This window comes from Paenibacillus thailandensis (assembly GCF_042685365.1).
GTDB classification, from domain to species: domain Bacteria; phylum Bacillota; class Bacilli; order Paenibacillales; family Paenibacillaceae; genus Paenibacillus_AP; species Paenibacillus_AP thailandensis.
Genome location: NZ_JBHUMY010000016.1, coordinates 112,190 through 225,859 on the forward strand (window position 1 = coordinate 112,190; position 113,670 = coordinate 225,859).

Annotated in this window: 110 protein-coding genes, 1 other RNA gene and 1 other annotated feature (1 of these 112 running past the window's edge); of the genes, 31 read left to right on the top strand and 80 right to left on the bottom strand. The window is 54.6% G+C overall.

Annotation, left to right across the window (positions count from 1 at the left end):
- The 4 genes from ACFSW5_RS15490 to ACFSW5_RS15505 form a co-directional block, all read right to left on the bottom strand.
- On the bottom strand, positions 1–4,410 hold the 5' portion of the coding sequence (locus tag ACFSW5_RS15490; RefSeq protein WP_379274789.1) for a rhamnogalacturonan lyase family protein. 861 nt of this gene lie to the left of the window's left edge; the window shows 4,410 of its 5,271 coding nt (coding positions 1–4,410); the start codon lies at positions 4,408–4,410; the stop codon falls past the left edge of the window.
- A gap of 331 nt (positions 4,411–4,741) precedes the next feature.
- Positions 4,742–5,749, bottom strand: a complete 1,008-nt coding sequence (locus tag ACFSW5_RS15495; protein WP_379274791.1) for an NAD-dependent epimerase/dehydratase family protein — start codon at positions 5,747–5,749, stop codon at positions 4,742–4,744.
- Positions 5,746–6,351, bottom strand: coding sequence for an ATP-dependent Clp endopeptidase proteolytic subunit ClpP (clpP, locus tag ACFSW5_RS15500; protein ID WP_379274793.1), 606 nt, complete (start codon positions 6,349–6,351; stop codon positions 5,746–5,748). The genes ACFSW5_RS15495 and clpP overlap by 4 nt, the downstream gene beginning before the upstream one ends.
- Positions 6,352–6,400: 49 nt before the next feature.
- On the bottom strand, positions 6,401–7,099 hold the full coding sequence (locus ACFSW5_RS15505; protein WP_379274796.1) for an RNA polymerase sigma factor: 699 nt from the start codon (positions 7,097–7,099) through the stop codon (positions 6,401–6,403).
- A gap of 227 nt (positions 7,100–7,326) precedes the next feature.
- On the opposite strand from ACFSW5_RS15505, the gene ACFSW5_RS15510 reads away from it, so the two are divergent.
- The gene (locus tag ACFSW5_RS15510; protein WP_379274798.1) at positions 7,327–7,659 is read left to right on the top strand and encodes a PadR family transcriptional regulator; all 333 of its coding nucleotides are present in this window, start codon (positions 7,327–7,329) and stop codon (positions 7,657–7,659) included.
- The gene (locus ACFSW5_RS15515) at positions 7,656–9,017 is read left to right on the top strand and encodes an FtsW/RodA/SpoVE family cell cycle protein (protein ID WP_379274800.1); all 1,362 of its coding nucleotides are present in this window, start codon (positions 7,656–7,658) and stop codon (positions 9,015–9,017) included. The genes ACFSW5_RS15510 and ACFSW5_RS15515 overlap by 4 nt, the downstream gene beginning before the upstream one ends.
- A 44-nt stretch (positions 9,018–9,061) precedes the next feature.
- Here ACFSW5_RS15515 and ACFSW5_RS15520 read toward each other — a convergent pair whose 3' ends face one another.
- A complete protein-coding gene (locus ACFSW5_RS15520) occupies positions 9,062–10,480 on the bottom strand; it encodes a class I SAM-dependent rRNA methyltransferase (protein WP_379274803.1) in 1,419 nt (472 codons plus the stop codon).
- A gap of 166 nt (positions 10,481–10,646) precedes the next feature.
- Between ACFSW5_RS15520 and ACFSW5_RS15525 the strand changes: the two genes are divergently transcribed.
- Positions 10,647–11,624: a Na/Pi cotransporter family protein gene (locus tag ACFSW5_RS15525; RefSeq protein WP_379274805.1), complete on the top strand. Its 978-nt coding sequence runs from the start codon at positions 10,647–10,649 to the stop codon at positions 11,622–11,624.
- On the opposite strand, the gene ACFSW5_RS15530 is transcribed toward ACFSW5_RS15525, so the two are convergent.
- The 18 genes from ACFSW5_RS15530 to gpr all read right to left on the bottom strand — a co-directional run bounded on the left by ACFSW5_RS15530 (position 11,621) and on the right by gpr (position 28,751).
- A complete protein-coding gene (locus tag ACFSW5_RS15530) occupies positions 11,621–12,052 on the bottom strand; it encodes an NUDIX hydrolase (RefSeq protein WP_379274808.1) in 432 nt (143 codons plus the stop codon). The genes ACFSW5_RS15525 and ACFSW5_RS15530 overlap by 4 nt on opposite strands.
- 199 nt (positions 12,053–12,251) lie before the next feature.
- Complete coding sequence (gene mtaB, locus ACFSW5_RS15535; protein ID WP_379274811.1) at positions 12,252–13,598, bottom strand: tRNA (N(6)-L-threonylcarbamoyladenosine(37)-C(2))-methylthiotransferase MtaB; 1,347 nt, start codon at positions 13,596–13,598, stop codon at positions 12,252–12,254.
- 3 nt (positions 13,599–13,601) lie between these two features.
- Complete coding sequence (locus ACFSW5_RS15540; RefSeq protein ID WP_379274813.1) at positions 13,602–14,387, bottom strand: RsmE family RNA methyltransferase; 786 nt, start codon at positions 14,385–14,387, stop codon at positions 13,602–13,604.
- Positions 14,388–14,438: 51 nt separating this feature from the next.
- The gene (locus tag ACFSW5_RS15545; protein ID WP_379274815.1) at positions 14,439–15,155 is read right to left on the bottom strand and encodes a site-2 protease family protein; all 717 of its coding nucleotides are present in this window, start codon (positions 15,153–15,155) and stop codon (positions 14,439–14,441) included.
- Positions 15,152–16,126, bottom strand: coding sequence for a 50S ribosomal protein L11 methyltransferase (gene prmA, locus ACFSW5_RS15550; RefSeq protein WP_379274818.1), 975 nt, complete (start codon positions 16,124–16,126; stop codon positions 15,152–15,154). The genes ACFSW5_RS15545 and prmA overlap by 4 nt, the downstream gene beginning before the upstream one ends.
- A 223-nt stretch (positions 16,127–16,349) precedes the next feature.
- Positions 16,350–16,553 carry a hypothetical protein gene (locus tag ACFSW5_RS15555; protein ID WP_379274820.1) on the bottom strand — a complete coding sequence of 68 codons (204 nt, stop codon included), beginning with the start codon at positions 16,551–16,553 and terminating at the stop codon, positions 16,350–16,352.
- Positions 16,554–16,567: 14 nt separating this feature from the next.
- Entirely contained in the window at positions 16,568–16,732 is a 165-nt protein-coding gene (locus ACFSW5_RS15560) for a YfhD family protein (RefSeq protein WP_379274822.1), read from the bottom strand.
- A 119-nt stretch (positions 16,733–16,851) separates the two neighbouring features.
- Positions 16,852–17,985: a molecular chaperone DnaJ gene (gene dnaJ / locus ACFSW5_RS15565; RefSeq protein WP_379274824.1), complete on the bottom strand. Its 1,134-nt coding sequence runs from the start codon at positions 17,983–17,985 to the stop codon at positions 16,852–16,854.
- A 96-nt stretch (positions 17,986–18,081) separates the two neighbouring features.
- A complete protein-coding gene (gene dnaK / locus ACFSW5_RS15570; protein ID WP_379274827.1) occupies positions 18,082–19,917 on the bottom strand; it encodes a molecular chaperone DnaK in 1,836 nt (611 codons plus the stop codon).
- Between the two features lie 128 nt (positions 19,918–20,045).
- Complete coding sequence (gene grpE, locus ACFSW5_RS15575) at positions 20,046–20,633, bottom strand: nucleotide exchange factor GrpE (protein ID WP_379274829.1); 588 nt, start codon at positions 20,631–20,633, stop codon at positions 20,046–20,048.
- A gap of 25 nt (positions 20,634–20,658) precedes the next feature.
- A complete protein-coding gene (gene hrcA / locus ACFSW5_RS15580; RefSeq protein ID WP_379274831.1) occupies positions 20,659–21,684 on the bottom strand; it encodes a heat-inducible transcriptional repressor HrcA in 1,026 nt (341 codons plus the stop codon).
- Positions 21,685–21,807: 123 nt separating this feature from the next.
- Entirely contained in the window at positions 21,808–22,014 is a 207-nt protein-coding gene (locus tag ACFSW5_RS15585) for a hypothetical protein (protein WP_379274834.1), read from the bottom strand.
- 44 nt (positions 22,015–22,058) lie between these two features.
- Entirely contained in the window at positions 22,059–22,538 is a 480-nt protein-coding gene (locus ACFSW5_RS15590; protein WP_379274836.1) for an N-acetyltransferase, read from the bottom strand.
- 158 nt (positions 22,539–22,696) lie between these two features.
- Positions 22,697–23,869 (bottom strand): radical SAM family heme chaperone HemW, encoded by a 1,173-nt coding sequence (gene hemW, locus ACFSW5_RS15595; RefSeq protein ID WP_379274839.1) that lies wholly within the window; start codon positions 23,867–23,869, stop codon positions 22,697–22,699.
- Positions 23,870–23,963: 94 nt separating this feature from the next.
- Positions 23,964–25,781, bottom strand: a complete 1,818-nt coding sequence (gene lepA / locus ACFSW5_RS15600; protein ID WP_379274842.1) for a translation elongation factor 4 — start codon at positions 25,779–25,781, stop codon at positions 23,964–23,966.
- 106 nt (positions 25,782–25,887) lie between these two features.
- Complete coding sequence (locus ACFSW5_RS15605) at positions 25,888–26,307, bottom strand: hypothetical protein (protein ID WP_379274844.1); 420 nt, start codon at positions 26,305–26,307, stop codon at positions 25,888–25,890.
- Positions 26,308–26,362: 55 nt separating this feature from the next.
- Entirely contained in the window at positions 26,363–27,571 is a 1,209-nt protein-coding gene (gene spoIIP, locus ACFSW5_RS15610) for a stage II sporulation protein P (RefSeq protein ID WP_379274846.1), read from the bottom strand.
- Positions 27,572–27,746: 175 nt separating this feature from the next.
- On the bottom strand, positions 27,747–28,751 hold the full coding sequence (gpr, locus tag ACFSW5_RS15615; RefSeq protein ID WP_379274848.1) for a GPR endopeptidase: 1,005 nt from the start codon (positions 28,749–28,751) through the stop codon (positions 27,747–27,749).
- A gap of 151 nt (positions 28,752–28,902) precedes the next feature.
- On the opposite strand from gpr, the gene rpsT reads away from it, so the two are divergent.
- Positions 28,903–29,175 (top strand): 30S ribosomal protein S20, encoded by a 273-nt coding sequence (rpsT, locus tag ACFSW5_RS15620; RefSeq protein ID WP_379274850.1) that lies wholly within the window; start codon positions 28,903–28,905, stop codon positions 29,173–29,175.
- 84 nt (positions 29,176–29,259) lie between these two features.
- Here rpsT and ACFSW5_RS15625 read toward each other — a convergent pair whose 3' ends face one another.
- From ACFSW5_RS15625 to ACFSW5_RS15660, 8 genes are all read right to left on the bottom strand, one after another.
- The gene (locus ACFSW5_RS15625; RefSeq protein ID WP_379274853.1) at positions 29,260–30,243 is read right to left on the bottom strand and encodes a glycerophosphodiester phosphodiesterase family protein; all 984 of its coding nucleotides are present in this window, start codon (positions 30,241–30,243) and stop codon (positions 29,260–29,262) included.
- Positions 30,230–30,826: a TetR/AcrR family transcriptional regulator gene (locus ACFSW5_RS15630; RefSeq protein WP_379274855.1), complete on the bottom strand. Its 597-nt coding sequence runs from the start codon at positions 30,824–30,826 to the stop codon at positions 30,230–30,232. The genes ACFSW5_RS15625 and ACFSW5_RS15630 overlap by 14 nt, the downstream gene beginning before the upstream one ends.
- Before the next feature lie 137 nt (positions 30,827–30,963).
- Entirely contained in the window at positions 30,964–32,004 is a 1,041-nt protein-coding gene (gene holA, locus ACFSW5_RS15635; RefSeq protein WP_379274858.1) for a DNA polymerase III subunit delta, read from the bottom strand.
- A gap of 286 nt (positions 32,005–32,290) precedes the next feature.
- The gene (locus tag ACFSW5_RS15640; RefSeq protein WP_379274860.1) at positions 32,291–33,538 is read right to left on the bottom strand and encodes an anti-sigma factor family protein; all 1,248 of its coding nucleotides are present in this window, start codon (positions 33,536–33,538) and stop codon (positions 32,291–32,293) included.
- Positions 33,535–34,083, bottom strand: a complete 549-nt coding sequence (locus ACFSW5_RS15645) for an RNA polymerase sigma factor (protein WP_379274862.1) — start codon at positions 34,081–34,083, stop codon at positions 33,535–33,537. The genes ACFSW5_RS15640 and ACFSW5_RS15645 overlap by 4 nt, the downstream gene beginning before the upstream one ends.
- A gap of 144 nt (positions 34,084–34,227) precedes the next feature.
- The gene (locus ACFSW5_RS15650) at positions 34,228–37,122 is read right to left on the bottom strand and encodes a ComEC/Rec2 family competence protein (RefSeq protein ID WP_379275178.1); all 2,895 of its coding nucleotides are present in this window, start codon (positions 37,120–37,122) and stop codon (positions 34,228–34,230) included.
- Between the two features lie 211 nt (positions 37,123–37,333).
- Positions 37,334–37,867 (bottom strand): deoxycytidylate deaminase, encoded by a 534-nt coding sequence (locus ACFSW5_RS15655; RefSeq protein WP_379274864.1) that lies wholly within the window; start codon positions 37,865–37,867, stop codon positions 37,334–37,336.
- Between the two features lie 194 nt (positions 37,868–38,061).
- Positions 38,062–38,592, bottom strand: a complete 531-nt coding sequence (locus tag ACFSW5_RS15660) for a ComEA family DNA-binding protein (RefSeq protein ID WP_379274866.1) — start codon at positions 38,590–38,592, stop codon at positions 38,062–38,064.
- 153 nt (positions 38,593–38,745) lie between these two features.
- Between ACFSW5_RS15660 and comER the strand changes: the two genes are divergently transcribed.
- Positions 38,746–39,570 (top strand): late competence protein ComER, encoded by an 825-nt coding sequence (gene comER, locus ACFSW5_RS15665; RefSeq protein WP_379274869.1) that lies wholly within the window; start codon positions 38,746–38,748, stop codon positions 39,568–39,570.
- Between the two features lie 51 nt (positions 39,571–39,621).
- Here comER and leuS read toward each other — a convergent pair whose 3' ends face one another.
- The gene (leuS, locus tag ACFSW5_RS15670) at positions 39,622–42,057 is read right to left on the bottom strand and encodes a leucine--tRNA ligase (RefSeq protein ID WP_379275181.1); all 2,436 of its coding nucleotides are present in this window, start codon (positions 42,055–42,057) and stop codon (positions 39,622–39,624) included.
- 105 nt (positions 42,058–42,162) lie between these two features.
- Positions 42,163–42,391: a binding site (T-box leader), on the bottom strand.
- A gap of 330 nt (positions 42,392–42,721) precedes the next feature.
- On the opposite strand from leuS, the gene ACFSW5_RS15675 reads away from it, so the two are divergent.
- Together ACFSW5_RS15675 and ACFSW5_RS15680 are read left to right on the top strand one after the other, a co-directional pair.
- Positions 42,722–43,714, top strand: coding sequence for a lipoate--protein ligase (locus tag ACFSW5_RS15675; RefSeq protein WP_379275184.1), 993 nt, complete (start codon positions 42,722–42,724; stop codon positions 43,712–43,714).
- Between the two features lie 350 nt (positions 43,715–44,064).
- Entirely contained in the window at positions 44,065–45,993 is a 1,929-nt protein-coding gene (locus tag ACFSW5_RS15680; RefSeq protein ID WP_379274871.1) for an FAD-dependent oxidoreductase, read from the top strand.
- 127 nt (positions 45,994–46,120) lie between these two features.
- On the opposite strand, the gene ACFSW5_RS15685 is transcribed toward ACFSW5_RS15680, so the two are convergent.
- Positions 46,121–46,318 carry a YwbE family protein gene (locus ACFSW5_RS15685; protein WP_379274873.1) on the bottom strand — a complete coding sequence of 66 codons (198 nt, stop codon included), beginning with the start codon at positions 46,316–46,318 and terminating at the stop codon, positions 46,121–46,123.
- Between the two features lie 131 nt (positions 46,319–46,449).
- Here ACFSW5_RS15685 and ACFSW5_RS15690 point away from each other — a divergent pair, with 131 nt between their 5' ends.
- Positions 46,450–47,895 carry a DEAD/DEAH box helicase gene (locus ACFSW5_RS15690; protein WP_379274876.1) on the top strand — a complete coding sequence of 482 codons (1,446 nt, stop codon included), beginning with the start codon at positions 46,450–46,452 and terminating at the stop codon, positions 47,893–47,895.
- Between the two features lie 113 nt (positions 47,896–48,008).
- Here ACFSW5_RS15690 and ACFSW5_RS15695 read toward each other — a convergent pair whose 3' ends face one another.
- From ACFSW5_RS15695 to ACFSW5_RS15715, 5 genes are all read right to left on the bottom strand, one after another.
- A complete protein-coding gene (locus ACFSW5_RS15695) occupies positions 48,009–48,800 on the bottom strand; it encodes a Cof-type HAD-IIB family hydrolase (protein WP_379274879.1) in 792 nt (263 codons plus the stop codon).
- Between the two features lie 40 nt (positions 48,801–48,840).
- A complete protein-coding gene (locus ACFSW5_RS15700) occupies positions 48,841–49,599 on the bottom strand; it encodes a pseudouridine synthase (protein ID WP_379274881.1) in 759 nt (252 codons plus the stop codon).
- 1 nt (position 49,600) lies between these two features.
- Positions 49,601–51,277: an RsmB/NOP family class I SAM-dependent RNA methyltransferase gene (locus ACFSW5_RS15705; RefSeq protein WP_379274883.1), complete on the bottom strand. Its 1,677-nt coding sequence runs from the start codon at positions 51,275–51,277 to the stop codon at positions 49,601–49,603.
- Positions 51,278–51,571: 294 nt separating this feature from the next.
- Positions 51,572–52,375, bottom strand: coding sequence for a GTP pyrophosphokinase (locus ACFSW5_RS15710; protein WP_379274885.1), 804 nt, complete (start codon positions 52,373–52,375; stop codon positions 51,572–51,574).
- Positions 52,376–52,392: 17 nt separating this feature from the next.
- Positions 52,393–53,490: a quinone-dependent dihydroorotate dehydrogenase gene (locus tag ACFSW5_RS15715; protein WP_379274887.1), complete on the bottom strand. Its 1,098-nt coding sequence runs from the start codon at positions 53,488–53,490 to the stop codon at positions 52,393–52,395.
- Positions 53,491–53,664: 174 nt separating this feature from the next.
- On the opposite strand from ACFSW5_RS15715, the gene ACFSW5_RS15720 reads away from it, so the two are divergent.
- Positions 53,665–53,805: a hypothetical protein gene (locus ACFSW5_RS15720; protein WP_379274889.1), complete on the top strand. Its 141-nt coding sequence runs from the start codon at positions 53,665–53,667 to the stop codon at positions 53,803–53,805.
- 9 nt (positions 53,806–53,814) lie between these two features.
- Here the strand turns inward: ACFSW5_RS15720 and ACFSW5_RS15725 are convergent, their stop codons facing one another.
- The 3 genes from ACFSW5_RS15725 to ACFSW5_RS15735 form a co-directional block, all read right to left on the bottom strand.
- Positions 53,815–55,182: a L,D-transpeptidase gene (locus tag ACFSW5_RS15725; RefSeq protein WP_379274891.1), complete on the bottom strand. Its 1,368-nt coding sequence runs from the start codon at positions 55,180–55,182 to the stop codon at positions 53,815–53,817.
- 146 nt (positions 55,183–55,328) lie between these two features.
- Positions 55,329–55,562 carry a ferredoxin gene (locus ACFSW5_RS15730; RefSeq protein WP_379274893.1) on the bottom strand — a complete coding sequence of 78 codons (234 nt, stop codon included), beginning with the start codon at positions 55,560–55,562 and terminating at the stop codon, positions 55,329–55,331.
- A 279-nt stretch (positions 55,563–55,841) separates the two neighbouring features.
- A complete protein-coding gene (locus tag ACFSW5_RS15735; RefSeq protein ID WP_379274895.1) occupies positions 55,842–57,071 on the bottom strand; it encodes a DNA polymerase IV in 1,230 nt (409 codons plus the stop codon).
- Between the two features lie 280 nt (positions 57,072–57,351).
- Here ACFSW5_RS15735 and cimA point away from each other — a divergent pair, with 280 nt between their 5' ends.
- Positions 57,352–58,965 carry a citramalate synthase gene (gene cimA / locus ACFSW5_RS15740; RefSeq protein WP_379274897.1) on the top strand — a complete coding sequence of 538 codons (1,614 nt, stop codon included), beginning with the start codon at positions 57,352–57,354 and terminating at the stop codon, positions 58,963–58,965.
- Positions 58,966–59,032: 67 nt separating this feature from the next.
- On the opposite strand, the gene ACFSW5_RS15745 is transcribed toward cimA, so the two are convergent.
- Entirely contained in the window at positions 59,033–59,566 is a 534-nt protein-coding gene (locus ACFSW5_RS15745) for a TlpA family protein disulfide reductase (protein ID WP_379274900.1), read from the bottom strand.
- A gap of 144 nt (positions 59,567–59,710) precedes the next feature.
- Between ACFSW5_RS15745 and ACFSW5_RS15750 the strand changes: the two genes are divergently transcribed.
- Positions 59,711–60,175, top strand: coding sequence for a Mov34/MPN/PAD-1 family protein (locus tag ACFSW5_RS15750; protein WP_379274903.1), 465 nt, complete (start codon positions 59,711–59,713; stop codon positions 60,173–60,175).
- On the opposite strand, the gene ACFSW5_RS15755 is transcribed toward ACFSW5_RS15750, so the two are convergent.
- The 3 genes from ACFSW5_RS15755 to ACFSW5_RS15765 are packed head-to-tail and all read right to left on the bottom strand — an operon-like array spanning position 60,161 to position 63,360.
- The gene (locus ACFSW5_RS15755; RefSeq protein WP_379274905.1) at positions 60,161–60,898 is read right to left on the bottom strand and encodes an exonuclease domain-containing protein; all 738 of its coding nucleotides are present in this window, start codon (positions 60,896–60,898) and stop codon (positions 60,161–60,163) included. The two genes, ACFSW5_RS15750 and ACFSW5_RS15755, sit on opposite strands and share 15 nt — an antisense overlap.
- A gap of 14 nt (positions 60,899–60,912) precedes the next feature.
- A complete protein-coding gene (locus ACFSW5_RS15760; protein WP_379274907.1) occupies positions 60,913–61,980 on the bottom strand; it encodes a DUF294 nucleotidyltransferase-like domain-containing protein in 1,068 nt (355 codons plus the stop codon).
- Positions 61,981–62,007: 27 nt separating this feature from the next.
- Positions 62,008–63,360 carry an ammonium transporter gene (locus ACFSW5_RS15765; protein WP_379274910.1) on the bottom strand — a complete coding sequence of 451 codons (1,353 nt, stop codon included), beginning with the start codon at positions 63,358–63,360 and terminating at the stop codon, positions 62,008–62,010.
- A gap of 379 nt (positions 63,361–63,739) precedes the next feature.
- On the opposite strand from ACFSW5_RS15765, the gene ACFSW5_RS15770 reads away from it, so the two are divergent.
- Together ACFSW5_RS15770 and ACFSW5_RS15775 are read left to right on the top strand one after the other, a co-directional pair.
- Complete coding sequence (locus ACFSW5_RS15770; protein WP_379275186.1) at positions 63,740–64,171, top strand: MerR family transcriptional regulator; 432 nt, start codon at positions 63,740–63,742, stop codon at positions 64,169–64,171.
- A 268-nt stretch (positions 64,172–64,439) separates the two neighbouring features.
- Positions 64,440–65,126 (top strand): zinc metallopeptidase, encoded by a 687-nt coding sequence (locus tag ACFSW5_RS15775; protein WP_379274912.1) that lies wholly within the window; start codon positions 64,440–64,442, stop codon positions 65,124–65,126.
- A 62-nt stretch (positions 65,127–65,188) separates the two neighbouring features.
- Here ACFSW5_RS15775 and ACFSW5_RS15780 read toward each other — a convergent pair whose 3' ends face one another.
- Together ACFSW5_RS15780 and ACFSW5_RS15785 are read right to left on the bottom strand one after the other, a co-directional pair.
- A complete protein-coding gene (locus tag ACFSW5_RS15780) occupies positions 65,189–66,109 on the bottom strand; it encodes a LysR family transcriptional regulator (protein WP_379274914.1) in 921 nt (306 codons plus the stop codon).
- A gap of 25 nt (positions 66,110–66,134) precedes the next feature.
- Positions 66,135–66,785, bottom strand: coding sequence for a rhomboid family intramembrane serine protease (locus ACFSW5_RS15785; protein ID WP_379274916.1), 651 nt, complete (start codon positions 66,783–66,785; stop codon positions 66,135–66,137).
- 104 nt (positions 66,786–66,889) lie between these two features.
- Here ACFSW5_RS15785 and tpx point away from each other — a divergent pair, with 104 nt between their 5' ends.
- Positions 66,890–67,408: a thiol peroxidase gene (gene tpx, locus ACFSW5_RS15790; protein WP_379274918.1), complete on the top strand. Its 519-nt coding sequence runs from the start codon at positions 66,890–66,892 to the stop codon at positions 67,406–67,408.
- A 57-nt stretch (positions 67,409–67,465) separates the two neighbouring features.
- On the opposite strand, the gene ACFSW5_RS15795 is transcribed toward tpx, so the two are convergent.
- The 3 genes from ACFSW5_RS15795 to ACFSW5_RS15805 all read right to left on the bottom strand — a co-directional run bounded on the left by ACFSW5_RS15795 (position 67,466) and on the right by ACFSW5_RS15805 (position 69,036).
- Positions 67,466–67,858 (bottom strand): DUF1499 domain-containing protein, encoded by a 393-nt coding sequence (locus tag ACFSW5_RS15795; RefSeq protein ID WP_379274920.1) that lies wholly within the window; start codon positions 67,856–67,858, stop codon positions 67,466–67,468.
- A gap of 164 nt (positions 67,859–68,022) precedes the next feature.
- Positions 68,023–68,205, bottom strand: a non-coding RNA gene (ssrS, locus tag ACFSW5_RS15800) — 6S RNA.
- Between the two features lie 78 nt (positions 68,206–68,283).
- Positions 68,284–69,036, bottom strand: coding sequence for a YesL family protein (locus ACFSW5_RS15805; protein WP_379274922.1), 753 nt, complete (start codon positions 69,034–69,036; stop codon positions 68,284–68,286).
- Positions 69,037–69,196: 160 nt separating this feature from the next.
- Here ACFSW5_RS15805 and ACFSW5_RS15810 point away from each other — a divergent pair, with 160 nt between their 5' ends.
- Positions 69,197–69,304 (top strand): YjcZ family sporulation protein, encoded by a 108-nt coding sequence (locus ACFSW5_RS15810; RefSeq protein ID WP_379274924.1) that lies wholly within the window; start codon positions 69,197–69,199, stop codon positions 69,302–69,304.
- Between the two features lie 95 nt (positions 69,305–69,399).
- Here the strand turns inward: ACFSW5_RS15810 and ACFSW5_RS15815 are convergent, their stop codons facing one another.
- Complete coding sequence (locus tag ACFSW5_RS15815; RefSeq protein ID WP_379274926.1) at positions 69,400–70,950, bottom strand: DEAD/DEAH box helicase; 1,551 nt, start codon at positions 70,948–70,950, stop codon at positions 69,400–69,402.
- A gap of 163 nt (positions 70,951–71,113) precedes the next feature.
- Between ACFSW5_RS15815 and ACFSW5_RS15820 the strand changes: the two genes are divergently transcribed.
- The 3 genes from ACFSW5_RS15820 to ACFSW5_RS15830 all read left to right on the top strand — a co-directional run bounded on the left by ACFSW5_RS15820 (position 71,114) and on the right by ACFSW5_RS15830 (position 73,685).
- Entirely contained in the window at positions 71,114–71,953 is an 840-nt protein-coding gene (locus tag ACFSW5_RS15820) for a YitT family protein (protein ID WP_379274928.1), read from the top strand.
- A gap of 138 nt (positions 71,954–72,091) precedes the next feature.
- Complete coding sequence (locus ACFSW5_RS15825) at positions 72,092–72,280, top strand: hypothetical protein (RefSeq protein WP_379275189.1); 189 nt, start codon at positions 72,092–72,094, stop codon at positions 72,278–72,280.
- 214 nt (positions 72,281–72,494) lie between these two features.
- Positions 72,495–73,685 carry a putative glycoside hydrolase gene (locus ACFSW5_RS15830; protein ID WP_379274930.1) on the top strand — a complete coding sequence of 397 codons (1,191 nt, stop codon included), beginning with the start codon at positions 72,495–72,497 and terminating at the stop codon, positions 73,683–73,685.
- A 167-nt stretch (positions 73,686–73,852) separates the two neighbouring features.
- Here the strand turns inward: ACFSW5_RS15830 and pfkA are convergent, their stop codons facing one another.
- The 3 genes from pfkA to ACFSW5_RS15845 form a co-directional block, all read right to left on the bottom strand.
- On the bottom strand, positions 73,853–74,821 hold the full coding sequence (pfkA, locus tag ACFSW5_RS15835) for a 6-phosphofructokinase (RefSeq protein ID WP_379274932.1): 969 nt from the start codon (positions 74,819–74,821) through the stop codon (positions 73,853–73,855).
- 37 nt (positions 74,822–74,858) lie between these two features.
- Positions 74,859–75,926, bottom strand: a complete 1,068-nt coding sequence (locus ACFSW5_RS15840) for a tetraprenyl-beta-curcumene synthase family protein (RefSeq protein ID WP_379275191.1) — start codon at positions 75,924–75,926, stop codon at positions 74,859–74,861.
- A gap of 196 nt (positions 75,927–76,122) precedes the next feature.
- The gene (locus tag ACFSW5_RS15845; protein WP_379274935.1) at positions 76,123–77,607 is read right to left on the bottom strand and encodes a DHA2 family efflux MFS transporter permease subunit; all 1,485 of its coding nucleotides are present in this window, start codon (positions 77,605–77,607) and stop codon (positions 76,123–76,125) included.
- Positions 77,608–77,889: 282 nt separating this feature from the next.
- On the opposite strand from ACFSW5_RS15845, the gene ACFSW5_RS15850 reads away from it, so the two are divergent.
- Positions 77,890–79,071, top strand: a complete 1,182-nt coding sequence (locus ACFSW5_RS15850; protein WP_379274937.1) for an MFS transporter — start codon at positions 77,890–77,892, stop codon at positions 79,069–79,071.
- A gap of 89 nt (positions 79,072–79,160) precedes the next feature.
- On the opposite strand, the gene ACFSW5_RS15855 is transcribed toward ACFSW5_RS15850, so the two are convergent.
- Together ACFSW5_RS15855 and ACFSW5_RS15860 are read right to left on the bottom strand one after the other, a co-directional pair.
- Positions 79,161–79,358, bottom strand: coding sequence for a cold shock domain-containing protein (locus tag ACFSW5_RS15855; RefSeq protein WP_129439977.1), 198 nt, complete (start codon positions 79,356–79,358; stop codon positions 79,161–79,163).
- A 78-nt stretch (positions 79,359–79,436) separates the two neighbouring features.
- Positions 79,437–80,138: a class I SAM-dependent methyltransferase gene (locus tag ACFSW5_RS15860; protein WP_379274940.1), complete on the bottom strand. Its 702-nt coding sequence runs from the start codon at positions 80,136–80,138 to the stop codon at positions 79,437–79,439.
- A gap of 215 nt (positions 80,139–80,353) precedes the next feature.
- Between ACFSW5_RS15860 and ACFSW5_RS15865 the strand changes: the two genes are divergently transcribed.
- The 3 genes from ACFSW5_RS15865 to pepF all read left to right on the top strand — a co-directional run bounded on the left by ACFSW5_RS15865 (position 80,354) and on the right by pepF (position 82,846).
- The gene (locus ACFSW5_RS15865) at positions 80,354–80,587 is read left to right on the top strand and encodes a hypothetical protein (RefSeq protein WP_379274942.1); all 234 of its coding nucleotides are present in this window, start codon (positions 80,354–80,356) and stop codon (positions 80,585–80,587) included.
- Positions 80,588–80,692: 105 nt separating this feature from the next.
- Positions 80,693–80,872: a hypothetical protein gene (locus ACFSW5_RS15870; protein ID WP_379274944.1), complete on the top strand. Its 180-nt coding sequence runs from the start codon at positions 80,693–80,695 to the stop codon at positions 80,870–80,872.
- A 183-nt stretch (positions 80,873–81,055) separates the two neighbouring features.
- Positions 81,056–82,846, top strand: coding sequence for an oligoendopeptidase F (gene pepF / locus ACFSW5_RS15875; protein ID WP_379274946.1), 1,791 nt, complete (start codon positions 81,056–81,058; stop codon positions 82,844–82,846).
- 108 nt (positions 82,847–82,954) lie between these two features.
- On the opposite strand, the gene ACFSW5_RS15880 is transcribed toward pepF, so the two are convergent.
- The 7 genes from ACFSW5_RS15880 to hemE all read right to left on the bottom strand — a co-directional run bounded on the left by ACFSW5_RS15880 (position 82,955) and on the right by hemE (position 89,122).
- A complete protein-coding gene (locus ACFSW5_RS15880; RefSeq protein ID WP_379274949.1) occupies positions 82,955–83,392 on the bottom strand; it encodes a GNAT family N-acetyltransferase in 438 nt (145 codons plus the stop codon).
- Positions 83,393–83,434: 42 nt separating this feature from the next.
- Entirely contained in the window at positions 83,435–83,713 is a 279-nt protein-coding gene (locus tag ACFSW5_RS15885) for a hypothetical protein (RefSeq protein ID WP_379274951.1), read from the bottom strand.
- A 258-nt stretch (positions 83,714–83,971) separates the two neighbouring features.
- Positions 83,972–84,793, bottom strand: coding sequence for a DUF92 domain-containing protein (locus tag ACFSW5_RS15890; protein WP_379274953.1), 822 nt, complete (start codon positions 84,791–84,793; stop codon positions 83,972–83,974).
- Between the two features lie 23 nt (positions 84,794–84,816).
- Entirely contained in the window at positions 84,817–85,548 is a 732-nt protein-coding gene (locus ACFSW5_RS15895; protein WP_379274955.1) for a glycerophosphodiester phosphodiesterase, read from the bottom strand.
- Between the two features lie 21 nt (positions 85,549–85,569).
- Positions 85,570–86,913, bottom strand: coding sequence for a CapA family protein (locus tag ACFSW5_RS15900; RefSeq protein ID WP_379274957.1), 1,344 nt, complete (start codon positions 86,911–86,913; stop codon positions 85,570–85,572).
- A 195-nt stretch (positions 86,914–87,108) separates the two neighbouring features.
- On the bottom strand, positions 87,109–88,056 hold the full coding sequence (hemH, locus tag ACFSW5_RS15905; protein WP_379274960.1) for a ferrochelatase: 948 nt from the start codon (positions 88,054–88,056) through the stop codon (positions 87,109–87,111).
- Positions 88,043–89,122, bottom strand: a complete 1,080-nt coding sequence (hemE, locus tag ACFSW5_RS15910; protein ID WP_379274963.1) for a uroporphyrinogen decarboxylase — start codon at positions 89,120–89,122, stop codon at positions 88,043–88,045. Before hemE ends, hemH begins: the two co-directional genes overlap by 14 nt.
- A 348-nt stretch (positions 89,123–89,470) precedes the next feature.
- Here hemE and ACFSW5_RS15915 point away from each other — a divergent pair, with 348 nt between their 5' ends.
- On the top strand, positions 89,471–90,682 hold the full coding sequence (locus tag ACFSW5_RS15915) for an MFS transporter (RefSeq protein WP_379274965.1): 1,212 nt from the start codon (positions 89,471–89,473) through the stop codon (positions 90,680–90,682).
- 126 nt (positions 90,683–90,808) lie between these two features.
- On the opposite strand, the gene ACFSW5_RS15920 is transcribed toward ACFSW5_RS15915, so the two are convergent.
- Entirely contained in the window at positions 90,809–91,297 is a 489-nt protein-coding gene (locus tag ACFSW5_RS15920; RefSeq protein ID WP_379274969.1) for a hemerythrin domain-containing protein, read from the bottom strand.
- 20 nt (positions 91,298–91,317) lie between these two features.
- Positions 91,318–91,812 carry a DoxX family membrane protein gene (locus tag ACFSW5_RS15925; RefSeq protein ID WP_379274971.1) on the bottom strand — a complete coding sequence of 165 codons (495 nt, stop codon included), beginning with the start codon at positions 91,810–91,812 and terminating at the stop codon, positions 91,318–91,320.
- Positions 91,813–91,894: 82 nt separating this feature from the next.
- Here ACFSW5_RS15925 and ACFSW5_RS15930 point away from each other — a divergent pair, with 82 nt between their 5' ends.
- Positions 91,895–92,494 (top strand): Crp/Fnr family transcriptional regulator, encoded by a 600-nt coding sequence (locus tag ACFSW5_RS15930; RefSeq protein WP_379274973.1) that lies wholly within the window; start codon positions 91,895–91,897, stop codon positions 92,492–92,494.
- Positions 92,495–92,579: 85 nt separating this feature from the next.
- On the opposite strand, the gene ACFSW5_RS15935 is transcribed toward ACFSW5_RS15930, so the two are convergent.
- Both ACFSW5_RS15935 and ACFSW5_RS15940 read right to left on the bottom strand, forming a co-directional pair.
- Complete coding sequence (locus ACFSW5_RS15935) at positions 92,580–93,782, bottom strand: macrolide family glycosyltransferase (RefSeq protein ID WP_379274975.1); 1,203 nt, start codon at positions 93,780–93,782, stop codon at positions 92,580–92,582.
- A gap of 30 nt (positions 93,783–93,812) precedes the next feature.
- Entirely contained in the window at positions 93,813–94,439 is a 627-nt protein-coding gene (locus ACFSW5_RS15940; protein WP_379274977.1) for an O-methyltransferase, read from the bottom strand.
- Between the two features lie 338 nt (positions 94,440–94,777).
- Here ACFSW5_RS15940 and ACFSW5_RS15945 point away from each other — a divergent pair, with 338 nt between their 5' ends.
- Together ACFSW5_RS15945 and ACFSW5_RS15950 are read left to right on the top strand one after the other, a co-directional pair.
- Positions 94,778–95,929: a THUMP domain-containing class I SAM-dependent RNA methyltransferase gene (locus ACFSW5_RS15945; protein ID WP_379274979.1), complete on the top strand. Its 1,152-nt coding sequence runs from the start codon at positions 94,778–94,780 to the stop codon at positions 95,927–95,929.
- A 196-nt stretch (positions 95,930–96,125) separates the two neighbouring features.
- Complete coding sequence (locus ACFSW5_RS15950; protein WP_379274981.1) at positions 96,126–96,665, top strand: C1q-like domain-containing protein; 540 nt, start codon at positions 96,126–96,128, stop codon at positions 96,663–96,665.
- 666 nt (positions 96,666–97,331) lie between these two features.
- On the opposite strand, the gene ACFSW5_RS15955 is transcribed toward ACFSW5_RS15950, so the two are convergent.
- The 3 genes from ACFSW5_RS15955 to ACFSW5_RS15965 form a co-directional block, all read right to left on the bottom strand.
- Positions 97,332–97,847, bottom strand: a complete 516-nt coding sequence (locus ACFSW5_RS15955) for a hypothetical protein (protein WP_379274983.1) — start codon at positions 97,845–97,847, stop codon at positions 97,332–97,334.
- Positions 97,848–98,042: 195 nt separating this feature from the next.
- A complete protein-coding gene (locus ACFSW5_RS15960; protein ID WP_379274986.1) occupies positions 98,043–98,225 on the bottom strand; it encodes a hypothetical protein in 183 nt (60 codons plus the stop codon).
- A 359-nt stretch (positions 98,226–98,584) separates the two neighbouring features.
- Positions 98,585–99,493 (bottom strand): LysR family transcriptional regulator, encoded by a 909-nt coding sequence (locus ACFSW5_RS15965; protein WP_379274989.1) that lies wholly within the window; start codon positions 99,491–99,493, stop codon positions 98,585–98,587.
- Positions 99,494–99,633: 140 nt separating this feature from the next.
- Between ACFSW5_RS15965 and ACFSW5_RS15970 the strand changes: the two genes are divergently transcribed.
- Positions 99,634–100,656 carry an alpha/beta fold hydrolase gene (locus tag ACFSW5_RS15970; RefSeq protein ID WP_379274991.1) on the top strand — a complete coding sequence of 341 codons (1,023 nt, stop codon included), beginning with the start codon at positions 99,634–99,636 and terminating at the stop codon, positions 100,654–100,656.
- Between the two features lie 181 nt (positions 100,657–100,837).
- Here the strand turns inward: ACFSW5_RS15970 and ACFSW5_RS15975 are convergent, their stop codons facing one another.
- The 4 genes from ACFSW5_RS15975 to ACFSW5_RS15990 form a co-directional block, all read right to left on the bottom strand.
- Positions 100,838–101,278 carry a hypothetical protein gene (locus ACFSW5_RS15975; protein ID WP_379274993.1) on the bottom strand — a complete coding sequence of 147 codons (441 nt, stop codon included), beginning with the start codon at positions 101,276–101,278 and terminating at the stop codon, positions 100,838–100,840.
- Between the two features lie 74 nt (positions 101,279–101,352).
- Entirely contained in the window at positions 101,353–101,901 is a 549-nt protein-coding gene (locus ACFSW5_RS15980) for a GNAT family N-acetyltransferase (protein ID WP_379274995.1), read from the bottom strand.
- Positions 101,902–101,928: 27 nt separating this feature from the next.
- Entirely contained in the window at positions 101,929–102,381 is a 453-nt protein-coding gene (locus ACFSW5_RS15985) for a MarR family winged helix-turn-helix transcriptional regulator (protein ID WP_379274997.1), read from the bottom strand.
- Between the two features lie 214 nt (positions 102,382–102,595).
- Positions 102,596–103,255: an FMN-dependent NADH-azoreductase gene (locus tag ACFSW5_RS15990; RefSeq protein WP_379274999.1), complete on the bottom strand. Its 660-nt coding sequence runs from the start codon at positions 103,253–103,255 to the stop codon at positions 102,596–102,598.
- Between the two features lie 334 nt (positions 103,256–103,589).
- On the opposite strand from ACFSW5_RS15990, the gene ACFSW5_RS15995 reads away from it, so the two are divergent.
- Complete coding sequence (locus tag ACFSW5_RS15995; RefSeq protein ID WP_379275001.1) at positions 103,590–104,441, top strand: dihydrodipicolinate synthase family protein; 852 nt, start codon at positions 103,590–103,592, stop codon at positions 104,439–104,441.
- Positions 104,442–104,782: 341 nt separating this feature from the next.
- Positions 104,783–105,190 (top strand): VOC family protein, encoded by a 408-nt coding sequence (locus tag ACFSW5_RS16000; protein WP_379275003.1) that lies wholly within the window; start codon positions 104,783–104,785, stop codon positions 105,188–105,190.
- A gap of 157 nt (positions 105,191–105,347) precedes the next feature.
- Here the strand turns inward: ACFSW5_RS16000 and ACFSW5_RS16005 are convergent, their stop codons facing one another.
- Together ACFSW5_RS16005 and ACFSW5_RS16010 are read right to left on the bottom strand one after the other, a co-directional pair.
- On the bottom strand, positions 105,348–106,784 hold the full coding sequence (locus ACFSW5_RS16005) for a DHA2 family efflux MFS transporter permease subunit (RefSeq protein ID WP_379275006.1): 1,437 nt from the start codon (positions 106,782–106,784) through the stop codon (positions 105,348–105,350).
- Positions 106,785–107,039: 255 nt separating this feature from the next.
- On the bottom strand, positions 107,040–107,654 hold the full coding sequence (locus tag ACFSW5_RS16010) for a TetR/AcrR family transcriptional regulator (RefSeq protein WP_379275008.1): 615 nt from the start codon (positions 107,652–107,654) through the stop codon (positions 107,040–107,042).
- A 191-nt stretch (positions 107,655–107,845) separates the two neighbouring features.
- Here ACFSW5_RS16010 and ACFSW5_RS16015 point away from each other — a divergent pair, with 191 nt between their 5' ends.
- Positions 107,846–109,042, top strand: a complete 1,197-nt coding sequence (locus ACFSW5_RS16015) for a YhgE/Pip domain-containing protein (protein WP_379275010.1) — start codon at positions 107,846–107,848, stop codon at positions 109,040–109,042.
- 187 nt (positions 109,043–109,229) lie between these two features.
- Positions 109,230–111,257 (top strand): LTA synthase family protein, encoded by a 2,028-nt coding sequence (locus ACFSW5_RS16020; RefSeq protein ID WP_379275013.1) that lies wholly within the window; start codon positions 109,230–109,232, stop codon positions 111,255–111,257.
- A gap of 73 nt (positions 111,258–111,330) precedes the next feature.
- Here ACFSW5_RS16020 and ACFSW5_RS16025 read toward each other — a convergent pair whose 3' ends face one another.
- The 4 genes from ACFSW5_RS16025 to ACFSW5_RS16040 all read right to left on the bottom strand — a co-directional run bounded on the left by ACFSW5_RS16025 (position 111,331) and on the right by ACFSW5_RS16040 (position 113,647).
- On the bottom strand, positions 111,331–112,725 hold the full coding sequence (locus ACFSW5_RS16025; RefSeq protein WP_379275016.1) for a PDZ domain-containing protein: 1,395 nt from the start codon (positions 112,723–112,725) through the stop codon (positions 111,331–111,333).
- A 106-nt stretch (positions 112,726–112,831) separates the two neighbouring features.
- On the bottom strand, positions 112,832–113,059 hold the full coding sequence (locus tag ACFSW5_RS16030; protein ID WP_379275018.1) for a DUF1450 domain-containing protein: 228 nt from the start codon (positions 113,057–113,059) through the stop codon (positions 112,832–112,834).
- A complete protein-coding gene (locus tag ACFSW5_RS16035) occupies positions 113,059–113,358 on the bottom strand; it encodes an iron-sulfur cluster assembly accessory protein (protein WP_379275020.1) in 300 nt (99 codons plus the stop codon). Before ACFSW5_RS16035 ends, ACFSW5_RS16030 begins: the two co-directional genes overlap by 1 nt.
- Positions 113,359–113,416: 58 nt before the next feature.
- Positions 113,417–113,647 carry a hypothetical protein gene (locus ACFSW5_RS16040; protein WP_379275193.1) on the bottom strand — a complete coding sequence of 77 codons (231 nt, stop codon included), beginning with the start codon at positions 113,645–113,647 and terminating at the stop codon, positions 113,417–113,419.
- Positions 113,648–113,670 lie beyond the last annotated feature (23 nt).

The following is a 113,670-nucleotide window of genomic DNA, read 5'->3' on the forward strand; positions in this document are numbered from 1 at the left end:
AGGATTGCCTTTCGTATGGTTGTTCGAGCTCGTCCCTTCCGCGGTCAGCAGATTGACGGTCGTACCGTTCGCATAATCCCATTTGTCGATTTTGCCCGTGCCGGATCCGGCGGAGGAATCCCATCCATGATCAAGCAGCTCGCGCAGCGGATCGGCGTCCCACCAGATCGCGAAATTCGTCGACGACGGAATGCTCGTATTGATCAGCTCGCCTTTGGCGCTATACAAACCGGTAATCGGAACGTGCTGCTCGCTTGTTATCGTAGAAGACCACATTTCCTCGCCCGGATAGTTCGGATCGACGTCGGCCGACAAGCCGCGTCCCGTATCTTTCCCGGTATACACGCCCCACAAAATATCGCCGGTCGCCGCATCGTGCAACTCCATGCCGTATTCCGCGCCGGCATGCTCATGCACGCCGAACACCTCAAGACCGGGATGCGCCGGATCGAGGTCGCCGAAATGCATCGCGTCACCGTGGCCCAGATTCGTGCTGTACAGCGCTTCGCCGTCGTCGTCAATGGCCAAGGCGCCGAACAGCACCTCATCCTTGCCGTCTCCGTCGACATCGCCGACCGACAGGTTGTGGTTGCCCTGACCGACATAACCGCCGTTGCCTTCGTCGTTCGTGTCGAAACGCCATTTCTTCGTCAGCTCGCCGTCTTTAAACGAATAAGCGGCGATAACCGTCCTTGTATAATAGCCCCGGCTGAAAACGACGCTCGGATGCTCGCCGTCGAGGTAAGCGACGCCTGCGAGAAAACGGTCGACCCGGTTGCCGTAAGAATCGCCCCAGGCGCTCACGTCTCCGCGCGGCGGGTCGTAACTAACGGTGGATATAGCTCCGCCCGTTTCGCCGTCGAACACCGTCAAATACTCGTTGCCAAGCAGCACGTAGCCGCTGCTGTTGCGGTAATCGGCCGAAGCGTTGCCGATCGTTTTCCCTTGGCCGTCGATCGTCCCGTCGGCGGTCTTCAGCGCGATCTCGGCGCGGCCGTCGCCGTCGAGGTCGTATACGATGAAAGGCGAGTAGTGCGCTCCCGCACGAATGTTCGGGCCGAGATTGATGCGCCACAGCCTGGTTCCGTCCAGCTTGTAGGCATCCATATAAACAAGCCCCGTATAACCCGATTGCGAGTTGTCTTTCTGGTTGGAGGGCGACCACAATAGGACGATTTCGTATGTGCCGTCTCCGTCCAAATCGCCGACGCTCGCATCCCCCGCGTTATACGAATACGGCTGACCGTCCTTCGTATAATCGTCGGCAGGCTTCTGAAGCGGAACGGACAAATACTGCCGCTGCCATACGCCGAACTCCCCGGTCGCGTCTTTCTCGACCCCGTTAATCACGGAGGTGATTTTGTATTTCGAAGCCTCCGTGCCCCCGCCGTCCACGTAATTCGTGCTGCTTTCGACCGGCCGCGAATTCAGCTTTTTGCCGTCGCGGTATACGTTGAAGCTGATGGAATCCGGATCGAGTCCGAGCATCCGCCAGCCGATATAAACGCCGGCATCCGTCTTCACCGCGACCGGGGCGCGGTCAAGCTGCTCCATCTCCCGATATAACGTCGTAACCGCTTCGGTGACGAGCGCTTCCGATTGCTCCGAAATGCCTCCTGCGTTGACCGAGGCCACTTTGTAATAATAAGGAATCGTCGTCAGGATCGAAGCGTCGGTATAGATTGTTTCCTTCGTTTTGCCGATGAGCTCATACGGTCCGTTCGGCTTCTCGGCGCGATACACATAATACAGGAGCGCTTCCGGCACCTCGTTCCACGTAAAAGTCGCGTCGTTCTTGTGGACCGATTGAAGCGAAAGCCCGGTCGGCGCCGCGGCCAGCGGAACGTTAGGATCCGCCATCGAGACGGAAAGACCGTTCGAAGCAACCGACTCGAAGCCCGCGCCGTCGAGCGCCGTGACGGTGTACACATATTCGAGCCCTATATCGGCCGTCGTGTCCGTAAAGCTCGTATTCGCCGTAACGCCGAGCTGAGCCGGGCCGGTCTCCACGGCCGCTTGCCGATATACGCGGTACAAGGACGCTCCGCTTACCCCTGTCCAAGATAGCTCCGCCGATACCGGATCGGTATCCAGCTTTAATTGATCGAGCTTCAAATTGGCAGGCGCAAGCAAAAGCGGCGTAATTTCAAGACCGTTCAGATGCGCGGTCGTCCCGCTGAACACCAGGTTCATCTGGCCGTCCTTCACGGCGATCGAATTGAACAGCTTCTCCGCGATACTCCCCCGGCCGGAGGAGACGGTGCCATAATCCGTTCCTTCGATGTTCACGTTCGTCCTGGTTGAGCCGAGCCAGTCCCCCGTATACGTCTTGACGGAATAGTAGCCGTTGGGAAGATCGACTTTAAACTCGTAGCTGCCGCCGAAATAGATGACAAAATCGCGCCGCAGATCGTCGGTCGCGCTTCCACGGTCGCGGTCTGCCATCCCTGCGCTGGACGCAAGGCCGTAGCCGAGTTCCGGCGTATAGAGCGTGTTGCGGGTTACCTCGGTATAGCCTTCGGCAACCGGCGCCCCGACAGGGCCGAAATCGTACCGATACTGCGCCGTTTTCGTCGTAATCGCGACTTCGTCGGAAGGCTCCGATTCACCTAGGCCGTTCACTGCGGTTACCCTTACGGTATACGTGACGCCTTCGGACAAACCGCCAAGCGTAATCGTCGGCACGGTTGAAGTACCGATCATTTTGTACGCGGTTTCCGGCTCGGACGCCGGCTTCCGGTAAATTCTATAGATGTCCGCCGTATCGACGGCCGTCCATTTCAGCACCGCACCCGCGTTGCTGATGGAGCCCGCCGTTACGCCGGCCGGCTTGGGAGGAACGGCGGAAGGCGGTTCGATCTCCTGCACGAAGTCCGACAGCGGAAGGCCCAGCTCCCGAATACCTCCGGCAACCAAACGCGCGATCTGAATCGCGCCGTATTCCTGAAAATGCGTATTGTCCGTCGAGCCGTTCGGAAAAGCGGCGTAAATTCCGGCCTCGACGTGCAAGAAGACGGATAACGTACCTTCGGGGCCGATGGAGTCGTAGTACGCTACGCTGAGCGAGCTTAAATCCACCAGCTTGACGTCCAGTTCGGCCGCGACTTCTTTCATCGCTTGGACGTATTCCGGGAAGCTGACGTTAAACTTGCCCGTATCGGCGTTATAGTCCCGGCGGCCGACCGGGGTCACGAGTATAGGCGTAGCTCCCCGCTGCCGCGCGCCGTTAATATAGGTCTTCAAGTAATTTTTGTAATCGGCCGGCGATGCGTACCGTTCCGGAATGCTGATCGTCGCATCGTTGTGGCCGAACTGCACGAGGAAGTAGTCGCCCGGCTTAATCGCCCTTAAGATTTCGTCCAGTCTGCCTTCGTTGATAAACGATTTCGAGCTTCGTCCGCCGATCGCACGGTTGTCGAACACGACATCATCGGTGAAATATTTCGCGATCATTTGACCCCAGCCCGCTTCCGGCTTCCAATAAGGGTCGTACGTCTGGACGGTCGAGTCTCCCGCGATGTAAACGGTAGGCTGCTCGCCGGCCGTCCGCTCCTCCTGCTTCGAAAGGACAAGCGAGTTGATGTTTGGCGCGGTTCCCGTAAAGTCAAGGTTCAATTGGCCGTCGACAAGCGCAATTTCAAAGTCCATCTCCAAATATTGGCCGGCCGCTTTGGACGTATTTTGAACCTTTTGGATGTTCTCCGCTTTGATCGCGATGTTGGTTGCGCCCGCCGGATCGCCGGCGATCAACGAGACGGTATAATCCCCGTTCGGCAGATCGACCAGAAAGGACGTATTTTGCGGCACCGCAAAATCCGATTTAATCGGGTCCGCAATCCCGCGATCCTGTTCGGTCACGGCGGACGTGTCCGCAAAGCCGTATTTCAATTGTCCGGAATAGGACGTCGATGCGTCGACCCGGATGTAGCCGTCCGCCAGCGCACCGGGGCCGAAATCGAAGCGTACGATGTCGCCTTCCGGCAGCGCGGCGGGGGCATCCGGAGCCGCCGCAGCCGGAATTTCCGCTACGGTTGCAGGTCCGGCTAACTCGGATTCCATACCGTTCCCGCCGACGGCGGATACATAATAATCATAGGAGCCGCCCGCCGCTACATCCGTATCCGTATAAGCGGATTGTTCGGTTTGTCCCAGCAGCTCGCTGCCGCCGCCGTCATTGCGGTAGACGAAATAATAGACGGCTTCCGTCACTGTACTCCAGCCTAAAGAAACCGATTCGGATGTAACGGCCGTTACGGCCAAATCTTCCGGCGCCGCCGGAGCGGCCGGCGTTTCGGCAGCGCTCGCTGCCGCCGCGCCGAAAGACAAACCGGGCAAGGTTATCGAAAAGACAAGAAGAAGAACAAGCGCAATGAATATTGAGCGACGATTACGCAGCTTGGTTACAACCATGACATGAATTGCCCCGCTTTCCCATAAAAAATTAGTCGGCCTTCAAGAATCGGCAAGCGCTTTCAATTTCACAAGCCATAATGCATGCATCTATCCAAAAGCCTTGCTTTTGTTCTAAATGACGTTTCGGCACCCCTCCGTTTCGATTGACATTTGTTTCAAAAAGAAGAAGATGTTCACTCATGATGATAGCGCTTCCAGACAATCGTTAACATTTAAAAATCAGAGATTTTCCATTAAAAAGCAGTGATTTTTCCCATCATTTATAAATAGCTTGAAAGCCCTGCCAGCAGTGCGCCGACAGGGCTTTCTATAAAGGTTTTGGAGCGGGTTAAGCCTCTTGGCTCAGCTTCTCCCGCCATTGTTTCAGCAGCTCCGCTTCCCGCGCCGGATCCATCCCGGCTTTCGGCTCGTAGCCGGCCGGCCGGGTTTTGGCCCAAACCAGCGTATCCCTAAGCGTATCCGGGAGCGGCCGAAACGTCAGACCGCTGGCGACGGCCCGCTCGCTGCTTACAGTCAGGAAACCCGGCATATTGCTCTCCGCCTTAATCCATAACGGAAGCTCGATCCATTCGCCGACGCCAGCCGCGGTCAAAAAGCTTTCCTTCACCCATGCCGGCGAAGCATCGGGGGCGAGCTTTAAGCATGCTTCCGTTAAATCTCCCATCGTATAGCGGTAGGCCGGCGTTACGGCATTGTAAATGCCGCCGGATTTCCGCTCCAGCATGCGAATAATCCATGCCGCCAAGTCCCGGGCGTCGATCCATTGCACCGGCCGCTCCGGCTCGCCCGGAATAAGCGTTTCTCCTCCGGCCGACATGCGAAGCGGCCAATACGTAAACCGGTCCGTCGGATCGTAGGGTCCGACGATAAGCCCCGGCCGGATGATGAGCGCCCTTTCCCCATACGACTCCTGCACCTCTTGCTCGCATAAAGCCTTTAAAGCGCCGTAATGTTGTGAAACGTCCTCGGAATCGGAAGGAGACGCTTCCAGCTTGGCGGTCTTAGCATGTTCATCCTGATTCTCCGCCGAGAAGTCCGCATAGGCCGATATGCTGGAAATAAAGCAGTACATGCCGCACGCCGGCTCCAGAAGCCGGACGGATTGCCGAACGACCCGCGGCACATAGCCGCTCGTATCGATGACGGCATCCCATTCTCGTCCTTCAAGCGGCTCAAGACCGCCGTCGCGGTCGCCGATCAGCCGCTCGACCGTTGGATAAAGTACCGGCTCCGTCAACCCGCGGTTAAATAAAGTGACCTCGTGCTTAGCCTCCAATGCGGCTTCCACGATATGTCTGCCCAAAAATTTCGTTCCGCCCAATACGAGTATTCTCAAGCCGCGCCTCCCGGCATCATCGAATTCCCCTGTATGACTCCGTCGATCAAGCCGTAATGCTTCGCTTCTTCCGCCGTCATGTACGAGTCGCGGTCGGTATCCTTGGCGATTTTGTCGATCGGCTGCCCGGTACGCTCGGCAAGCAGCCGGTTGATCTGCTCCTTTGTCTTTAGAATCCGTTCCGCTTGAATTTGGATGTCGGAAGCTTGCCCCCTCGCGCCGCCAAGCGGCTGATGAATCATGATTTCGCTGTTCGGCAAAGCAAAGCGCTTGCCCGGCGCTCCTCCGGCCAGCAGCACCGCGCCGAAGCTGGCCGCCATCCCGAGGCAGATCGTAGAGACGTCCGGCTTAATGTATTGCATCGTATCGTAAATGCCGAACCCCGCCGTAACCGAACCTCCCGGACTGTTAATATACATTTGGATATCCCGGTCCGGATCGTCGGCGGCGAGAAAAAGCAGCTGGGCGACGATCGCATTGGACATTTCGTCGTTAATTTCCGAGCCGACCATGACGATCCGGTCGCGAAGCAGCCTCGAATAAATATCGTAGCTGCGCTCTCCGCCTTTCGTTTGCTCCACTACGTAAGGAATTAAATTCATCGCTATCGTCCTCCCTTTCGTCCGTATCGCGATTGACCTTGGGAACAGATTACGCGGCAAGCGTCGTTGCGTTCGGCGCCGTGGCAGAATTATGCGAGGTGACCGGCTGCTGCCGCAGCTGATGGCGAATTTGAACCGCAGCGGTCTGCTTGCCTTGCTCATCGGCGTACATCAGGCTCGCGATCGCTTGCGCGTTTCCTTCCTGCAGCGCCATTACATAAGCCTGCAGTACGGTCTGTTCCTCTTCGCTTGCGCGGAACGTCTCCCATTCGGACCGGAATTCCCGCTCGCGCCAGTCGCGGACGGCAGCCCGCGCCCGATGAAGAGCCGCTTTGACGGCTCCCTCCGACAATTGGAGAAGCGAAGCCGTCTCCTTCGCCGAAAGGTTCATCGCTTCGCGCAGCAGGAACACCGCGCGCTGCAGCGGCGTCAACTGCCGAAGGAGCACCGCGAGAACCGGCTCGCTGTCGATTTCCGCCGCTTCCGGCCGTTCCGTCCGCGCCGCTTCTTTTTCCAGCACCGACGCCCGTTTTTGCCTGCGCAATTGGTCAATCCAACGATTTTTGGCCATCCGCGACAAATAAGCCGAAGGGTTCGCCATGCTGCCGACCGTATCCATGAAAGGCAATACCTTCATATACGTCTCCTGCGCAAGATCCTCCGCATCCCAAAGCGATCCGGTAAGTCCGTAGCAATAATCGACCAGCGTCTTCCTCAGACGAGCGGCATCCGCCTCTTGAACTTTCATTGTGTACAAGGCCCCCTTCGGTGGTGAACTCATTTGTCATAATAATAACGAATAGAGCGGCTGAAAGGATACGGCAACTGCAAAAATAGAACGGATAACTTGAATTGACATAAGAGAATCGATAAGAGTCCCGTTTTGCCAGTTGTATTTTTTGGAAAAGCCGATTACACTATACCTAGATATCCAATGCATAGGAATTCTATCTATAAGTTTGGAGGAAAGCATACATGACCATCAACAAAGAGCTTATGAAAGGGAGCACCGTTATTTTAATTCTTAACCTGCTGGACATCAAAGCGATGTACGGTTATGAAATGACAAAGGAAATCGAAAAAAGCTCCGGAGGCTTATTCTCGTTAAAAGAAGGTACACTTTACCCTATTCTTCACACGCTGGAAATTGAAAAATGGGTTGAATCCTATTGGGAGGAGGAAGCCGGCCGCAAAAGGAAATATTACCGCATTACCGATAAAGGAAGACTGCAGTTGAAACAGAAAAAACAAGAATGGGTCCTCTTCCGTTCCACGGTCGACCGGCTTCTGGGGGAGGGGCATGCATGAGCGTTCGCAAAGCGGCCATCCATCATCAGCTTATTGACGAGTTTTTGGACCAAGTATGCAAACCCGTAAAAGCAAAAGAGATGCACCCGGATATCAGGCAGGAAATAACGGCTCATTTGGAAGAACGGATCGAAGAGCTTATTTCGGAAGGCATGACGGAAGAAGAAGCCGTCCGAATGGCGATTGCCCGGATGGGCAGCCCTGAGGAGGTCGGACGGCAGTTCCATCAAGTACATAAGCCCCGAACGGAATGGACCCTTATTCTATTGCTGGCATTGCTTATCGGCATAGGGCTGGTCGCCATGCTGGCCATGCAGACGGCATTGGAGGACAACGATAGAGTAAGCAATGCCGGTTTTTTTGAAAAGAAAGCCGTTTTTGGCATTATCGGCCTTGTAGCCGTAGCCGTCATTTATTTTGTCGACTATCGGAAGCTGCAGGCATATTCCTCCTATCTTTATTTCATCGTTGTGATGGTCATGTTGCTTGCGAAGTTAGAAGGGGTTACGATCAGCGGTTCCGGGTCATGGTTTGTCGTCGGGGCTGTTTCCATCAACGTGCCGATGACGGCAACTTATCTGTTTATGATTACCCTCGCCGGAATGATCCGGCCGAGAGAACCCAAAAGCAGCAGCTTCTTAATCAAAATTCGAACGTTTATAAAAGAGTTATTCGTATATCTTATTCCGGGCTGGCTTTATCTCTTAAATCCTACGTTACCGGCTTTCATGCTTTATGTCTCAGGGTTATCCGCACTGCTGCTGTTCGCCGGCAAATGGCGAACCTGGCTGGCCTATATTGTGGGCATGGCTGCAGCTGCAGGACTGATGTTGCTGTACGGTACCGGAGCAAGGATTGAGTATGTAACGAACCGTCTCCTTGCGTATGTTGACCCTGCTTCGAATCCCGATGCCAATTTCATGGCTGCTCGCTCGCTTGAAGCGATCCGTTCGGCAGGCCTGTGGGGGCATGGATTTGGGGTTAAGAACGATAGGCTGGGGTATATTTACAGCGACATGATCTATACCTACCTGATTTATAGTCTAGGCTGGGCGATGGGATTGTTGATCGCGTTTGCGTTCGCTGCCCTGCTCATCCGGGCAGCCGGGGTTGTAAGCAAATTATCGGACCCCTACGGGAAAAGGATCGTCGTTGGCGTCATTACAATCCTTTCCGTTCAATTTGGCTGGAATATGCTGATGTGCGTCGGGCTGCTGCCGATCACCGGAATTTCCTTGCCGCTAATCGGGTATAGCACCTTTAGCATGGTAGTCGATATGGCGGCGATAGGAGTCATTTTAAGCGTATACCGGCGGAAAGATATATTCGCGAGTCGCCCGACGATGCAAAGCGAATAAAAAGACGCAGAAGGCCAACCAGCACCGACTGGTTGGCCTTCCCGCTACTTGCTCCGAACCTCGAATATCGCAAATTTCAAGTAATGTCCTTCCGTTACGCCAAGCTGCTGCGGATGGTCTTTGCCGGCCGTCCGCCATTCGATGAGGCGCAGCACCTTGCCCGCGTCCGCGGCCGCATCCTGAATCGTCTCCAGGAACAGCTCGGGGCGCATATGGTACGAGCAGCTCGCCGTAACGAGATAGCCGCCCTCGTTTACGAGCTTCAGCCCGTGCAGGTTAATATCCTTATAGCCCCGGCATGCGCCAGGGACGGCGCTTTTTGTTTTCGCGAAAGCGGGAGGGTCCAGAATGACGACGTCCCACGTACGTCCGGCGCCGGAAAGCGGCTTCGCCGTATCCGCTCCGCCGCGGGCGCGCTCCTCGCGCTCTTCCAGCCCTTTCACCTGCGTCCGCAAATAGTCGAAAGCGTCGGCGACGACAAATTCGACCCGGTCGCTGAAGCCGTTCCGCTCCACATTGCGTTTCGCCGTTTCGATCGCATGCTCGGAGACGTCGAGGCAAGTGACTTTCTTCGCCCCGTACCGGCACGCGTGCAGCGTAAAGCTGCCCGTATGGGCGAAGCATTCCAGCACCGTCGCTCCGTCCCAATAAGGGAACGTGACGATTTTGCCGTTGGCGTTGACCGGAACGACGACTTCGCCTGTACCGCCGCCGGCAACGTCTCCGCCTTCCGCCGTCTGCACGGCGGCTCCTGGCGGAACGTCGGCCGCCGGGCGCTTCTCCAGCCGGATGCCGCTCCGGACGCCCCAGCCTTTCATCAGCGGCGCAATGGAGGCGCGGTTTTCCCGCTGATCGAAGAAATAGCCGGTTTTTTGCCCTTCAACAATATCGACTTCCATTTGCAGTCCGTTTTCCGTAATTTCCACGACGTTCGGGCATTCTCCGTACAATACGCCCGTCCGCTCCTCAAGCCCTTCCAGACGCCGAACGCCAACGTCGCTTCGCTCGTAAATGCCTTGCGGCCGGAACACCTCGACAAGCGCCTCGACGATTTGGTCCCGGTGCGCATCCATGCCAAGCGTCACGATTTGCAGCACAAGCACCTCGCCGAACCGGTCCACAACGAGCCCCGGCAAAAAATCGCCTTCGCCGTAAACGAGACGGCAATCCCGATCCTGCACGAACCGTCTCCGATGCTCTTGGCACCGCTCGAAACGCTCGACGAAAAACGCTTTGTCCATCGCTTCAAGCGGCCGATAGGAGACGATACGCACAGCGATTTGGGATTTCGGGTTCCAGTACCCGGTCGCCAAATACCGGCCGTTATGGCTGACGACGTCCGCCAGCTCCCCCGGTTTGGGTTCCCCTTCCACCCGCTCGATCTCATTGCCGTAAATCCAGGGATGTCCTTGCTCGAGACGTTTTTTCCGTCCGCGCGAAAGCCATATTTTCGCTTTGCTCACTGATTGTATACCGCCTTTCTTCAGTTGCCGGCGGGCAAGCTGCCCGCCGGGCAACCATCCGCCAAACTCGGCCTATATCCGGCATGCTTGTCCGGGGCCATGCATATGTATGTTAAGAACTGCTACTACTCACGTTCATCAAGTCGCTACCGGAGGTGCCGTTTACATGTTTCAAACGATCATTATTCCGATGACGCTTGGATTTGCCGTCTTTATGAGCGGCATGAAGCTGATGGAGGTCGCGCTTCATCAGCTGGCCGGCCCGCATCTGGCCAAAGCGCTGCAAAGCTCGACTTCGACGCCGGTTCACGGACTCGTTACCGGCACCGCCGCTTCCGCATTCCTGCAAAGCAGCACGGCCGTAACGGTCATTACGATCGGGCTCGTGAACGCCCGCCTTCTCACCTTTCCCCGTACGCTCGGCATTATACTCGGAACGAATATCGGCACTTGCCTGACGACCGAGCTTATCGGCCTTCAGCTTAACCGTTTCGCCGGTCCCCTGATGATCGCTTCGCTTGGTCTATGGGCCGTAACCGCATTGGCCGGCGAGATGAACGTATGGCCTGGCCTTGCCCGCTTCTTCGGCGGCAGAAGGCTTGCCGTCGTTCGGGCTGCTGCCGTCACGTCCGGCGGTTTCGGCATGCTGCTCGCCGGTCTCACCTTCATGCAGTCGATTGGACCTAGCGTCGAGCAAAGCGGAATGTTCGACTGGTTTCTGGCCAAAGCGTCCGGCGAGCTCATCTGGGGATTGCTCGCAGGGGCGGTGCTGACCGCGGCGGTTCACAGCAGCGCGGCCGTGATCGGCATGGTCATGGGGCTTGCGGCGCTTGGCTCCATCCCGCCCGATATCAGCACCGCTATCGTGCTTGGATCCAATGTCGGCACGTGCGTAACCGCGCTGCTCGCGTCCGTCGGCGGAACGAAAGGCGGCAAATTCGTCGCTTTGTCCCATCTGCTGCTTAACGCGGGCGGGGCGCTGCTGTTTATGCCGTTCGTGTCCGAGCTCTCCGGTGCGGCCGGTCAGTTGTCGTCGTCGCCCTCCGGGCAAATCGCCCACGTCCAGACATTGTTTAACGTCGCCTGTTCGCTGCTTGCCTTGCCGGTTTGTTACTTGCCTGCCCTGAAGCGGCTTGATCGTTAGCTTACCTGAATGCCAAGCAGCTTCAGCGCGCCGAGTAATATCCGGTTGTTGTTGTCGTAGCCGGACTGCTTTTGCCTGCGCCACGCTTCATGCGGCTCGAACCAGTCGACGCCGCGGATTTCCTCCACCTGCGCTTGCAGCGTGCCGCCGACCGCTTCCACCAAATAATAATGCACTTCTTTGTTGACGGTGCCTTTCGACTCATGCTGGTACTGATATTTGATCTGATCGATCGGTTTTACGATTACGCCGTCCATTCCCGTTTCTTCCTTAATTTCGCGCAAGGCGGTTTGCTCTACCGTTTCGCCTTCTTCCATCTTCCCTTTAGGCAGGGACACTTTGCCGTACCGGTCCTGGATCAATTGAATTTGCAAATCCCCGTTATCCGTATACCGGTACACGACGCCTCCGGCCGAAATTTCCTTCATCTCTTTCTCCCCCTCTGCATCCGCAGTTCATGCACAACAAGCAGAAACGACTTGTCGTCCTTGACTTAGGACGAAACGTTTCGGCGAGAAATATAAGACACTTTATAACGTATAACTTTATGTAAGAAACGAGGATTCCGTCAACTCCTCCCCCGCAGGGAAGAGGCCGGAATCCTCGGGTTTATCCTGGCCGGCAGGCTTAAGCGCCGCGGCGCGAAGCCGTCTTGCCGTCCAGCACGCGAAGCAGCTCGCCGCGGCATTCGTTGACGCCCGCTTCGGTTACTTTCACGCGGCACATCTCGCCGATCAGCGACTCGTCGCCTTCAAACAAGATTTGCAAATAGTTGTCGGCGCGTCCCATCAGCAGCCCTTGCGCGGCGGCTTTCTGGTCGCGCTCCGGAATGACGTCCAGCACTTCCCCGACATACTTCTTCGCGTATTCGAGCTGCATTTCCTCGGACAAATCGATCAGCTTGTGGACGCGTTCGTTTTTCACTTCTTCGTCCACTTGATCCTCCATCCGCGCCGCAGGAGTGCCCGTACGGATCGAATACGGGAAAATATGCATCTCCGCGAAACCAAGCTCCTTCATGAAACGGTAGCCTTCTTCGAACATTTCGTCGGTTTCGCCCGGGAAGCCGACGATGACGTCCGTCGTAATCGCGACGCCCGGCATCGCTTCGCGGATCCGTTTAATCTTCGCGGCGAATTCGGCCGTCGTATATTTCCGGCGCATCCGTTTCAGCACGGTATCTTCGCCCGCTTGCAGCGGAATATGAAGATGGCGGCACATTTTGTCGGAACGGTTCAGCACGTCGATCATCGCCTCGTCGATTTGGCTCGCTTCGATCGAGCTGATGCGGATGCGCTCCAGCCCTTCGATTTTATCCAAATCCCACAGCAGATTCACAAGCTTGTAGTTTTCCAGGTCGTCGCCGTAACCGCCCGTATGGATGCCGGTCAGCACGATTTCCTTGTAGCCTGCGGCCACCAGCTGCTTCGCTTGCTCCAGCACGCTTTGCGGATCGCGGCTGCGGGACAGCCCGCGCGCCCACGGAATGATGCAGAACGTGCAGAAATTGTTGCAGCCCTCTTGGATTTTCAGAAACGCGCGCGTCCGATCGGCGAACGTCGGAACGTCCAGCTCCTCGAACTCGCGGGTTTTCATAATGTTCCGAACCGCGTTAACCGGCTTGCGGTCCGCTTGAATTTGCTTGATAAACGGAATCATTTTGTCCCGGTCCTGCGTGCCGATGACAAGATCGACGCCGGGAATGGCCATAATTTCCGCAGGCCGCGTCTGCGCGTAGCAGCCGGTTACCGCGATTACGGCATCCGGGTTGCGGCGAATGGCCCGGCGGATGATTTGCCGGCTTTTTTTGTCCCCGGTGCTGGTCACGTGGCATGTATTGATCAAATAAACGTCGGCCGTGTCGGATTCGAAATCGACTTGTTCGTAGCCCTCGTTTTTGAACAGCTGCCAGATCGCTTCGGTATCGTAGAAGTTTACTTTGCAGCCCAAGGTGTAAAATGCGACTGATGGCATGAGTTATGCTCCTCCCATTTCTCCAGATTCATATAACAGGCAGGTCAATCCTACGATTCCCGCCGTTTCCGTTCTTAAGATGCGCTTGCCAAGCCCGACGATCGCCGCGCCGGCCGTTTCCGCTTCGTCCGCTTCCTCCTCGGTAAAGCCCCCTTCCGGCCCTACGATCAGCAGAACGTTCAGACGGCCTTCGACCGCATCCGGACGTTTCGCGCGATAAGCGCGCACGGCGTCCCCGAGCCCGAAGCCCGACGCCGCATGACCTTCCCGCTCGTAGCAAAACAACGCCAGATCGTAAGCCGGGATTGCTTCGACCAGCTCGCGCCAGCCGTGCACTTCCCTTACGGAAGGCACGAAGCCCCGGTGCGACTGCTCCGCGGCTTCCTTGGCGATTTTGCTCCAACGCTCCAGCCGCTTCGCCTCTTTTTTGGCGTCGTATTGCACGATCATCCTTTTGGACTGGAACGGGATAAAAGCATATGCGCCGATCTCCGTCCCTTTTTGAATGACAAGCTCCATTTTATCGCCTTTCGGCAAGCTTTGGGCAATCGTTACGGACCATAACGGCTCGCTGTCCGCCTCCAGAAGCTCCTCGATATCCGCGCGAACGAGCGACGAATCCGCTTCGCGGACGACGGCGATCGCCGTGCGCGACGAGCCGTCGCTGACAATGAATCTATCTCCGGGCTTCATCCGCATGACGCGGGCGGCATGAAAAGCGTCTTCGCCGGTCAGCATGACGCCGCTAGTTCCTTCGAATTGCTCCGCCGCAACAAAATAACGCTGCATGGATTGTACAAACCACCCTTATCCGAATTCCAACCTTCATCATAGCACGATTTAAGCCAGAAAATCTATGACAAACCTATCCCAATCCATCGGTTTCGAGAAAACCGCTTCGCATAATGTCCATACGCCGCTCATAATGTCCACGGACAAACTTAAGATCGGCTCGATGGTCACGGCCCGAAGCTGGGGAATAAACACCATCAATAAAAATAAAATAATGCCCCATTGAATGTTTTGCTCCAGCTTATAACGCCATTTGAGCGGCAGCAAATCGGCCACGATCCGGTATCCGTCCAGCGGCGGAATCGGGATCAGGTTAAACACGAACAGCATTAAATTAATGGAAAACAAATAATAGCATAAATGAATCAACGCTTTGTAGACGCCTTCCGAGCCGGCATAAAGCAAACCGGTCTGGCTGAGCAAATGGATCAATACGATGGCGAATACGCCGACGACCAGATTCGCGAGCGGGCCGACCGCCGATACGATTATGCCCATCAGCCGCGGACGCTTGAAACGGCCGATATTGACGGGAACGGGCTTCGCCCAGCCGAAGCCCGCGATCAGAATGAGAATCGTGCCCAGCACGTCCACGTGGGAGCGGGGATTGAGCGTCACCCGCCCTAGATCGTAAGCGGTCCGGTCGCCGAACTTGTAGGCGCTGTACGCGTGGGCAAATTCATGCACCGTAAACGCGATCGCGATCGCGATGACGAGAAAGGGAAGATCCTCGAGCGGATACCATAACAAATTTTCCAGACTCATCCGCCCACCTTCGGCTTCCTCGCGACAATCGCGCTCCAGTTCTCCTCCTGGCGTTTCTCGGCGATCTCAAAGCCGGACTTGCGCAGACTCTCCTCGACCAGCGCCTCTTTGCCGGAGTAGATGCCCGAAGCGATATAGAAGCCCCCCGGTTTGAGCGCATTAAATACGTCGTCGACGAACAGCAAAATAATTTCCGCCAATATGTTCGCCACGACCAAATCGACCGGCACCGTAACGCTTACCCTCTCCTCTTTCCCGTCAAGCACGCCGAGGAGGTCGCTAAGCCTGATCTCGACATCGTTTTCGAGTCCGTTCAGCTTGACGTTTTCGGTAGCGCTCGTGACGGCGATCGGATCGAGGTCGAGCGCAAGCACGCGTTTTGCGCCAAGCTTCATGGCGCCGATCGCCAGAATGCCCGATCCGGTTCCGACGTCGATAACTTCCTCGCCGCCCTTTATGTACGATTCCAGCGTTTTCAGGCAAAGCGAAGTCGTCGGGTGCGTGCCCGTCCCGAACGCCATTCCCGGATCAAGCTCGATGATCTTCTCGCCGGGGGACGGCTCGTACTCCTCCCACGTCGGCTTGATCGTCAGCGTCTCGGACACGCGGGATGGCTTGAAATATTGCTTCCAGTTGTTCGCCCAATCCTCGTCGTCCACCAGCTTGGTCGCAAACGTATAATCGCCCGGATCGATGCCGAACTCCCGAAGCTCCTCGATTCTCGGCTTAACGGCCGCGACAACCGCGTCCATATCCGTTTCCTCGGGAAAATATCCTTGAATGACCGCATGGCCTTCCGGTATATCGTTAAGCGGCAGTTCATACCATTGCCCAAACGATGTGTCCCGCTCTTTGTTCAGCGTTCCCGATTCCTCGATCGTCACGCCGCCGGCCCCATGCTCGTGCAAAAAGTTCGAGACCATCTCGATCGCTTGTTCCGTCGTATGAATCGTCAGCTCGTAATATTTCATTAAACATGCTCCTCCAGTGACAAGCGTAAACGGCTTCGCCGTCTTCGACCGGCGAAGTTCCGTTTCGCGGATGAAATATAGCCCATTTATAAATGGTGATACTTAGAAATTCTTTCTTTTAAAAACTAACAACTATTGTACACCAGAACGGGAGCCAGCACAAAACGAAAGCGCCGATACCCCCATTCGCCGCGCGAATGAGGGGTATCGGTTAATGCTGCCGCTATGTCAACGAATCGGTATTGCCGCCAACCTGCCGAATTACGTGCAGCGCCCGGTCCGCCACTTCCGCTCCGACGGTTGCGGTCAGAAGCCCGTGTTCCGGCATTTCCGCGATATCGGTGACGCGCAGCGCCTGCAGCTTGCATAAAGCTTCGCGGGCCGCCTGAGGGCGGTCGAAGGTTGCGCGTATTTCTACCTGATCCATCGTTCGAACGCCTCCTACCGTTTGCCGCGGTTCATGGCGCGGGCATTGGCCTTTGCAGCCCGTTCCTGCGCTTCGATATCGTCCTCGTCCGCGAACTCCTCGGAAAATTCGACATCCTCTTCCATGCCGACCGGCAAATCGCCGAAATTGACTTTAATGTCCCTTTTCTTGTCCGCCATAATCGAAGATCCTCCTTTCGGTCCGCATATGCGGATGGGTCCGCCTTTTAGCATGCGCAGCGGCGGATTCGTTTATCCGAGGGGAGCGGGCGCCCGCAAAATGAAAAAAGCGCCCGGGGCTATTCGCCGCGGAACGCTTTCTTCATCTTTTCGAAGATGGACTCATGATGCTCGTCTTGATAAGCCGATGACGTTACGGCGCTTTGGCCGCCGAATTGCCGCAGAAGCTCCTTCTGCTCTTCCGTCAGCTTCGTCGGCGTCACGACGGTCACCTTGACGTGCTGATCGCCTTGGCCGTAGCCGCGAAGCTTCTGAACGCCTTTGCCTTTAAGCCGGAAATAGGTGCCGGTCTGCGTGCCGGCCGGTATTTTCAGCTTGACCTTCTCCGTCAGCGTCGGCACTTCGATCTCGTCGCCAAGCGCCGCTTGAACGAACGTAAGCGGAACCTCGCAATAAATATCGTCGCCCTCGCGTTCAAAAAATTCATGCGGCTTCACGCGGATAACAATATACAAGTCGCCCGACGGTCCGCCGTTTTTGCCGGATTCGCCTTCGCCGGAGAGACGGATTTGCGCTCCGTCGTCCACGCCGGCCGGAATTTTGACATTGATTTTGCGCTGTTTCTTGACCTTGCCCGCGCCGTGACAGGTGCCGCATTTTTCTTTAATGACGCGTCCGGTGCCGCCGCAGCTCGAGCAAGCCCGGCGGTTGACCATCCGGCCGAACGGCGTATTCTGCACGACTTCTTGCTGCCCGGTTCCACGGCATACGCCGCAAGTTTCCGGCTTCGTGCCCGGCTTGGCGCCGGAGCCGCGGCAAGTATCGCACGTTTCCGTCCGCGGAATCGTAATGTCGGTCTCTTTGCCGAATGCCGCTTCCTTGAACTCGATCGTCATCGTATATTGCAAATCGCTGCCGCGCTGCGGCGCGTTAGGATCCCGACGGCCGCCGCCGCCGAAAAACATGTCGAATATATCGCCGAAGCCGCCGAAATCTTGAGCGCCGCCTCCGAAGCCGCCCATGCCCTGATTCGGGTCGACGTGCCCGTACCGGTCGTACGTGCTTCTTTTGGCGTCGTCGCTAAGAACGTCGTACGCTTCCTTGACCTCTTTAAACTTCTCTTCGGCGTCAGCTTCCTTGTTTACGTCCGGATGAAATTTCCGCGCAAGCTGCCGATACGCTTTTTTGATCTCGTCAGCCGACGCGTTTTTGCTTACTCCAAGCACTTCATAATAATCTCGCTTTTCCGCCAACAGTTCTCACCCCCGCCCGAATGGCACATCTACAAATAGAAGGCCAAAGCCGGGAAGCCCCAGACTTTGACCCCTCAACGTTCGCCTTATTAAGGCTTAGTTTTTGTCGTCGACCACTTCGTAATCGGCGTCAACGACGTTGTCCTTGCCTTTGGCGGCGCCGGCGTCTTGCGCGCCCTCGGCCGCTCCGCCTTGCTGGGCCGCTTGCTCGTACAGCTTCACGGAGAGCTGCTGTACGATTTGAGTCAGCTCTTCAACCGCTTTGTTGATGTCTTCCAGGTTGTCGGTTGCGGCGGCCGCTTTCACTTTTTCCTTCGCGGCGTTCGCTTTTTCGACTTCGGCTGCGTCGACTTTGTCGCCCAGATCCTTGATCGTTTTGTCTACCGAGTAGACGAGCTGGTCGGCGTTGTTTTTCGCTTCGACGAGCTCGCGGCGTTTGCGGTCCTGCTCGGCGTTCAGCTCGGCGTCCTTCATCATTTTTTCGATTTCCTCGTCGCTCAGGCCGCTCGACGAAGTAATCGTAATTTTTTGGCTTTTGCCCGTGCCTTTATCCATTGCGGACACGTTAACGATACCGTTCGCGTCGATATCGAACGTCACTTCGATTTGCGGTACGCCGCGCGGAGCAAGCGGAATGTCTCCCAGCGTGAAGCGTCCGAGCGTCTTGTTGTCGGCCGCCATTTGGCGTTCGCCCTGCAAGACGTGGATTTCGACGCTAGGCTGATTGTCCGCGTAGGTCGAGAAAATTTGCGATTTGCTTGTCGGGATCGTCGTGTTCCGCTCGATCATCTTCGTAAAGATGCCGCCGGCCGTCTCGATGCCAAGCGAAAGCGGAGTAACGTCGAGCAGAACGACGTCTTTCACGTCGCCGGTCAGGACGCCCGCTTGAACGGCGGCGCCGAGGGCAACCACTTCGTCCGGGTTCACGCCTTTATGCGGCTCTTTGCCGGTCAGCTTCTTGATCGCTTCCTGTACGGCAGGAATACGGGTCGAACCGCCGACAAGCACGACTTTGTCGATGTCGCTCGTCGACAAGCCGGCATCGCTCAGCGCTTGGCGAGTCGGTCCCAGCGTACGCTCGACGAGCGGCGCGGACAGCTCCTCGAATTTCGCGCGGGTCAGGTTGACTTCCAAGTGTTGAGGCACGCCGTCGACCATCGTAATAAACGGCAGCGAGATCGTCGTCGTCAAGACGCCGGAAAGTTCTTTTTTCGCTTTTTCCGCAGCGTCCTTCAGACGTTGAACGGCCGCTTTGTCTTTGGAAAGGTCGATGCCTTGCTCTTTTTTGAACTCGGCCACGAGATAATCGATAATGACTTGGTCGAAGTCGTCGCCGCCCAGATGGTTGTCGCCGCTTGTCGCTTTAACTTCGAAGAAGCCGTCGCCCAGCTCCAGAATCGAAACGTCGAACGTACCGCCGCCGAGGTCGTAAACGAGAATCGTTTGATCTTCGGCTTTCTCCAAGCCGTAAGCGAGCGCCGCGGCCGTCGGCTCGTTGACGATGCGAAGCACTTCCAGCCCCGCGATTTTGCCGGCGTCCTTCGTCGCTTGGCGCTGGCTGTCGTTAAAGTATGCAGGAACGGTAATAACCGCCTGCGTTACGGGCTGGCCAAGATACGCCTCGGCATCGGCTTTCAGCTTTTGCAGGATGATCGCCGAAATTTCTTGCGGCGTATATTCTTTGCCGTCGATTACTTCTTTATGGTTCGTGCCCATATGGCGCTTAATCGAAATGATGGTGCGGTCCGGGTTCGTGATCGCTTGGCGTTTCGCCGTTTCGCCGACGATCCGCTCGCCGTCCTTCTTGAAACCTACGACCGAAGGGGTCGTGCGGTTGCCTTCCGGGTTAGGGATAACGACGGCTTCGCCGCCTTCCATAACCGCAACGCAAGAGTTCGTAGTACCAAGGTCGATACCGATAACTTTACTCATGTATTTTCCTCCTCGCAATGGCTTGTTTCGAAATATAAGGATGGACAAGCTTTATCCATCGTCTTCTATTTCACGCCGAAACGGGCCGTCCTGAAGATAGAACGACGTTTCCGCCTGTATGTTTATGTTTAACCGCTGACCTTAACCATGGCCGGGCGCAATACGCGCTCCTTCAGCATATAGCCTTTCTGCACTTCTTCCACGACGATGCCTTCTTCGTGCTCCTCGGACTCGACCTGCATGATCGCCTGATGATATTCCGGGTTAAACGGCTCGCCTACCGATTGGATCGGCTTCAACCCTTCTTGCTCCAGCGTCTGCGACAGCTGGCGGAAAATCATGTCGACGCCCTTGACGAACGATTCGGATTCTCCGCCTTGCGGCGCTGCCGTCAGCGCCCGTTCGAAGTTGTCGACGATCGGAAGAAGCTGCGTAATGAGCTTCATGGAAGCGTAAGCGGAAAGCTCTTCTTTTTCTTTCAGCGTACGGCGGCGGTAATTGTCGAAATCCGCCTGCGCGCGCAAGTAACGCTGTTGATTCTCCTCGGCCAGCTTCTCCAGCTCGGCGTAACGGGAATCTTCCGGTTGTTGTTGTTCAGCGGTCTCGACGCCCTCTTGTTCGACGGCCGCTTCCGCGGCGTTCGCCTCGGCCGCTTCTTCCGCGGCCGCTTGAGCGGCTTCCGCTGCTTCATGATACTCTTGCTCTTTCGTGCTCACACTTTTCACCTCCTTAAAATAGCCCTTATTTATACCATCGGCCCAGCAGCACATGCATTTTTTTGGAAAGAACGTCCAGCAGGCTGATGACTTTGCCGTATTCCATTCTCGTCGGACCGAGAATGCCGATCGTGCCGACCGTCTGCCCTTCGGCTTCATAGGTGGCGGTAATCAAGCTGCAATTCGAGATCGCTTCATGATCGTTCTCCGTTCCGATACGCACTTGTATGCCGGCAGGAAGCGAAGAGAACATTCGCATGATCGTCGGCGTTTCGTCCAGCAGATCGAGAATCGTCTTCACTTTCTCCACGTCCTTGAATTCCGGCTGCGTCAGCATATTCGTCGTGCCGCTCATAAAGACGCGATGTTCGTCGCCGTTCTGCAAGGCGCTGTCGAGCGCCTTCATGATCTGCTCGCAGTGGTCGACATAACGCTCGAGCTCCTGTCCCACTTCCGAATACAGCTTGGACTTGAGCCTTGCAAAAGGAACGCCGGCGAGCTTATGGTTCAAAATGTTGACGACCTTCTCCAGATCCTCCATCTTCATCTCGGCCGGAATCGTAATCGTCCGGTTCTCGACATGCCCCGTATTCGTCACGATAATGGCGACGGCCGAGGTCTGGTCGAGCGGAACAAGCCCGAAATGCTTAAGCGTCGCACTGAACATTTCCGGCCCAAGCACGATCGACGTATAATTCGTCAGGTTGGACATGATCATGGCCGTATGCTGCACAACCTGCTCCATCTGCGTCATTTGCTCCGTAAAAAAAGAACGCAGCAGCTGCAAATCCTTTTCATCGACCTTATTGAGTTTTACCAGATGATCGACATAATAACGGTAACCTTTCGTCGACGGCACCCGGCCGGCCGACGTGTGCGGCTGCTCCAGAAATCCGAGCTCTTCCAAGTCCGCCATCTCATTACGGATGGTTGCAGGGCTGAAAGCAACGTCGCCGCGCTTCGAAATGCTGCGCGAACCGACCGGCTCGGCAGAGCGGATATAATCATCTACAATAGCGTTCAAAATCATACGTTGTCGATCCGTCAACATTTCACTGCCTCCTCCGTATTTATGAACAGCTTGTTCTTGGATCTCGTTAGCACTCAACCATGTCGAGTGCTAATCATTAATACAAAAATACCAAACCGCCTTTGCCGTTGTCAAGTCGGTTCGCTATTTTCCGCCTCGCTTATCGGCCGCATTGATTTCAGGATAAAAAAAGAAAGCCCCGGCCGCCGGCGGGCGGGTGCAGGACTTCCTGTATTCACGTTGGTTCCAAAAAGGAATCGAAAACTCGCAAACGACCTCGGTGCGTTTAATCGTGTCGTGAAGCCGGAGCGCACCGTCCGCGCAGCCGTTGACGACACCGGCGCTGCTCAATCGTTCGGATCCCCTTCGCCGGTAGAATAGCCGAGCACATAAGTTCAGCCGATCGTTTTCAATACCGCAATCTCGTCGCAAGCATGCTGCTTCGGGCAATGAACGCAGTCGGTCCATACTTTCTCCGGGAAAATCTCCTTATCGACAACGGCAAACCCGTTTTTCTCAAAAAACGATACCGCATAAGTGAGCGCCATGATTTTCGGTACGGCTTGCTCCTTCGCTAGCTCGATCAACCGGTTCACCAGCTTGCTTCCGATGCCAAGCCCCTTGTAGCCTTCCGTCATGCCCAAGGAACGGATCTCCACCAAGTCGGGACCGAGCCGCGTCAGCGATCCGCAGCCGACGACTTCGCCTTCCACCTCGGCTACGACAAACGTATCGATCTGCCTCGCAAGCACTTCCTTCGATCGCGGGAGCATAATCCCTTTCTGCGCGTAACCCTGTATTAAATGAAACAACGTTTCAATATCGTCTTCATTTGCTCTTCTGCAAACGGCTTCCAGCTTGCTTGTCGTCTTCATGGCCGCTACTCGCCCCCGTTCCCCTGCATATTCATTTCAGCAATATGAATAAATATACATCAAGGCGAATCGATGCACAAGTAGGCGCACCCATTTTTTTATAAAACTTGAACGACTCGCTTTGTACGCCGTCCATTTCGGAAACCGTCTGAATGAGTTTATTCGCCGATGAACGCGCCAAACACTTCGTTGCCGAAAATAACGCCTTTGTCCGTCAGACGGTAAACGGTATCGTCCTGCATATCGATTCGCTCCAGCAAGCCGCCTTGCATAAGCCCCGCGATCGCTTGCCCGAACCGGTCCTCAAGCCGCTCGCCCGGAAACTGCTTGGCGAAATCGGCAGCCCGCACCCCTTCCAGCAGCCTTAAGCCTACCATCATAAAGTCTTCCATCGCTTCCGATTCCGGTACGGCGTTCTCCTCCAGCCTCGGGTAACCGTCCTTGCTCTTGTCGATATAGGGCTGAATGCCTTTCACGTTGACGTGGCGGAGCCGGCCGGCGTAGCCGTGCGCTCCCGCTCCCAAGCCGTAATACGGCTCGTTGCGCCAGTATACCGTGTTATGGCGGCTTTCATAGCCCGGACGGGCAAAATTGCTGATTTCATAATGTTTGTACCCGGCACCTTTAAGACGCTCCATCAGCAGCAAGTACATTTGAAGCTCGTCCTCCTCGGCCGGAAGCGGCAGCTCGTTGCGCTCGTACATGGTATGGAACAGCGTGTTCTCCTCCACCTTTAAGCTGTACAGCGAATAATGGGGCAGATCAAGCTCGAGAGCCTTGTCGACGCTGCGGGCGAGCAGCTCCACGGTTTGATCCGGAAGCCCGAACATCAGATCGATGGACAAATTCGTAAAGCCTGCCGCCCTGGCGTTCTCCAGGCTGCGGTAAACGTCGTCCGTATTATGGATGCGGCCGATTCGCTCCAGCAGCCCGTTGTCGAACGACTGGACGCCGAAGCTGATCCGGTTGACGCCGCCTTCCTTCATAGCCGCAAGCTTATCCGGATCGACCGTCCCGGGGTTCGCTTCCATCGTGAACTCGACGTTGTCCGCCAAAGGAAAATGCCGTTTCACCGCTTGCAAAAACCGCTCCATTTGCGGCGGCGTCAATACGGTGGGCGTACCTCCTCCGACAAAGACGGTGTCGATCGTCTCCGGCGGCATATTCCGCACGGTCAACGCCATTTCGCGCTCCAGCGCGTCCAAATAATCGTCGACCGGCTGGCCTTTCAGCACATAGGACGTAAAATCGCAATAAAAGCATTTGTTCGTGCAAAACGGGATATGAATGTAAAGCGCGCGCGGCGCTTGAACGGCTAACGGTGTTTTCATCTTTCCCGACCTCCCTTATCGCTGAAAACGGCGAAACCGCACGGTCCGTCGTAAGCGAGACCCGTGCGGCTTCACCTTTATAATCATGCTGCGCTCAGTCTTCGTCGATTTTCAATACCGCCATAAACGCTTCTTGCGGCACCTCGACGCTTCCGACCTGCTTCATCCGCTTTTTGCCTTCCTTCTGCTTCTCGAGCAGCTTGCGCTTCCGCGAAATGTCGCCGCCGTAGCATTTGGCGAGGACGTTTTTGCGCATCGCCTTAACCGTCTCGCGCGCGATAACCTTCGTGCCGATGGACGCTTGCACGGGCACTTCGAACATTTGGCGGGGAATAAGCTCCTTCAGCTTCTCGCAAATGATCCGCCCGCGCTGATAGGCGCGGTCGCGGTGCACGATAACCGACAAGGCATCGACCTTCTCGTTATTGAGCAAGATGTCCATCTTCACCAGATTCGATCTGCGGTAGCCCGACAGCTCGTAGTCGAACGAAGCGTATCCTTTCGTCCGCGACTTAAGCTGATCGAAGAAATCGTAGACGATTTCCGAAAGCGGAATTTCGTATTTCAGCGTCACGCGGTTCGTATCCAAATATTCCATATTGACGAATTCGCCGCGTTTGCCCTGGCATAAATCCATAATCGCGCCGACAAAGTCGTTAGGCACGATAATCGAAGCTTTGACGTACGGCTCCTCGACGTAGTCCAGCTTGCCCGACTCCGGATAGTTCGACGGGTTGTCGATGGAAAGCTGCTCGCCGTTCGTAAGCGTCACCTTGTAAATAACGCTTGGCGCCGTCGTGATGAGCGGAATGTTGAACTCGCGCTCGATCCGCTCCTGAATAATCTCCATATGCAGCAAGCCGAGGAAGCCGCAGCGGAAGCCGAAGCCAAGCGCCGAAGACGTCTCCGGCTCGAAGGTCAGCGAAGCGTCGTTCAGTTCCAGCTTCTCCAGCGCCTCGCGCAAGTCGTTGTAATCCTGCGTGTCGATCGGGTAAAGGCCGCAGAATACCATCGGGTTGATGCGGCGGTAGCCCGGTAGCGGCTCTGGAGCCGGCTTCTTGGCGTCCGTAATCGTATCGCCGACCCGGGTGTCGCCGACGCTTTTAATGCCCGCCACGACAAAGCCTACGTCGCCGACCGCCAGCTCGTCGACGATCGTCATGCGCGGCTTGAACGCGCCGACCTCAATCACCTCGAATTCCGCTCCCGTCGCCATGAAGCGGATCTTCTGGCCGGACTTGATGCTTCCGTCCATGACGCGGACATACACGATAACGCCTTTGTACGGATCGTAATGCGAATCGAAAATAAGCGCCTTCAGCGGCTTGTCCGGGTCCCCTTCCGGCGCCGGCACCTTCGCCACGACCTGCTCCAATATTTCCTTGATGCCGATGCCGGCTTTCGCCGAAGCAAGCACCGCGTCGCCGGCGTCAAGGCCGATGACGTCCTCGATTTCCTGCTTCACCCGGTCCGGCTCCGCGCTCGGCAAGTCGATTTTGTTGACGACCGGAAGAATTTCCAAGTTGTTGTCGAGCGCCAAATAAACGTTGGCTAGCGTCTGCGCCTCGATGCCTTGGGCCGCGTCCACGACGAGCAGCGCCCCTTCGCATGCGGCGAGGCTGCGCGACACTTCGTACGTAAAGTCGACGTGCCCCGGGGTATCGATCAGATTCAAAATATATTCTTCGCCGTCGTCGGCGCGGTAAGCAAGACGGACAGCCTGCAGCTTGATCGTAATGCCGCGTTCGCGTTCCAGATCCATCTGGTCGAGCACTTGATCCTGCATTTCCCGGGACGTCAGCGCGCCCGTATATTCCAGGATGCGATCGGCCAATGTCGATTTGCCGTGGTCAATATGCGCTATGATCGAAAAATTTCTTATTTTCTTTTGCCGGTCACGAACGTCTGTCATGCCAATCCCCCAACATATCCAATATCATCATTCCATCTATTATATCAGCAATGGGAGTAGCCATCAATGCGGCGCAACGGACATGCGAGGGGATCGGGCCTATCGGTCAATTCGTGACGGAATCGAACAGCGATACGACGAACCGGATTCCGCCCGTCGTAACCGACTCCAGCAAATCCGCGGTGCCGTCCGCCAGCCGGTTGATCGCGGGGGAGTCGTCCTCCTCGACCTTGATTCCTTCGGCAATCGCTTCCCGCTCCGCCAGCCGCTTTATTTCCTTCAATTCCTTCTCCAGCTCCGCGATCCGCACGGCTGCGCCTGCAGCCGCGTCCGTCTCGGCCATCCGTTCCGCCTGCCGCTCTTCCTCCTCCGCGCCCGCGGGCTCGCTTCCGACCGCAGAGGCGGCTGCGCCTTCGATCGGCCCGTAAATCCGCTCGATGCCGGAAGTGGACACTTCCAAGCCGTATAACACGACGAACACGAGCGCTCCTCCGACCGCAATCCACTTGAACGCATCCTTAACCATCGTTGTCCTTCCTTTCTTCCATGAATTCTGCTTCCCTAAATTCCCCCGGGGCTTGTCAGCTTGCCGGCCCCATCACTTCCTCGGCGTCTTCCCAATAAAGGTCCGCGATCACTTCGGCAAGCGCGTCGGCCGTCCGGTAGCATTCCTCCAGCGTATTGTCCACGCCGCCGATTTCGATCAGCACGCTTCCGGGCGAAAGCGACTGGTTGTACTCGCCGTTCCCTTGCGACTTGCCCCATATCCCTCTCGACAATCCTTTATATTTTTTCTCCAGCGCGGTCTGAATTTTGGCGGCGAACGCTTCGTTCTGCTCCCAATTCGGATTTTTATGGCCGATGACGAAATATACTTGAGCGTAGCTTTTTCCGTTAATTGTCGTCGTCGTATGCTTGCGGGAATTGGAATCCCGGTGGATGTCAAAAAAATATTTCAGCGACTTTTCGCTTGCCATCGCTTCCTTGACCGTCGCTTTCGAATATTTATAGGAGTACGCATAATCGTAATCGGGGATCGCCTGAGCGTAATTGGTGTCCGAATGTACCGTCCCGATGCCGCGCTCCTCCAGCTTCTCGGCCAGCCGTTTGCCTACGAGCGTGATGTTGGTCGTTGTGGAATCGGCCGTTTCCGCACCTTCTTCCAGCTCCGGGAACCAAGATTCCTGATTATGGGAATGATAAATAAACACGACATTCTTCTTTGTTTCCGCTTTTCCGCCGTTTAATTCGCCGGGCGGAGCGGTCGGCTCGGGCTTCTCCGTTTCGGCCGGCGCGCCGGTCGGCTGCGGCTCGTCCGATTCCGCAGGCTCGTCCGGCACAATCGGCTCGTTGTCCTCCGGTCCGACCGAAGCGTCCGTTCCTTCGCCTTTCCGGATCAGGAACGCTTCGTTCCCTTTCATCCCGGGCATTTGGCTCGCAAGCAAGCTTTTTGGATCGCTTGGATTGATGTCCGTCAACAGCCGCATGACGAAGCTGCCGATCTGATGTCCGGACAACGTCTCGCTTTGTTGCGAGGTTTCATAGGAAGGAAGCTCCATTCCCAGCATCTGTCCAAAAAAACCGCCCGATACCGACGCGGCGAATCCTTTCATACCGGACACCGGCTCCGCCGATGCTTCCCGCTGGACGATGCTAGCGGCTCCAATGACAACGAAAAAAATCATAGAGCAGAGAGAAATCGTAACAAACATGCGTCCGGTCGCCAGCAGCTGCCGAATTCTCTTGCTCTCCCGCGACAAATCCAGCATAATGAGCCTTTTCCGTTTCATTCTGAACCCTCCTCGTCTTGTGCTATTAATCTATGATAGATTTTCAGCTCATAGAACCGGCGCGCAAAAGCAGATAGAATCTCACCTCTCAGCCGCAAGACGCCGGGGGTGAAGTTACATATAAACACATGTAAAAAAGCCTCCCCGGCCGGGGAGGCTGTAGCGCCTGCTAGAACTAATGCGTATAGGCCGCCACGTTCGACGTATCGACCGCTTCGTGCAGCGATGCGTTTAACCCGCTGGCGATAATATTGCCGATGTCCTCGATGAACTGGTCGATTTCCTTCGGCGTAACAAGCAGGTCGTGGCCGATCGGATTGAGCACCTCTTTGACGAGCTGTAGCCGCTCTTGTTCGTTCATCTGGTTAATCAAACCCAATATTTGATTCGTATCTCCGTTGACCGACTCGAAATGGCGGCGCATCAATTCGATCGTGCTGTTCACGATCGTAGAAGCGTACACGACCGTCGGCACCCCGATGGCGATGACCGGAATGCCCAATACTTCTTGCGTCAGCCCGCGCCGCTTGTTGCCGATGCCCGATCCCGGATGAATGCCCGTATCCGCGATCTGGATCGTCGTATTGACCCGGTCCAGCGTCCGGGAAGCAAGCGCGTCGATCGCGATAATGACGTCCGGATGCGTCCGCTCGACGATGCCCTGCACGATTTCGCTCGATTCGATCCCCGTCGTGCCAAGCACGCCCGGCGCAACCGCGCTGACCGCGCGATAGCCCGGGGCCACCTGATCCGGCATCAATTCGAAGAAATGGCGGGTAACCATGACGTTCTCCACGACGATCGGACCAAGCGCGTCGGGCGTAACGTTCCAGTTGCCCAGACCAACGATAAGCACCTTGGCCGTACGTCCGATGCCGACCCGCTGCAGGAACGTCTCGAAATATTTGGCGAAGGTCGTCGCCACCCGGTCCTGAAGCTCGGTATCCTGGTTGCGCAAGCCCGGCACTTCGAGCGTAACGTAATGTCCTTGTATTTTATTGATCGCACGCGATCCTTCTTCCGTTTGCACATGAAGCTGGGTAACCTTGATGCCGTTCTCCTCCGACACTTCCGAAGTGACCCCCGGGATCGGCGAGCCCGTTCCCGACTCCGCCAGTTCCTTCGCTTCCAGCGCCAAATCAATCTGCACGTTATACCGCTGCAAATCCAGATCTGCCACTCGTTCATCGCTCCTTGCTGCATTCGATTTGTGCCGTTATTGTTTGCAAATTCGGCTTTTTCATACCAATTGGCGCTATTGCATTTTAAAGGTTCGCATGATAAGATATTTTAAGTTGTGTTGTCTAGCTCTTTCTAGGAGGTGAACGTAAATGCCAAACATCAAATCCGCTGTTAAACGCGTCAAAACGAGCGAAAAACGTCGCGCTTTGAACGCTTCCCAAAAATCCGCTCTTCGCACGGCCGTTAAAACTGCTGACCAAGCTATCGCTGCAACAGACGTAGAAGCGGCTAAAGCTGCTCTGATCGTTGCTACGAAAAAATTGGACAAAGCCGTTACGAAAGGCCTGATCCATAAAAACGCGGCTGCCCGCAAAAAATCCCGTCTTGCCAAAAAGCTGAACGCCCTGTCGGCTCAAGCTTAAGGAGATCGGAATTTTGAGAAGAGCCATCGTCATCCGGAAGATGACGATGGCTCTTTTTTGTCGCAGCTTTCGTTAGCAAGGCAATCATTCCCGAACGGCCGGGGCGATCCGCTCGATCCGGTTCGTCCATATGCCGCCCGTATAACCGGAAGGCAAACGCTCCAGGTCTTCCGGCGTATCGAACCCCCCGGAAAATCCGCTGCCGTCCCCCGTAACCAAGATCGCAAGCGTATCGGCTTGTTCCATCCGGTTCAAAAAGCGGTTCGGCCAGCCCCAGAGGAACGGTGCGATTTTTTCCGGAATATGCAGCTCCGTATGTTTGCAGGCGCTTGGCATGTACCCGCTCCAACCGAGTGCGATGTAAGGGATCAGGCAGCTCTTCATCGTCGCCATGGACATCGCCCTCATATGGGGCAGCTCGTCCTTGAGCGCGCTTATCGGCTCGTCTCCGCCGTATACCGCGAGCCGGCTCTGCCGCTCCGGCGAAAGCTTGCTCAGCGCTGCCGCCAGCTGCTCGCCCTCCTCCGCGTTGTTGCTCTTTATATGGATCAGAAACGTCCCTTCCGGAAAACGGCCCAGCACCTCCGTAAGCGAAGGCATCATACCTACGCCTTTGCCCCGGAACGGGTATGTCTTCCCTCCGTCGGCCGTATATCCGTAGCCGATATCGACGTTCTTCAGTTCGGCCATCGTATAGTCGGCCGCCGTGCCCGAAACGTTCGTCCTGCAATCGAGCGTCCAGTCGTGGAAGACGGCGAATTGCCCGTCCTTCGTCGGCTTGACGTCAAGCTCCACCATATCCGCCCCTGCCCGAAAAGCCGCTTCCATCGAAGGAATCGTGTTTTCCAAATATTCGTGCTCCGGCTCGTGAATGCGCTCGGCGGTGCAAGTATCGTTCTCCACCCCTTCAAGGTCAAACGTCTGCGCGACGCCGCGGTGCGCCAGCAGAAACGGACCGCCGTCCCGCTTGGCGGACAGCAGCGAGCTGTTGTTTAAATAAACGAACGCGACGAATACGGCAAGCGCGGCGGCGATTTTGTATACGAGCCTCTTCTTAGCCTTTTTCATGAGCAAGTCCCTCCCATATGGCAACGATCTGCCGCTTCAGCTTTTCATACGCTTCCGCTTTATCGAACGCATCCGTTCCGCTGCGCCCGATCAGCGTCTGCACGAATAAATCGGACAAGACCGACGCGGTCAGCTCCGGCTCCCACTTGCCGCAAAAACGGCCGGCCGCCTCGGCTTCGACGAAAAAGTCGGCCAGCTTTTGACGGAACAAAGGGATGTTACCTCCTGCGCCGTTCGTTTCGCCGGGAGCCTTGACCGTTTCGAGCAATGCGAAGCGTAAAATTTCATAATGCTTGGCGTACAGGGACAGCAAGTCGGAAAAAATGCGAAGCACCCCCTCCTTTGGCTCTTGATCCGAAAACTGGCCGAAAATGTCATCCAGCCGGGCGAAATAGGCATCGGTCAAATGGAGCAAAATATGTTCTTTTTTGGCGAAATAATTAAAAAACGTTCCTTTCGCGATTCCGCATTGTTTTGTAATTTCTTCAACCGTCACGTTATCGAAGCCTTTTTGCTTAAACAGCTCGACGGCATGGCGCACGATCGCTTCTTTCGTCTGGCGTTTCCGTTCTTCTCTCGACAATTCTCCCCGCCTCCTGCAATAAACAACTTTGCGGTCTATGTTAAAAAAATGACCACAGTCATAAATGACTGTGGTCATTATATCGTTATGGGACACGCAAAGGCAAGTTTACGCTCCGTGCAACAAGGCGAGCAAGCTTAAGACGACGTGGACCGGTTTAACCCGAACGAAAGCAGGAACAGCTCTAGTCCAAGCGTTTTGTCTACCCGGCCGGTCTTCATGCCGTAATCGAGCTCCGCCAGCTCCGACAATAAAGAAGCGAGCCGCGGCACGGTAAACTTCCGGCTTTTCTCGGCGGCAAGCTTGACGGCATACGGGTGAAGCCCCAGCTGCCCGGCCATCTGCTGCGGCGAATAACCTTGCGGCTCCAGCTCTTTGATCTGCAGCATGATCCGAATTTGCCGGGCGATAAGCGCCGCGATGCGGATCGGCTCCTCCTTGCGCGCAAGCAGCTCCCTGTACAGCCGCAGCGACCGGTCGGCCTGCATTGTCGCCATGGCGTCGACCAGCGCAAACACGTCCTCCTCGACCGACGCGGCAGTGAGCAGCGCCGTCTGCTCGACATCGATCGTGCCACCTGGCCCTGCGTACAAACAAAGCTTGTCCACTTCAAGCGCCAGCTGCTGCATATGCGCTCCCGTCCGCGCAAGCAACAGCTCGGCCGCTTCCTCGGTCATCGTTCTTTGCTGCTCGGCCGCCCGCTTGACGGCCCATTGCTTCAGCTGCGACGGATCAAGCTCTTGGAAAAGCAGCAGAGCCCGCCGGTCTTTAAGCGCTTTGACCAGCTTCTTCCGCTCGTCCAGCTTGTCCGCCTGAACCGTGATCAATATGACCGCAAAATCGGAAGGGTTGTCCAAATAAGCAAGAAGCTTCTCCGGCTTATGCTCGAGTTTGGCGTTATCTTTGCTGGCCGCCGCGAGCACGCTGGCGTCCCGTATCCACACAAGCTTGCGTTCCATAAAAAATGGAGGCGTTTCGGCTTCCAATACGGCTTCCTCGATGGGAGTCTCGGAAGTATCGAACTTGACGACGCCAAGCTCCTTTTCGTCCGGCTTAAAAAGAGCCTCCGTCAATTTATCGGCAAATTGGCCGATCCGGTAGCGATCGGTCCCGTACAGCACGTAAACCGGCCGGAAAACGCCTTTTTTCAATTCCTTCAACGCCTCGGTTATTTCCATTGCTTCACCTTATTTCCGTTCGCATGTTAAAGCATTTCAAGCGGAGCCTTATCTTCCGGTCTGGATCGATAGACGAATCGCAATCGAATAAGCCCTTTCATGATTATAGCACAACAGAGGGATGACACCCGTGAAAGGCGCCATCCCTCCGTCCTTGAACATCTATATAAACATCAGCAGGCAGGCCCATGGTACCGCCCTGCGGATGATCATAATCGTGCCAAGGCATCTACCGCTTGACTCTGCATACTCTACTATACGCAGCGGCGGCGAGATGTGTGCATGACTATTCGGCTTCGGCTTTTTCGTCCTTCCAGGTCGCGATATCGATCCGGTACTTCTCCTTCGCGCCTTCCTCCGCCTCTACGACGTAAGTCAGCTCCGTGCTGTCCGAAGACCATACCAGCTCGGATATCCGCCCGTTCTTCCGTTCCGTTTCGAAAAGAAGCTCGTCGTTGCTGTCAAAAATTTTGATCGTGTAGCCGACCGCAACGGCCGAATATTGCCCGTCGCCGGATACGGCCTGGATCGGTCCCGGAATAACCGGCGCTACGGTTTCGCCGGACGCTTGCCCGTTGCCGCCGGCGTCGTCCGTGGTCCCGGCTTGACCCTGGTCCAGCGAATAATACTGTTCCTCCGTACCGCCGTCGCCCGTTTCCGTTTCCGGATTGTCCGAACCGGTCCCCATGCTGCTTATGCCGAACAGGGGCGCTTCCGCCACACCTGTCCCGACAGGCGGCGCCGCCGCATCATCCGACTGGGCGGGCGGCATTGCCGTCTCCAAGCTCCCAGCATCTTCCGGCTCCGTCTGTCCGCCGGAAGAATTATTCGTGCCGTTCGAATCATGCGCGGGTTCTTTCGGAACTGCGCTTTCAGCAGGCAAGCTTCCGTCGTCGTTCCCGCTTCTGGCATACTGCTGCGGATCGGCCGAAGCCGCCGGGGCGCTGCCGCCCGCATCGGCTTTTTCCTTGCCCGCGTTGGTATCGGGTTCCGCGGATACAAAAGGAGCGACGGCTGTGCTCTTCGTCGAGCCGGTCACCTCCTGTTTCTCGGCAGACGTATCGGCCGCCGTCTGAACCAGCTTTCCCACGTTAAGGTCGGGGGCGTTATACACCGCGACGAACAAAGCCGCTACGGCAGCGGCAGCCGCCGCGCCGCCTGTCCATTTTCGCCATCCGCCGTTCCGCGTTTCCCGCTTGCGCCGCGATCCGGCAATAAGCTCGGACAGCTCGGACCCCGATGTGCCGCCTGCGCTCCGGCTTGCCGATACCGGCGGCTCCTCGGCGTTGCCGGCCTCCGACAAGACGCCAAGCTCCAGCTGTTCCAGCCGAGGCAGAATGGCGTCAACCAGACTGTACGGCGGAACAACCTTCGGAAGATTCTCCAAGTCGCTGGACAATCTGGAGAGCCGTTCATACATGTCGCAGCAGTCCGGGCAATGCTCGATATGGTCCATTAAACGTTCACGCTCCTGGGCGCTCAAATCCCCATCCAAACTGCGCTGCATCAATTCCGTCCAATGCTCGCAACTCATCCCCGGACACCGCCTTTCTGATAATCATGAAGTAACGTTTGTAGCTGCTGCCTGGCTCTGAACAAATAAGATTTGACCGTATTGAGCGGCAAATTAAGAGATTCCGCGATTTCGTTATAGGAGAAATCCTGCAAATACCGGAGGACGACAACGGTCCGATGATGCTCGGGAAGCTTGTCGATCGCCTCCCTGATATCTTTGGCCGCGTATACCGCCATCACTTCGTCCTCGACGTTCGTCTTCTCGTGAAATACCAAATCATGCTCTTCTATGGATACCGCAGGCTTGTTTCTCCTGAATTTATCGATGCAAATATTCGTTACGATGCGTCCGATCCAGGTTTTGAATTTGGCCTTCTCTTCATAGGACCCGATCTTGGTATAAATGCGGATAAGCGCTTCCTGAGCCGCGTCCATCGCGTCTTGCTCATTACCCAATATATAATAAGCCGTCCGATAGACTTGCGTTTCAATTTCGCGCAACAGAGTAATCATCGCATCGCGATCTCCCGCCTGGGCGGCTTTGATTAAGCCAGGCTCTACCACGAAGGATCCTCCCCTCTTGCAACTTCTATGACGCAGCGACGCCGATAAATGTTGCAAAAAATTAAAAAAATGATTCCTTTACAACCTCCAGCATAGCAAAAAAAAGAAACGCCGTATAGTTTATACGAAGACGTTTCCAAATTCTTACTTCGCCGTTCGGATAAACAACCCTTTGCCGCTTACTCGAAATTGCACCTCGCCGTCCTTGTCCGTCCGCCAGACGGCCGTTCCGGCGTCAGCCAGCCGGTCCAGAACGGCAGGGCTGGGATGGCCGTAAACATTCGTCGCGCTTGCCGATGCGACCGCCGAGCCGGGCCGCCAGAGCGCGAGCCAATCCTCCGACGTGGAGTACTTGCTGCCGTGGTGAGCGAGCTTCAGCACGTCGATTCCTTCTTTCGCGATCGCCCGAACGGCCGACTGCTGCCCGTCCGTCCGCCGAAGCCGCTCCCCGATTTGCTCCTCCTCGGCAAACCCGATGTCTCCCGGGAGCAGGAAGCTTCTGCCGTAAAGCCGAAGCAAAAGCGCGACGCTATGCCCGTTTTGCTCCTCGAGCTCCGGCACTTCCGCCCTCCCGGAGCCGGCCGTTTCGGGATCCGATTCGGAGGCTGCCGCTTCCGGCCATAACACGAACAGCTCCGTCTGTTCGTCCGGCTTCCAGCTCTGTCCGGTGCGGGCCGCATACAACGGAATGCCGCGGGAAGCGGCTTTTGACAGCAGCTCCTTGGCCTCGTCGCTGTCTTTGACGGTGCCGTTCCATAATATCCGTTTGATCGGAACCGCATCCATGACAGCAAGCAGCCCTTTGATATGATCCGTATCCAAATGAGTCACGACAAGCAAATCCAGCTCGTGCACCCCGCGCTTCATAAGCAGCGGCGCCACGACGTCCGCGCCGACTTCGAACGGATCGCTGCGCTCTCTCCATTCCTCTCCCGCCTTGCGGAAGCTGAGCGCTCCCCCGCCGTCTATCAATATATGTCGGCCGGATGCCGTCTTGACATAAATCGAGTCGCCCTGGCCGACATCCAGGACGCTGACCTGCGCGGAACGGTCCAGCATGTCCGGATGATACGCATAGATTAATAGAATAGCGGCAGCAAGCCCTAACGTCAATAACAGAAGCATGTCGCGCCGAATGCGCTTCCTATGCTGCTCCAGCCAAAAAGCGGCCGGCGAGAACGCGGCTTCCGGATCCGCCGACCGGCGCATGGCGAAGGAGGCGGGAACGGTTCCGCCGGTTGCCTGAAATTCGGCGCCTTGGGCGGCATTCGGAGCGGCGCCGGTTGCCGCGAGCCTGCGCATAAGGTGCGCGTCGGGAACGGTTCCGCCGGTTGGCGTCCTTGCCGCTCTTCGAGCGCCGGAACGCAATTCGCGCGGGCTCTCTATGCCCAGCTCGAGCAGCATCCCGGCGGCTAGAGGAGCGGAGTCGGACCGTGTCGGCGCGAGCGGCATCGTCTCGTTCTCTTCATCCGCGGCTTGCTCAACCGTTCCCCGCCCGTTTGCAATCGACCGCAACAATAAAAGCATCGCGCCAAGCACGCCATACCACGCGATAATCCAGCCCGCGGACGGGGTTGCCCATATCGTGCGGAAGCTCTCCGCCACCGCCAGCTTGTCCACAAGAAGAAACGTCAGTTCGTTGGCGTATACGGAGACGCCGGCCAGAAGCTTGGCTCCTGCCGGCCAGACGGCGCCGAGCAGAAGCGCTCCTCCGCCAAGCGGCATGACGATAAAGCTAATAAACGGGACAAGCGCGAAGTTGGCAATCAAGCTCAACAGATGAAACTGATTAAAGTAATAGATGCTGACCGGAAACGATACAAGCTGGGCGACGACCGTAACGGCCGCCAGATCGTAAAGCGGCTTGGCCCGGCCTCCGTGAGGCATAATGCCGCGGACGGGAGGCACTCCGATAATTAACCCCGCCGTAACCAAATAAGATAGCTGAAAGCTCACGTCCTCGATATAATTCGGATTCCAAACGAGCATCAGCACGGCCGAAGCCGCGATTAAATGAAGGCCGTCCTTCAGCTTCTCCATCCGGGCGGCCAGCAAGCCCAGCATCGTCATAAGTCCCGCGCGAACGACGGACGGCGAGCCCCCGGTCAGCAGAACATAGACCGGGACCGCCGCAAAAACCGTCATCAGCATGTTTTCCCGCGAGAGCCGCAGCAAGCGCAGCAAGCCGCCGAGCGCATATACAAATACGGCCACATGAAGGCCGGAAATGGCCAGAACATGGGTAAGGCCAAGCTTGGCGAATTGGCCGAACTGCTCGGGGTCCAGGTCCTCGCGGATGCCGAGGACCAGCCCCTTCATATACCCGGCTTGCTCCGCCGGGTAAAGCGCATCGACGCGCGAGCCGAGCCACGCGCGCGCGGCATCGATGCGGCCGAGCAGCGCGGCCGCGGTCCATTGCGGGCCGGGCGCCGTCCGCACGGCGCCCGTGCCCTGCGCTTGCAGCAGCCAGTGGATATGCTGGCTGCGGAGATATCGGCGGTAGTCGAACCCGCCGATGTTGGACGCGGCCGCCGGCAGCTCCAGCTCGCCGGCGACGCTCACGCGGTCGCCGCGGCGCCATGCGGCGGCGACCGCCTGCTGCGGCTGCTCGGCCAGCCGCACGCGGACGAGCACGGTCTCGCCGAGGCTGCGCGGCTCCGTATCGCCCGCCAGCTTCACGGCGCTCAGCTTAACGCGAAACGCGGCGAGATCGCCGTCCACTTCAACCGCGGACACGATAATCCCCTCCGCTTCCGCGGCAAAGGCCGCTTCCGGCTGGCGCTCCGCCTCTGCAGCCAAATCTTGCAGCGCGGTCACGTTTCTCGCATCCGTCCATTGCCGCTCGCCGGCCGAAAGCCCATAGGCGAGCAGGCAGCATGCCGCCAGCCGCCACGACATCGCGCCGGTCGCGGCTAGCAGGACGGCGGCGGCCGCCAGCGCGCCTCCCGCCAGCCAGAGACCGCTTACGTTCAAAGCAGCGGCCAAGCCGCTCCCGGCTACCCAGCAGATTGCAAACCATAATAACGGCCTCCTGTTCATGAATGGCACGCCCGTCAACCTCCTTTGCATATTTCCTTCTCCTCTTCTATAGAGAAACGTCAATCGCGCTAAACGCCCATCCCGTTCAACATGACTGCCGGCTGCATGCTTCGCTTTGCCGGCCCGCCCTAGCACCCATAAAAGAAAGAACCCCCCAGCGCACCGCAAACATAAATTCGCGATGCGCGGAGGGTTCTTCCCTACGGCTTGGCTATTCGCTTAACACTTGGATACCGGCTTGCGCGGGAGGCTCGTAACCGTGCAGCGGGCGGAATTGAATGCCCTTTGCCTTCATGAGCTTCTCGACCTTCTCGCTGTCCTTCGGATAAGCCCGGTGATAGACGATCTCTTGAATACCGCTGTTCGCCAGCATATTGCTGCACGTCCAGCACGGTTGATCCGTCACGTACACGGTCGATCCTTCCCGGTCTATGCGGTCGGTGAAGAGCAGCAAATTCTGCTCGGCATGTATCGTTCGAATACAGCGCTGCTTCTTGACGGCTTTCTCCACGCCGTCCACCACCTCGATCTCAAGCTGCTCCGCAATCATGCAGCCTTCCTCCGAGCAATCCGGCACCCCCATCGGCGCGCCGTTATAGGCGGTGCCCAGCAGCTTCTTGCCCTGGACGAGTACGGCTCCTACATGGCGCCTCGGGCAGCGGGAACGCGTCGATACCATGTAGGCAATATCCATGAAGTATGTATCCCAGTCCTTGCGCTCCGCCTCTTGCGTCATTGCGGCCATAAACGTTCCTTCCTCTCTTGGTGCCTGCGAGCGGCAGTTTCCTCTATCGTGCTACTTCCATTATATTTCGATCGGCAAAATATGCAAAGCCCGTCGGACAATAGGCAAACGGCACTTCCCGCAAAAAAGCGTTACCGTCCGGCGCAGCTGTCTCAGACAGGGAACTGGATAGCCCCAGCGGAACCCCCTTCTTATTAAGGAAGGGCCGTGACGCTGTCTTTGATACCGGCAAGCAGCTTCTCGCCGATTCCTTTTACGCGGAGCAAATCGTCCACGGAACGGAACGGGCCGTTCGCTTCCCGGTCGGCTACGATGGCCGCCGCCTTGGATGGCCCGATTCCTTTTAACGCGTCGAGCTGCTCGGCCGTTGCGGTGTTGACGTCCAGCTTGCCGTCCGGCGTTGCGCCGCCGGACACCTTCCCCGCCGCAACATCGCCCGCGGCTTCCGCGCCGGCAGGACCGGTTGCCTCGCCGCCCGGCGTACCGCTGCCTTGCTCCGCCGCCGCTCCGCTCGTCTCCGTCGCGGCTCCCTGACCGGCCGCCTGCTGCGCAGCCTCGGCTCCGGTCTCTTCAAGCGCGGCCACCGAGGCTGCGGCCGCTTCGCTTACGTCGATCCAGCCGGGAGGCTCTTTCTCCGGCTGATGAAGCGCCAACACAAAAAAGAGTACGGCCGCAGCGCCGCAAGCGGCTAAAACGAAAGTTTGAAAGCTTGAATATCTTCGCATCTTTTTCTCCTCTTTTTTATAAATAATTGACATCCTCGAAGCGAACCGCGCATACCGTATAAGAGGTATAGTTTGTCGAAAACCTACATGCGTTAAAAGCATTCGCTTGCACAAGCTCGATATCGCATGCAATGACGGATTGGAGGTCCAGCGATGAATGTCGGTTTTATCGGGACGGGTACAATGGGAACCTTGCTCATCGAGGCGCTGATTACTTCCGGAGCGCTTGATCCCAAGCAAATTTCCGTCAGCAACCGCACCTTGGCCAAAGCCGAGGCTTTAGCTGCCCGTTATCCGGGTCTCCGGGCCGTTCATTCGAACGCGGAAGCGGCAGCGGATTGCGAGTTGCTGTTTCTTTGCGTCAAGCCGTTGGAATTTCATAAAGTCGTCGGCGACATCGCTTCCGTCGTATGTCCCGGCCAGCTTGTCGTCTCCATTACGAGCCCGGTTATGATCTCGCTGCTGGAGCAGCGGCTCCCCTGCAAAATCGCCAAAATGATCCCGAGCATCACAAACAGCGTATGGAGCGGCGCCACTTTATGCATCTACGGAAGCCGCGTTGCCGAAGAAGACAAGGATAAGCTCGAGTCTTTGCTGAAACATATTAGCCAGCCGCTGCGCATCGAAGAAAGCTTCACCCGCATCGTATCGGATATTTCCAGCTGCGGTCCCGCGTTTTTTGCTTTTTTGCTGGAGCAGTTCGTTAAAGCGGCAGTGGAAGAGACCGGCATCGAGCGCGGCGAAGCGGTTCGCGTCGCCAGCGAAATGCTGCTTGGCACCGGATTGCTGCTGACGGAAGGCGGCCTGACGCCCGAGCAAATCCAGAAGAGGGTAGCCGTTCCGGGCGGCATTACCGCCCAAGCCCTTGAGCTTCTTCGGCAGGATACGGCCGGCGTGTTCGGACGGCTCATCCGGACGACCCATGACAAATACAACGAAGACGTGGAAAAAATCGGCGAAATGTTCGGAGAACCGTAAAAAAGAGGTGAACGGCTTTATGGCCGCTCACCTCTTCTATGTTGTGCCCCGTTAATTCGCTACGATGTTGACGAGCTTGCCTTTAACCGCGATCACTTTGCGGATCGTTTTGCCTTCCAGCAGCGGTTTAACCTTATCGAGCTCTTTCGCGAGCCGCTCCATCTCGCTTTGTTCGGTATCCGCCGGAATCGACACGCGATCGACGATTTTGCCGTTCACCTGCACGACGATTTCGACCTCCTGATCGACCGTCCAAGCCTCGTCGTAAGCCGGGAACTCCGTATAGGTGATCGTGCCGGAGTTGCCCAGCTTCTCCCACAGCTCTTCCGCGATATGCGGCGCGATCGGAGACAGCATCTGAACGAAGTTTTCCATCGCCCGGCGCGGCAGCACGTCGGTCTTGTAGGCTTCGTTGACGAATATCATCAGCTGGCTGATCGCCGTGTTGAAACGGAGATTCTCGTAATCTTCCGTCACCTTTTTAATCGTGCGGTGCCATACCCGTTTGAAAGCATCGGTCGTTTCGCCGTCCGTAATTTTGCTGCTGAGGCTGCCGTCTTCCGATACGAACAGGCGCCAGACGCGGCTCAGGAAGCGGAATGCCCCGTCCACTCCGTTGGTGCTCCACGGCTTCGTCGCCTCAAGCGGTCCCATAAACATCTCGTACAAGCGCAGCGTATCCGCGCCGTATTCGTTTACGATATCGTCCGGGTTAATGACGTTGCCGCGCGATTTGGACATTTTCTCGTTATTGGTGCCGAGAATCATGCCCTGGTTGACAAGCTTGTGGAACGGTTCTTTCGTTTCCACGATGCCAAGATCGTATAGCACTTTATGCCAGAAGCGCGCATACAGCAGGTGCAGCACGGCGTGCTCGGCGCCGCCGATATACAGGTCGACCGGCAGCCATTCCCGCTGCTTCTCCTTCGAGCACAATTCCTTGTCGTTCTTCGGATCGATGAAGCGCAGATAATACCAGCAGCTTCCCGCCCATTGCGGCATCGTATTCGTCTCCCGGCGGGCTTTCATGCCCGTCTCCGGATCGACGGTGTTCACCCATTCGGTCACGTTCGCCAGCGGCGATTCGCCTGTGCCCGAAGGCTTGATCGCATCAACGTCCGGCAGAAGCAGCGGAAGCTCCTCCTCCGGTACCGTCTTCATCGTGCCGTCTTCCAGATGGATAACCGGAATCGGCTCGCCCCAATAGCGCTGCCGGCTGAACAGCCAGTCGCGCAGACGGTACGTCACTTTGCCTTGTCCCGTGCCTTCCGCTTCGAGATGCTCGATCATAACCTTGATGGCGTCCTCCATATTGAGACCGTTCAGGAAGCCGGAATTGACGTGAGGACCGTCGCCCGTATACGCTTCTTTCTCCACGTCTCCGCCTTGCACGACTTCGACGATCGGCAAGCCGTATTGCTTCGCAAACTCCCAGTCGCGGGTGTCATGTCCCGGAACGGCCATGATGGCGCCCGTTCCGTAGCCGGCCAGCACGTAATCGGCGATCCAGATCGGAAGCTTCTCGCCGTTCGCCGGGTTGATCGCGTAAGCGCCCGTAAATACGCCCGTTTTTTCCTTCGCGAGATCGGTGCGCTCCAGATCGCTTTTGCGCGCGGCCGCTTCCTTGTAAGCCGCTACCGCCTCTTTTTGGGCTTCGGCCGTAATTTGGGCGACAAGCTCGTGTTCCGGCGCAAGGACGCAATAAGTCGCGCCGAACAGCGTGTCCGGGCGGGTCGTAAACACGACCAGAGAGCCCTCGTGGCCGTCGATGCGGAACGTCACTTCGGCGCCTTTCGATTTGCCGATCCAGTTCCGCTGCATGTCTTTAATGCTTTCGGACCAGTCCAGCTCCTCCAAATCGTCAAGGAGACGATCGGCGTATTCCGTAATTTTGAGCATCCATTGGCGCATCGGCTTGCGGACGACGGGATGGCCGCCGCGCTCGCTTTTGCCGTCGATCACTTCCTCGTTCGACAACACGGTGCCGAGAGCCTCGCACCAGTTGACCGGCACTTCCGCTACGTAAGCAAGGCCTTTCTTATACAACTGGATGAAAATCCATTGCGTCCACTTATAGTAGTCCGGATCCGTCGTGCTGAACTCGCGGTCCCAATCGTACGAGAAGCCAAGCGACTTGATCTGGCGGCGGAAATTGTTGATGTTCTTGACTGTTATGTCGCGCGGATGCTGGCCGGTGTCCAGCGCGTGCTGCTCGGCCGGCAAGCCGAACGCGTCCCAGCCCATCGGGTGAAGCACGTTGTAGCCTTTCATTCTTTTATAGCGCGATACGATATCCGTGGCGGTATAGCCTTCCGGATGGCCGACGTGAAGGCCTGCCCCGGAAGGATAAGGGAACATGTCAAGGGCGTAAAACTTCGGTTTGCCCGGATCCTCCGTTGTTTTGAACGTTTTGTTCTCTTCCCAGTATTTCTGCCACTTCGGCTCTATGGCTTGCGGATTGTAGCCATGCTGCTGCTCTTGCGACATGTTTAACTGCTCCCTTCCTTCTTTCCAAATATCCATTTGAAGCGAACCGCTGGCGGCAAGCCGGCCCCGTTCGCATAAAAAAACTCCCGCCCTTAGCGTAAAATCGCTAGGGACGAGAGATTATTCTCACGCGGTACCACCCTAGTTAGCTTCGGGCATGCTTTGCCTTCGGCTCACTTGTCGCCCGTAACGCAGGCTATGCGGTGCGGTTCGCCGGAATCCGGGTAGCGCACGGCTCCAAGGTGAGTTCACATTGCTGCAGGTCCGGCTTGCACCTTCCGCCGGCTCTCTTGACCTTGCAGTCGCTGTTACTAATCCTTCTCAACGCGGTTTATATTTCTCGCAAGAAACGGCTCGTCCTTGGATTGAACATCGAAGTCGTTTCTGCTTTAAGTAAATTACTTTCGATTATAAAGAGGCGCACCTTCGATGTCAAGCGCTGTCCGCGCACATGCCGTCGAACGCCGGAACGCTTGCCGGACAACGTTTTGGCCGCCTTGCGGAAGGCAGAGACGCGCAAGCGTTTGTTGCGCCCGAACGGCAAATCCGCCGGCGACGAAAAGCTTGGCTCTCCTCCCCGGAATGGCCTATAATAGAAACGTTAAGCTAGCAGACGGCGGAAACCCGGTTTCCGGCCATCAGAAGGAGGGCTTTATAACCCATGCTGTATTTTATCGACAATCAAGGCATTACGGACGCCTCGCTCAACCTTGCGCTGGAGGAGTACGCGCTGCGCCATTTTCCGGCCGAGCATGATTATTTGCTTTTTTATATAAACGCCCCTTCCATTATAATAGGCAAAAATCAGAACACCGCGGAGGAAATCAACGCCGAGTTCGTGGAGAATAACGGCATTCGCGTCGTTCGCAGGCTCTCCGGCGGCGGAGCGGTCTATCATGACCTCGGCAATCTGAACTACAGCTTTATCACGAAAGACGACGGGGATTCGTTCCATAACTTTAAAAAGTTTACGGAACCCGTCGTGCAGGCGCTCGGCAAGCTTGGCGTCCGGGCATCGATGACCGGCCGGAACGACATTGAAGTCGAGGGACGCAAAATATCCGGCAACGCCCAATTCGTTACGAGAGGCCGATTGTTTACGCACGGCACGCTGCTGTTCGATTCGGAAATGGATCGGGTTGCCGCCGCGCTGAAGGCGAATCCCGAGAAATACGTATCGAAAGCGACCAAATCGATCCGCAGCCGGGTGGCGAATATTCGCGAATTTCTGCAGGAGCCGATGACGATCGAGCAGTTCCGCGGGCATTTGCTTCAATCGATCTTCCAAACGGAAGGAAACGTGCCCGTCTACGACATCGGCGAGGAAGAATGGGCGAACGTCCGCAAGCTGGCGGACGAGCGATACCGCAATTGGGATTGGAACTACGGCCGTTCGCCGGCCTTCAACTTCCGCCAGACGAAACGGATCGAAGGCGCGGGAACGTTCGACGTCCGTCTGCAAGTGGAGAACGGCATCATCCGGGAAGCCGCCGTATACGGCGATTTCTTCGGACGCGGCGACAGCAAAGAATTTGCCGGGAAACTGATCGGCTTGCGCTACGACGCCGGCACCATGGAAGAACTGCTGGACCGGGTCGACTTAACGCATTATTTCGGTCCCGTCACGAAGTCGGACTGGCTGTCGCTGCTTCTATAGCAACAATGTTTCTTGCGGGGTTGGGCGCCCGCCGTTACGGCGGCGCCCGGGTCTTTTTTTATGCGGTCTTAAGCGCATATTGTTTCTGCGCCCCTCCAACCCGTTTTCCCGCCGTCCCCCTTCCCCCTTCTCCTTCCTTAGGGCACTTCCCGTACGTCACATTATCAAAAAAATGTCGCAACAGGAACAATCTCCTAGTATAATGGAACTCTACTTTCCCGCGATAGATTTGTGTTTAAGCAAAAAATGGACAAATTTCGTGCCGATCGGCACAACCTTTTTAATTGCCGTTTCGTCATTATTTACGTTAGGCAAAAACGTTCAGGAATGACACAGGAGGAATTCGTCGCTTGAGAACTAAACTGCTGGCCGTTTGGTCCGTCATTATTCTGGCGGGCGCAGCGATGCTTACGGGTACATACGCCGCGATGTGGTATTGGAATCATGGAGCACGTTCGGACGTCGAGCTGGTGAGCGAACCGCTTCTTGCGGTCGAATCGGCGCCAACGTTAAAAAGCGGTTACGACGTCATTGTCGCCGGAACCGATCCCGAAGGCGTCATCGCCGCGGTATCGGCCGCTCGCAACGGGCTTTCCGTTCTGCTCGTCGACGGAAAAGGCCGGGACCGGTTGGGCGGACTTATGACCGTCGGGGAGCTGAACACGCTCGACTTGAACTATTCCCCTTCGCAATCTTTTTTCCGTAAGCTATTGGGCCGCTACACTTATTTGAACAAAGGGCTTTTTCAAGAATGGTACGCCATGGTCGAAGGGTCTTCGTTTGATACCCGTACGGCCGCCAACGCGTTTTACCGGATGGTAAAGGCGGAGCCGAATATCGACCTGCTGATGAAAGCGCAGCGGATGGAACCGATCGTGGGCGGAGCGTCCGGCCGGAGCGTGACCGGCATGCGGATTGTCCGCGAGGACGGCGCGGCGGCCGAAATTGCCGCCAAAGCGGTTATCGACGCGACGCAGGACGGCGACATCGCCGCAGCGGCAGGCGCGCCGTACACGGTCGGACGGGAGGATATCGGCAGCAAGGACGAGCTGATGGTGGCTACGCTGGTCATCCGCATGAGCGGCGTGACGCCGGAAAGATGGTCGAAGCTGGCGCATTACGAGGACGCCGATTATGACGAAATGAGCATATGGGGTTATAACAAGGCGAAAGACTACGTAGCGAGCGACCCTTCGCGGATCAAAATGCGCGGCCTGAATATCGGCCGGCAAGCCGACGGCACGATCCTTATCAATTCGATGCAGCTGTTCGGCGTCGACCCGCTTGATCCGGAATCGGTCAAGGAAGGCATGAAGGCCGCCCAGGCGGAAGCGCCGCGCATCGCCGAATATTTGAAGCAAACGTTCGAACCGTTCGCGGAGCTGGAATATGCCGGCACGGCGAGCGAATTGTATATCCGGGAATCGCGCCACATTATCGGAGAATACCGGCTGAAGCTGACGGATTTGCTCGAAAACCGCGATCATTGGGATTCTATCGCCTACGGCTCTTATCCGATCGATATCCAAAGCACGAACAAAGGCGGCATGGGAACGATTCTAATGAAACCGGAGCAATACGGCGTGCCGTTCCGCACCCTTGTGCCGAAGGAGATCGACGGCCTTCTCGTCGTCGGCCGCGCGGCCAGCTTCGATACGATTCCGCACGGCAGCGCCCGCGTCATTCCGCTTGGCATGGCGACGGCGGAAGCCGCAGGCGCCGCCGCCAAACTCGCGATCGAGGAAGGCGTCACGTTCCGGGAATTATCGAAATCGGAGCTTTCGATCCAAAAGCTTAAGCAGATGCTCAAGAACCAAGGAATGGATTTGAAGATGCAGCGTATCGGCAAGCAGCCGTACCAGGAGCACCCGGACTACAACGGGCTGGTCGCCGCGGCAAGCATGTACCTCGCCTCGGGCGGGTACGATAACGACAGCTGGAAACTGGACGAGCCATCCAACGCGGGACGATATTTAAACCAGCTTCGGCAAGTCAAGAAGCTTCATGCGGACGAGCTGCCGGGAGACCCCGCCTTGCCTGTCGCATCGATCGGCGAACCGGTCAAGGAGCCGCTGTCGCTTTCGCTGGCCACCTCGATGATGGCCTCGTTATGCGGCCTGGATACCGATAAGGAAGAGGCCGTATCCGAACTGACGAGCCGCGGCTGGCTGACCGAGCAGACCATCGACTCCATCGGTGATCCCGAGCGGCTCACGAACGGCGAAGCGTATTTGCTGATCTACGATATGGCCGTATCCAAGCTTGGCATGACGTTCTGACCGGCAACGAAAGGCCGGCCTCTGCAGATGGCAGCGTAACAACGCTTCCCCGCGGCGGCCGGCCTTATTTGCGCTTATACGTGAGTTCCAAGCATGCCGTTGTTTTATGCTCGGAACCGTTTAGGGCTTACTCCTCGACAATATGCTTTACCCTGCCGACTTGCCCGTCCGTCAGCCTTACTTTAATGCCGTGAGGATGGGTCGCGGATTTGGTCAGAAGCTGGGCGACCGTTCCTCTCGTCAGCTTCCCCGTCCGTTGATCCTGCTTCAGGACGATATCGACAAGAAGCCCGGGCTTAATCCGGGATCGTTCCGTTCCGTTCATGGTCCTTTACATCCTTTATTTGATCATTATGTTATCCAACAGCATAACACAGCTTGCGGCAAGATGCACTTCGGCGGCGCAAATGTTATACTAGTCGCTATACGACGTAATGAAATGAGGAAATTTGGAAAATGTCAAACGCTTTTGCTTCACTCGGAGTACAAGAGGAGCTTGTTCGTCTCCTTCGAAATAACGGCATCACGGATCCTACGCCGATCCAGCGCGAGACGATCCCGCTTCTGCTTGCGGGAGAAGACGTCATCGCCGAGGCGCAGACGGGCACCGGCAAGACGGTCGCTTTTATTCTGCCGATGCTGCAGCGGATCAACGTCGAGAAAGATCAAGTGCAGGCGCTTATTTTGACGCCGACGCGCGAGCTGGCCATTCAAATTACGGCCGAGCTCAAAAAGCTGGCGCCGGCCGTCGGAGCCTCCGTGCTCGCCGCTTACGGCGGACAGGACGTCGAGGCGCAAATCCGCAAGCTGGCCAATGCGCCGCATATCGTCGTGGCGACGCCCGGCCGGCTGCTCGACCATATGCGCCGCGAGACGGTGAGTCTCGGCAAGCTGAAAATGCTGGTGCTCGACGAGGCCGACCAAATGCTCCATATGGGCTTCCTTCCGGAGGTCGAATCGATCCTTTCCCGGACGCCGCGCGCACGTCAAACGATGCTGTTCTCGGCTACGATGCCGGACGCGGTTAAACGGCTTGCCGCGGATTATATGAAAGCGCCGACCGATATTCAAATCAAAAGCGAGCGCGTAACGCTCGACAATATTAAGCAGATTGTCGTCGAAACGACCGACCGCGGCAAGCAGGCCGCTTTATTCCGCCTGATCGAGCAATACCGCCCTTATTTGGCGGTGGCGTTCTGCCGTACGAAAATCAGGGCGAAAAAGCTGAACGAAGCGCTTCTGGAGCACGGCATCGCTTCTGATGAACTGCACGGCGACCTGACCCAGGCGAAACGCGAGCAGGTGATGAAGCGGTTCCGCGAAGCGAAGCTGCAGGTGCTGGTGGCGACGGACGTCGCGGCGCGCGGCCTTGACGTGGAAGGCGTGACGCACGTCTTCAACTACGACGTTCCGCAAGACGGCGAAACCTACATCCACCGGATCGGACGGACCGGGCGGGCCGGGCAATCCGGCATGGCCGTTACGCTGGCGACGCCGTACGACCGGAGAAACCTGCAGATCATCGAAGAGAGCATCCACGCTTCGCTTGAACGGCGCCGCTTGGACGAAAGCGGCAATATTGTGCGGGCGACGGCCGAGACAGGACGCGTCAGCGGCCCATCCCGGCAGGCTTCGGCCCGCGGCGAAGGCGGGCGCGGCGGCGCCTCGAGAGGGGGCGCAAGCCCGCAGCGCGGCAAAGCCAAAACGCGCCCTGACGCGGCCCAGGCGGGCGCCCGCAAGCGCTCCGCCGGAGAAGGCGCTTCGGCCGCGGCGGCCAAAGGCGGCAAAGCCGGCAGCCGGGGCAACAATGCCCGCCGCGGCCCGGAGAGCAAGCAAGGCGGCCGGGGCGGCGGCTCCCGCGGCAGGTCCGGCCAAGCCGGCAGGCGCGGGCGCGGCAAATGATCGGAGCGCCGCGGCGCCAAGCGACGCGTTGAAATACGGCACTACAAAACAAACCGCCGGGCTTTGCCGCCCGGCGGTTTGTTTTGTCCAATAAAGGAGCGCCTTCCCGGCGCTTACGCGTATTGCCGCAGCGCTGCGGCAACGCCGTCCTCCTCGTTGCTTCCGATGACGGCGTCCGCCGCTTCTTTTACCCGTTCGGGCGAATTGCCCATTGCCAGCCCCAAACCGGCGAACGTCAACATATCGATATCGTTGTAGTAGTTGCCGATGGCCAGCACGCGAGTGCGGTCGATGCCCCTTGCCCGGGCAAGCTGTTTCAGCGCCGCTCCTTTGCTTGCTTCCGCATGCTGCACGTCGATAAAGAAATCCCCGCTTCGGATCGATTGCAAATGAGGGGTCCATCCGCGCCAATCCGCTTCCACCCGGTCCATCTCCTCCTTCGAGCCGAACACGGTAAATTTCAGCAGCCCTTCCGGCACCGGGCTTCCCGGCGCAAGCAGCTTCGGCTGCGCATAAAAACGGCTGTACATTTCCTCGGCTTCCGGCGTCATTCCTTCCACCATCATTTCAAAGGCGGTGTTGAAATCGAAATGGATGCCGTTGTTCCGGGAATAAATCAAATAGGGCTCCAAATAAAGAGGATCGATGGCATATTCGTGCAGAACCGTCCGGCGGACGGAATCGATGGTCGCGGCCCCGTTGTGCACGATCAACGTCCCGCTTAGACCAAGCTCCTCCATCACGGGCAGCGCGCCCGACGGGCCCCGGCCCGTGCAGAGCACGATCTCGGTCCCTCCGGCCGCCGCTTCGCGGACCGCATCTTTCGTATCGGCCGTCAGTCGGTGATCGTCCGTCAGCAGCGTTCCGTCCACGTCCAGCGCAATTAAATCGAATTGTTTACCCATTACGTTTCTCTCCCCGATTCTCTATTTTCACTGAGCCGTCCTATGACCGCTTGACGCCGCGGTGGGCGCGGAGCAGCTCCACTTCCTCCTCGGTCAGCTCGCGGTACGTTCCTTCCGGCAGCGATTCGTCAAGCCGCAGCGGCCCCATCGATACCCGCTTCAAATACACGACCTTCTTGCCGACCGCTTCGAACATCCGCTTCACCTGATGGAATTTCCCTTCCTTGATCGTAAGACTCACGGTTGATTTCACTCCGGACGAAGCCGTTTCCTCCTTGCCCGTTATATGCAACTCCGCCGGCATCGTCTTGTAGCCGTCGTCCAGCACGACGCCTTCGGCGAAAGCTTGACGGTCGGCTTCCCCCACGTCGCCCTCGACGACAGCCTCGTACGTCTTATCGACGTGCTTGCGGGGCGAGAGCAGCTCGTGCGCCAGCTGCCCGTCATTGGTGAGCAGCAGGAGGCCGACCGTATCCTTGTCGAGCCGCCCTACCGGAAACGGCGACAGCAGACGGTCCTCCTCCTCCAGCAGATCGATAACCGTCCGCTCTCTCCCGTCCTCCGTCGCCGAGATGACGCCAGGAGGCTTATTCATCATCAAATAAACGGTATCCCGGTATATGACGGTCTCTCCCCGGAACCGTACGTCGTCCGCGTCAGGATCGACCGCAAGCCCGCTGTCCTTCGCGACGACGCCGTTTACCGTAACGGCTCCCAGCTTCACTTCCTTTTTGATCTCGCTGCGCGAGCCGAACCCCATATTGGACAGCAGCTTGTCCAGACGCATTTTTTTGGCCATGCTACAACACCCTCCATCCCGCCGGCAGCTTGTTTTTAAGCGTACCGTCGGCGTAGATCCCCCATCCGATCGGGTAACCGTCGACGCAAATGAGAATATAACCGCGAGGCGATCCGTTCCTCCCGCCTTCGTCCGCCCGGTCGGCCGGCACGATGTCGGAGCTGTCGACAAACAGCGTTTCCCCTTTCAAATAACGGATCAGCTGCTCGTCCTCCGGCGCCCAATTCAGCGACCATGCCGCCTGACCCCGCTTCAAACCGAGCGCCAGCGCCTGAGAAGGCGCAAACCTTCCTTTTTCGGCATCGCCGATATACCAGCCGGGCCGGACGACCTTAAGCCCTTCCAGCTCCGGCACGCCAACCGGCTGCAGAAACAGCCTTGCGCCGTAAGCGATTATTCTGGCATCCGGCTCCGGTACGCCGCGCAAAACATCTCTTGCAAACGCCGCCCATGCTTCCGCGGGATCGAAGGACGCCTCCTTCGCGAACTTGGCGCTTTTGCCAAGCCGGCCGCCGCCGGCCGGCTTGCCGCCGCTCCGCCGCTCTTTGACGCCGGCGCGAATATAAGCCTCCTCGCCGGAGTGCCGGTTATAGCGCTTGTCCGCTCTGTCGGCTCCGCCGCTTGCCTTTTTCCCTTTGAGCCCCCAAGACGCTTCTTCCTGCGGCTCCGCCCACGGACGGTCGGCACCGGCCGGATCGGCGGCATTTGTTCCGAACGGCCCGGCCTCCGCCTTACGGCGCAATACCGCCACATAATGCCCTTCGCCTTTAATCCAGTGCGGCCACAGCCTTACGGTCCCCGCCGTCGCTTTGACCGCTTCCTCCCACGCGGCGTCGCCGTCCCGCTTCTCCTCGATCCAATCCGGCCGGCCGCGGCGCCAGCCGTCCTTCAGCTCGGCCTCCATAACCTCAAAGTCCGGGCGGTCGACGAGAAACCGGGCGATTTGGGCTTCGTTTTCTTCCGGAGCGAAAGTGCAGGTCGAATACACGAGCCGGCCGCCCGGAGCGAGCAGATCCGCCGCATGGCGCAATATATCGTGCTGCATCTTCGAGCATACTTCCACTTTGTACGATTCCCATGCCGCAATCATCGATTCTTCCTTGCGGAACATCCCTTCCCCCGAGCACGGCGCATCCACCAAAATCCGGTCGAACCAGCCGGCGAATTTAGGAGCGAGGTTCGACGGCTCTTCGTTTAAAATAACGGCGTTGCGAACGCCCGCCAGCTCGATATTTTTCGCAAGCGCCTTCGTCCGCTCCGCCCCGTTGTCGTTGGCGACAAGAACGCCTTTTCCCTGCAGCTTGCCGGCGATTTGCGTCGATTTCCCGCCGGGAGCCGCGCACAAATCAAGCACGCGGTGGCCCGGCCGCACGTCAAGCAGCTCGACGGGAGCCATCGCGCTCGGCTCCTGGATATAATATAATCCCGCATTGTAATGCGGGTGTTTGGCCGGGCGGTCGTCACGGCTGTAGTAATAGCCGGTCGGCGTCCACGGTATCGGCTTCGCCGATTCGGCGATCGGCGACAGTTCCTTCCAGTCTTCGGCGTTTATTTTTAACGGATTGATGCGAAGCCCGTAAAGACGAGGCTCGTCGTAAGAAGCCATAAAGCGGTCAAATTCCCCGCCCAGCAGTTCCTGCATTCGTTCCACGAACGGCTGCGGCAAATCGGTTTTCATTGCTGGATCCTCCCAGAGGTTTTTGTATATCATTGCCCGTTTAAGAGCGAACAAAAAACTTCATCGAAGCTTAAAAGGCTGCGGCAAAAACCAAACCTCCAGCCCGCGGCCGCGGGCTGGAGGCTTTATTTTTACCACATCGGAAAGCTTAAGTTTCGACCTCGACTTTCCGATTGGCGATAAGTAAAGCTTAGGCCGAAGCCCGCTCGTGTGGCGGCCCGGCTTGAGCGGCAGCTTTTCATGCCGAAAAGAATCTATGTTCCTTGCCTTCCGTAAGCTCGGATGAAGTTGTTCTCACGTCACGTTGTTCCTTTTGGCTCGAACAATCGCTTCTTCGACATCCATCGAAAGCTGCTTTAAGCCGTATAAGTCCTCGGCCTCCCACAGCTCCTTGAACCGCAGCTGGAACTGCGCGGCTTCGCGCACTCTCCGGTAAAAGTATAAATCCTGAATGCTGTTCATCACTTTGGACACGACGTTCGAGCGTTCCTCGAAATCGCGCTGCGCGTCCAATATTTCGTGCCGGATGCTGGACATCTCCTCGTCCAGCTTGAAAGCCGCCTCCGAAGCGTTCTTCAAACGCAGCTTCACGTCTTCCGGCAATGCTTCTTTATATTTATAATTCAGCGAGTGCTCGATCGTCGCCCAGAAGTTCATCGCCAGCGTACGGATTTGAATTTCGGCCAGCACGTTTTTTTGTCCGAGCGCGGTTTGCACCGGATATTTTACGATCATATGGTAGCTTCGGTAGCCGCTTTCCTTGTAATTGGTAATATAATCCTTCTCGTAAACGAGCGACAGGTCTTTACGGCTGCGGATCAGCTCCGCTACCCTTCGAATATCGTCGACGAACTGGCACATAATGCGTATGCCCGCAATATCCTCGATGCCCTGCTCCAGCTGATCCGGCCGCACGTTAAGCCGTTTGGCCTTCTCCATAATGCTCGATATTTTTTTCACCCGGCCGGTGACAAACTCTATCGGCGCGTACGCCTCCCGCATTTTCAGCTCGCTGCGCAACGTCTTGAACTTCACTTTCATCTCTTCCACCGCTTGTACATACGGCTGCAAAAATACGTTCCAATCTCTTCCGTCCATCCGGCCGCCTCCAATCTCTATTGATGATCTGCTCCAACCGCTTCGGCAATGCCGCGGTAGCCGTCCTTTCGCATCAGCTCCAGCAAACCTTCCGTCAGTTCCCGCGTAATTTCGGGGCCTTTGTAAATAAGTGCAGTATAAATTTCAACGAGCGACGCACCCGCGCGAATTTTATCGTATGCATCGGCCGCCGTAAAAATGCCGCCGGAGCCAATAATAGGCAGCTTCCCGTTCGTCTGCCGGTAGACGGCGCGAATCACTTCCGTCGAGCGGTCGCGAAGCGGCTTCCCGCTAAGCCCGCCGGTTTCCTTCGCATTCGCGTGCGTAAGGCCCGAGCGGGATATCGTCGTATTCGTGGCGATAATGCCCGCGGCGCAGCTTTGCCGGATCGTGTCGACCGTCAGCTCGAGCTGCTCGTCCGTCATGTCCGGCGCAATCTTGACCAGCACCGGCTTCGGCTTGCCGCCGTGCTTCGCCGCCTGCCGTCCGAGCTCCTCCTCGACGGCTCCAAGCAGCACCTTTAGCTCGTCGCCGTGCTGCAGAGCGCGCAGGTCAGGCGTGTTCGGCGAGCTTATATTCACGACGAAAAAATCGCCGTGCCCGTAAAGCGCCCGGATGCACGCCTGATAATCCTCGTGGGCGCGCTCATTGGGCGTCGTTTTGTTTTTGCCGATATTGACGGCGATCGGTATGCGGCGGAGCTTTCGCTTGGCGAGCCGAACCGCCATCTCCTCCGCGCCGTTATTGTTGAAGCCCATCCGGTTGATCAGCGCTTCGTCGGCCGGCAGCCGGAACAAGCGCGGCTGCTCGTTGCCGGGCTGCGCCTTCGGCGTAACCGTGCCGACTTCCATAAATCCGAAGCCGATACTGGTGAAGCCGTCCGTCGCCACGCCGTTTTTGTCCAGCCCCGCCGCAAGCCCGACCGGATGCGGAAACTTGAGGCCGAACAACTCCACCGCCAGCTCCGGCGCCGCTTTTACGCCATACATCGCCTGAAGCAATCCGTTCATGCCGGGTACTCCGCTGGCCGTCTGCAAGCCGTCTATGACCAGATGATGCGCCTTTTCGGCATCCATCCGAAATAGAAAAGGCTTTGCCATATTTTGATACAACAACTTTGTTCCACTCCGTTCTGAAGATTAGTCCTAACTGACAGTTTATCATTTTTTGCGCCAAAAAGAAAAGAGCGGACCTCCCCGATGTCAGCTTTTCGCACAGCATTGCGGCCTTGTCCGAAAACGATTACAATAGATTCATTCTAATATAATGAATAGAAAGGTTGATCGATAGTGAGCAGCGCGAAAAGAAAGCCGCCCGTCATGAAGACGAAACCGCAAGAGGAAGTGAACAAAAAAGGACTCATCTGGGCCGGTTCCATATTCGGCGTCGTTCTGGTCGCGGTAGTGGTCCTCCTTATTGTCGGCCAATAATCAAGGCGATTATTGCAGCCACTCATACACCCGATCGGGATTGGTCTCGTCCTGACCGCGCCCCAGCCGGAACCGGTTTTCCGGCGGCTCGGCGGAGTCCGGCGGAACCGATCCTTTTTGTATCGTCACCTTCGTTCCCGGCGGCACCATATCGTAAAGCTCCTCCAGATCGGCCCGCTTCATCCGGACGCACCCCAGCGACTCGTCGAGGCCGATGCTGTCCGGCTCGTCCGTCCCGTGAATGGCGTATTGGCTGCCGGACAACACCAGTCCCCTGCTGCCGTACGGCCCTTTATCCGTGCCGTTCGGGTTTTTCACTTTTTCCGTAATGACGAATTCGCCTTCGGGCGTGAGATCGCCGCCAAGCCCCACCTCATAGCTTCTGACGACGATATTGCCGCTGACGACGGCCAGCCGGTGGGTTGATTTATCGACAACGACGGCGAGCGGCCGAACGTCCAGTTCGGACGGATCAGAGCCGGGCACCGGATTCCGGGATCCGGACTGCGCCTGTGCCGCATCGGCCTGAACGGGCTCGGCCGTCCGCTGCATATGCCGCAGCAGCGGAGCGAACTGCTCCCGCATGCCCGGTCTTTCTCCGGACAACACGTTATCCGGGTAGGGACGAATCATCGCCTCCAGGGAAGACGGCCACTGGCCGGTCATCCGGCGGTAAGCTTGAATCGCGCTCGCCAGCACCCACCTCGTTTCCTGTTCGTAGCTCCAAGCGTCAAGCAGCTCCTCCATATCCCCGGCGGGAGCAGGGATACAATCGCAGGTTTCGGCATCGTAGAGCCTCACTTCGCGTAACGCTCCGTCTTGGCCCGTTTGGGCCGACATAAGCAGCTTCCGGTCGCCGAGCCATAATCTCCACTCGCCGAGCTCCTCCAGTTGAACGGCCAGCACCGTCTCATAATCGCCGCCGAGAGAAACCATTTTGCCCCATGACGACCCAAGCGGGTCTTCAGCCTTCAAATCCGCCAGTACGACGGTCCCCGGCTCCTTACCCGAATCCGGCTCGTTAACGGCTTTGTAAACCGGACTGTCCGTTTCTCCGGTGTCCAACGCTCCCGGCGCCGATGCGGTTAACAGAAGCAACAAACCGGCGATCATTGCCGTTCGCCGTCTGAAGCGGCGCGCTCTTTTCCGTTCGTTCCATTGTTTTAGCTGCTCCAATTCCCGCTCTACGGCGGCCAGCGGATGGCTTCTCCGTTCGAACGCCTCGTAAATTTCGCCGGCTTGCATGTAGCAATAGTTGGCCTTCGCTTCCTTGCCTTGCCCCTCATATTCCTTGCCGAGCAAATACCAGGCCATTCGATTGTCCGGATGCTGCTTGACGAACAGCTTCAAATAATAGATGTTTTCCTTCTCGTCCATCCGAAGCCTCCCTTGTCGGTATGTCCTATCTCTGTTATCGGCAAAACGTGCCCGCGAGTTCATGACGGAGACTGCCTCCGCCCAATTCGGCATTGACAAAAAAAAAAGAGCCGTTCCTCACCTCAAGGAACGGCTCTTCGTATCGATTAATTAAAAGGCTCGTCGGCAATGCGGATCGAATCCGTCGGGCATCCGTCGCATGCGTCCTGCATGTCGTCCCACAGATCCTCAGGGATTTCCGTTACCCCTCTATTGCCGTCGTTATTGTATATAACTTCGGCGAGACCTTCGTCGTCGTAGTCGTAAATGTCCGGTGCCGTTGCGCCGCAAGCGCCGCAAGCGATGCAAGTGTCCTTCTCGACCCAAGTAAATTTAGCCATTTCTTTCCCTCCCGAATAATGTACAGAACACAGCTTTTCTCTTTAAAATATAAGGATCTATAAATTTGCTTTTTTATCGCCTTATATTTCTCGCGGAAACGGCCAGCCTATTTGACTAGGACTGGAAAAACGCTTCTGCTTGCAAGAATTTGCTTGTTTTGTGCAATGAATATACCCTAATCTTCAATATATAACAAGTCGCAAGGCATTTTCAACCATACCGTAAAAGATTGCGGTGGATTTATCATTTTTCCCAAAATCCGATGGCTCGTTTGTGCATCATTCATTAACGTCTTCCGATGCTTTCGGCGTCCTCGTTGACGAGGCCATGCTTGCCGAACGGACGGCGTGCTCCCCGAATTTGTTCCTGAGCTTGTCCATGACATCGGCCAATGCGTCCTTGCGTGGCTGCTTTTCGTATTCGAACAAATCAAGCTGCACGGCCGTTTCGGCCTCCTCCGTCAAGCTTTGCAGCGTGACGCCCAATAGCCGGATCGGGTCGCCCTCCCGCCAATGTCGGTCAAGCAAATTCAACGCTTCCTTATAAATATCCGCCGTATGCCGGATTGGCGAAGGCAGCGTCCGCGAGCGGGTAATCGTCGTCATATCCGGCCTCCGCAGCGTAATTTGGACCGTTCCGGCTATGAGCCGCTGCGCCCGAAGCCGGCGTCCCGCGCGGTCGGACAACTCCAGCAATATGCGAGCCGCTTCTTCGCGGCCGGTTACATCGGCCGGCAGGGTCGTCGTATGGCCGATCGATTTGCTCGGCCCGTCTTCCGGGTCGACGGGAGAATGATCGATGCCGTTCGCGGCAAGCTTCAGCCATTCCCCGTATACGCCGAAGTGCCGGACCAAAAAAGACTGATCGGCGGCGGCAAGCTGACCGATCGTCGTTATATTTAACCTTCTTAGCTTCTCCGCCGTTTTTCTGCCGACGCCGAACAACGTGTCGCACGGCTTGTCCCACATTAGCGCGGGCATATCCCGGATGCGAAGGATCGTAAGCCCGTTTGGTTTCTTCATGTCGGAAGCCATCTTCGCCAGAAGCTTGTTGGGGCCTATTCCGACGGAGCAAGGCAAGGAGCATTCCGTCTGTATTCTTTTTTGAATCGTTTCGGCGATTTGAATCGGAGTACCGAACAACCCCGACCCCGTAATGTCCAGATAACATTCGTCGATCGAAACAGCTTGAACGAGCGGCGTATATTGACGGGCAATCGCCATAAACCGTTCCGAATATTTCCGGTACAAGCGAAAATCGGGTTTAATCATAATCAGTTCCGGGCATAGCCGAAGCGCTTCCCGAATCGTCATTCCGGTCCTTACTCCTTTTGCCCTGGCGGCATAGGAGCAGGTCACCAGAATCCCTTTGCGCTGCTCGACGCTTCCGCCGACGGCCGTCGGCTTGTTTTTATACTTACCCGGCTCCTCCGCTTCATGCACCGAACAATAAAAAGCGTTCATATCCAAATGAAGGATGACGCGACCGCCTTTTGTTTCCTGCTTCATCGCTTTCCTTAAGCCTCCCGCGAGCAAAAAGCTTTGCCGACCGTTTCCGATGCTTCAAGCATACCTCCGATTATTCGGCAAGGTCAACTTCCTTCCCGCTCATGTTTCGGGTAACCGTGCGTATACATTATTGTAGTAATGCGTTTATGCATTATCTCTGCGCCACGTTCCACCGCGATGAAAAAAATTACGCCATCTCTCTACTTTCCAGCGAACAAATGGTATAATACTTTAATACGAACTTGACATGGGTTTCAGTAATGATAGGAGGCGTCCCGGCATGACCATCAACATTTCCATATTTGACACGACATTGCGCGACGGCACGCAAGGCGAAGGAATAAGCTTGTCCGCGGAAGACAAATTGAAAATCGCCGCAAAGCTCGACGCTCTCGGCGTTCATTATATTGAAGGCGGAAACCCCGGCAGCAACAGCAAAGACATCGAGTTTTTCCAGCGCGTCAAGCAGCTTGGACTATCGGCCAAAATTACGGCATTCGGCAGCACGAGGAGAAAGAACAGCGTAGCCGAGCACGACACGAGCTTGATGCGGATCGCGGAATCCGGCGTCAAAGCGGCGACGCTGGTCGGAAAGTCGTGGGATTTCCACGTGCACACCGCCCTGCAGACGACGCTTGAAGAGAATCTTTCCATGATTTACGACTCCATCGCCTTTCTGAAGCGCAACGGAATGGAAGCTTTGTTTGATGCGGAGCATTTTTTCGACGGCTACAAAAACAATCCGGAATACGCGCTCGCCGTACTGCGCAAAGCGCAAGACGCGGGGGCGGATTGGATCGTCCTGTGCGATACGAACGGAGGCACGATGCCCGGAGAAATTCACGACATCGTTACCCGTGTCCGCAGCGAGCTGACCGCCGACATCGGCATTCATACCCATAACGATTGCGAGCTGGCCGTTGCCAATTCCCTTGCGGCCGTTCAAGCGGGCGCCCGCCAAGTGCAAGGCACGATCAACGGCTACGGAGAACGCTGCGGCAATGCCAACCTGTGCTCGATTATTCCGAATTTGCAGCTGAAGCTTGGATATAACGTGCTTGGGGACGACCAGCTTAAGACGCTTACGGGCACGGCCCGCTACATCAGCGAAATCGCCAACGTCCATATGCCGGTCGGGCAGGCTTATGTCGGAAACGCGGCATTTGCCCATAAAGGGGGCATTCACGTATCCGCCATCCTCAAGGATTCCAAGACGTACGAGCATATTCAGCCGGAGCTGATCGGCAACAAGCAGCGAATTCTCGTATCCGAGCTGGCGGGACAAAGCAACATCGTATCGAAAGCGCAGGAAATGGGCCTGGACGTCAATGCCAACAACGAGAAAACGAAGCAAATTATCGACCGGATCAAGGAGCTCGAGCATCAAGGATACCAATTCGAAGGCGCGGACGCATCCATGGAGCTTCTGCTTCGGGAGGCCTTCGACGGAACGAAAGAAGCGTTTAAAGTCGAATCGTTTAAAATGCTTGTCGATCGGGGTAACGGCAGCATGGTATCCGAAGCGATCGTCAAGCTGAACGTGGACGGAACGCCGGTGTACACCGCGGCGGAAGGCAACGGTCCGGTCAACGCGCTGGACAACGCTTTGCGGAAAGCGCTGCTTCCGTTTTATCCGAAAATCGACGAATTCCATCTGGCCGACTATAAAGTCCGCGTCCTGGACGAAAAGGGCGCGACGGCCGCCAAAGTGCGGGTGCTGATCGAATCGGCCGGCCCGGACAACACCTGGAGCACCGTAGGCGTCTCCAGCAACGTAATCGAAGCCAGCTGGGAGGCGCTTGTCGACAGCTTCCGTTACGCCCTGCTTCACATGGATAAAGTGGACGTCGTTCCCGCCGATCAGTCCGAACGCGTCGGTTTGGTCAATCAGTAACGGTCGGGTTCATTTTACGAAAAAACGGTGCGGAAGGCTTGTTCGCCTTCGCACCGTTTCTCGTTTTTCAAATATATTTCTCGATTAGACGTTCCCATTCTTCGTATGGAATGACCCCGTTTATCCGTTCGCGGATAACGCCGGATTGGTCGATGAGAAACGTCGTCGGAAAAGTTTCTACTTTGTAAGTATCCGTCACGTTGCCGTCTCGGTCCATGAGAATGGGAAAGGTCAGTTCATGATCGGCAACAAATTGTCTTGCCGCTCTTTCTTTATCGTATTTTGTCGAATTTAGCCCGTACATGATCAGCTTGCCGCCGTATTTCTCATAGATCTTCTGAAGATCCGGCGCTTCGAGCTCGCAAGGCCCGCACCAGGACGCCCAGAAGTTGACGAATTGGAGCTTCCCTTGCCCGCCTCCGACCGGATGCGGCTGCTCGTCCATATCAGGCAAACGAAAAGCAAGCGACTCCGATCCCGCCTTCGGCTTGAAGCCTTCCGCGGACAACGCCGTTTCGGAGCCGCCGCCCGCAAAGTAGAAATAACAGGCAAATGCGGCAAGAACGAATGCGGTTGCAAAATAACCGGCTGCTTTTTTCATCATAGTCCTTCCTTCATTTCCATTTTCTATGGCCTCATCGTATCACGGAGCGGATACGGCCTGCAAGTTATCGGCCGACTATACGGGTTCGCCGCTTGGTAACCGCCCCTTTACTATTCGAAAAATCGGAAAGGAACATGCATCGTGAACCGCCATAAATATTTTGCATCCATAACCAAAGAAGCGCTTGAGGATATGCTTAACGATTGCGTATCGCGATATCCCGAAGAAGCCTGCGGAATGCTGGGCGGCATTTACGAATCCGAAAGCCGATCCTGGATCGTACAATCCGCGATTCCGATCGCCAATGTCCATCCTACCCCGGGGACGGCTTTCGCTTTTGATCCCGCATCCTGGATCAAGCACTACTTTGGCATGACGAATAACCGGCAGCAATTTGCCGGCATTTATCATTCGCATCCCAGCGCGCCTCCCGTTCCTTCCGTAAAGGATGAAACGGGGTTCGCTTTCTCGCAGCCCGAATTGAACTACTGGATTATTTCCTTCCCTTCCGACCCGCGAGCCGGCCGCAGCCATAACTTGCCGCTCGTTCAGCCCTACCGCTTCGCGGACAATGCGTTTTACCCCGTTCCTTTAATAATTGCTTAAATAAGCGTACAAATCTCCGAGCGTTACGATCTGTCTTTCTTTGATTTTCCGCAAATAGATTTGCCACAGCTTCGCCGTCATCAGCGAATCCTCCAGCGCATGATGGCGCTGCGTAATCGGAATGCCGTTGGCGGCCAGAACTTCGTCCAATCCGTAGCTCTCCATCTTCGGTTCCAGCCACTTCCCGACCAGCATCGTATCCAGTACGCGGTGATTCAAGCTAACTCTCGACGTCTTCCACAAAGCGGCATTCAGAAACTGCTTGTCATGCCCCGCAGCATGGGCGATCAGCAATCTTTTGCCGACAAACTCCATAAAATCATGCAGCGTTTGCATTAAATCCGGAGCCTCGCCTGCCATTTCGTTCGTAATGCCGGTAAGCTCCGTAATCGAAGCCGGAATGCGCCGTTTCGGGTTCACGAGGCTGTAGAACGTTTGCTCTTTGTCAATCCGATCTCCGATCATTCGAACGGCGCCGAACGATATGATTTCGTCTCCGTTTGCGGCATAAAATCCGGTCGTTTCCAGATCGAATACGACATATTCCATTTCCGACAGAGGCGTCTCCAGCATCGGCTGCTTGCGCTGTTCTTTATTGATGGATCGGATGAAGGCCATTTGTTGCGCGTTCTGAGAGCCGAGAATCGAAGCGATGGCAGGCGTAACGCCTCCCATCTTATAGAGGTTCCACATCCGTCCGACGCCTTTCGGTTGATCATTCATGAATAAGCACCGCCTTACTTGAACCTGCCCATAGTTTGCTTATACACTTCGCGCTGAAGTTTTTTCCCGATGCGGAGCCCGCTTTTCAGTTCGTCCGTCATTTCCTTGGACAGCTTCGAGCTCGCCAGCTTTCCGTTGTTCGCATACCAGCCGTTCTCCCGGATCGTCATCGTCATTAAGCGGAGCCGGACAAAAAGCCGGAACGCTTGCTCATATTTCAAGCCTTCTTCCTGCTTGATCGCTCCCGTTTCCACCAGCTTCCTCAGTCTGGCGAACGTGGATGTCTCCTCGACGCCGGCCCGGATCGCCATAAGCCGAATGGCGTTGACCATCGGAATATAAGCGCCGTATTTGATATCCAGGCTCCCGGCATTTTCGCCGTATCTCTCCTTCAGCAGTTGTCCGAATACGTTAAGCAGCACCTTATGGCGCATCGTATTGTCCAGCATCCGCTTTACGATCAGAGGATGATCCAGCGTGTCGTTGAAATAATGGCGCTTCAATCGCTTCGCCAAATCGTGTTCCCCGTATACCGACCTGCAATCCGCTATAATAAGCAAGTAGCGGACCGACTCCCATGCCGGTTCCGAAAACCATCCGTTCAGCTTTTCTTTCCACTCTTCCAGGCTTAAGCACCATTCCGGATTGTCGCTTAGCACATTGCCTTCGCACGGCGGATAACCGACCCGCTTCAAATAATCCACGACCGTTCCCGCCAGTTGCAAAAAATATTGCTTTGCCGCAGCATGGTCCGCCGCAGGCTCCTCGTAGATCAGACCGCTGTCCTGATCGCTGGATAGCGTCTGCTCGATGCGCCCTCCGCTGCCGAACAATAAATAAGCATATGGCACGGGGGGAGAACCCATCCCCAACCGTGCCATTTCCGCTTCCGCGAGCTGTACGGCACGGCGGATCACCGCGTCGTGCAGCTCGTTGAGTTGTAGATTAAACTGTTCGACCGGGCTAGTCGGGAGTATCGCCTCCATATGCTCCTGCGCTTGCAGCCTCAAGGCGCGCAGCACATGGACATCATCAGCGGACCCGATTTGTTTAAGCAATTGTACCCGTAACGGATCGGCCATCCGATGTTCTCTCCCCTCGGTCTTCTATTATCCTTGAATGCCTTGGCCCTTTTTCATTTGCTCAGGATAACCGTAAGCCCCGTGCTCGCTGATGTCAAGACCGACGATTTCTTGCTCCTCCGTTACGCGGAAGCCGATGAACATTTTCATGACGCCTAGAACGAGGAAGGAAGCCGCCATGACGAACGCGCCGCAAACGACGACGGATTCGAGCTGAACCCACAGCTGCTTGAAGCTGCCCGTATCGATCAAGCCGCCTTGGCCGATGCCCACTTTCTCAGCCAGCTCGGTCGTAGCGAAAATACCGTTGGCCAGCGTTCCCCAAATACCGGCGATGCCGTGAACGGACAAAGCGTAAATCGGATCGTCCACTTTGATTTTCTCGAAAAACTTCGCGCTGAATACAACCAGGATGCCGGCTACAAGACCGATTACGACGGCGGCCCAAGGTTCGACGAACGCGCAAGATGCCGTAATGGCAACGAGGCCTGCAAGCGTGCCGTTCAGCGTTGCGGTAATGTCGGCTTTGCCCAGAATCGCCCAAGAGGTAAGAAGCGACGCAACCGCCCCTGCGCCTGCGCCAAGCATCGTCGTGAAGCCTACGTAAGCGAAAAATCCGTCGCCGATCGCTACCGTGGAGCCGGCGTTAAAGCCAAACCAGCCTACCCACAGAAGAAGTACGGACAGTGCCGTAAACACTTGGTTATGTCCTTGAATTTCGTTGGCGGAACCGTCTTTATTAAATTTGCCGATACGCGGTTTCAGCAATACCGTTGCCGCGAACGCCGCGATGGCGCCGGACAAGTGAACGACCGTCGAACCTGCAAAGTCTTGCGCCCCGTCATTGAACAGCCAGCCGCCGCCCCAGATCCAATGCGCGACGATCGGATAAATCAAACCTACGAAGAAAATCGTAAAAATAAGGTAAGAAGACAATTTGGCGCGTTCCGCGAAGCCGCCCCATGCGATGGAAAGCGACACGATGGCGAACGCAAGCTGGAACAGCCAGTATACTGCGGAAGGATAGTTGTCGCCTTCCCCCGCTGCGAACGGCGGGCTATAGAAAAAGTCTCCCCAGCCGATAAACGCGTTGCCGCCGCCGAATGAAATGCCGTAGCCGATAGCCCAGTAAACCAGAGCTCCGAGGCCTGCCGTAAAGATCGTTTTGCCGGCGACGTGACCGGCGTTCTTCATACGGGTCGATCCTGTTTCAAGAAGGATGAAGCCGCCTTGCATCAATAATACAAGAACGAATGCGACCATTATCCAGAGCGAGTTCAAGCCCATGTTGAGCGTTGCGCCCGACGGATCTTCGGCGAACGCCATCGCAGGGAATAAAACGCACAGCAACCCCAAAGCTAACACCATTTTTTTAATCAATACGACCACTCCCTAAATGTGATATTCCCTAACATGAGAGGAAAGACTTAATGACATTATAGTCAGAAATACTTAGTTTGACAATACGGAATCTTCTTGTTCTTGCAAAAAATCTAACGTTCGTGCCTCTACTGTATACGAACGTTAAGTTTTTTCACGGTTAACGTCTGTTTGAAGGAGCTAGAAGTTTAATTTTTCGCCTTTTTTGATTAGCATCGCGGCTCTTCGAATCTATAAAACGTCTCCGTTTTACCGCGAGAAAACGTCCATGTAACACGTTTGACTGTATGGTTGCTTTCCGATTATTATTAATTAAGGAAAGGTTGAAGCGATCGACTTTGCGATTTTTTATTTAAACGAGGTGAGCGAATTGAGGGAAATGAAGCAGTACCGCATAGGAGAACTTGCAAAGCTGGCTTCCGTCAGTTCCAGAACGATCGATTATTACACGTCTTTAGGCCTAATCGAACCATCGGGGCGATCGGAAAAAAATTACCGCCTTTATAACGATGAAACTTTAATCCGGCTTAAACGTATTGAACAAATGAAAAAAGACAAATTTACATTAGATGAGATTAAAGCAAGCCTGGACGAATGGAGCAAGGTTTCGCCCGCAGAGCAAGTTTCGCAGAAGCTGGCCGATCTGGAGCTTCAATTGACCCGGCTGCAGCGGGAAGTAAAGGAGCTTGAGCCCGTCATTAAAACGTTGAAGCCGAAGCAGGCCAACAAATTTTACACGAGGGTCGTCCCGCAGACGATCGCTTGCATCGAAGCGCTTATGATTTTAATGAACAAAAATAATTTAATGTAAATCAACATTTTGCTTCGGAGTAGATCGGAAGAGCGTGGCTTCGCAAAACTGACCGTAGGCTTCCGAAGCGAGATTTTGCTGCGAAGCATATTCAAAGGAGCATCGCTCCGCAAAACTAAGCTAAGGCTTCCGAAGCGAGATTTTGCTGCGAAGCATATTCAAAGGAGCATCCGCTCCGCAAAACTAAGCTAAGGCTTCCGAAGCGAGATTTTGCTGCGAAGCATATTCAAAGGAGCATCGCTCCGCAAAACTCTTAGGAGGAATGAAGATGTTTTTTCACCCGATGGATTTTCTGATTCTAATCGCATTCGCCGTATCCATATGGGCTCAGTTCCGAGTGAAAGGAACGTTCAACAAATGGTCGGAGGTTCCGGCTTCAAGCGGCATTACGGGCTATGAGGCGGCAAGGCGGATCCTCGATGCGAACGGTCTTTACGACGTGCCCATCGAGCCGGTGCCGGGCAGGCTTTCGGACCACTACGACCCGATTCACCGCGTCGTGAGACTGTCCGAACCTGTATATTACGAAACCTCGATCTCGGCGATCTCGGTAGCCTGCCATGAAGTCGGGCATGCGATCCAGCATAAAGTGCATTACCCGATGCTTGTGCTTCGCCACAAAATTTTTCCGATCGTCAACTTCGCTTCCGGTCTTGCGCCGTTTTTGCTTCTCGCGGGATTTCTGTTTCAAGCGACCGGCCTGATCGGCATCGGCATTATATTCTTCAGCGCCGCCGTTGCCTTCCAATTGATTACGCTGCCGGTTGAATTCAACGCGAGCAACCGCGCGAGAGACATTATGGTCGCCGAAGGATTTATTACGAACGAAGAGGAACGCGGCGTGGCGAAGGTGCTGAACGCAGCCGCCTTGACGTATGTCGCAGCCGCTCTGATCTCCTTGCTGGAGCTCATTAAATACATCATGATCTTCACGAGTGCGAGAGAAGAAGATTAATATCTCCGGATTTGACACAAAAAAAGCTTTGCGAACCTGAACCGGTCCGCAAAGCTTTTTTTCTATTCGGATGCATGATTATCGTTCTGCGGAAACCGCTCGGCAAAGTATTTCAGCAGGAAATTGTGGAACACTTTGGCGACGAGCGGCAGCTTCTCGTTGGAGCGGTGAATGATGCCGATCGTCCTTGTTACTTTGGGAGACAGCAAACGAACTTTCGCGGGCTGCAGCGGTCCCGTATGATACAACGCCATCTCGGGCAGCAGGCTGACACCCATTCCCGCGGCAACGAGTCCCCGTATCGTCTCCGTCTCCTCTCCTTCAAAGCCGATCTGAGGCGTAAATCCGGCCTCCTGGCACGCTTCCCATACGATAGGCCGAAGCGAATACCCTTCGCCGAACAAGACGAATACTTCATCTTTTAATTGAGATAAATGGATCGCTTCCTCGCCCGAAAGCGGGTGACCCGGGGGCAGAATCGCATACAGTTCTTCCGTCAACAGCACTTCGCCGCAAAGCGCTTCGTATGATTCCGGAAACGGCGAAATAAAAGCGAGGTCGATCTCCCCTTTCAGCATATCCCTGATCAGCGAAGGATACATGCCTTGCCGGAACCGAAACTTCACATTCGGATGAAGCTTGCGGAAGGAAGCGACAACCTGCGGGATAATCGATACGCCCAAGCTGTGCGGGAACCCAAGCCGAATCTCTCCTTTCTCGGGATCGAGAAACTCATGAATTTCGACGATGGCCCGATCGAGATCGGCAAGTATCACTTCCGCCCGCTTCAGAAACAGCTGTCCGACGGGAGTCAGCTGCAAATTTCTCCCCTTCTGCAGGAAAAGCTTAACGCCCAGCTCCTCCTCCAGCTGATGAATTTGCCGGCTGACCGCAGACTGCGCGACATGCAGCTCCTCTGCCGCTTGCGTCACATGCTCTTTTTTGGCTACCTTTACAAAATAATAAAGCTGACGAAGTTCCATGTCTTTCCCTGCCTAGTGGATATAGTCAATAGTGCCGGCCGAAGCGGCGTTTGCGGGTCATCAGGCGGTCAAACAAGCCGAACAGCAGGAAGCCTGCGACGCCGCCGCCGATATGCGCCCACACATTAATGGTCGGTATAAGAAACGAGTAAATTAACCCCGATGCTAAAATCATGTACACGGTCTTGCGAGAGCCTGCGTCGAGCCAGGACTTGCGGAAGACGGCCAGGAACAAATAAGCGCCGTAGACGCCGTAAATCGCGCCTGAGGCTCCGACGGACAGCACGTACGGCCTATCAAGCTGCACCGTCATGAACGCGCTTGCGAAATTCGCCGCAACGCCGCACAGCAAATAAAAAAACGCGTATCGGACATGTCCGGTAAGCCTTTCAAGAGGCGGGGCAAAGACGAGCAGGGCGAACATGTTAAACAGCAGATGCTGCACGCCCGAATGCATGAACATCGAAGAAATATAGCGATACGGCTCCATTAGCCCGTAATCGTCAAGGCCGGGTTCGGCGTAAAAGGCGCCGTATCGAAGAAGGTGCATCGCATTTTCCGTGCTTCCGGCAATGGCTACGATTATAAAATAAATCAAATTTGCGGCGATAATGGCCGACGTAACCGGGTATTGCTTCAAGTATCCGCGAAAGCTTTCATACCGTAAAAAAATCATCGCCTATTCCCTCCTTCTGTCCGCCGTCCGGATTGGACAATCCTTCATTCAAACGATTATAATGGGTGTGGGTTTCAATAATCGTTGCGAGGAGGATACATATTATGTCTCAAGAACGTACTGGTGTTGCCGCATTAAAAGGCAATCCGCTTACATTGATCGGCCCGGCGCTCAAAGCCGGAGATAAGGCGCCTCAGTTTACGCTCACCAAGTCGCTTGGAGAAACGGCTTCATTACAGGATTTTGCCGGCAAGGTTAAGCTGATCAGCGTCATTCCTTCGATTGACACCGGCGTATGCGAAGCGCAAACGCGCCGCTTCAACGAAGAGGCCGCAGCTCTTGGCGACGGCGTTGCCGTCATTACGGTAAGCGTCGACACGCCGTTTGCGCAAGCGCGCTGGTGCGGCGCGGAAGGCGTCGATAAAATCGTTATGCTCTCTGATTACAGAGATCATACGTTCGGCGACGCTTACGGCGTCTATATTAAGGAATTCGGTCTCGACATGCGTTCCATCTTCGTTATCGATGCCAACGACACGATTCAATACGTCGAAATCGTGCCGGAAATGTCCGAGCATCCGGACTATGACAAAGCGATCGCGGCCGTTAAAGCTTTATTGTAACGGCTAGTCGCAAATAAAGCGAGTGAAGGTTATCCCTTCCTCGCTTTATTTGCTTTTTTAGACGCCGTTTGTTTTATATTGGGATAATTTCTTGTCCAGCGTACGATATATATCAAGAATAACTCTGTAGTTCGATCCGAGGTCGCCCAAATTTCCGCGCGATGCGGAATAAATATCGACAGCGGAGGTTACGGGATTGACGCTGATAACGGATACAGTAATGTCCATCGTGCGTCCGAAGCCCGTTTTTTTCTCCATGACGATTTCTCCTACGTTCGGAACTTCGTGAAGCACTTTATAGCCTTGCATCTTTTTTAACGTCGAAAGCACTTCCTCCCAAGCCCTCTCCTTGGATAACTTGTAGAAATGCGACTTAAGCGCCGGGTCTTTCGCTTTGTCCCCCGTCATTTCATGACTGCGCAGCAGCCCGATTAAGGTCCGCTTCAACAACAGAGATCTCCCCCTCTTGCTATATGTACGTTAGCGTTTGACACGATGAACATGCATGAAAGACGATACAAGCGGAAACTTTGCCGTTCGATTCTAAGAACGAACCGTTTTTGTTCGAAAGCGAAGCCATTTATATATAACATATGAAATGTTAGATCTTAAAAAAGAAACCCGCCTATGCCGTCCGACTCACATGTTTCTGAACCCGCTCTCGCAGGTGGGTGTTCGCAAAAACGCTTTTGAAGTCCCTTTTAGAGGGCATGTCAGCTACGTTTCAATGTAGAACTCCCGTGAAACAGCCATTGGTTCAAAACAACGAAGAGCCGAAACGAACATCGCAGGATGTATTGAGTATTATATCCCTTTATGCCTCAAATGTAAACCGCGCGGGGCGGATTGCCTGAAGGTACCTGCTTTTCGAAGGTTTACTTGTTGTCCGAAGAATGCTCGGTCAGCTCCGGAAACTCGTCTTCCTCGCTCGTTTGCTTCGCTTTCTCCGCTTGCTCCTGCAGCTTCTGATAAATGATATAAAAGTTCCAGAAGGACAAAAAGGCGATAACGCTTCCCATAAAAAACGGAATAAGAAACGTAAACTGCATGCTGAAATAAACGACGACCCCGCTCATCAACGCCGTGCTGATCGAACGGAACGGCTTGCCGATCGTGATCAGAATCGCGTTTTTAAGCAGTTGAAACGTTTTCATATGATAATGAACGGTCATCGAAAAAAAGTTAAAAACGGATACGACAAGCAGCAGCAAAAAGGCGATAAAAATGTAAGAAATAATACTGTTAAACTGATTTTTGTAAACCATGAAATCGACGATCAGCACGACGAATATAACGGTATACAGAAGGCCGCCCAGCATGCTTTGCTTGTAGTTTTCCTTGTAGCCACGGAAAAAGGTTTTGATTAACGGTACGTCAACTTCTCCCATCACCCATTTGCGGGCCACGGTAAACATTGCAGCGGTAGCCGGAAAAAAGAAAAACGGCGACACGATAGCGGTTACAATCAAAGAGGAGTACAATTGGCTTTCGTCTTGCGCCCATATGACTCCCATGGCGAAGAAAACAAACGGAATGGAGCAAACAAGCCATAAAATATTGGTGACCGAAAGCCGCATGATCCATTCGGATATACGGTAAAAGCCACCCATGATTCCTCTCGGTTCCATTTCATCGGCCTCCACTTCAAGTAGTTTGGTTGTTGACCGGCATGCCCGCCCTCCCGAAAACGCCCAATTTTATCCGAATATGGGCATCCGTCTAGACGGCGAATACCTATTTGCATAGGATATAGTGTTCATCAATCAGGTTCAGTAAGGAGGCTGCTCCATGGGCAACTATAGTGGTTACGGCGGCGTATGGTCTTCTACAGGAGTGATTCTCGTTCTGTTTATCCTGCTCGTCATCATCACCAAATCGTTTAACAACTTCTATTAAAAGCTAAACCGCAGTACATGTGAGAAAATAACGGGGGAGCCGTCCGGCGAACGAACGCCGGCGACTCCTGTTCTACTCCCGTTAACGAATACGCCCTACTCTTGGTTGGCGTAGTCGGCCGACGGCTTGCCCGAACGGCGTTCGCCGCCCCGGTAATCACGGTTTTTGAAGCCGTCGCGGCTTCTGCCGTCCTGGCCGCCGCGGTATCCGCCGCCGCGCTTGTCGTCGCGTCCGCCGCGATAGCCTCCGCCGCCGCGGTTGCCGCCGTACGAGCTGCCGGAGAAGCGGCGACCGTTCGAGCGGATGTCCGGTCTGCGTTTTTTGGCGCGGATCGGATCCTCCGGCGTAAGCTCGATCGCTACGTCCTTCTTCTCGCCGGTTAGCAGCTTGATGGCTGCCGCAAGCAGATGAACGGAATCGTATTGCTCCAGAAGCTGGATGGCGATGCCTTTATATTCGTTGAAATTGTCGTCCTGGATCGTATCCAGAATTTTCTCGGCCGTTACGCGCTGCTTGCCTTCAATCGCCTCCGCGATGCTTGGCAGCGGCTTGCGCGTAATTTTGTGGCGGGTCACCTTCTCGATGAAATGCAGATGATCGACCTCGCGAGGCGTAACGAACGACCATGCCGTGCCTTCCTTGCCGGCGCGTCCCGTACGGCCGATGCGGTGTACATAGCTTTCCGGATCTTGCGGAAGGTCGAAGTTAATAACGTGGCTTACGCCCGAAACGTCCAGACCGCGCGCTGCAACGTCCGTCGCTACGAGCACGTCGATGCTGCCGTCGCGGAACTTGCGCATCACGTTGTCGCGCTGATTTTGCGACAGGTCGCCGTGCAGGCCGTCGGCGGAGTAGCCGCGCTTCTGCAGCGCTTCGCTAAGCTCGTCTACGCGGCGCTTCGTGCGGCCGAAAATAATCGCAAGCTCCGGAGACTCCATGTCGAGAAGACGGCAGAGCGCATCGAATTTCTGGCGTTCATGCACTTCGATGTACGATTGGGCAATCGTCGGCGCGCTTACCTGCTTCGGAATAACCGATACGTGCTCCGGATTTTTCAGGAATTGCTGCGCCAGCTTCTGGATATTCGGCGGCATCGTAGCCGAGAACAGCATCGTTTGCCGGTCTTCCGGCACCTGGCTCAGAATCGTTTGAATATCTTCCATGAAGCCCATATCCAGCATTTCGTCCGCTTCGTCCAGCACGACCGTCTTCACGTCTTCAAGGCGGATCGTCTTGCGGTTAATGTGGTCAAGCAGCCGTCCCGGGGTGCCGATAATAATCTGCGGCCGTTTCTTCAGCGCGCGAATTTGGCGTCCGATCTCTTGTCCCCCGTAAATCGGCAAGGAGCGAAGCCCTTTGAATTTCGTCAGTTTTCCGATTTCCTCGGCCACCTGGATCGCAAGCTCGCGTGTCGGCGTCATAATGAGCGCAACGATTTTGTCCTCCGTAACCGGGATCTTGTTAATCAACGGAATGCCGAACGCGGCGGTTTTGCCCGTACCCGTCTGGGCTTGACCGATCAGATCGCTTCCTGTCAAAGCTATTGGAATGGATTTGTCTTGGATTGGGGTCGACTCCTCGAAACCAAGCTCCGTAATCGCCTGCAACACTTTCGGTTCCAGGCCAAATTCAGCAAATGTTTTCAAATCTTTCTCATACTCCTTCTATCTGCAGCCTACTTGAAAATATCCAAACCATTATAGCACACTCGGAGGGACGAATACCAGCAAACGGTTAAAAGCCATACTAAAGGATGGTTTGCTCCGGCGGGGCTCCCCGACTTTGGCGCTAGCGGAAGGATGATCAAGCGTGAAAAAAAGGTTGCTGCAAACGGCGGGTTCCAGCTTGCTCGTATTGATCGGCTCGCTTCTGATCGCCGTTGCCTTCAATTTGTTTCTGATCCCGCACGAACTGCTTAGCGGCGGGCTGTCCGGCATCGCAATGATGATCGGCTACATAACGGGCACAAATATAGGCTGGCTCTATTTGATTTTAAATATCCCCGTTCTCGTCTGGGGATGGTTTCTGCTCGGGCGGCGGTTTATCGCGCTCAGCATTTTAAACGTCGCGGCCTCTTCGCTGTTCATGCAGCTGCTGCCGATCCGCAGCGTAACGGACGATATCGTGCTCGGCTCCGTCTTCGGCGGCATTATTCTCGGCTTCGGCACAGGATTGTCCCTTCGTTACGGCGGCTCGTCCGGCGGCTTCGACATTATCGCCTCCATCGTCAGCAAACGGCGCGACTTGCCCGTCGGGATGCTAATTTTTTTGCTTAACGGAATCGTTATTCTTTCCCTTGTCTTCTTCAAAAACGACTGGAATTTGGCGTTGTATTCCCTTCTCTCCATTTATACGGCCGGCAAAGTCGTGGACATCGTTCATGTCCGGCACGTTAAAATTACCGCTTTCATCATTACGAATAAAACGGAGGAAATGCTCGAGAAGCTGCTGAAGCACCGGCGGGGGGTTACCGTCCTGAAAACGCGCGGCGCTTATTCGAAGGAGGAGAAGGACATGCTCATGACCGTCAGAACGAAATACGAACTGGCGGATTTGCGCAAAATGATATTGTCCATCGATCCGAAAGCTTTCGTTTCGATCGTCGAAACGATTGGCATAATCGGCGATTTTCATCGGTCAAACGATTGAAATTGCCGGATATCCCTATTTTTTTACATCCGTTCCTGCTATACTGTGAGTATCCCGTCGTTCCACGTTTCTAGCCATAAAGTTTTGCCCTGAAATTCGATCTTCGAACTTTCATGGAAAGGGTGATGACGAGTGGATATGGAAACTGTAAAGCTGTCCCAGATTGTGGAGAAACTCGCCCCCGAGCTTAGCCCCTTCCTGACGGCAAGGGAACTTGACATCCGCATCGTGCTGCGGGACGGACTTTCCGTTCTGGAGCCTCGAGACGCTATGGAAATCGTGCAGCAGAGCATTCTGGAGCAGCAACGAAACGCTTGTCTGCAATGAAGGAGCGCGATTTAAGCTTAAGGCGCCTGCCGGCTTATATGCCGGCAGGCTTTTTGTATTTTGCTCTTTCATCGCCTTCTATTTTTCGCCGAAACGGTTCGCTGCGGCAAGGACGACGCAGTCGTATCCGCCTGCGACAAACCGAAAAAAGATGCGGATCGCCTCGTTCTGCTTTATAATTTTCTGTACGAAAAGCTTACGGGGAGAGAGCGCGATGGATGTAATCCTGTCTTCACTTCTGCTGTGGTACGGCTTGACGGGCGGGAGCGGAGAGCAAGACATAACCCCTGCCCGGGTTGCCGGCGCGTACTTGAATGCGGCAGCGGGGCATCAAATTGTGCAGCCGGCGATCGAAATCGCAGGCTTGAACGGAGTAGCGGCGGACGCGCCGGCCAAAGCCGATCCGCAGCCGGATGCGCCGGAAGTCAAAGGCGTGTATGTGTCGGCCTATTCCGCCGGAAGCGAGCGCTTCCCTTCGCTGCTGAAGCTCGTCGACGATACGGAGCTGAACGCCATGGTCATCGACGTCAAGGACGACAACGGTTATATTACATATGCCACGGAGACGCCGGAGCTGCTCGAATACGGCACGCCGCAAAACTATATCGGCGATATCGACCGTTTGATGCGGCTTCTGTCGCAGCACCGGATTTACCCGATCGCCCGGATCGTCGTATTCAAAGATACGGTAATGGCGCATAAGCATCCCGAGCTGTCCTTCCTTTACGAGGACGGAACGCTATGGAAAAACAACAAAGGCGAAAGCTTCGTCAATCCGTACCGCGAGGAAGTGTGGAAATACAACGTTGCGGTCGCCAAAGAAGCGGCGCGGCTTGGCTTTAAGGAGATCCAGTTCGATTATGTCCGTTTCCCGGAAGGGGTCGAACAGAGAGCCGGCTCTTTGACCTATGACAAAACGGAACAATCCCGGGTCGATACGATCGCCGGATTCGTCAAATATGCAAGAGAGCAGCTGGAACCGCTTGGCGTAAGGGTATCCGTCGACATATTCGGCTACGCCGCTTCCGTTCCGGCTGCCGAAAGCATCGGCCAGGATTTTGCCAAAATTTCGAGCGACGTTCATGTTATCTCGCCGATGATTTATCCGAGTCATTACGGGTCGGGCTGGTTCGGATTGGACGATCCTGACAAAAACCCGTACCATACCGTCAAAGGGGCGATCGAGGATACGCTCGAGAAGCTTGCCACGGCCGGCGGGCGAAAGCCGGTCGTCCGGCCGTGGCTCCAAGACTTTACGGCAAACTGGCTCGGCGAGGGCCGCTATATTCCGTACGGCAAAAAGCAAGTCGAAGCGCAAATCAAAGCGTTAAACGATTCGGGCGTCAAGGAATATTTAATTTGGAACGCAGCAAACAAGTACTCATTCGCCGATTCTTCCCCTTAGAAACGAATTAAGCCGTTTCTTGGCCGCAAGGTGCGCGCGCCGTTAACGCGTCCGGCCGGGAAGCGGATTTTTGCGGGAAAGCCGCTTTCAAACGTTGTAAGAGTGCAAAAAAACGCCAGAGCTTTCCGGAAGCTCTGGCGTTCGCGTTTAACCCGCGCCTTATGCGATTATTGGGACAAACGAATCGCGAGTTCGTACAAATCCATGTTGAACGGTTTCTTCGAATTGACGACCGTGTCGATGTCCGTTGCGACAAGCTTGCCGCTGATGATGCCGCATGCTTTGGCCGATTCGCCGGCCATGAGCTGATGTACGGCAAAGTCGCCCAGCTGGCTCGCCAGAATGCGGTCGGCGGCCGTCGGAGCCCCGCCCCGCTGAATGTGCCCCAAGACGGTAACATGCGGCTCCAACCCGCAGCTGTTCGTAATTTCGCGGGCCACGTCAACGCCTTTCGCCGCTCCTTCCGCCACGACGACGATGCTGTGCCGCTTGCCTTTGGCGAAATTGGACTTCATCCGGTTGGCAACTTCCTTCATATCATAAGGAACCTCCGGCACGATAATGGTTTCCGCGCCGCTCGCCAGTCCCGCATACAGCGCAATGTCACCGCAATGCCGCCCCATAACCTCAACGACCGAAGCGCGTTCGTGCGAGCTCATCGTGTCGCGGATTTTGTTGATGGCGTCTACGACGATGCTCACGGCCGTATCGAAGCCGATCGTCGAATCCGTGAACGGAATGTCGTTGTCGATCGTGCCCGGCAAGCCCATCGTTTTAATGCCCAGCTTGCTGAGCTTGTTCGCCCCTTGATAAGAACCGTCGCCGCCGATGACGACAAGTCCGTCGATGCCTCGCGAACGAAGAACATCGGCTCCCCTCTGCTGCCCTTCCGCCGTCAGGAACTCTTTGCAGCGCGCGGTCTGAAGCACGGTTCCGCCGCGTTGCAAAATATCGCCTACGCTCCGCAGATCCATCGGACGAAGATCGTCGTTCAGCAAACCTTGGTAACCCCGCTGTACGCCGTATACTTCTATATCAAAATACAACGCGCTTCTGACGACGGCCCGAACGGCCGCGTTCATCCCTTGCGAGTCTCCTCCACTTGTTAACACGGCAATCGATTTCACTGCTGACATGTACCATTCCCCCATATCATATAGTCAAAATGTTATGTCAAGCCTGCTGTCTTCGTATCCAGACGCTGTTCACCAGAAAAAATATACGCGCTAGCGGACTTCGCTTCATCAGCTTGCGGGTTACGTTCCTGACGCCTGTCTGAGTTCGAACTTTGGGATCCGACAGATAGAGAGCAAGCAGACCTTCGATGATAAGCCGGTGAAAGCTCGCGCCCGGAAGCGTGCTGACGTCCTCCTTGGCCCGTTTCACGATGGTCGACATCCGTTCGACCAAGAGCTTGTCGCTTTCGTAAAAATGGCAGAAGTTCAAATCGCCGCCTTGACGGTCCTCCTCCTGATCGATCAAATAATCAAGCAAAATGTGAAGGCCGCATACATGCGGAAAATAAATATCTTTAATCACGGCGGCGTCGGATGGCGATAAGCCGTCTCCACTCGCTGCGAGAAAAAGCATGAACATGCCGAGCGTCGAGCCGCTGGCGGCGGCAAACTCGTTCCAGTGCAAGTCGGGATACCGGTCGCCAAACTTCCGCCACCAGGCAAGGAGCTGCTGCTCCCGCAAGTCGTGGCGGATATGCTTGTACACCTGCAGATCGCCGTACAAGCTTACCAGTTCCGTCACGTATCCTTGCACGCTCCGGTACGAAGGCAGACGAGCCGCGTTCCGCTGGCACGTTCGGACCAAATGATGCAAGTAACCTCCGTCGTCGCGTTCGCTGCGAAGCGCGTAATAATCTTTCGGCTCCGCATCGGGATTCACGGCGTCGAGCATCGATTGATGCAGCAGCCGGAAATCGTCCGCGTCAAGCGAAGTGCTTCGGTCGCACAAGTTATCCAAATAGTCGCTGATCGTCTGAAAGGCGACGATAAGCGGAATAAGAGCGTGGCGCTGCCGCAAATTGGCCGCTGCGTATACGCAGCCGCCTTGGCAATGAAACTTTTTGCTCGCCATGCTGTCAAGCGCTTGCGTCTTAAGCTCCGGATCGGGTATGTTCTCGGCAAGCTTGCGAAGCCCGGCCAGCTCCTTCTCCACCTCCGGCAGAATGTACCTGTAAACGCGGTACATGAGTTTCAAAGGATTTTGCGGAACTTGATGTCCGTACATCGCTGCAGCCCTCAAATCCATGCACCTCCTTCCTGCCGGCCTTTCAAGAAAAAGTCGGCCTTCATTCATTAATGTACCATTTCGCTCGGCATTAATCCAGCGTCTTCACGCGATGAAGGTTTCCGGCCGGAAACGGAGCCGTCTCCGCTGTGTAAAAAAAACAGGCCGACGGAACAAACCGCCGGCCCGCCTCATGTCAGTGCCCCATCATCATCGAAGGATTCGCATCCTCCGAAGCCCCTTCGTTCGTGCCTTCCGGATTCGGCTCCGCCTTTTGCTTCGGCTTGCGCAAAGTGAGTGCGAGCAGAAATCCGGCCGCCGCGATGCAAGCCGCCAGCAGGAACGTATCGCCGAACGCCTCGGCCATCGCCGCACCCGGAACGGTCCCCGGCTCGGCCATATAATCGGTTTGCCGCGACGTCCAGTACCCGGTTAATCCCGCGACGGCAAACGACACCATCACCTGCTGCGCGGCCGTCGTAAGCGGCGTGACGCGATTAACCAGATGGCGCGGCGCAGCCTGAAGCACATGCGTATTTAACGGCATCATCGACATTCCCATGCCGGCTCCCAATACGAATAACGAAACGAGAATGTACCCTAACGGCGTGTCAGGACCAACCCGCGAGAACAAATACAATCCGGCTGCTATGACGGCGAGCCCCGTCATGACAAGCGGACGGGCCCCCAGCTTGTCGTAGAGCCTGCCGCTTATGGGCATGAGAATGCCGGAAGCGAAAACTTGCGGCAGCAGAATAAGACCGGATTCGAGCGGCCCGTATTGTTTAATGTACTGCAAATAAAGCGGGATAAACAGGAACGAGCCGAACAACGCGATCTGCATCAGCCAGGATGCGAGGATCCCCCTCGTAAAATCGGTGGAGCCGAATGCGCGAAGCTCCAGCAGCGGCTGCCGGTGGCGCAGCTCCACCGCAATAAACACGAGCAGCGCCGCTCCGCCTACCGCAAGACCGGTAATCGTGCGCGGCGAGCTCCAATCCGTTCCACCCTCGTTCACCCCGTAAGCGAGCATCGCGAACGCAACGGGAGCGAGAAACATGCCGAGGAAATCGAGGGCGGGCACTTCTTTCCTCTCCAGGTTGGGCAAATACTTAAGCCCGACCAATATGGCGATAATGCCGATCGGGAGATTGATCAGAAAGATCCAATGCCAGGACACGTATTCGACGAGCCATCCGGACAAAATCGGCCCCGACGCGGGTCCAAGCATCATCGGGATGCCAAGCGTTCCCATAACCGCTCCGGTTTTCCCGGGAGGAGCCAGACGGAACACGATCGCCATGCCGATCGGCGACACCATGCCGCCGCCAAGCCCTTGAATAACGCGGTAAACGATAAGCTGCTCCGGCGTTTGCGCCAGCGAGCATAAGACCGATCCGATCGTAAAAAGGCCGATCGTGACCAGAAACACCCGTTTCGCCCCGAAACGGTCGATCACCCAGCCCGCGAGCGGAATAACGGCGGACAACGCGAGCGTATAGGCGGTTATGCTCCATTGCATGACCGTCTCCGTCGTCCGGAAATAGTCGACGAGCGTCGGAAGGGCGACGTTAACGACCGTACTGTCGAGAATGACCATAATCATCCCCAGTACGACGGCCATTAGCGGCCCCAATAAGGAACGGACCGTAAACGGCCGTTCCGATGCAGTTGTAGTCATGTTTTCTCTCCTTTTCTGTCGTTTCCTTCTATCTATAATAATGAGGTTGACCGCGCCTCTTTGTTTGCTCTTTTCGTTCTGCATTTTCCTTAAGGAGACCTGCAAAGCCGAAACCATACATTATATAGGCTTATTGATAATATATTCCTATATCCGATAAGTCAAGAGCGCTCGGCTTGATTTAGGATGAAGATTTTTTTGAGGAAGATCCGATTGCTTCCCGTTTTCGTGCTATACTGTGGATTGCAAGCGAATGACTAGAAGACGGAGATGTTTACATTCATGGATTTATCGACTTCTGTTTCAACCGAAGCCCCTGCCAAAGGCGAAACGTTCCGCCTGCGCGGCTTCACCTTTGCGGCTTACGCCACGCAAGCCGTCGTCACTTCTTTTATACCGCTTTATTTTCTCGACAACGGCTATTCCGAACAGCAGATCGGCCTGCTTTATTCGACGGGTCCGATCATATCCATCGCGGCCAACCTGATTACGGGACTCGCAAGCGACCGGTTCCGCACCATCAAAAAGCTGCTGATCCTTCTGTTGTTCGGGCAGCTGGCCATGATCGCCGCCTTGTTTCCGGTACAGCATTTTGCGGTCGTCTGCCTGGTGATGGCAGCCTTTTATTTTTTCCAAACGCCGATCAATCCGCTGACGGACAGCCTGATATTGCTCTCCAGCCAGTATACGAACACGCCGTACGCCCTTATCCGCATATTCGGCTCGCTCGGATTCGCGTTGTCTGCTTATTTCCTCGGGCTGCTGCTCAAAGCTGCCGGAACGGACTGGACGCTGCCGCTCGCCTTATGCACGGTTTCGATTACGCTTATTTTTGCGTTTCTGCTGAAGGATTACCGGGCGGGCTCGGCCAAAATGGATTTTTCCGGTTTCTTTAAGGTGATCCGGAACCGCAATGTGGTGCTTTTTTTCAGCATTATCTTTCTCGTATCCATCCCGCATCGGATGTACGAAGGGTTTCTTGCGGTCAGCATGCGCCAGATGGGAGCCAGCGAATCGTTGATCGGTCTGGCTTGGCTGGCGTCGGCAGCGAGCGAAATCCCGATCTTGTTCCTGCTCGGCAAATACGGGCACAAGTTCAAGGAGCTGCCTCTGCTCGCCATAGCGGCCCTTATGTACGGCATCCGCTTCTGGATCAACGGGACGATCGACGATCCGCGCTGGGTCATTGCAACCCAGCTGATGCACAGCGTTACATTCGGCATATTCTTTTCCACGGCTCTAAGATATATATCGCAAATTATTCCGGACGAGTACCGCGCCTCCGGCCAAGCGGTCTTTACCGTCATCTGGCTAGGTCTCGCGGGAGCCGTCAGCGGCACGTTCGGCGGAATTTACTATGAGCATTTCGGCCGGGAAGCGTTCTTCCGGCTCGGGGCGATCCTTGCCGTAGCCGCCTCGGCTTCGTTCCTGCTGCGGCATTACTTTGCGCGGCGAGTGCACTAAAGGCTCCCCACCAACGCGAAAAACGCGAAAAAAAAGCTTCCGGTTATACCGGAAGCCTTTTCGTTGTGCCACAAGAAGATTGTCAAATATTATAATTTAACAACGTTAGCCGCTTGCGGACCGCGGTTGCCTTCTGTGATATCGAACTCTACTTCTTGACCTTCGTCCAGGGATTTGAAGCCTTCGCCTTGGATCGCGGAGAAATGCACGAACACGTCGTCTCCGTTCTCGACTTGGATAAAGCCGTAGCCTTTCTCTGCGTTAAACCATTTAACTGTTCCTTTCAAATGAACAACCTCCTAAAAATGACCGCCGATTGAACCGGCGAGTGTCTCCATTATACCTTTATAAAATGGAAAAAGCAATCAAATCGCAATTCGCAAATAATGCAGCGATCCCGGGATAAAGGGAAGGCGCGACAACATGAACTCCGGCTTGCCTCCCGCCTGAATGATCGTCTTGAGCAGCTTTTCCATACCCGGATACGGCTCCGTGCGAAACGATACGATCGGGTAAATTTTGACAAAGCCGCCCGGCCTGCACAGCCGCATCATTTCCAAAACTGATTCGATATGGAATCGTTCGTCGAACTGTTCGCTGTACAAAAACAAAAAATGGCTGCACAACACGAGCGAAAACCGGCCAGCTTCAAAAGGAAGCTGCGGCAGGCTGCCTTCAACGTAACGGCTTCGGCCATCCCGCGAGCGAATATGCGCCTCAAACTCGGCCAGCGACCGCAGCCGTCTTTCCCGATGGCGGACAGGATCGCCATAGTAGCTCCAATCGTATACGTCCGTTAACTGCTCCAGTTTGGATGTCGATACTTCAATCTCCTCGGCCGCCTCCCGTACCCAATCATCCAGCTTATTGCCGTAACGGGGATCTGCCGCATAAGCCTCGCCCCACGCCGCCACTTCCGCGGTAAACGACGAGCCGCCCGCGGCGATATCCAGGATCGGGCCGGCCGAAAGCTCTTCCTCCTGCAGATCGAACATCCGCACGTACTCCTCGTAGGACCGGCATGTCATCGCAACGCCAATCTGTTCGTAGTGCTTTTGGGCTGACATTATTACCCACTCTCCTCTTCTCTTCTCGACTTCACTCGGCTCTGCTGCGCAAGCCTTATTCGCGCCGTCCGCACCGCCGGGATAACAAAGCGGATAACGGATTGCCTATATCCTACCATCAGTTTCAGTTGATTTCCAGCCCCTGAATATTTATGATGAAAGGATAGCAAAGCCGCCGTTCATCCGGCGGCCCGCAGGAAAGGTGGAGCAATCCGATGTTCAAGAAGCATACGATTTACAAACGGGACAAATACAATATGCTGACGGTCGAGGTGCAGGGCAAAACGTTGATCGTCCGCGAAATTTCCGATCAGTGGGGCGAAGAATGCCATACGTTTGTCAGCAGGCCGGAAATGATCCATTGGGCCGAAAACCGTTTCAGAGCGGAGGCCTTTGACGGTTCCGACGAGGAGCGGGAGCAAATATTGACCGCACTCAAATCGATATAAAAGATTTGCCCGCGAAGCTTCGGAAGGATTGGCGCTTTCCGCGGCGAAACAAAAGGAAACGGCATGCCGGAGCATGACGAGGCCGGAAGGGGAGACAATTGGGGCATGGACTTTACCGCAACGATCATATTTATAATTGCGGCCTTCGCTTTAGGCGGCGTCGTTGTCATGAGCCGTGATTCGTTGCCGCCGCGCATCAAGCGCGGGCTGGCGATCGTGTCGATCGCGCTTATCGCGTTCGCGTTTTTTCTCATTGTTTATAGCTTTTTGAATATGGGAACCTGACATAGAACCTGCGCCGACCGGACATAATAACGGCAATTCTGCGTTCGCGAGGTGCGTTCTATGAAATGGCTTCCCCTATTGATAGCCATGTCGCTGATTCCCGGCTCCGCGGCTGCTTCGCGGCCTCAGGAGCCGATCTCATCGCTGGCCGCTCTATCTCACAACATACCGAGGAGGATTACGATGAGCCAATTGCAGAAACGATCCGAAACCGCCCCCGAAACCCGCTGGAAGCTGGAGCATCTGTTTACAAGCCAGGAAGCTTGGAATCAGGAATACAATGATGCCAAAGCGCTGATCAAGAAGGCGTCTTCCTTCGAAGGCAAGCTTGGCGACGCGGCGCAGCTCAAAGCCGCCTTCGAGCTCGAGGACGAACTGTCGCTTCACGTTGAGCGTCTCTACGTCTACGCGAACATGAAGCACCACGAGGATACGGCGGAGCCGGAATTTCAGGCGCTGGCGGAGAAATCGAAGAAGCTGAGCGTCGAAACGGGCGAAGCGTTGTCCTACATTACGCCGGAAGTGCTGGCGCTTCCCGACAGCAAGCTGGAGGCGTACATCAACGATCCGAGCCTTGCGAAGTACCGCCATACGCTGGAGGAAATGCGCCGCCAGAAAGCCCACGTTTTGTCCAAAAACGAAGAAGCGCTGCTTGCCCAGGTCGGCAATATCAGCTCGGCCCCCAGCACGGTGTTCAATCTGCTCAATAACGCCGACCTCAAATTCCCGAAGATCAAAAACGAAAACGGCGAAGAAGTCGAGCTTACCCACGGCACCTACATACAGTTTCTCGAAAGCAAAAACCGCGACGTCCGGCAGAGTGCGTTCAAAGCGGTATACGAAACGTACGGCAAGCTGAAAAACACGGTCGGCGCAACGCTTACCGCCAACATTGCCAAAAACGTCTTTTACGCCAAAGCCCGCAAGTACCCGTCGGTGCTGAACATGTCGCTTTACGGCGACAATATTCCGGAATCGGTGTACACGAACCTGATCGATACGATTCACAAGCATTTGCCGCTCATGTACCGGTATATGGAGCTGAGGAAAAAGCTGCTCGGCGTCGACGAGCTTCATATGTACGATCTGTTCGCGCCGCTGGTCGAGCAATTCGATATGAAGATTACGTACGACGAAGCGAAGGCGATCGTCAAGGAAAGCCTGAAGCCGCTTGGCGAAGACTATTTGAACGTGCTGCAGGAAGGCTTCGACGGCGGCTGGATCGACGTTTACGAGAACGAAGGCAAGCGCAGCGGCGCATACAGCTGGGGCGCTTACGGCACGCATCCGTACGTTCTGCTCAACCATAAGGATAATCTGAACAGCATGTTTACGCTTGCGCACGAGATGGGCCATGCTCTTCATTCGTATTATTCGGACCAACATCAACCTTATCGCGACGCCCAATATACGATTTTCCTTGCCGAGGTGGCGTCCACGCTGAACGAAGCGCTGCTGATGGATTATTTGCTGGGCAAATCGACGGATCCGAAGGAAAAAATGTACCTGCTCACCTATTACGCCGACCAGTTCCGGACGACCGTGTTCCGCCAAACGATGTTTGCCGAATTCGAAAAAATCATCCACGAGCGGACGGAGCAAGGCGAATCGCTTACCCCGCAAGAGCTCAGCAAAATTTATTACGACCTGAACAAGCTTTATTACGGTCCGGGCGTCGTCAGCGACAAGGAGATCGAAATGGAATGGGCGCGCATTCCCCATTTCTATACGAGCTTCTATGTGTACAAATACGCGACCGGCTTTTCGGCGGCGACAAGCTTCTCGAAGCAAATATTGGAGGAAGGCGCACCGGCCGTCGAGCGTTACCTCGGCTTCCTGAAAAGCGGCGGCAGCGACTTCTCGATCAATATTTTGAAAAAAGCAGGAGTCGACATGTCCAGTCCGGAGCCGATCGAGCAAGCGATGAGCGTGTTCGAAAGCCTGATCGAGCAAATGGAGCAATTGACGAAGTGAGTATCGCAACGAACAACCACCGGGCGCAAGCTCCCGGCGGTTGTTTTTCGTTTATCGTTATCGTTATATAAGAAATTACAAGTCTTTGCGGCATCGAGAAGCCGGACTTTATATTTTTTTGCTTAGGAAGATCAGCCTTTCGACCTGGACAAAGCCGTTTTTCTTATAAAACGCTTCGGCCGGAATGCCTTTATCCGTCAACAATGTAATTCTTGCGGCACCGCCCGCTTGAAGCCGCTTTTCCAAAAAAGTCAGCAAATTGGAGCCAATCCCTGCGTTTTGCTTCGCTTTGCTTACGCACATTTCATGAACGTAAAACTCTTCCCCGCTCCACCATCGCTTCCGGCAGCCGAAAATAAAACCGTAAATCTCTCCCGCCTCTTCGGCGACGACGCCCATAAACCCGGGCGTATCCGTATAATCCCGCAAGTATTGTTCCGCGCTTGCTTCCGACCACTCGTCATTCCACGGCTCTTGATTAAATACGCCGATAAACGTATTCACGCATTTATGGAAATCGTCTCGGCCATAAAGTCTGATCGCCATCGCAGGACAGCACCTTTCCGTTAATTTAAATGGCCGCCAATTTTATTCTCTCACTTTGGCTTTAGGCCGCTTGCCCATTCGCCCGGCGTACCAGCCCGCCAAGCTGGCGGCGTAAGCGATTCCGATACAAATCAATGTCTGTTCAAGATCGTTCGACGCATCGATGAAATACGTTAATCCGTACAAAGGGGCCGCTAATAGCAATGCAATCGGAATGAATAGATAAAAAAGCTCCCCGTAATAGGCTATCGAAAATAACGCCGCTCCCCCAAGCCAATACCATGACGCGGCAGCAGCGGATTGGATCCGGTTTCTGCTCATGAGATACGGGCATATAAACCATAAACAAACGTACAAAGCCGAAGCGCAAATTTGAAAAAGACCCGGGGCATTGCTTAATACAAATACCCGGAAATTGACGACGGCAAACGGGACCGAAAAGGTGACGGCAACCATAATGGCGTGCCAGTCCTTCCATACGATACGGTCTTGTACCTGTTGTATGTTAAACGCCCCCCTGCATCAATTAAAAAACCGCCATGTTAAACGATGATGGCGGCTCATGATTGCTTATGGTTATCAATACAGCAACGATCCTAGCGCCCAGCCGAGCAGGCCGGCGATAAGCGACGACAGCAGGTTCACCCTGTCGTTGTTCATCCAGGCAAAGCCGCGCACGCGCTCAGCCGCCGTCCCGCAATGGACGGCCCGCTCCGTTTCGCTGCCGCAGACCGGGCAGCGGAACATGGCCTGGCCGGTCGCGCCGAGCAGCGAATCGGCGAAGCAGCCGGCCAGGCCGGCGACGGCGCCGAGGCCGATAAGCGCCGCACCGCCCGACGGCGCCAGCAGCGCGGCGGCGGCGCCGATCAAAGCGGCGCCGGAGAGCGCCGCCAGGCTGCCGAGCGGCGTCACGGCGCCGCTCGTGCCCGGCCGTACGCGGCGGCCGGTCGTCACAAGCCGCGGCACGGAGCGGCTTAAAGCGCCAAGCTCCGTCGCCCATGTATCCGCGTTGACGGCGGCCATCACGCCGATATAGGCGTACAGCCAGCCGGCGTGCGGATAGGCCGCGTCGGCCGCGCACAGCAGCAGCCCCGCTCCGCCGTTGGCCCATACTTGTCCCGCGTCGCGGCGGCCCGACTTCTCATAGCCGGCTTCCGCTTCGGCTTTTACGCGGTGACCGCGCTTGTACTTCGACAATGCCGAAGAAGTAACAAAAAAGACGATCAGCAGCGCGAACCAGACCGGCTCGCCCAACGTCACAAAGCCGGTCCCCATAATGACGGCCGACCATGCTCCCGAAGCCGACAAGGAACGATGCCGGTAAGCTGCCGCCGCGATCAGGCCGCTGCTGACAAGGCCCGCGAGCAGCCGAAGTACCCATATGTCGATTATGCCAACCACCGCTATTCGCTCCTTTCAACGGATCACAGAGTCGCCATCGCTTCCCGCCATCGATCCGGATGATTCGTACAGATGAGAATGTCCGGGTCAAGCGCCGCGACCTTTCGGATCGCCGCCGCGTCGTCGATCGTCCAAGCCAGCGTCTGAATGCCATGCTGCCGCAGCAATGCCGCCCTCGTTCCGTTCAGCTTCGTGTAGGCGAGCGACAGGAAATCCGCTCCGAGCTCCCGAAGCTCCTGCGGCAGCGTTGAACGCCACCTGTCCACGATAAGCCCCGTTCTTACCCGGTCGGTCAGCTTGCGCAAGGCGTGAAGCGCACCCGCATGAAACGAAGTGACCACGACCTCGTTCTCCATTCCGTACGAAAAAATAAGGTCCAGCGCATAACGCTCCAGCTGCGGATATTTGACGCCTTCCGTCTTCAGCTCGATGTTCAGCTTGCGCTTCCCGCGAACGGCTTCCAATACCTGCTTCAGCGTCGGAATCGGCTCGCCGCGGTATATGCGCGAGAACCAGCTGCCCGCGTCAAGCGACGCCAGCTCCGCCGCCGTCCAATCCTTGACTTCGCCTTTGCCGTTCGTCGTTCTGCGCAGCGTATAATCGTGAATAACGACCGGAACTTGATCCTTGGACAGCTGGACGTCGATCTCGATCCATTCAATCCCGGGATCTTCAAGCGCAAGATTAATCGCCGCCAGCGTATTCTCCGGGGCTCGGCCCGACCACCCGCGATGCGCGACGCACGGATTTCTCATCGTATGCTCCCTCCTCTTAAGTTACTCGGCTTCCAAAGTCCCGTCCTTGCGCGCTTTCGCGCCATACGATATCGATGTCAGCCGCGCCAGCAGCGCTTCGGCATCCGGCTGCTCCATCGGCTTCGGCTGCGCTTTGTCTCCGGACATCGGATAAAACTTCAAATCGCAATCGCCGTTTTTCGTGCAAACCGCGTCCAGCACGCCCGTTTCACCCGTCTTGCCCTTCGGATAAGCGCTAAAAATAAAGTTTCCTAAACTGTATGCGATCCATTTTCCTTTATACGTCTCAAAGCCTTGCAGCACATGGGGATGGCTGCCGATCACAAGATCGGCTCCGGCGTCGATATATTGCTTGGCGAAGTCGCGCTGGTACGGCAGCGGCTCGTCGGAACGTTCCTCGCCCCAATGGACCATCACGACAACGATGTCGGCTTGCTCCGAGGCGTTTTGAATTGCGGCCACCGCTCTTGTCGTATCGTACGTTTCGGCTACGCCGGCCTGGTTTTTGTCCGCCTTCCAGGACACATCCGGCACGACGCGGCTTAAGCCGATATAGGCGACCTTTAAACCGTTCGCCTGCATTATCGCGGGAGCGAACGCTTCCGTATCGTCGTTTCCGGCTCCCATATGACGGATGCCCGCTTCGTCAAGATGATCCATCGTATCGAGTAAGCCTTCGACCCCCTGGTCAAGCGTATGGTTATTGGCAAGGCTGACGATGTCGATTCCGGAATCGCGAAGCGCGGGCAAGGCATCCGGCGATCCTTTAAACACATATGTTTTGTTCTCGGCAGGGATCCCCCGCTCCGTCACCGGATATTCCAAATTGCCCGCCATAATGTCGGGATCGCTTAAGTAAAGCTTCGATTCCTTGTACGGATAATCGTATCCGTGCTCGGCGATCATGTCCCCGACCGAAGCCCCAAGCAAAATATCGCCGACAAACGCGAGATGAGCCGTTTTCCCGCCCTCTCCCGCATTGGCGCCGCCGGCGGACGGATTGTCCGATGCGGCCGGTTCTCTGCCCGTATCGTTCCCGTTCGCATCGCTCCCGGGCGTTTCCTCCGGAGTTTCCGATTCGCTTCCCGCCGGCTGATCTTCATCACCTCCGGCTGCCGAAGCTTCCGGATCGGCCGACGGATCGGCTGACGGAGACGGATCGGCCGACGGATCGGCCGACGGCTCCGCCGACTGCATCGCCGTTTCCCCGCCGCTGGCTGAAGGCGATTCGTCCATCGTAAGCCATACGGCGATAAGCACCGCCAGCAAGCCTAGCATCAATAGATTAATCGCCGTTAAACGGCGCAAACGTTTCTTGCGTTTGGCCTTTTCCCGTCTATGTATTTCGGAACGCGTCACGGTCATGCTGAAATGGCTCCCCTTTCTGCGCGAAGTTGAACCTTCTCTCTTCCTCGTTTGAGCCTAACGATCTGTTCCATTATAGCAATCTTGCAGCGGCCTGTGAAAGATTAATAGACGAGAAACGCAAAAAAAGAAAAGTCCGGCATTCGCTACTTCGGGCAATCCCGAGTCGCTCGCGCCGGACTTTTATTTTGTTCTTTATGCCTTTAACGTTGCCGCCGCTTCTTCGACGGATTCGGCCAACGTCTCCATGTAGAGCGGATCGCGGTTCAGCATCTCGATGCGCTCCAGCGCCATGCCCAGATCGGCTGCGGCCTGCTTGGCCTCGATATCCAGATCGTACAACACTTCCAGATGGTCGGATACGAATCCGACCGGAGCGACAAGAACGCCCTTGTATCCTTCCGCGCTCAGCTTCTCGAGCGTTTCCAGTATATCCGGCCCAAGCCAAGGCTCCTTCGTACGGCCGGCGCTTTGCCAGGTGAACTGCCAATCCTTTACGCCTGCCCGGCCTGCAACCGCTTCGGACGTTTCCAACAGCTGGCGTTCGTACGGGTCGCCGAGCTCGTTGATTTTGGCCGGAAGACTATGCGCGCTGAACAGCACCTTCACCGGCGTCGCTCCGCCCGATGTCCGGTCCAGCTTGGCCAGTCCGTTCCGAACCCGCTCCGTCAACGCTTCGATCAGCTTCGGATGCAAATGATACGACTCGACGCCGGCAAGCTCAATGCCGCGCTCTTCCGCTTTCGCCTTGGCCCGTTTTAAATAGCCGCCGACGCTCATCGAGGAATAATGCGGCGCAAGCACGATGCCGACCGCACGCTTGATGCCGTCCGCAGCCATGGCTTCCACCCCGTCTTCGATATACGGGCTGGCATGCTTTAAGCCTTGGTAGCATACGAATTTGCCGGGGGCAAGCTGCTCGAGCTTATCCTGCAGCCCCGCAACCTGACCGTCCGTGTTTTCCCTAAGCGGGAAAACGCCGCCGACGATCGCTTCGTAACGCCCTTTCAGTTCGGCAAGCAGCTCCGGCGTAGGCGGGTTCCCTCTGCGAATATGCGTATAATACGATTCAATGTCGTCCATGCTTTTCGGGGTGCCGTAAGACATGACGAGCACGCCGATTTTATCGTTAGATTGAGACATGACTGACGTCCTCCTTCCCATCTCTTGCCTCGATGGCTTGCAGCGAATAATGATGTATGAAATCCGTCAAATGCTTCAGTTTGTCCAGGGATGCTTCGGGAAAGAGTCCGTGCCCCAAGTTAAACACGAATCCGGGCTGCTCAAGCCCTTGGTCGATAATGTCCTTCGCATGCTTCTCGATAACGCGTTCCGGCGCCGTAAGCACGACCGGGTCCAAATTGCCTTGAACCGCAAACTTGCCGCCAAGGCGGCGTCTTGCTTCCGGAAGCGACACGCGCCAATCGACTCCGATCACGTCGGCTTTCAGATCGGTAAGCTCGGGAAGCAGCTCGCCGGAGCTGACGCCCGGAAAATAAATTTTCGGCTGCGGCAAATCGGACAATTCGGCGAAAATCCGCTTGATCACCGGCAGCACAAACTCGCGGAAATCATGCGGCGCGAGCGCTCCGACCCAGCTGTCGAACAGCTGGAACGCTTTGCCGCCGGCAGCCATATGGGCGCGCAAGTAAGCGATGACCATATCGCCCAGCTTGTCCATGAGCTTATGCCATACGGCGGGCTCGCCGTACATAAGCGCCTTCGTTTTTAAATAGGTCTTGGAAGGCTTGCCTTCTATTAAATAGCTTGCAATCGTAAACGGCGCCCCCGCGAATGTAATCAGAGGCACCTCAAGCTCCCGGTCCAAGATCCGGATCGTCTCCAGCACATGGCCCAGATCGCCTTCGACGTCGATCGGCTTCAGCCGCTCCACGTCCGCCGCCGTGCGGATCGGATTGTGGATGACGGGACCGACGTTGGCGACAATATCGAAATCTACGCCGATCGAAGCGACCGGATTCATAATATCGGAATATAAAATAGCTGCGTCCACGCCAAGCTTCCGGACCGGCATCATCGTAACTTCGGCCGCCAGCTCCGGCTGCTTGCATATTTCTAGCAACGAATATTTCTCTTTTATTTTACGGTATTCCGGATCGTACCTTCCCGCCTGCCGCATGTACCATACCGGCACGCGATCGACGTGTTCCTTCCGGCTTGCCCGGATGAAACGGTCGTTGTAGCCCATTGCCGTTCCCCCATTTCTAAATTGTGGTCTCTATCCCATTATGCCCGTTTTCATTTTTCCTAACAACCGGCGCCGTTGCCGTTCCTATGACAATACTATGACAAACGATGTACGGTTGCATGAAGAAACCATGAAGGTTTCATGGTTTATTGAGGCCGGATCGGAACCTATCGCACAGCGATTATACACGATGCTGCAATATCACATCCTCCGTTCGGCGACAACACGTCTGTCCGGCCGTATTCGGGGAAATAAGCGGACAGCGTCGGCCAAACCGGCCCCCTTCTCTCCGTCAGGCGCTTTTCCGCCCACGTTTGCCGCTGGACCGGGTATGGTATACTAGCTTGTATGGAACAGTGGAAAATTAATCTAATCGTCTTATGGTTCGGGCAATTTCTGGTCAATGCGGGCATGACCATGATTTTGCCCTTTATGTCGCTTTACCTGCAATTCGATCTGGGATTGACCGACCCGCATGAAATCGGCGTATGGGCGGGCATTATTTTCGCGGGAAACTTCGTCACCTCGTTTATTTTCCAGCCGATATGGGGCAAGTACGCCGACCGTTACGGCCGCAAGGTGATGCTGCTCCGCTCCGGCTTCGGCATGGCCGTCGTCATGGCGCTGATGGGCTTCGCGACGACGCCGTGGCACTTGCTGCTGCTGCGCATGCTGAACGGCACGATCTCGGGGTTCAATCCCGCTTCGGTCTCGCTCGTGTCGGCAACGACGCCCAAAAACAAAACGGGCTTCGCCATGGGCACGCTCCAATCCGGCGGCATTGCCGGCACGATTCTCGGGCCCCTCATCGGCGGACTTCTTGCCGACACGATCGGCTACCGGCCGATTTTTTATTTGACGGGTTCGTTAATGTTCGCCGCCTCGCTGCTTGCGCTGTGGGTCGTCAAAGATCCGTTCAACCGGTCGGCCGCGGCGAAAGCGGAGCAGGACAGCGTCCGCGAAGGGCTGCTTAAGCTGGCGAAAATACCTGGCTTGATGCCGCTGTACGCCGTCACGTTTTTGATCCAATTCGCGATGATGAGCCCGATGACGCTCATCCCGCTGTTCGTGCAGGAGCTTCACGGAACGACGGCCAACTTGGCGCTTTGGGCCGGCATGGTCAGCTCGGCGACCGGCCTCTCCAACATGATCGCTTCCCCCCTGCTCGGCAAGCTGAGCGACCGGGTCGGCTCGGAGAGAATACTCGGCGTTTCGCTGGTCGGAGCGGCGGTATGCTTCGTGCCTCAAGCGTTGTCGCATACCGTATGGCAGCTGCTCCTGTCGCGCTTTGCCCTCGGCATTTTCTTAGGCGGGCTGAACCCGACGGTCAACGCCTTGATCCGGAAATATACGCCGGACAGCATGGTGGGACGAGCCTACAGCTTCAACTCCAGTACGCTTGCGCTGGGCAATATGGTCGGACCGATCGTCGGCGGCGCGTTGTCCGGGCCTGTCGGCATCCAAGGGCTGTTCGTCTTGTCGGCCGCATCCCTTTCGGGCGGAACGGTCTGGGTGTGGCAGACGCTGCTTCGGAGACGAAAGCCTGCGTCACGCCTCTAAAGCCATTCAAAATCCGCGTTCCGGACCTTCGGAATGCGGATTTTTTGATGGGATGACGGCTTATTGTTCCACCCGGCTGCCCGAATTCGCTCGCCGGCAACGGAGGGTTGCGCTGTCATTTGACGGCTACGAGCCGTTATACGCGATTTCGTCCATAAGCCGCTCCGTTTGCGGCACGACCGTCTCGTCCTCGATCCGAAGATGCTCCGCGATGATCATGAGCGACTGGAACATACGGTCCAGCGCCTCTTCGTCCGTAGCGCCTTCCCTGCATCCCGACAAATACGCTTCGTAAAACTCCGCCGCCAGGCGGTCGTCCTCCTTCAGGACGGATGCGGCACCGTTTTGTCCCGTTCCGCCCTGCCGTGCAGCCACCGGATAGATGACGCTTCTTTCCAAACGGATATATCGCTGCCAATCTTTCATAAAGGCGAGAAATTGCTCCCTCAATTCGAGATGCAGCTCGCTCCAAGCGTTCGGTTTATCTCTGTCCGGCTTGAGACGCATGTAGCGGCATAATCCACGCAGCCGTTCCTGCAGCGCTTCGCGCTCTTCTTTCCATTGATCGTAGCTGTCGTAGAAATCAAGCAAGGTCGTCTTTGTTTGCGTAAGCATCGCGATTCCGTCCTTTCCCGTTACCTTAAGAGCGGTTTATGGCCGCCGTTCCTGAAAGCTTTGCCTTTATGCGCCGTAACCTTGGCCCATCCGCTGCGCAGCAGAGGGAGCAGGTAATAGTCGAGCCCGATGCGGCCCGCATTCGTTCCGGCGGCAAACACGATGAAGCCGAGCAGCAGCAGCCAAGGATTGGTGCTTACGGTCCCTGCGAAGAGGAACAAGAAATTCAGCATCATTCCGAAGAAAGCTGCCGCAAGCGTAAGACCTCCGACGATGAGCCCGATGCCGATCAGAAACTCCCCGACCGGAATAAAGAAGTTAATCAGCTTTACGTTCGGCAGAACAACATGCTCGAGAAAATAAGTGTAATTCGGGAACAAAACAGCTTCCGTCGTCTTATCCGCCACCGGGTATTGCACCGCGTTCGCCAAAAACTTACTTGCGTCGAATCCTCCGTTCAGCTTATGCCAACCCGCCTCCAGCCACTGCCAGCCCAAGTAAACGCGAAGCAGCACAAATTGCTCTTCGGAGAAGAAATTGGCGATGCCAAGGGGATTGTTTGTGTTTTGCGGACGCGTGCACTAGCTTGAGGAGCTCATGTATCCGAAGGAGGCCGAGGCCGGCAGCTTTTTGTTTCGGGAAGGGGATCCTGTCGGGAAGGTGTATTATATCCGATCGGGCAAAGTGAAGCTGAAAAATATAACCGAAGACGGGAAGCAGTTCATTGTATCGATTTTGCAGACGGGCGATTTTATTTGCGAGCCGGATCGCGGCACGGACGCCGTTCACAGCCTCAGCGCCGAGGTTATCGAGCATTCGAATTTTGGCGTCATCGAGTGGAAGGAGCTTCAAACGTTATTGTTCCGGCATGGCGATTTCGCCGTTCCATTCATGAACTGGATGATGCTTACCCGCCGAGTGGCCGAATCGAAGTTCCGCGATTTGCTTCTTTTCGGCAAGCCGGGCGCGCTGGCCTCCACGCTGATCAGGCTCGCCAACTGTTACGGGGTGCTTGATCCGGACGGCATCAGGCTCGAATTGAAACTGACGCACGTTGAGCTTGCGGAGATGATCGGGACAACCCGGGAGGGCGTCAGCCGGATGTTAAACGGCATGAAGCAGGAAGGCATTATCGATATCCGTAAAGGACATATCGTCATCTTGAGCCTGGCCGCGCTCCGCAAAATCTGTCAATGACCGGAATGTCCGCCCTGCCCGAAGGAATTGTGCCGGATTTAACGGCAGCCGCGCCTTCCCCCGGTTTTCTGCTTGGCGGCGGCATTTAGATATGACGTTGACTTTTAAATTCGAAAATCTCCTCAACAGCTTGCGGATACCCGCCCGATTTTCGAAAGGAGTCCCCAACCATTGCGGCAGCTTTCTTGAAAGATGAGCGGCTCAACACATGGTCTGCCGCCTCGCGCAGTTGAGTGGCAGTCAAGCTTTGCATTTGCAATTTCATTCCTGCCCCGATATCGGCGACTTGTCCGGCAACGATCGGCTGGTCCGCGCTTTGCGGGATTACGATTAGCGGAACCCCGTAGTAGAGACCTTCATGGGCACTGTTCATACCGCCATGCGTAATAAACAATTTAGCATATTGCAGTACTTCGGTTTGCGGAACGTAATTTTTTACGATGAAGCTGTCAGGAATTCCCCCTAATTCGGAAATTTGGGTTTTACTCCCGACCGACATGACAATCGTATGATCCGTGTTGGCAAATGCCTCAAAACAAAGCTTGTAGAAATCGATGGATTGATTAAAGACTGTACCCAGCGAAATGTAAATGGGGTTTTTCCCCTTAATTGATGTAAAGTCGAAATTTTGTCGAGTTAAACGCGAAGCGATGGATGGACCAACAAATTTATATGATCCGTCGAAGGCTTCTCCATAAGGTTGAAACTCCCTTGTCGTATAAACGATTGTAAGCGGTGCAGGATTACAAAACACTTCGTAAGGAGAACGGATCTCCACGCCGTATTTTTCCTTCGCCGTTGCCGCCAGGCTTTGAAATTTATCGTTTATAGGCCCAGTTATTTCTTTAGGGACTTCAATGAAAAATTGTTCCAACGTTTTATCGAACGATGCTTCGGTCTGCGCAAAAGAAGTGCAAGAGTTGATTGCGGGAAGCTTAAGAATGTGAGCAAGCATACGTCCGCAGCCAAACATGGAATCATGGATGATGTAATCGAAGCGCTCTCCTTCGGTCTGTTCAAGCACGCTTGGTACGACAATATCTGCCGTAAGTAACAGACCGTTGATTCTTTCGAGCAAGTAATTTCTTCCGCCCGAGATAAAGGCTTTTATCAATTTTTGCTCGTCAAAGGTTCGTACGGAAGCGCCCGTCTTCTCGATCCGTTCCCGAAAAGCTTCTATGCAAAAGTATACGACCTCTTCCCCACGCGAAATAAGCTCCTGCACAACTCCGATCGTCGGATTGATATGTCCTTCCGATCCGCCATTAATAAATAAAACGCGCGCCATTTATACCGCTCCTTTGGCTATAAGAAAGCTTTATTTCACAATCGCTACCGCAAGCCCGTCGTAGCCCGGCAGCACGGTGCTTACGAGACGTTCGTCCGACGCAATCCGTTCGTTGAACGAACGAACGGCCTGCACGGCGGGACCTTGCTTATCCATATTGGTCGTGCGTCCGCGCAGCAAGATGTTGTCCGCCACGATGACGGCTCCCGGGTTCGCAAGCTCCAGCGCGTAGTCCAGATAAGCGGGATAGCCTTCCTTGTCCGCGTCGATAAAGAAAAAGTCGAACCGGCTCCCTTCCTCCTTCAGCGCCTTCAAGCTTTCCTTCGCGTCCCCCGTCCGGTAGCTGACTTGCGAGCCGAAGCCCGCCGCCGCCATATGCCGCTCGGCGATTTCCGCGTTCCGCTGCGACAGCTCCAGCGACGTAATATGGCCGTCCGCACCGAACCCTCTGGCCATGCAGATGCCGCTGTAACCGCCAAGCGCCCCGATCTCCAATACCCGCTTCGCACCGGACATCCGGACGAGCATCGTCAGCAGCCTGCCGTAACCGGCCGCCACCGACACGTCCTTAATGCCCGCTTCGGCCAATCCTTCACGGACCGCCGCCAGCTCCGCATCCTCCTTATATAGCGATTCTACATATTGTTCGTCCGTCATTCGTATGATCTCTCCATTGTGTCTGTTTTGCGTTTTTGATTGCCGATTTCAAAACTTTTGCTTCCGCTATGGTAAATATTCGTTGCATTGTCCTATACTTGATTGTATGATTTTGACCGGCGCATGACAACTGCCGCGGGACCGGCCCTTGCCGGAGCTTCGCGGACCGACCGGCGTTATTCGGCCGCGCCGGTGCGTTTTCATCGTCCTTGTCTAAGGACGAACCGTTTCGGCGAGAACTATAAGGACATTTATAAGAGCAAGCTTATAAACCCTTATCTTATTGCACAAGGATATTTATAAGTCCTTATATTGAAATAAAGGAGAGAACAACGATAATGACTAAGCTTCAACTGATCGCCACCGCTCCGATGGGACTGGAAGCGATCGTTTCCCGCGAGCTGAAGGAGCTCGGCTACGCGGATCAATACGTGGAGAACGGACGGGTCGTCTTCACGGGCGAACCGATCGACATTTGCCGGACGAACCTGTGGCTCCGCTCCTCCGACCGGGTGCTGGTCAAAATGGCGGAATTCCCGGCGACGACGTTCGAGGAGCTGTTCGAAGGAACCCGGGCGATCGACTGGCCGGCCTGGATTCCCGGCGACGGCGAATTCCCCGTCGAAGGGCGCTCCCATAAATCGCAGCTCTCCAGCGTCCCGGCTTGCCAAAGCATCGTCAAAAAAGCGGTCGTCGAAAAAATGAAGGAACGTTACGCCACGGAATGGTTCCCCGAGGACGGAGCGCGGTTCGTCATCGAGGTATGGCTGCAGAACGATATCGCCATGATTACGCTCGATACGACCGGAGCGGGGCTGCACAAACGCGGCTACCGCCAGCTTGTGACCGAAGCGCCGCTCAAAGAAACGATGGCTGCCGCGCTGATCGATCTTAGCCGCTGGCACCCGGAGCGGCCGCTGTACGATCCGTTCTGCGGCTCGGGCACGATTCTCGTCGAAGCGGCGCTCAAAGGCTGGAACATCGCGCCGGGGCTGCGCCGCTCGTTCAACAGCGAAGGCTGGCCGCTAGTGCCGGACGAGCTGTGGGAGCAGGCGAGGGAAGAAGCGTTCGACGCGGTCAAGGACGACATTCCGCTGCAAATCGCCGGGTCGGACATCGACCCCGGAGCGATTGAAGTGGCGCAGGCCGCCGTTCGGCGTGCCGGCTTCGCCAAAGATATCAAGCTGGACATCCTCCCGATCGCCAAAGCGAAACCGGAAGGCGACTACGGCGTCATCGTCACGAACCCGCCGTACGGCGAGCGGCTGGGCGACGCCAAAACCGCCGAAACGGCGGCCCGGCAGCTCGGGATGCTGGCCAATACGCTGCCGACCTGGTCTTTTTTTGCGATCAGCCCGTCCAAAACGTTCGAGCACCACTTCGGCAGGCCGGCCGACAAAAAGCGGAAGCTGTTCAACGGCCGGATCGAATGCCACTACTACCAGTTTTTCGGTCCGCTGCCGAAAGGCTTACACAAAAAGAATGATTAACTCAAAAAGGAGCCGGTTTAGGCTCCTTTTTAAGTTTTTCCATTAAGCTAATGTTCCCCGTTAGTTTAATAAGGGATTCCTCTATTTTTCTATAAATAGACTCCAGTCTAGTCCATATTTAGTTATCTGTCCGACCTCCCCCATGGTGTCTAAGCATAGGATGAGATGTGCTAAAATCATGGGAGGTGTTTTGCGGATGGAATGTCTGACTACAAAAACAAAGCGCCGTAAAAAGAAAACGATTATCGTTTGTAAAAAGAAGAAAGCGAAGAAAAAACGTCGTGTTATTATTGTAAGAACCTCAGCGTTTAGGGCTGTCAATGCTACTGCTGACCAAACAGTTACTGCCAATACTCCTGTAGTCCCAGTTCAGTATCCAAATCAAATATTTGATATAAACAATGAATATGACACGGCTACATCGACCTTTACTCCAAAGCAAGATGGAATATATTTTATTATTGCTAGTGTTTCATTTTTCCCTGATGATGTGATGACAAATTATAGACTGGTATTAAATATTCGTGTAAACGATTTCCCAATAGTAACTGATGACGAATTTTTTGGCGCCAATCCAGTTCCAACCGGTGATCAAATAAGTGTTTCCGGTATCTTAAAATTAGAAAAAGGTGACAAAGTGACAATCTCTCTCTTCCCTACCACCGATGGTATAATTGTTGCAGACCCGAGGGGTACTCACTTCGAGGCATCAAGACTCACTTCGATAAAACATTAGGGTGACACTTTTAGGGAAGAAAAGTTTCCTAACTAAACTATGTTGCCAGATAACATAGAAAAGGCGGCTGGTATGGACCGGCTGCCGTCATGACTAATTGAGCTGTCGTCCCCCGTTAGTTCAACAATTCTAGAAATAGAAGAAAATCATCCAGTACCTTCGTTGCTAATCAAAAATGATCCGATTCTAATTGCGTGTATAATATCAATTCTAATTCATTATCCAAGTATTATTGAACTAACGTTCACCGATAGCTTAATGATTATTTAGCAATCGAACGTGATGATAATTCTTAAATCAGACGGTTCTTTTCTGCCAACCAAGCGCTTAACAACATCCATAATATGTAAGTTACTTTTATCATTTTGAAAATCATGGTTAAACTAACCACACAAACATAAAATCCAACAAACTGTAAAACGAATTTATCATCAGACACATTGTACATTCCAGTCCATATCCACAATATACCTACGATCAACAAAGAGAAGCTAATACTTCGTCTTTTTATGAACGCAGCAACAATATATAAAATAATCATACCTAAAAATAAATATGCAATTAAAAAAAGTCTGCCACCCGATTTTCCTTTCGGTTTTAATACCACATTAATGATACCTCAAAATGGAATTATCCATCCCGTTAGCCCAATCAAATGAACTAGTTTTACTTTTTTAACGGTTCACCATATTTAAATTCTACTAATCTTATCTTATACTCATTGAACAACTCATCCTCAGATATATAATTTATGGAAACTCTTCCACCCTTCCTTACTTCCTTTTTTATATATCGGAATTCATTATCTTCGTTCTCCAGTTTATCTTCCAAGTGGTAATCTCTCTCTCTAACCGGATGTATAATTTTGACTTTATCCCCATCCTGAAATAAGACAACATCCTTATTCCCACTAGCCAAGGTTTGCTTCCACTTGATATACTTGCCCCCAGAACCTGTACTCAAACCAAATCCATCATGTTTAACGATAACTGCATCCTTTACTATCTTTACTTGACCTTCAACCTCATACTCCAAGTAAAAAGGAAATTCCCCATATGCATATGCAGGTCTAGGTGGGTCTTCAGTTAATGAAAGACCAATGTACATCAGAAGCCATGGGCCTGCCAAAAAAGCAAACAGAAGAAGAAAGACTATTGCCCCGCTGAGTAATAATCGCTTCAATTTGATTCCTCCAATGCCTATGTTTTGCCCAGTCTTCAATAAATAACAAATGTTCTAAAACGCTTTATCCGGCATAGTTACGATTTTTCAATTCTGAACAAACTTCTTCTGTTAACTTTTAAGAGCCACTGTTATTTACCATTTGCAAATTGATCAAGAGTATCTGAAAGTACTTCGATTCTGTCTTGCAAATCATCAATGGCTCTTTAAGGCAATAGCAATTTCATTTCTGAGTAATTTGTTTTCTGTAACTCTTAAATGTTTTATTAGCAATACTACTATTTCTTCATCTTTGTGCTGACTTGCCTCAGAAATAACTAAAGATGCTTCTCTTAGATTACCGCTCTCAAGACCTTGCTCTAAGCGTTTATGATCCATATTTTCCCATCACATTTACAAATGAATTCCTTTCAGTAATTTCACTTCAACCTACTCTAAAGTACCCTCTCATTATACTACTTTGTTTTGGAACTATCTCCCTCTCAGTTTTATGACAATTGTTAATATTTATAATTAAACAGGGTACTAAGTCCAGCTCCGCTGCCGAAAGCTTTGCTTAAAAAGCAATGATGAAACAAAAGAGGAGCCGCAAAGGCTCCTCTTTTATCACCGCTTATTTCATCCCGGTATACACCCGGGCTCATTTGGTCTGAGTCAAAATATGTTATAACGATAATGTTTTGGGCCTCTAGAATGCCCTGCGTTGTTTCTGGATCGGGGATTTTTCAATGAACAGGCTAAACGATTTTATTCTCTTCCTTCACAGCGATAACCTCCCTTGCTGCTTCTATGAAAGATAACATAGTTGGTGAAAGCCACTTGTCTTTATGCCATAACATCTGTGTATACACGTGCAAGTCCGGGATTTGCCATGGAAGAGCAACAAGTTCGCCTCGTTCAACTTCTGCTTTCGCCGTTATTTCAGGAAGAAAGGCAATACCGATTCCCGCAATTGCACATTGTTTAATGGCTTCGGCATTTTGAAACTCCAAATACGTAATATCATCTATGCCCTCTTTCTCGAATCCCCGGTCAAACATGGTTCTATAAGTACAACCCTTTTCATTAGTCAGAAACACTTCTCCGTGAAAATTCTCCAGCTGTAGTACGGTTTGTTTCGCCAGTGGATGGTCTGGAGCAGCGAATAAGCGGAAAGTTTCTTCCAGCAACGGTTCCACTGCTAGCCCCGTTGATCGGATGGGCTCGTCCAACATAAAGATGACATCAGCGGTTCCATCAAAAAGCGTTTGCTTGAGTTGCTGATTGGAAACAGAGCGGAAGATGAGACGCACTCCCGGATAGCGCGAGCGAAATAAGCGGAAGACGACTGGAAGCCGATAAGCGCAGAGAACCTCATTAGCACTTATCGTTAGGGTGCCGCTTAGATTTTCATTGTCGTGAACGATGCCGCGAGCTTCGTCTAATTTGTTTAGCACGCCTTGGACATGAGTTAAAAAGCGTTTACCTGCGGTTGTGAGAACGAGCTGCTTGCCCAAGCGGTCAAAGAGACGTACGCCAAGCTCATCCTCCAATGCTTTTATTTGCATCGTGACGTTGGAAGGAACGTAGTTCAGCACTTCCGCGGCCCGACTGAAATTTAAAGTTGATGCAACTGTGCGGAACGTATTCAGCTGGCGCAATTCCATCGTATTATCCCCTTTTGCTTTCAATATTATTGAATACTACTTTGAAATCTGTTCACTTTTATTGAGGGTATCACGAATCTATACTAACAACAAGAAATACATTCTATGTAAGTTTTTATTTTGAAGGGAGCGACAAAACGATGGATTATGAGATTTTTGATTTAGGCGACGTAACACTCCAATCGGGCGTGACGTTACCGAACGCTTTTCTTGCTTATAAAACTTATGGAAGATTGAATGAGAACAAAGATAATGTGATCATCTACCCCACTGCTTTTGGCGATCAGCATGTTCAGAATGAATGGTTGATTGGGAACGGCATGGCACTAGATCCGCAGAAATATTTCATTATCGTTCCAAATCTGCTGGGTAACGGACTCTCTTCGTCTCCCAGTAACACTCCTCCCCCATTCGACCGGGCTAATTTCCCGCATGTAACCATCTATGACAATGTTAGATTACAGCATCGGCTGGTGACCGAAAAATTCGGCATTCAAAAGATCGCTCTCGTAGTTGGATGGTCAATGGGAGGCATTCAAGCCTTTCAATGGGGGGCAAGTTATCCAGACATGGTTGAACGAATTGCGCCTTTCAACGGAGTTGCAAAAACCTGGCCCCAAACGTATGTGGTCCTGGACGGAATGAAAGCTCCGCTCATGGCTTCAGTCGGCTTCGATTCAAGTAAACTAAACCGGTTGACTTCTGCGGATATGCGCGCCGTTGGCCGTGTCTATGCGGGATGGGGCGTATCTCATGCGTTTTACAGAGAGGAACTTTATCGTGAGCTGGGATTTGAATCATTGGCAGATTTTGTGGTTGGCGTATGGGAGGATAGCTTTATGAAGCTCGATCCGCACAATGTCCTGGCCATGTTATGGACAGGCCAAAATGCGGATATTAGCGAAAATCCCACTTATAACGGAGATTTCGATAAGGCGCTCAAAAGCATTAAAGCGCTCGCCTGCATCATGCCTGGGAGCACGGATCTCTTCTGCACGGCGGACGATAACGAATACGAAGCTAAGCTTATACCTAATGCTGCTTATTATCCTATCAAGTCGATCTGGGGGCATTTTGCCGGACGCGGAATCAACATTGCCGATAATAAAGTTATTGATGACAACCTAAAACACTTGTTGGCGCTAAGTCCAAACCGCTTATAGAAGCGGATGGCCGAAGTATTGAACCCTTCAACGCTAAGTTCCACTCCGTGTGCTCCCCTCTCAATGCCTATAGACATCGCGCGGTTCGTCAGACTGAAGCCAAGGCCGCGCACACGATTAATAAAGAAGGAGCCTTATAGGCTCCTTTCCGAGTTCTTCCCGCTGTAGTCATTAATTGCGTCTAGTGCTTTCGAAGAAGCGATAAGTGAATTCGCAAATAAAGGATGACTAAGGCATAAAACGGCACTGAAAACCATAATTCCCACCCTTTATATACCAAGTATCCTGTTAGCAACGAAAGAACTTCATAAGTTATTGCGAAAAGCGTCATTCCGATTAGATACAGTACGAAATCACGTTTTCTAAACGGCATGAAATTCAAAATAATAACACCAAACGATGGCGGCAACAAAAATTGTAAGATAAGATCCTCTATCGTTATAGATGGTGACTCAGAATCATACAGATCAAGAATCAAGCCGAAGATAAGATCAATGTTAATGGTGATCGCAGCCAGCCAGCCCCAAAATATATAAATTTCCTTTAAAGATATGCGCTTGGGCATAAACCATACGAACGGCAATGTGAAGCAAAGGGTTATAAAACCAAACCAAATTCCCATTTTTCACCCTCCAGAATAAGGGTATTATACCACCTCTTCAATTGCTTTATTCATGGATAAAGGCCATGTCGTCGTCATTGTTCATGTATGCGCACCGGGGTTGAAGCAGGCCAAGTTTTAGTCATTATAAAATCAGTTTGTTCCTCATCACCCATATAAAACGAGTGCGCTCCCTTTTGAACAAACCCCAACTTTTTATAAAACGCAATGGCCTTCGCGTTCTTTTCCCAAACCCCTAGCCAGATCATCCGTTTGTTTTGTTTTATGGCTATTTCCATCGCTTTGTCAAACAGATTTTTGCCAAGCCCTTTTCCTTGAAATTTGTTTCGTATATAAATCCTCTCAATTTCGAGTGACTCATCACCCATCTTTTCAGATTGAGCATCGTTCATATTCACCTTTAAATATCCGGCAATTTCTTCATTTACAAAGATGAAATAAAACTCCGAAGAGATATTGGACAATTCCTTTTCCAACTGTTTAGCGTTAAACGCCTTATCCAAATAGGCTTTCATATTTTCCGGTGAGTTCTGATCTTTAAACGTATCGCTGAATGTTTCGATACTTATTGTTTGGAGTATTTGTAAATCTTCGCGGCTGCACTTTTTTATTGTTACAGTCATTTTTATTTTTCGCTCCTTTGTTTAAAATCAATAATTTCTCTTGTTCCCCTTTTTCACAAATTCCCAGTCCGTTTCTATATTTTTTCTAACTCTTTGAAGAAGATGAAACAGGGTTTCTGCTTCGTTTTCGGAAAATCCCGCTAAAGCGACTTTATTCGAATGATCGTTTTCTCTTTTTATAAAAGGAAACACTTTTTCCCCTTTTTCTGTTGGGAAAAGTTTTTTTATTTTTTTGTTATGCTCATCGTCTTTCTTTTCAATAAAGCCATTCATTTCAAGCTTTTGTATTGCACGAGCTGCGGTCGTTCGGTCCACTTTTATCATTTCAGCTAACTTTTCTTGAATGATTCCCGGGTTTTCACATATTCGGACAAGGTACAAATACTGTCCTTTGGTGAGGTTATACTCTTTAAATTCGATATTGCTTATCGAATCTAACGCTCTGGCGATCATTCCAATCTCGCGTAAAATTTCCTTCATATGTTCAACTCCATCAAGTTGTTTGGCTACAAAATATTATAATGCTTTTTGTTGCATTTGCAACAAAAAGCAGATGTCCTGAAACGTCTTTCTATAAACAAAATAACCCCCATTGTTAGTCGTGCCTAACAATGGGGGTGCATTTCATAATGACCGGCTGCCGTACTATCTTTTGTAACGGTTCAAACTCATGGAAACGGACCACGTCCTTTAGTCACTTGATCGCTCCCTTCGCATGATCCGCCCTTGTAAAGGAAGCAGCCGCAGACTCGGCTTCTTGATAAGCTTTGGCTAATACTTCCTCCCTTCTTAAGAAATAATTCCCTTGGGCACGGATGATTTGATAGTCGACTCCCATAAAGTTGAACATCGCTTTTAAAAATTTGTGGGAATATTCGACTTCCGCGTACCAATCCTCGTTCGTATAGATCCCGTCGCTCGCTTGAATGACAAGGACGTTTCTGCCGTCGTTCAGAAGACCGACCGAGCCTTTGTCCGTATAGGCAAAAGTCTCCTTAGCGATCAGAATGTTATCCATGTAGTCTTTTAGCTTGGATGGAATGTTAAAGTTATGCAGCGGCATGGCGATGACGTATTTTTTCGCGCTTTTGAATTGTTGTAGAATGTCTGACATTCGGGAATCAAGCGACTGTTCTTCTTCAGTCAAGCGCTCATCTCTCCGCTTTTTTTCCTGTAGGCTTAGAAAGGTACGGTCAATGCAAGGAATGTGATCCCGGTATAAATCGATTTGTTCGATCGGCCCTTCCGGATTCATTTTTTTATAAGTTTCCAGAAAATGATGAAGCACTTGAAGACTTATCGACGAATCGGCATCCACTTTTGGATGTGCATTAATAACGAGCAATTTTTCCAACTTCGTTCTCTCCCTTATTCTCATTTCGGATACACCTATACAGACAAATAGCGGATCGATTTTGTGACATGTTCGCCAGAACTCGAAATAAAAAAAACCGCCCCCATTCAGGTCGGTTGTTCCTCTGTTTCACGAGCGGAAATTATCCTCGATTCAGGGCGACATGTTTTGAGAAAAAAGAACTACAGCGGTCCTTTTAACTTGTTCGCCGGAAATGATAGAATAACGTATCGCATCCGGCCTTTAAAACAACATAGAGGAATAACTCGATCCGATAAACTGAGAGGAGACGATTACCATATCCAATCCGCAATTTCTGCCTTACAGTGTCGCTATGATTACCCCGTTTAGCCAAGACGATGCTCTTGATGAGACGAGTATTCATCGGATGGTGCGCTATTATGAGGAAAACAAAGTTCCTGCCCTGCTCGTTAGCGGTTCAACCGGCGAGCAGCATTCACTGACAGTTGATGAAAGAATTCATCTTTACCGGGCCGTCAAAGACGCCTCCCCGGCCGGTATGCCGTTATATGCCGGAGTCGCCGCCGTTCGCACCCGGGACGCAGTTCGGCTGGCCAAGGAAGCGGAGCAAGCCGGACTTTCAGCCATTATGCTTGGTTTTCCGCCTTACGTCCGCCCAAACCAACGGGAAGCTGTTTTATATGTCCAAGCAGTGTGCTCCGCAACCCCGCTGCCGATTATGCTTTATAATAATCCGCTGCGAACCGGATTTAATCTGGAAATAGACACTCTGATTAGGATTGTCCAACAATATCCCCAAGTTGTTGCACTTAAAGAGGCCGGCAATCCGGATACCGTCAATCGGATCAAAACGGAATTGGGAGCGGATTTCCAAGTGTTGTCTGGACTTGACCTCACCATAGTCGATTACTTTGAGAAAGGCTACGACGGCCTGACGAGCGTTGCCGGCAATCTCTTTCCGCTTGAAATCAATAGCATTGTCCAGCTTCTAAGAAATGGCCGTAAAACGGAGGCTGAACAGGAGCTTATGAAACTACGGCCGAGTTTAGAGCTGCTGGGCGAAATCGGTTGGATTAGAGTCATTCGTCATTTCTTCTCAAGACAAGGCTTAATTGCCGGCAACTACCGCGAACCTCTGACTCCGCTTACCGCCGAGGAACAAATCTCCGTTAACGGGATTCAAATTTTATCTAATCATCACTAACTTCCCGTTCGGTATCGCTTCTAAAAGAGGAGCCGATTAGGGCTCCTCTGCTTCTATTGTAGAGAGTTCATTCCGCCGCGAACAATCTGTCCGTCATTTTTTCCGCATTGGATCCATATCCCTCTGTACATCTTCCCCGTGAAAGGGTTCAAGCGGCTTAATCTTTTCCGGCCGGCATTTGCAGAGAAATCTTATGGAAAATAAAAAAGAAAATTTTTTTGTGAAGCTGTCGATTTTGCCGCATCCCATTCGTTGTCTTCATAGAGGCCGGGTTCCAACGGTAATTTCGCACGAAACGCTCGGACTACTGCAAAAACTAGAAAACGAAAGGATGTTATAAGATGGCAAAATTCACTGCTTATATGATGTCGGAGGACGCAAAAGCGCAAGCGGAGTTCTACGCGCATGCGCTCGGAGGAGAGATTTTGTCCGTTATGACGCATGGACAGCTTCCGGGAGCCAAGGAAGAACTCAAAGACAAAGTCGTTAACTTAAGCCTGATTGCGGGAGGAATTCACTTCTTAATGTCCGATTCCGTATTTGAGCCGGTCGTTCGGGGGAACGCCATAAATCTGTCGCTCGAGTTCGCCACGGAAGCCGAAGCGCGCGAGGCTTTCCATAAGCTGGCTGAAGGCGGGGATGTGAAATGCCCGTTGGAGCCGGCATTCTGGGGCGCTTTGTACGGGCAGATCGAAGACAAATACGGCGTCAGGTGGATGATCACTACGGCCGGAACGAACGCCCAATAAACAACAACAGCAGCAAAAGCCCGCCCCGCATTGGCCATACCGGTCGGCGGCATTCAGGAAGAAGTTCGTTTACGGGGAGTCGATGCTTCGCGTAGGGAAAAGTTATGGAACCGAGAAACGACAAGAAAAGGGAGCCCGCGGGCTCCCTTCTAATATATCAATGCATCGGATTCATTGCGGCGTGCTTGACGACGACGCGGCGAATAAACAAAGCGACGACGAGACCGACCAGCGTCACGATCATCGCGAACGTGAACACATTCTGGGAACCAAACGTCATTGCGTTGGCTACTTCGGTCATTCCTGCCGGAACGGCGGAATTGTGCAAATATTTCTCCATTCCGCTTGTAAGGATACTGACCGCAACCGCGGTGCCGATCGCACCCGAGACCTGCTGCAGCGTGTTCATAACCGCCGTGCCATGCGGATACAGCTCCGGCGGCAGCTGATTCAAGCCATTCGTCTGCGACGGCATCCACACCATGGAGATACCGACCATTAACCCTATGTGCAATGCGACGATGAAAGCAACCGAAGACGCCGGCGTAATGCCGGAGAAAAACCATAACATCGCGGCAACGATAACCAGGCCGGGAATGACGAGCCATTTCGGCCCGTACTTGTCGAACAAACGCCCCATGTGCGGCGATAAGAAACCGTTCAACGCGCTGCCCGGCAGCAGCATGAGACCTGCGGCGAACGCGGATAATCCCATGCCGTTCTGCAAATACATCGGCAAAATAATCATGCTCGATAACATGATCATCATGCAAGAGAGGATCATGAGCAGCCCTACGATGAACATCGGGTACTTGAAGACTCGCAGGTTCATCATCGGCTCGCGCATATACACCTGCCGCAGAGCAAACAGAATGAGCGCGACCAGTCCGATGGCGATCGATGCAAGCACGACCGGGCTGGTCCAGCCCTCTTCGCCTTCGCCGGCCTTGCTGAAGCCAAAGACGATACCGCCGAAGCCGATCGTGGACAATACGACGGACAGCAGATCGATGCGAGGCTTGGTGACTTCGGTGACATTTTCCAAATACTTCAACCCTACCAAAAGGCCTGCGATCAAAAACGGCAACGAGATCCAGAAGATGTAGTGCCAAGTTAAATATTCGATGAGAAGACCTGCTACGGTCGGTCCGGTCGCGGGCGCGAACATGATGACAAGGCCGACGAAGCCCATCGCCGCACCGCGTTTCTCCGGAGGATAAACGACAAGAATCGTATTGAACATGAGCGGGAGCAGCAAGCCCATACCGACCGCCTGCAGAACGCGCGCGGTCATAAGCATTTCGAAATTGGGCGAGAGCGCCGCGATCAATGTTCCGGCGATGGAGCTCGCCACCGAACCGATGAACAGCTGCCTTGTCGTAAACCATTGCAGCAAGAGCCCGGTCATCGGCATCAGAATGCCGAGTGTTAACAAAAATCCTGTTGTCAGCCACTGCGCGGTCGCGGTCGAAATTTGAAACACGTCCATCAAATTACTGATCGCGATGTTGAGCGCAGTTTCGCTGAACATACCGACAAACCCCGGGACGAGCAGCGACGCCATAATCGCCCGGGTATTGTATTGCTTGGTCATCCATTCCCACTTCCCTATCCTAAATAAATGTCTATCTGTGCGTGACCCTGAAATCGATCCGCTATCTGTTACAATAATCTTTACAGTTTTACAAGTCAATACCCTTAACTTAATTTTATTGTAAACTGTTCCATTTCATCCCCGGGACCGGTCCTGTTAAGTGTTTGCCGACGAATCCCATCTTCATCGCCGGATCGGGGTTGCAGGCGAATCGGGATGTATGGATCGCCATCTGGTTCAAGCATGATCGAGGGCTCACTTTCTTAATCCCATAGCGGTTACGGGGCCTTGCACCATCATTTGAAACAAAATCGACGCCAATTCCCGCGGGGTCTGCTTCATCCCGGCGTTTAACCAGTTCTGAATCACCCCCAGCAGCGCCGAAGACATATAAGCGATAAAGATGTCGGTCGGTACAGGGGACTCCCCTTTCGAAGTTTTGCTCAAAACGTTCTCCGTAATATTTTTCGCGATAATTTCTTTTATTTTCATTTGAAACGAAGGATCCCCCTTTGGACCCAGCATCGTCTTCATGAAATAGGCATTTTGTTGAAAGTAGCCAATGAGATTCGCAATAAACGGAAACGGCTCGTTCCCGGAAAAAAACTCCTTCAATTCATTGGAAGTCATCGCCTTGACCTGGCTTGTCGCCAGTTCCATTCTTGCGTATATTTCTTCTTCGCATTTCTCCAGCAAATCATATTTATCGCGGTAATGCAAATAGAACGTGCTGCGGTTAATATCCGCTTTTTCGGTTATATCTCTTACGGTCAAGGCTTCGAAGCCCATATCTTCGATTAACTCGGTAAAAGCCGCTACGATCGCTTTTTTGGTTTTGCTTATACGTCTATCGGGCTTTTGCTGCGGCAATTCGATCCCCTCCCAAAAAAATGATGCGCAAAACAACAGTTATCCGATTTGTGTCGACTATTCGTCACATCCTTCAGGATTGACGGTGGTATTTCTTTAGCCGCCAAATACAATATACACTGTGAAGGTTAATCGACACAAAGTATATATTTTCGCATGAATTGCGGTTATAGGAAACCGGGAGGGGAAACATGAATTTCATGAAAAACAAATTGCTGCTTTTAGCGCCGGTCATCGCTCTGGTCATTATTTTTATTTTTTCGCTTGCGCAAATCCCGTCGGCAAAACAATCGCCTAAAGGCTTGCCGATCGCGATCGTGAATGAAGACGGCGGAGTGGACATTCCCGGTCAAGGCAACCGGAATTTCGGACAACAGGTTGCGGATATGATCGCTAAAATGACCGCCCAAACGGCCGGCGATAAGGAACCCGCCGTAAAGTGGATTGCCGTTCCCGACGCCGAACGGGCGAAGGAAGGGATGAACCGGCAGGAGTATTACGGGGCGCTCGTTATTCCGGAGGACTACAGCCGGAAACAAGCGTCGCTTCACACGCCGGCCCCTTCGCCGCCCTCCATTGAAATCTATGTGAATCAAGGCATGAACGCAATGGCTTCGAATATCGTGACCCAGCTGCTGAACGGGATTGTCGACAACATGAATCACAACGTAAGCGCCGGGCTTGCGGAAGGAATAATAAAACAAGGCGGAACGCTGACGGCCGAGCAAGCGGCGGTTCTGGCATCGCCGATAACCAAAAACGTGCACGTCGTGAACCAAACCGGCACGTCGGCTAACGCCCCGGTCGCCATGTTTCAACCGCTTTGGATCGCCAGCCTTGCCGGGGCGGCGCTCATATGGCTTTCGCTGAAGCGCTCCGAGACTTCCGGCCGCAAGGGCAAGACGGCTGCCGTGTCCGCGCAGGTGCTGGCCGGAGCGATCGCGGCCGTCGCGATAGGGTTCGGACTGGCTTGGTTTGCGGACGGCATGCTTGGGTTCGATATTCCTCGATTTATCGATACGGCGCTTTTTTTAAGCGTCGCGAGCTTTAGCTTTCTTTTTATGATTTTAGCCGTGCTTTTATGGCTGGGGATGGCCGGAATTCCGATTTTTATTCTGCTGATGTTTTTTGGAGCGCCCCTATTGGCTCTCGCTCCGGAAGCGATGCCCGCCTTTTATCGGGATTGGGTGTTTCCTTGGCTGCCGATGCGCTTTATGACCGACGGGCTACGGGAGTTGTTATTCTTCGGCAAGGAATTCGAGTGGAGCCTGCCCGTGTCCGTATTGGTCTGGATCGGTTTGGGCAGCATCCTGGCCGCCTTGCTGTCGCCGCTTAAACCGGTCGCCCGAAAGGAAACGAAAGGCCGGGCGGCCGAAAGCGCCAGCTAAGCCAACAAATAAGCTCTCTAGGCCGGCCCGTCATCGGTTTGAAAACCGCGACGGACCGGCCTTTTCCCGTCTCGGGTCCGCCATCCCCCCCTCCTTCTAAACCTTGCATTTACAAGTTCTAGACAAACGCTTTACGCAAGGTTAACATGTAGGAATCGGCACTATGCTAAATCGGAGGTGCGGCACGATGCTGCAAACGAAGCTTAACGGGCCGAGGCGCATCCTGCGCCTGCTGCTCGCGGCGCTTACCCGGCTTAAAGGAGCGGATATTCTGCTCTTCTTGGCCGTCATGATGGTCAAGCTTTATTTATTCGACCGGTTTATTCACGTTCAATATATGGAGATGAACGGCACCGACGCGCTGGTTGCGCTCGGAACGCTCGCTTTGATCGCGTTCTGGACGTTGTGGCTGCCGGCCAGAGGACGGCTGATCGCGCTCATCGTTCTCGATCTTGCGATGACGCTCGTCGTTTACGCCGATTTAATCTATTACCGCTATTTTCAGGATTTCATTTCGATCCCGGTGCTGTTTCAGGCCGGCCAAGTCGAATCGCTTGGCGGGAGCATTTCAACGCTCATGATCGCCAAAGACTTGGTGCTGCTGGCCGACTGGCCGTTAATCGTGCCTTTCCTCGTCTATTTAATCTGGCTTGGCAAGCGGGATATGCCCGTGCCGAAGAGGCGTTCCGCGCCGCTTGTAGCAGCCGCCCGCATCGGGATGAGCGCCGTTCTGTTTGCGGCGGGTTATACGCTTGTGTTCGGCACGATTCACGACGCCAGAAGCACGTGGGCGAAAGGATTGTTCGAGCAAAGCTACTGGAACGTATCGCTGTACAACTTGACGGGCGTGCTTGGCTTTCACGGCTACGACGCCTACCGCTTCGCCAGGCAAAATTGGTTTGGCGCCGGAAGCGTAACGGCGGCCGAACGCTCGGAGGCGTTCGAATACGTCAAGCAGCGCGGCGAGGAGCGCCGCAGACTGGAACAAGACGGGCTGTTCGGAGCTTATAAAGGCAGCAACGTCATCGTCGTGCAAGCCGAAGCGTTCCAGAACTTCGTCGTCGGCCGGTCGATCGGCGGCCGGGAAGTGACGCCGAATTTCAACAAGCTGATGAAGGAAAGCGCCTATTTCAGCCAGTTTTATCATCAGACGGCCCAAGGCCGGACGTCCGACGCCGATTTCGCCGCCAATTGCTCGCTGCAGCCGGTGACGAACGGCTCCGTCTTCATTATGTACGCCCAGCATTCCTACGACTGTTCGCCGTCCGTCCTGAAGGATCACGGTTACTCGGCGGCCGCTTACCACGCCTACGACGGCGGCTTCTGGAACCGCAACGCCATGTATGCGAACATGGGCTACGATTCGTTTTACAGCAAGAAGAACTTTGTCGTGGACGAGCGGGTCGGCTGGTCCGTCGGCGACAAATCTTTTTTTAAGCAATCGGTGGAGCTTATGGCCAAGGAGGAGCGGCCCTTCTACTCCTTCCTGATCACGTTGTCGAGCCATCATCCGTATACGATGCCGGACAGCGAGAAGGCGCTCGACACGGGCGAGCTTGAAGGTACGATCATGGGCGATTATTTGCAGGCGATGCATTACGCGGATGCGGCGCTTGGGGTGCTGGTCGAGGAGTTAAAAGCGAAAGGGCTTTGGGACAACACGATCGTGGTCTTTTACGGCGATCACGACAATTCGATCAAGGAATGGGAGCTGTTCGAAACGTTTCTTGGCCGCAAGCTGAACCGTCTCGACCAGCAAATGATTTTGAAGCAGGTGCCGCTGCTCGTCCATCTGCCGGACGGCGCGCATGCCGGCGTATATTCGGGCGTCGGAGGCCAGCTGGACATTGCCCCGACGATTATGCATTTGCTGGGCATTTCCACCACGGATAAAGTGATGCTCGGCACCCCGCTGCTTACGGAACAGCCCGCGCAAGAGGGCAAGATTGTCGCACTGCGCAACGGCGCTTACACGGACGGGCATGTCTATTTCAATCCTTCGGGCGCAGGAGAAAGCGGAAACAGCTGCCTTGACATCGCAGCGTTGGGCTCCGCCGCCGACATGAATACCTGCCAAGCGCTTTCCGAACAAGTAAACGATGAGCTTTACGTATCGGACCTGATCGTCGTGAACGACCTGGTTCCCGCTTTGCGGAAGCTTTATGCGCAGGAAACCGGCAAAACCGTTGCCGCCGCGCCAACCGGCCATGATTAAAGCGCGGCCGTCGCCGCCAAAAAGAAGAAGCCTCCGGATCCGTCCGCTTTGCGGTTCGAACCGGAGGCTTATTTCATTGCCCTTTGCCATGCGTCTTCAGCCAATTCAAAATATCGTCGAACGTCTTGACGGGAACGATGTTGAGCGAGCTCCCCGCCCCTTGGCGGGCGTCCTCCGCTTCGCTTGCCGGAACGAAAAAAACGTCGGCGTCGGTTCGGCTTACCGCATACGCCTTCTGCGGCACGCCGCCGACCGGGCCTACGGAGCCGTCCGCTTCGATCGTGCCCGTCCCGGCTACGCGGATGCCGTTCGTGACGCCGCCCGGCGTCAGCTGGTCGAGCAGCGCAAGCGTCAGCATCGCCCCGTGGGAAGGACCGCCGATATGCGCGATATACCGCCGGTAATCGACGGCTATAGGCGTATCCGGCCGAATATCGTTTTGCACGGAAATGCCGAACACCGCCCGTCCAGGATCGTCGTCGGCCGCGCGCGTTCCGACCTGCATGCGGATCGTTTTGCCGCCGCGGTCAATCGTAACGGAGACCTCATCGCCGGGCCGCACGTTTGTCATCAAGCCGGTTAAGCCGTTGATGTCCGAGACGTCGCTTCCATTCACTTGCTTAAGGACGTCGCCCGCCTGCAGCAGCTTGTCCGCCGGCCCGCCGGCCACGATGGCCGCCACTTTTACGCCGTCGACGGCGACGCCTTTTCCGATGCCCGCCCGCTGCATCGCAATGGCCTCCGCAATCGCGTTGGCGTCCGTCTTCATCTCCAGCACCTGCGTATACTGCTCGGTTAAAGGAGGCTCGTCGGCGCTGATCCTCGTAAATTCGTAATGCGGCAGCAGCGCAGCGTACAGCCAATCGACGGGAAAAGCCGGCCGCTCGAACACGAGCACGCCGTTAATATCGCCGTGCGGTTTCCCCGTTTCGGCCTGCGCGTACCGGTTCATCTGCATCGTCAGCCCGGGATAAGTGACCCGGTACGGCGTCGGCCAAAAAAAGAAAGCAAGCAGCATGACGGTCGCGGCAAAAATAATAACCGTCCGCTTCGGTAAGCTCCGGCGGCTCAAGCCCGTAAAGGAGCGCGGAGCGGCGGATTCGGCCGCAGCCATATCGGCAAAAGCGACGAGCCATGCCGCCGCGATTAAACATCCGATTGGCAGAAGCCGTTCCGGCTCTGCGAACAGCAGCACGGCGGCAGCAGCGTTAAGCAGCAAGGACGCGGCGCTGACGAGTTTTCTCCAGAAGCTTTCGCCCGCCGCAAAACCGTATATCCCGCCCGTCAGCCAAAGCAGCGGAACAAGGGCGATGCCGTAAAACAGCACGTTGATCATATCGATCCACTCGGCCCCCCCGGAAAGCCGAATGGGATCGGGAATCCATATCAGCTCCGCGATAACGATCCACGCGAATGCGACGATGATGCCGGCCGTATAAAAAGCGCGGCTGCGGCTTATTGCGGTCATACGTCCGCCTCCTTGTATGTACGGTTATTAGCGCCGGATTTCCCGGGCAATTTACAAAATGAAGAAAAAGAGCTTAACGGCTAACGTCAAGCTCCAGGCACTATTTCTATTTTTTCACATAAGGCTTTATTTTTTCGACGGCTTCGTCTTCGCTGGCGGCTTTCACATAACGGCCATTAATATAAATGAATGCGTATTTTTTGCACGGGCCGCAATAGGACTTGCATCCGACCTTCACTTCCGCGTCGGGGGCAAGCCGCTTCAGCTTCGGAAGCAGCGTCTTCAGCTTGACGCTCTGGCATTTATCGCAAATGCGTATATCGTTAACGGCCATTAATGCTCATGCCTGCCGAAGGACGGATTGGTAATTTCAAAGCCTTCTTGCGGTACATAGAAATAGTCGATGCGTACGCCGTCCAGAAAGGCGTTCCCTTTCTCGAGGATGACGTCGATGTCTTTGTCCGTCGCTACGACGACGTCTTTATCCGTTGGCTCGTCCAACGCGAGGCCGTAATGCGCATGGTCGCCGTGCGCGTGCGTGACATAAACGCGGATTTTTTTGCCCGCATTTTCCTCTTTGTCGAGCTCGAGCTTTAATATTTTGGCGGCGTTGCGCGAAATTTTGCATTTCATTGTCATTTACAGCTCCTTCATACAGGTTCGTCCTGCCATATGTCAAGCGTGAATCGCATTACCTATTATACTTCTTCTCCATCCATCGGGCAAACCATTCCGCAGCCAGCATGGTAACGGCAATATCGTCGACCGGCAGAAAAGGAATCGCGTCCGGCATTACCCAATACAGCAGAACGGGGACCAGGAACAACAGCTTGTCCCTCCAGGCTACATTCCGGTTCGCAAGCAGCCGGTATACGCGTACAAACGTGTTTTTCCAATGCCGAAGAGAAAGCAGCTTGCGCATGTAAGTCCGCCTCCAGATCACAA

Bases quoted from the DNA above. Each gene is read 5' to 3' on its own strand.
- clpP (WP_379274793.1), bottom strand. From the start codon at position 6,351: ATGAATTTAATTCCTTACGTAGTGGAGCAAACGAAAGGCGGAGAGCGC.
- ACFSW5_RS15505 (WP_379274796.1), bottom strand. From the start codon at position 7,099: ATGAAAGTTCAAGAGGCGGATGCCGCTCGTCTGAGGAAGACGCTGGTC.
- ACFSW5_RS15510 (WP_379274798.1), top strand. From the start codon at position 7,327: ATGACCATCAACAAAGAGCTTATGAAAGGGAGCACCGTTATTTTAATT.
- ACFSW5_RS15515 (WP_379274800.1), top strand. From the start codon at position 7,656: ATGAGCGTTCGCAAAGCGGCCATCCATCATCAGCTTATTGACGAGTTT.
- ACFSW5_RS15525 (WP_379274805.1), top strand. From the start codon at position 10,647: ATGTTTCAAACGATCATTATTCCGATGACGCTTGGATTTGCCGTCTTT.
- ACFSW5_RS15530 (WP_379274808.1), bottom strand. From the start codon at position 12,052: ATGAAGGAAATTTCGGCCGGAGGCGTCGTGTACCGGTATACGGATAAC.
- mtaB (WP_379274811.1), bottom strand. From the start codon at position 13,598: ATGCCATCAGTCGCATTTTACACCTTGGGCTGCAAAGTAAACTTCTAC.
- ACFSW5_RS15540 (WP_379274813.1), bottom strand. From the start codon at position 14,387: ATGCAGCGTTATTTTGTTGCGGCGGAGCAATTCGAAGGAACTAGCGGC.
- ACFSW5_RS15545 (WP_379274815.1), bottom strand. From the start codon at position 15,155: ATGAGTCTGGAAAATTTGTTATGGTATCCGCTCGAGGATCTTCCCTTT.
- prmA (WP_379274818.1), bottom strand. From the start codon at position 16,126: ATGAAATATTACGAGCTGACGATTCATACGACGGAACAAGCGATCGAG.
- ACFSW5_RS15555 (WP_379274820.1), bottom strand. From the start codon at position 16,553: ATGGATCAGGTAGAAATACGCGCAACCTTCGACCGCCCTCAGGCGGCC.
- ACFSW5_RS15560 (WP_379274822.1), bottom strand. From the start codon at position 16,732: ATGGCGGACAAGAAAAGGGACATTAAAGTCAATTTCGGCGATTTGCCG.
- dnaK (WP_379274827.1), bottom strand. From the start codon at position 19,917: ATGAGTAAAGTTATCGGTATCGACCTTGGTACTACGAACTCTTGCGTT.
- hrcA (WP_379274831.1), bottom strand. From the start codon at position 21,684: ATGTTGACGGATCGACAACGTATGATTTTGAACGCTATTGTAGATGAT.
- ACFSW5_RS15590 (WP_379274836.1), bottom strand. From the start codon at position 22,538: ATGAAGACGACAAGCAAGCTGGAAGCCGTTTGCAGAAGAGCAAATGAA.
- hemW (WP_379274839.1), bottom strand. From the start codon at position 23,869: ATGAAAACACCGTTAGCCGTTCAAGCGCCGCGCGCGCTTTACATTCAT.
- lepA (WP_379274842.1), bottom strand. From the start codon at position 25,781: ATGACAGACGTTCGTGACCGGCAAAAGAAAATAAGAAATTTTTCGATC.
- ACFSW5_RS15605 (WP_379274844.1), bottom strand. From the start codon at position 26,307: ATGGTTAAGGATGCGTTCAAGTGGATTGCGGTCGGAGGAGCGCTCGTG.
- spoIIP (WP_379274846.1), bottom strand. From the start codon at position 27,571: ATGAAACGGAAAAGGCTCATTATGCTGGATTTGTCGCGGGAGAGCAAG.
- rpsT (WP_379274850.1), top strand. From the start codon at position 28,903: ATGCCAAACATCAAATCCGCTGTTAAACGCGTCAAAACGAGCGAAAAA.
- ACFSW5_RS15625 (WP_379274853.1), bottom strand. From the start codon at position 30,243: ATGAAAAAGGCTAAGAAGAGGCTCGTATACAAAATCGCCGCCGCGCTT.
- holA (WP_379274858.1), bottom strand. From the start codon at position 32,004: ATGGAAATAACCGAGGCGTTGAAGGAATTGAAAAAAGGCGTTTTCCGG.
- ACFSW5_RS15640 (WP_379274860.1), bottom strand. From the start codon at position 33,538: ATGAGTTGCGAGCATTGGACGGAATTGATGCAGCGCAGTTTGGATGGG.
- ACFSW5_RS15650 (WP_379275178.1), bottom strand. From the start codon at position 37,122: ATGAACAGGAGGCCGTTATTATGGTTTGCAATCTGCTGGGTAGCCGGG.
- ACFSW5_RS15655 (WP_379274864.1), bottom strand. From the start codon at position 37,867: ATGGCCGCAATGACGCAAGAGGCGGAGCGCAAGGACTGGGATACATAC.
- ACFSW5_RS15660 (WP_379274866.1), bottom strand. From the start codon at position 38,592: ATGCGAAGATATTCAAGCTTTCAAACTTTCGTTTTAGCCGCTTGCGGC.
- comER (WP_379274869.1), top strand. From the start codon at position 38,746: ATGAATGTCGGTTTTATCGGGACGGGTACAATGGGAACCTTGCTCATC.
- leuS (WP_379275181.1), bottom strand. From the start codon at position 42,057: ATGTCGCAAGAGCAGCAGCATGGCTACAATCCGCAAGCCATAGAGCCG.
- ACFSW5_RS15685 (WP_379274873.1), bottom strand. From the start codon at position 46,318: ATGAACGGAACGGAACGATCCCGGATTAAGCCCGGGCTTCTTGTCGAT.
- ACFSW5_RS15690 (WP_379274876.1), top strand. From the start codon at position 46,450: ATGTCAAACGCTTTTGCTTCACTCGGAGTACAAGAGGAGCTTGTTCGT.
- ACFSW5_RS15695 (WP_379274879.1), bottom strand. From the start codon at position 48,800: ATGGGTAAACAATTCGATTTAATTGCGCTGGACGTGGACGGAACGCTG.
- ACFSW5_RS15700 (WP_379274881.1), bottom strand. From the start codon at position 49,599: ATGGCCAAAAAAATGCGTCTGGACAAGCTGCTGTCCAATATGGGGTTC.
- ACFSW5_RS15705 (WP_379274883.1), bottom strand. From the start codon at position 51,277: ATGAAAACCGATTTGCCGCAGCCGTTCGTGGAACGAATGCAGGAACTG.
- ACFSW5_RS15710 (WP_379274885.1), bottom strand. From the start codon at position 52,375: ATGGACGGAAGAGATTGGAACGTATTTTTGCAGCCGTATGTACAAGCG.
- ACFSW5_RS15725 (WP_379274891.1), bottom strand. From the start codon at position 55,182: ATGGACGAGAAGGAAAACATCTATTATTTGAAGCTGTTCGTCAAGCAG.
- ACFSW5_RS15730 (WP_379274893.1), bottom strand. From the start codon at position 55,562: ATGGCTAAATTTACTTGGGTCGAGAAGGACACTTGCATCGCTTGCGGC.
- ACFSW5_RS15735 (WP_379274895.1), bottom strand. From the start codon at position 57,071: ATGAAGCAGGAAACAAAAGGCGGTCGCGTCATCCTTCATTTGGATATG.
- cimA (WP_379274897.1), top strand. From the start codon at position 57,352: ATGACCATCAACATTTCCATATTTGACACGACATTGCGCGACGGCACG.
- ACFSW5_RS15745 (WP_379274900.1), bottom strand. From the start codon at position 59,566: ATGAAAAAAGCAGCCGGTTATTTTGCAACCGCATTCGTTCTTGCCGCA.
- ACFSW5_RS15755 (WP_379274905.1), bottom strand. From the start codon at position 60,898: ATGAATGATCAACCGAAAGGCGTCGGACGGATGTGGAACCTCTATAAG.
- ACFSW5_RS15760 (WP_379274907.1), bottom strand. From the start codon at position 61,980: ATGGCCGATCCGTTACGGGTACAATTGCTTAAACAAATCGGGTCCGCT.
- ACFSW5_RS15770 (WP_379275186.1), top strand. From the start codon at position 63,740: ATGAAGCAGTACCGCATAGGAGAACTTGCAAAGCTGGCTTCCGTCAGT.
- ACFSW5_RS15775 (WP_379274912.1), top strand. From the start codon at position 64,440: ATGTTTTTTCACCCGATGGATTTTCTGATTCTAATCGCATTCGCCGTA.
- ACFSW5_RS15780 (WP_379274914.1), bottom strand. From the start codon at position 66,109: ATGGAACTTCGTCAGCTTTATTATTTTGTAAAGGTAGCCAAAAAAGAG.
- ACFSW5_RS15785 (WP_379274916.1), bottom strand. From the start codon at position 66,785: ATGATTTTTTTACGGTATGAAAGCTTTCGCGGATACTTGAAGCAATAC.
- tpx (WP_379274918.1), top strand. From the start codon at position 66,890: ATGTCTCAAGAACGTACTGGTGTTGCCGCATTAAAAGGCAATCCGCTT.
- ACFSW5_RS15805 (WP_379274922.1), bottom strand. From the start codon at position 69,036: ATGGAACCGAGAGGAATCATGGGTGGCTTTTACCGTATATCCGAATGG.
- ACFSW5_RS15810 (WP_379274924.1), top strand. From the start codon at position 69,197: ATGGGCAACTATAGTGGTTACGGCGGCGTATGGTCTTCTACAGGAGTG.
- ACFSW5_RS15825 (WP_379275189.1), top strand. From the start codon at position 72,092: ATGGAAACTGTAAAGCTGTCCCAGATTGTGGAGAAACTCGCCCCCGAG.
- ACFSW5_RS15830 (WP_379274930.1), top strand. From the start codon at position 72,495: ATGGATGTAATCCTGTCTTCACTTCTGCTGTGGTACGGCTTGACGGGC.
- pfkA (WP_379274932.1), bottom strand. From the start codon at position 74,821: ATGTCAGCAGTGAAATCGATTGCCGTGTTAACAAGTGGAGGAGACTCG.
- ACFSW5_RS15840 (WP_379275191.1), bottom strand. From the start codon at position 75,926: ATGTACGGACATCAAGTTCCGCAAAATCCTTTGAAACTCATGTACCGC.
- ACFSW5_RS15845 (WP_379274935.1), bottom strand. From the start codon at position 77,607: ATGACTACAACTGCATCGGAACGGCCGTTTACGGTCCGTTCCTTATTG.
- ACFSW5_RS15850 (WP_379274937.1), top strand. From the start codon at position 77,890: ATGGATTTATCGACTTCTGTTTCAACCGAAGCCCCTGCCAAAGGCGAA.
- ACFSW5_RS15860 (WP_379274940.1), bottom strand. From the start codon at position 80,138: ATGTCAGCCCAAAAGCACTACGAACAGATTGGCGTTGCGATGACATGC.
- ACFSW5_RS15865 (WP_379274942.1), top strand. From the start codon at position 80,354: ATGTTCAAGAAGCATACGATTTACAAACGGGACAAATACAATATGCTG.
- ACFSW5_RS15870 (WP_379274944.1), top strand. From the start codon at position 80,693: ATGGACTTTACCGCAACGATCATATTTATAATTGCGGCCTTCGCTTTA.
- pepF (WP_379274946.1), top strand. From the start codon at position 81,056: ATGAGCCAATTGCAGAAACGATCCGAAACCGCCCCCGAAACCCGCTGG.
- ACFSW5_RS15880 (WP_379274949.1), bottom strand. From the start codon at position 83,392: ATGGCGATCAGACTTTATGGCCGAGACGATTTCCATAAATGCGTGAAT.
- ACFSW5_RS15885 (WP_379274951.1), bottom strand. From the start codon at position 83,713: ATGAGCAGAAACCGGATCCAATCCGCTGCTGCCGCGTCATGGTATTGG.
- ACFSW5_RS15895 (WP_379274955.1), bottom strand. From the start codon at position 85,548: ATGAGAAATCCGTGCGTCGCGCATCGCGGGTGGTCGGGCCGAGCCCCG.
- ACFSW5_RS15900 (WP_379274957.1), bottom strand. From the start codon at position 86,913: ATGACCGTGACGCGTTCCGAAATACATAGACGGGAAAAGGCCAAACGC.
- hemH (WP_379274960.1), bottom strand. From the start codon at position 88,056: ATGTCTCAATCTAACGATAAAATCGGCGTGCTCGTCATGTCTTACGGC.
- hemE (WP_379274963.1), bottom strand. From the start codon at position 89,122: ATGGGCTACAACGACCGTTTCATCCGGGCAAGCCGGAAGGAACACGTC.
- ACFSW5_RS15915 (WP_379274965.1), top strand. From the start codon at position 89,471: ATGGAACAGTGGAAAATTAATCTAATCGTCTTATGGTTCGGGCAATTT.
- ACFSW5_RS15920 (WP_379274969.1), bottom strand. From the start codon at position 91,297: ATGCTTACGCAAACAAAGACGACCTTGCTTGATTTCTACGACAGCTAC.
- ACFSW5_RS15930 (WP_379274973.1), top strand. From the start codon at position 91,895: ATGTATCCGAAGGAGGCCGAGGCCGGCAGCTTTTTGTTTCGGGAAGGG.
- ACFSW5_RS15935 (WP_379274975.1), bottom strand. From the start codon at position 93,782: ATGGCGCGCGTTTTATTTATTAATGGCGGATCGGAAGGACATATCAAT.
- ACFSW5_RS15940 (WP_379274977.1), bottom strand. From the start codon at position 94,439: ATGACGGACGAACAATATGTAGAATCGCTATATAAGGAGGATGCGGAG.
- ACFSW5_RS15945 (WP_379274979.1), top strand. From the start codon at position 94,778: ATGACTAAGCTTCAACTGATCGCCACCGCTCCGATGGGACTGGAAGCG.
- ACFSW5_RS15950 (WP_379274981.1), top strand. From the start codon at position 96,126: ATGGAATGTCTGACTACAAAAACAAAGCGCCGTAAAAAGAAAACGATT.
- ACFSW5_RS15960 (WP_379274986.1), bottom strand. From the start codon at position 98,225: ATGGATCATAAACGCTTAGAGCAAGGTCTTGAGAGCGGTAATCTAAGA.
- ACFSW5_RS15965 (WP_379274989.1), bottom strand. From the start codon at position 99,493: ATGGAATTGCGCCAGCTGAATACGTTCCGCACAGTTGCATCAACTTTA.
- ACFSW5_RS15970 (WP_379274991.1), top strand. From the start codon at position 99,634: ATGGATTATGAGATTTTTGATTTAGGCGACGTAACACTCCAATCGGGC.
- ACFSW5_RS15975 (WP_379274993.1), bottom strand. From the start codon at position 101,278: ATGGGAATTTGGTTTGGTTTTATAACCCTTTGCTTCACATTGCCGTTC.
- ACFSW5_RS15980 (WP_379274995.1), bottom strand. From the start codon at position 101,901: ATGACTGTAACAATAAAAAAGTGCAGCCGCGAAGATTTACAAATACTC.
- ACFSW5_RS15985 (WP_379274997.1), bottom strand. From the start codon at position 102,381: ATGAAGGAAATTTTACGCGAGATTGGAATGATCGCCAGAGCGTTAGAT.
- ACFSW5_RS15995 (WP_379275001.1), top strand. From the start codon at position 103,590: ATGATTACCCCGTTTAGCCAAGACGATGCTCTTGATGAGACGAGTATT.
- ACFSW5_RS16000 (WP_379275003.1), top strand. From the start codon at position 104,783: ATGGCAAAATTCACTGCTTATATGATGTCGGAGGACGCAAAAGCGCAA.
- ACFSW5_RS16005 (WP_379275006.1), bottom strand. From the start codon at position 106,784: ATGACCAAGCAATACAATACCCGGGCGATTATGGCGTCGCTGCTCGTC.
- ACFSW5_RS16015 (WP_379275010.1), top strand. From the start codon at position 107,846: ATGAATTTCATGAAAAACAAATTGCTGCTTTTAGCGCCGGTCATCGCT.
- ACFSW5_RS16020 (WP_379275013.1), top strand. From the start codon at position 109,230: ATGCTGCAAACGAAGCTTAACGGGCCGAGGCGCATCCTGCGCCTGCTG.
- ACFSW5_RS16025 (WP_379275016.1), bottom strand. From the start codon at position 112,725: ATGACCGCAATAAGCCGCAGCCGCGCTTTTTATACGGCCGGCATCATC.
- ACFSW5_RS16030 (WP_379275018.1), bottom strand. From the start codon at position 113,059: ATGGCCGTTAACGATATACGCATTTGCGATAAATGCCAGAGCGTCAAG.
- ACFSW5_RS16035 (WP_379275020.1), bottom strand. From the start codon at position 113,358: ATGAAATGCAAAATTTCGCGCAACGCCGCCAAAATATTAAAGCTCGAG.
- ACFSW5_RS16040 (WP_379275193.1), bottom strand. From the start codon at position 113,647: ATGCGCAAGCTGCTTTCTCTTCGGCATTGGAAAAACACGTTTGTACGC.